The sequence below is a fragment of the Streptomyces lichenis genome (assembly GCF_023218175.1).
In the GTDB taxonomy this organism is placed as follows: Bacteria; Actinomycetota; Actinomycetes; order Streptomycetales; family Streptomycetaceae; genus Streptomyces; species Streptomyces lichenis.
In genome coordinates, this window is the sequence record NZ_JALPTH010000004.1 from 1 (window position 1) to 115,343 (window position 115,343).

Genomic DNA, 115,343 nt, shown 5'->3' on the forward strand with positions numbered 1-115,343 from the left:
CCGCCCCGCCCGCCCCGTATCCCGCCCCCGGTCCGAGGGAAGCCGCCCCCGACCCGCGCCGGGAGCCCGGCTGTTGCTGCCCGGTGCCGACACGGCTGGTGGCCGGCCACGTTCCGCTCGCGCGAACAGTGTCGACGGCAGCCATACCGGTCGGTCTCGCACGTTCCTAGGGTCGCGGACATCCCCGGGGTAGCCGCCACGCCGCCGCCGCTGCCTCGGAGAACCGCCGCCCCACCCCGTACCGCACCCAGCCGGAGGTTCACCATGGATCCGCTCCCCGCTGCCGTAGCGGGCCCGAGACGACGGACCGCCTTACTCGGCGCCGCCCTCACCCTGGCCGCCGCCGCGGCCCTGCTCCCCGCATCCGCCACCGCCCAGCCCGCTCCCGTCCCCGCCCCCACCGACTCCGCTGTCGCTTCCGCTTCCACGGGTGGGCACTGTGCACGCCGGGACCGGTTGAAGGTACCGGGCGCGGCGCATCAACGGACGGACTGCCTGAATGAGTTGACCACGGCCGGAACCATCGCCTCCGGGCACACCGACCCCGCCGACTGGGCGGGGTTGACCCCCAAGGACCTGCCCGTCCCCCGCGGGGCGCCCGGCATCCAGATCGACGGCTACTTCCCCGACACCTCCACCACCAACACCAACCACGGCTGGGCGCACGACGCCCAGTTCACCATCCGGCTGCCGGACCGCTGGAACGGCGGGCTGGTCGTCGCCGGCACCCCCGGCAACCGCGAGCAGTACGCCAACGACCGGGCCATCGCCGACTGGGTGCTGGCCCGCGGTTACGCCTACGCCGCCACCGACAAGGGCAACACCGGCACCGCCTTCCACCGCGACGGCGCCCGGCCCGGCGACGCCATCGCCGAGTGGAACACCCGCCTCACCGAACTCACCCGCGCCGCCCGGGCGGTGGTCGCCCAGCGCTACCGGCGGCCCCCCGCCCGTACGCTCGCCACCGGCATCTCCAACGGCGGCTACCTGGTGCGCTGGCAGCTGGAGAACCATCCCGAGCTGTACGACGGGGGAGTCGACTGGGAGGGCACCCTGTGGCGGGAGGAGGGCCCCCACCTGCTGACCTTCCTGCCGGCGGCGCTCCGGCACTACCCGGCGTACGCCGCGGGCGGGCCGGACGCCGCACGGGCCCGTGCCGCCCTGCACCGGGCGGGCTTCCCGCGCGGCTCGGAGTTCCTCTGGGCGTACCACCACCAGGTCTACTGGGACCTCACCCAACGGCTGTACCGCGAGGAGCTCGACCCGGAGTACGACGGTCCGCTGGAGGCCGGCACCCCGTACTGCGCCCCGGGCGGCGGACGGCCCGGCTGCGACGCGGACTACCGGTACGCGGGGCGGCCCGGCGAGGTCCGCCGGGCGGTCGGCCGGATCGGGCTGACCGGCCGTATCGGCAAACCGCTGATCACCCTCCACGGCACCCTCGATGTGCTGTTGCCCATCGGCAAGGACTCCGATGTGTACGCCCGGATGGTGCGGCAGCAGGGCCGCGGCGCTCTGCACCGCTCCTACCGCATCGAGGACGGCACCCACACCGACGCCCTGGTGGACGCCTTCCCCGACCGGCTGCGCCCGCTGCTGCCCTGCCACCGTTCGGCGTTCACCGCCCTGGAGGCCTGGCTGGGCGCCGGACTCCGTCCGCCCGTGAGTCATACCGTCGAACGGCCGGCCGGTGCCGATCCGGCCGCGCTGCTCGCCCACTGCCGCCTGGACGGGTGACGACCCTGACCCTGTGTCAGAGCACCACCGATCCGGCGGTCATTGTGTCGGCCGCGCACATAGGTGTGGCGTCGGGGTGTCCCTACTGTTTCCGGCCATGACGAGCGAACCACCTCTCCCCGGCCCCCGCCCGGCGCCCCCGGGCGCGGGTACGCACCTGAGCTCCCGGGTCGCCCTGGTCACCGGCGGCGCGGGCGGTATCGGCCGGGCGTGCGCGGCGGCGTTCGCGGCGGCGGGCGCCCTGGTGCACGTGGTCGACCGGGATGCCGAGGCGGCCGAGGCGGTCGCCGCCGAGGTCGGGGGAGAGGCGCACATCGTCGACCTGGCCGACCCGGCCGCCATCGACAGCTTGCCCACCGCCGTGGACATCCTGGTCAACAACGCCGGCCTCCAGCACGTGGCGCCGCTCACCGAGTTCCCGCCCGAGCGGTTCGCGCTGATCCAGCAGGTGATGGTCACCGCACCGTTCCTGCTGCTGCGCCGCACCCTGCCGCACATGTACGCGCGGGGGTGGGGCCGGGTCGTCAACATCTCCAGCGTGCACGGCCTGCGGGCCAGCGCCTACAAGGCGGCCTATGTCGCCGCCAAGCACGCCCTGGAGGGGCTGAGCAAGGTGGCGGCCATCGAGGGCGCCCCGCACGGGGTGACCAGCAACTGCGTCAACCCGGGCTATGTCCGTACGCCCCTGGTGGAGAACCAGCTCCGCGACCAGGCCGCCGCCCATGGCATCAGCCAGCAGGACGTGCTGACCGAGGTCCTGCTGACCCGCTCACCCGTCAAGCGCCTCCTGGAGGCCGAGGAGGTCGCCGCGGCCGCGCTCTGGCTCTGCGCCGAGCACAGCAGCTCCATCACCGGCGCCTCCCTGCCGCTGGACGGCGGCTGGGGAGCCAACTGACGGCCCTCCCCGCGCGCCTCGTGCACCTGCCGCTCCCCGTAAGCCCCGCGTCCGCGTCCCCGTCCGTACGCCTGCCTGCCGCTCCCCGTATAAGCCCCGCGTCCGCGTCCCCGTCCCCATATCCGTATCCGAGAACCGGTGAACCCATGACCGATGCCCCCTCCACCGCCCGGCCGGACCAGCGCCGCTCCGGCGGTATCGCCCGGATCGTCACCGCGAGCCTGATCGGCACCACCGTCGAGTGGTACGACTTCTTCCTCTACGGCTCGGCCGCCGCCCTGGTCTTCAACACCCTCTTCTTCCCCACCAGCGATCCCTTGGTCGGCACCCTGATCGCCTTTGTCACCTACGCGATCGGGTTTGCCGCCCGGCCGCTCGGCGGTGTCGTCTTCGGGCACTTCGGCGACCGGATCGGCCGCAAGAAGCTGCTGGTGCTCAGCCTGCTGATGATGGGCGGCGCCACCTTCGCGATGGGCCTGCTGCCCACCTACGACACCATCGGCGTCGGCGCCCCGATCCTGCTCACCGTGCTGCGGCTGATCCAGGGCTTCGCCCTCGGCGGCGAGTGGGGCGGGGCCGTGCTCATCGTCTCCGAACACGGCGGCGACAAGCACCGCGGCTTCTGGGCGTCCTGGCCGCAGGCCGGCGCCCCCGGCGGCAACCTCCTGGCCACCGGCGTCCTCGCGCTCCTCGCCGCCGTCCAGTCCGAGGAGGCGTTCCTCGCCTGGGGCTGGCGCGTCCCGTTCCTGCTCTCCGGCGTCCTGGTCGTCATCGGGCTGTGGATCCGGGTCTCGGTCTCCGAGTCCCCGGTCTTCCTGGCCGCCCAGGCGAAGGCGGAGGCCGACGCGGCGCGCGGCGTCAAGGACAAGGCCCCGGTGGTGGAGGTGTTCCGGCGCAGCTGGCGCGAGGTGCTGGGCGCCATCGGCACCCGGTTCGGCGAGAACATCTCGTACTACATCCTGACCTCCTTCCTCCTGGTGTACGTCACCACCCACCTCGGCCTGCCGAAGAGCACCGCGCTCAACGCTGTACTGATCGGCTCCGCCGTGCACTTCGCCACCATCCCGCTCTGGGGCGCCCTCTCCGACCGGATCGGCCGCCGCCCCGTCACGCTCATCGGCTCGGTCGGCATGGCGGTGTGGGCGTTCGCGTTCTTCGCCCTGGTGGACTCGGGGTCGTTCGCCGTGATCACCCTGGCGGTGACCGTGGGGCTGCTGCTGCACGGCGCGATGTACGGGCCGCAGGCCGCGTTCATCTCCGAGATGTTCGACACCCGGGTCCGCTACTCGGGCGCCTCCATGGGCTCCCAGCTCGCCTCCATCGTCGCCGGTGCGCTCGCCCCGATCATCGCGGTGGAACTGCTGCGGGACCATGGCTCCGGCACCCCGGTCGCGCTGTACCTCAGCGCCGCCGCGGTGGTCACCACGATCACCGTCGCCGTCATCAAGGAGACCCGCGGCCGCGACCTGGCCCGCCCCGCCGCCCCGGCCGCCGCACCACCCCCGCGGCCGGCGCCGTCCGCCGGCCACAAGCAGCCCTGAACGGAGGACCGCCATGGCCGCCACCGAGCCCCGACCCGAGCCCGCGCGCGGGCCCGGTCCGACCCCGGCCGTCCCGGCATCGGTGGCGGCGCTACGGGAACTGCTCGACCTGCTCGCCGCCGGCGCCCCGGCCGAGCGGCTGGCCCGGCCCGCCGCCCGGGTCCGGGCCGCCGGTGCCGGCCCGCGCGAGCAGCGGGCCGTGGACGAGGCCACCCGGACCGCGCTGGACATCTCCCGCACCCTGACGCAGCACCGCAGACGCGAAGCCGAGCTGGCCGCCCTCTTCGACACCGCCGGCGACCTGGCCGCACTGCGCGACCTGGACGCCGTACTGCGGGCCATCGTGCACCGGGCCCGCACCCTGCTCGGCGCCGACATCTCCTATCTCACCCTTAACGACCCCCAGGCCGGGGACACGTACATGCGGGTCACCTCCGGCTCGGTCTCCGCCACGTTCCAGCAGCTGCGCCTCGGCATGGGGGAGGGGCTCGGCGGGCTGGTCGCGCAGACCGCCCGCCCCTACGCCAGCGCCGACTACCGCACCGACCGCCGCTTCAAGCACACCGGGGCCATCGACGAGGGGGTCGCCGAGGAGGGGCTGCGCGGCATCCTCGGGGTCCCCCTGCGGGTCGGCGGGCGCGTCATCGGTGTGCTGTTCGCCGCCGACCGCGCGCCCCGGGACTTCACCCCCGACACCATCGCCCTGCTCTCCTCGCTCGCCGACCACGCCGCGGTCGCCATCGACGGGGCCCGGCTGCTGGAGGAGACCCGTTCCGCGCTGGTCAGCCTGAACGCGGCCAACGAGCGGGCCCGCGCCCACAGCGAGGCCCTGCATCGCGCGGCCGACGCCCACGACCGGCTCACCGACCTCGTCCTGCGCGGCGGCGGGGTGGACGAGGTCGCCCGCGAGATCGCCGCCCTGCTCAGCGGCGGCCTGGCGATCCACGACCCCGACGGCACCGAGCTGGCCCGGGTCGGCACCGGCCCCGCCACCCCGCCCGAGCAGGGGCTCGACGCCTCGCGCGCCGGCGGGCGGGCCGTCCCGGTCGACGGGACCTGGGTGTGCGCCGTGCTCGCCGGCCCCGAACCGCTCGGCAGCCTGATGCTCACCGGCCGGGCCGACCTCACCGCCGCCGACCGGCGCCTGTTCGAACGCGCCGCCCTGGTCACCGCGCTGCTCCTGCTCCTGCGGCGGTCGGTGGCCGAGGCCGAGAACCGGGTACGCGGAGAGCTCCTGGACGACCTGCTCACCGGCCGCCAGCCGGACGGCCACCGCGACACCGGCGGACTGGCGCTGCGGGCCAGGCGACTGGACATCAACCTCGCCACCCCGCACGCCGTGCTGGTCCTCGGCTGCGAACCCGCCCCGCGCTCCCGGCTGCTGGCCGAGGCGGCCCGGCACGCCCGCGCGCTCGGCGGTCTCGCGGGCGTCCGCGACGGGCACACCGTGCTGCTCGCCCCCACCACCGACCCCGGCCCGCTCGCCCACGACCTGGCCCAGGAGCTCGGCCGCGCCCTCTCCCTGCCCGTCACCGTCGGCGCGGCGGGCCCCGGCACCGGTACGGAACACCTGCCCGGCACCTACGACGAGGCGCGCCGCTGCCTGGAGGCCCTGGAGGCCCTCGGCCGCACCGGCGACGGCGCCAGCCTGTCCGAACTGGGCTTCCTCGGTGTGCTCCTCGGCGACCGGGCCGACCTCACCGGCTACGTGGACCGGGTCCTCGGCCCCGTCCTCCGCTACGACGCCCAGCGCGGCACCGAGCTCATCCGCACCCTGGACGCCTACCACCGCCACGGTGCCAGCCTCGCCAAGGCCAAGGACGCCCTCCACGTCCACGTCAACACCGTGGTGCAGCGCCTCGACCGGGTGGCCCAGCTCCTCGGCTCCGACTGGAACTCCCCGGCCAGGGCCCTGGAAATCCACCTGGCCCTGCGCCTGCACCACCTCGCCCGCCGCCGCGCTCACCCGGCGGACTCCACCTCCACCCCGTAGCCGCGTACGAGGCTCTCCAGCCCGTGGTCGTAGCCCTGCCCGACGGCGCGGAACCGCCACAGCGGGCCCCGGCGGTAGATCTCGGCGAGGAGCAGGGTGCGTTCGCTGGTGGCGGCGTCCAGGGTGGCCTGGGCCGCGGCCGGTGCGTCGGCGCCCGGGGCGAGGGTGATCTGGACGGCCCCGATGTCGCCGAAGACGGCTGTGCCGTCGATGGCGGCGGCGATCGCGATCCGGTGGACGGCGGGCGGGAGCTCCGTGAGGCCGAGAGTGATGGTCTGCTCGGTCGGACCGTCGCAGAGGAGCCGGACGGCACCGCCGGGGCTCTCCGGCGCGCCATAGAAGACGAAGTCCCCGTCGCAGCTGACCTGTTCGTCCTCGTCGAGGACGAGAGCGACGACATCGACCTCGCAGCTCGTCCGCTGCGCCCAGGAGGCACTGACGTGCCAGCGGTCGGCGCCGGGCAGGTCGATGACCCCGCCGCGCGGCAGGACGACGGCCGACGCACCGCCCCCGGCCGGCTCGGAGAGGGGAGCCCCGAGCCAGCCGGGCGCGTGGACCGGCAGCTCCAACGAGGTGACCCGGGTCATCCGGCGGTCGCGTTCGCCGCCGGGGAGGAGGACGACGTCGGTGACGCTCGCCGAGAGGTTGATCGCGGCTGCCCCGCCCAGCTCCACCACCCGGGCCCGCACGGTGGACGCCTCCTCATGGCTCCCGCCCAGGACCAGCACCCGGCGGCGACCGAACGGCCTGACGGCACGCACGGCCCCGGACCGGCGAGGGACCGGGACGCCGAGGGCGGCCGCGGGCCCGGTGGGTGGCGGCGTGCCCGGGGCGGTCGGGGTGGCTGAGACGGTGGACGTGCTCGGCGTGACCGGGGCGCCGAGGGTGGCCGCGGGCTCGGTGGGTGGCGGCGTGACCGGGGCGGCCGGGGTGACCAGGGCGGCCGAGGTGGCCGAGACGGTCGGCGTGCTCGGCGTGCTCGGTGTGACCGGCGTGCTCGGCGCGACCAATGCGGCCGGTGTGCCCGGGGTCGTCGCCGCTGACGGCACCGCCGCGTGGGCGATGCCCGCCCCCGCCCGATCCTCGTGCGGTGTCCCGGCACGTACCTCTTCCAGCAGCCGGAGGAAGGTGTGCTCGTCGACGACCGGGACGCCTTCGGCGACCGCCCGCCGGGCCTTCGCCGACCCCGAGGCCGTGTCGTTGGTGACCAGGACGCTGGTGTGCCGGCTGACCGACGACATCATGTTGAGTCCGCCGGCGACGCAGCGGGCCACCAACTCGGCCCGGGATGTGGCCGTATCGCCCGTGATGGCGACCTTCATACCCTGTACGAGCCGGCCGCCGGGCTCCAGTCGGCCCGGGTTCCGGTAGGCGCACGGCGTCTTCGGCGGCTGCGGGGCGAACCGCGGGTCCTGTCGGGGCGGGCAGAGCACCAACGGCAGGGGCAGGTCCAGTCGCGCGGCCGCGGCAAGCGAGGCGCGGAAGATCCCGGCGAGGACGCGGGTGTCGTCCACCGCGTCATGGGCCCTGGTCTGCGGCGTTCCGTAGTGGGCGGCCAGTGAGGCCAGGCTGAGGCCGGCGGTGGGCGGCTCCACGCGCCGGTTCAGGGCCAGGGTGCACAGCCGCCGGGTGACGGGGAGGTGGAGCCGCGCGCGGGCGAACTCGTGGGCGAGGAAGTCGTAGTCGAACTGCGCGTTGTGCGCCACCAGGACCCGGTCCTGCAGCAGCGCGCCGATGCGCCCCGCGACCTGGTCGAAGGTGGGGGCGCCGCGCAGCCGCTCCGCGGTGAGACCGTGGATGTGCACGGGGCCGGGATCGCAACCGGGGTTCAGCAGGGTGCTGTACTCGCCGGTCACCGTCCCGTCCGGCCCGACGGCCATGACTGCGATCGACAGGATCCGGTCGCGCCGGGCGACCAGCCCGGACGTCTCGACGTCGACCAGCGCCCAGTCGTACGCGTAGTCGGGCAGATGGGACACGTCGAACGCGGCGGCTGCGGGAGGCATGACGGCAAGGATGAGCCGGACGCGACCGCCGGTTCAACCGGAACGCCGATTTGTCCCCGCACCTCGTCGCTGACGACTTCGGAGTACGTTCCGCCGTCCAGGCCCGCCGGCAGGCGCCGTCCGCCGACAGGCACCGTCCGCCGGCAGACAACCGTCTGCCGCAAGTCACCAAGTCACCGTCTACCGGAAGGCGCCGCAGGGGCGCTCAGCCGTCCTGGACGCCACCGGAGGCCGCCGCCAGCTCTGCCAGCTTCTGGAACTCCCCCAGGTCATAGTTGGCCAGGGTGGAATCGAGGTTGGTCAGAGCGCCGAGGTGCTCGACGAAGCCCTTGGGTTCGTACTCGATCTGCAGAGCCACGCGGCTCGTGGCGTCGTCGATCCGGTGGAACGTGACCACTCCCGCGTGGTGGACACCTTCGACGGTCTTCCACGCGATGCGGTCCTCCACGACGACCTCGGTGAGTTCCGCGACGAAGCCCTTGTCCGCACCGGGCAGCGAGAGCTGCCAGGCGAAGCGCCGTTCGTCGATCGGGTCGACGCGCTTGACGTGGCTGAGGAACCGGGGCCACCGGGTGACATCACTCCACAGCGCCCAGGCGATGGAGACCGGGGCCTTGATGTCGACGGTTTCGACGAGAGAGGCGGACATGCGGAACCACCGTGCCTTCCACGAGAACGGGTTGACGCCCTCCTACCCCGCTCGGGGCCGCTCATGAGCAACCCGGCGGCGGGCGACGGGTGGACCAGTCCGGTGAACCGCACACCACGGACGGCCGCGCTGTCGGTGGCCGGCACTACCGTGCCGAGCATGGGAGCGAAGACGGCGCTACTGGCGTACGCGGACGGGGACGCCGCCTCGGCACTCGGGGCGGCCGGTGCGCCCGCGGCCGGGGCGACGGCGCGGCTCGTCGCCGGGGTCTTCCCCGGACGGGGGGGCGGAGCAGGCGGAGGGCGATGTGCTGGGCGAGGTGGTGTACCCGCCGGCCGGTCTGACGTACGCCGGGAGCTTCGCGGGTGTGGAACTGGTCTGCGACCGGCGCCTGATGTCCGTCCGTCCGTCGGAGTTGCCCGCCCCTCTCCACGAGACGGCGGCCGGTCGCCGCGTCCTGCTGCACGCGATGCACAGCGTCTCCGACAGCCTCACCTTCGCGGTCTGGGAGGGACGGCCGCCTCCGCCGCTCGCTGAGCCTCTCGTCGGACAGCGGCGTCGTCGAGGACATCGGCGACCCGTTCCCCTTCGAGGCGCCCTACTGGGTGCGCGACCGGCCCGTGCCGTTGGACCCGCAGTGGGATGACCAGCCCTGTGCGCTGCCCTTCCACCCGCTGGAGCTGGGCAACGAAGCCCTGCGCGCCCTGTTCGGCTTCCTCCTGGAAGGCCGGCCGGGTCCCGAGGACATCGACCCGGACGAGGTCCCCCTGCTCGGCTTCCGCCTCTCCGACCCCGACTCCGGTCCCGGCCCAGACCCCGCCCACGCCCCCGAGACCGTCGCCCGCGCCTCGCGCACCACCCGTCGCCTCGGCGCCGAGTGAGAAGGCCCCAGGCAGCGAAAAGACCCTCCCGGAGGAGGGTCTCGCCGTGTGTGCGCCCCCGGCAGGACTCGAACCTGCGGCCAAGCGCTTAGAAGGCGCCTGCTCTATCCACTGAGCTACGGGGGCCGGTGGTGGCCGTGCGGCCTGGAGCCCCTGGTGGTGGGTGGTCCGTGACCTCGCCGGGGTCAAGGATAGGGCTCCGTGCGCCATGACCCGGCCGCTTCACCGGTGCCGCGCGATGTGGAGGTTCGGTGAAGCGAACCTGATAATCGCAGGCAGGTGCGATCCGCGCAGCGCTTTTCGCCCCTTCCGGGCGGGGTGTTGTGCAGTCGTTATTCCGCCGAGCCGCCCGGCCGGGCACCCGTCCTGGCGTCCGGCGGCGCGCTCGGCGCCTTCCGTCGGGGGTCTGCCGGCCGTTCATCGCGCGCCTACCAGGCGTGTCTCCGGTGTACGGCGGAAGAGGGGCGTGTGCGGGGTCGGTGGTTCTGGTCGGCGCGCAGAGGGGGTATACGCTTCAAAAAGGTCCGTAAATTGGGCATTCTTCGCATGTGGTGACCTTGGACGTACGGCCTCAGCTCATCGACGCACTCTCCGCCCTGCGCGACCGTGTCGCCGCCGTGCGTCTTCCGCTTCCGCTTCCGGGCGCCCCACGGGCCCGCCAGACCAGAGCCGAGCTGCTGGCCCAGCTCGACGACTACCTGGTGCCCCGGCTGAAGGACCCCGACGCGCCGCTGCTGGCCGTCATCGGCGGGTCCACCGGAGCCGGGAAGTCCACCCTCGTCAACTCCCTGGTGGGACGGCGGGTCAGCGAGGCCGGGGTGCTGCGGCCCACCACCCGTACGCCGGTGCTGGTCTGCCACCCCGACGACCACCACTGGTTCGCCGGGATGCGGGTCCTGCCGCAGCTCACCCGGGTCTGGCGGCCGCTGGACCGGGAGGACCCGGAGGAGCGGGAGGGCGGCGAAACCGACGAGCGGCCGGCGGCGGGGGAGCGGGACCTGAGAGTGGAGACCGCCCTCACGGTGCCGCGGGGCCTCGCCCTGCTGGACGCCCCCGACATCGACTCGCTCGTCGTCAGCGGCCGCGAACTGGCCGCCGAACTCATCTGCGCCGCCGACGTCTGGGTGATGGTCACCACCGCCTCCCGGTACGCCGACGCCGTGCCCTGGCACCTGCTCCGTACCGCCAAGGAGTACAAGGCCACCCTGATCACCGTCCTCGACCGGGTGCCGCACCAGGTGATCGCCGACGTCTCCCGGCAGTACGAGGCGCTGCTCATCCGCGCCGGACTCGGCGACGTACCCCGCTTCACCATCCCCGAGCTGCCCGAGTCCACCGCGGGCGGCACCGGGCTGCTGCCCGACAACGCGGTCGCCGCGCTACGGGGCTGGCTCACCCACCACGTACAGGATCCCGCCGCCCGCCAGCAGGCCGCCGGGCGCACCGCCGGCGGGGTCATCGACTCACTCGGCGCCCGCCTGCCGGAGCTGGCCGGTGCCGTCGCCGCCCAGTACGCCGCCGCGGTACGCCTCACCGACACCGTCCAGACCGCCTACGCCGAGCAGCGCGAACGCGTCCGGCGCGAGCTGAAGCGCGGCGCCGTGCTCGCCGGCGACGCCCGCACCCGCTGGCGCGGCTACCCCCGCGACTCCACCGCCGCCGAACTGCTCGACTCCCTCGCCGAATCGCTCACCGCCCTGCTCCAGTGCGCGGTCGCCGCCGCCGACGACGAGGTCCGCGACGGCTGGCGCCGTGAACCGGCCGCCGCCGCGCTGCGCGGCCCCGACGGCACCGACGGCCCCGCCCCCGACCGGGAGAGCACCGAGCGGATCGGCATGGCGGTACGCCGCTGGCGCCGCGTCCTGGAGGAGCTGGCCGAGGAGGAGGTACGCAGCCTGGACCGGCCCGCCGGCGCCACCCCCGACGCCGACACCGCCGCGGCCCTGCTCGCCGCCGCCCTGCTGGGTGGCCGCCGGGCCCGGGGCGCCGGCGACCGGCTCGCCGAACTCCTCGGCGCCAAGGGCGCCCTGAGGCTGCGCGACAAGGGCGGCGCACTGGTCGAGACCTCCATCGACCGCGTCCTGGCCGAGGAGCGCGAGCGCCGGCTGACCCCGCTGCGCGCCTTCCGTATCGGCCCCGAACCACAGGCCGGACTCATCGCCGCGCTGTCCCTGCTGCAGAAGGAGAGGTGACGGCGGTGAGCGCCGTTGAGGAACGCTGGGGCGAACGCTGGGACGACGGGCTGATCGCCCGCCGCGCCGCCCAGGAGCAGCACCCGCCGCCCGGTGCCGGCCCGGAGGCCGCGGGCGAACCCCACGTACCGATCGGGGAGCCCTACGCCGGCACCCTGCGCGCCCGCCTCGACGCCCTGCGCGAACTCGTCGGACTGTCCCGGGCCCGGCTGGACGGCGACACCCTCGCCGAGGCCGGCCGGGTCCTGGACGAGGCGGCGGCCCGCCAGCGGCTCTCCGCCCGGCACACCGTCGTCGCCATCGCCGGACCCACCGGAAGCGGCAAGTCCACCCTGATCAACGCCCTCGCCCGGGTGCCGGTCTCGGAGACCGGGCTGCGCCGCCCCACCACCTCCCACCCGATCGCCTGCAGCTGGTCCGAGGGCGCCGCCGGACTGCTCGACCGGCTCGCCATCCCCGGCCGGCTGCGGCTGCGCCCGCTGGCCGGCGGCGCCGGCGACGAGCAGTTCCAGGGCCTGGTCCTGATCGACCTGCCCGACCACGACTCCGCCGTCATCGCCCACCGCCGCCAGGTCGACCGCGTCCTCGGCCTGGTCGACGCGGTGATCTGGGTGGTCGACCCGGAGAAGTACGCCGACGCCGCCCTGCACGAGCGCTATCTGCGCCCGCTGGCCGGCCACGCCGACGTCTCCTTCGTCGTCCTCAACCAGATCGACCGGCTGCCCGGCGACGCCGCCCACCAGGTCCTGGACGACCTGCGCCGGCTCCTGGACGAGGACGGCATGGCCCTCGGCGAGCACGGCGAACCCGGCGCCGCCGTGCTCGCCGTCTCCGCCCTCACCGGCGAGGGCATGCCCGAACTGCGCGAACTGCTCGCCGCCTTCGTCCAGGGCAGCCGGGCCGCCGAGCGCCGGCTCTCCGCCGACGTGGACGCGGCCGCCGCCCGGTTGCGCCCGGTCTACGTCGCCGAGGGCGGCACCGGGCTCGGCGAACGGGCCCGGGAGGACTTCGCCGCCCGGCTCGCGGTCGCCGTCGGGGCGCAGGCCGCCGGCGAGTCCGCCGAACGCTCCTGGCGCCGCAACGCCGGCAAGGCCTGCGGCACCCCCTGGCTGCGGCTGTGGCGCTGGGGCCAGCGGCTGCGCACTCCCGGCGGCGGCGAACAGCAGCCCGCACCACCTGCCGAGGACGAGCTGACGGCCCGCCAGCGGGTCGAGCAGGCGGTACGGCTGCTCGCCGACGACGCCTCCCGGGGGCTGCCGCGGCCCTGGGCGCAGGCGGTGCGCGAGGCGGCGCTGCGCGGGGCCGAGGGGCTGCCGGAGGCGCTGGACCAGCTGGCCGCCGAGACCGGCGCGGCCCCGGCCGGCGGCCGCCCGCCCCGCCCCGCCTGGTGGCCCGCCGCGGTCCTCGCCCAGTGCGCGATGACGCTGCTGCAGTTCTACGGGGCGCTGTGGCTGGTCGGCCAGATCGTCGGCTTCCTGGAGCCCGGCATCCTCGCCCCCGCGCTGATCATGCTGGGCGGCATCCTCGGCGGCCCGCTGGTCGAGTGGGCCTGCGTGGCCGCCGCCCGGGGCCCGGCCCGCCGCTACGGGCAGGAGACCGAGCGCCGGCTGCGCGACGCCGCCGCGGCCTGCGGCCGGGCCCGGGTGCTCGACCCGATCACCGCCGAGCTCTCCCGCTACCGGGAGGTGCGGGAGCAGTACGCCGCGGTCTCCCGCGGCCGGGCCGGCGGCCCGCCCCTCTCCACCGGCCCCTCCTTCCGCCCACTCCCGGCGACCGCCCCCGCGCCTCCGACGAACGGGGTCGGGGCCGGGGCCTTCGGAGGCGGTGCGGGCTTGTACGGCGGTACGGGGAGGGGCTCCGGTGCGCCGTCTGCGCCAGCAGGGCCCTCATCACCGTCGTCGGCGCCTGTCCCGGCCCCGGTGTGGACAGGGCCGCCGGCCGGCGCCTCCCTCGGTGACGGTCCGGAGGAGAGCGGCGGTGGCGGGACGCGCACCGAGGCGGCCGGCGGCGAGAGGGTGTCCGGGCGGTTGCGGTACGCCGCCGGGATGCGCCGGGTGATCGGCGCCGGGCGGGCCCGTTCCGCGCGTTCGGCCCGTTCGGTGTGGGACGAGCCGCCGGCCGCGTCGGACGGCGGAGTGCCGGAACCCCTGGAAGGCGGCGGTACGGGGCGGTGACGGCGGGCCCGCCCCACTCCCGGGTGACGCGGTTCTCCACATCCACCGGCCCGTCCACAGCCCTCAGCGAAGTTCCAGGGATTCCGCCAGCATGACGTTCCGTAACCGATCGCGGACCGGTGCGCCAAGGCGACATCGGCGCATCGCAGGAGACGCGTCGCAGGAGAGAGGAACGCCGCATGCTGAACGACACGATGGTGACGGTGGTGGGGAACGTGGCGACCGCCGTCGAGTTCCGGGACACCGCCACGGGCGGGTTCGCCAAGTTCCGGTTCGCCGCCACCGCCCGCCGCTACGACCGGGAGAAGGCGGTCTGGATGGACGGGCCCACCAGCTTCTACACGGTCCAGGCCTGGCGGGCGCTCGGGGCGAACCTCGCCGCCTCGGTCTCGGTGGGCGACCCGCTGGTGGTGCACGGCAGGCTGAAGGTGCGTGAGGAGGAGTGGGAGGGGCGGCGCCGGACCTTCGTGGACGTCGAGGCCCTGGCCGTGGGCCACGACCTCACCCGGGGGACCTCCGCCTTCCGCCGGGTGAAGGCCCATGAGCGTACGGGCGGGACGCCGGCGGAGGCCGCCCCCGTGGGTCCCGGCGAGGACTGGCCGGCCGGCGGCGCCGCGGACGGCTCGCCTGCCAATGTGCTTGCGGCGGACATCTCGGCGGCGGACGGCTCGGCTGCCGACGTCTCGGCGGCCGACGACCCGTGGGCCACCGCTCCGCCGCCGGGACAGGCTGACCCGGGCGGACCGGCCGGTTCCCCCGCGCCCGCCCGTCCGGCGCCGGACCCCGGAGCGAGGGCGCGGGCGGCGACCCGACGGCGACACGCCGAGCCAGTGTCGTGACGCACCGTCAGCCCGTCCGCACGGTGAGGGGCGGCATGTGAAGATCGGGCGTGTAGCGCTCGGGTGCCACCCCCTCCGCGATAACGATTCCGATTCGGAATGGTTGTCTGATGAGATGACAGGGGATTGGGCAGGGCCGTCTCCATAGGATCTTCAGGTACTCATGGGGGCACTTGAGTCGGCTGGCGAGTCGTCATCCCCACGCGTCACATGCGATCACCCGCGGCCACCGCGGTCACCCGCGAAGGAACACGCGCACCACGCGCACCACGCGCGAAGGCGTCTCGCCCGGAGGGGAAGTCTGTGTTTGCTGCGCACTCGGCACCGAGGCGGTGGACGGTTCGATCCGTCCGCTCCGCCACCGCGGTCGTGGTGTCCGGGCTGGTGGCCGCGGGCGCCCTGGCAACCGGTACCCCGGCCGCGGCGGACGACACGCCCTCGCACCAGGGCGGCGCGGCGGCGACCCTGAACGGGCTGACCGCGTACGACACCGCCGTGCTGCACATCGGCGGCGAGAAGCGCGAGATCCCGGCCGGGCTGTTCGAGATGGCCGTCGACGGCGGCGGCACCCTCAAGACGTACTGCGTGGACCTGCACAACCCCACCCAGGACAAGGCCCGCTATCTGGAGACGTCCTGGGGGCAGTCCTCGCTGGCGGTCAACCGGGACGCCGGCCGGATCCGGTGGATCCTCCAGCACTCCTACCCCCGCGTCGACGACCTCGCCGGGCTGGCCAGGAGGGCGAAGAGCGGGCCGCTCAGCCCGGAGACCGCGGCCGCCGGCACCCAGGTCGCCATCTGGCGGCACTCGGACGACGCCCGGGTGGAGGCGGCCGACCCGGCCGCCGAGAAGCTCGCCGACTGGCTGGAGAAGGAGGCCCGGAACCTCCCCGAGCCGGGCCCCTCGCTCAGCCTCTCGCCCGAGGCCGCCTCAGGCCCGGCCGGCAGCCGGGTCGGGCCCTTCACCGTGCGGACCAGCGCCGAGCGGGTCCCGGTGGCCCTGTCCGGCGAGGTGGCCGGCGGGGTGCGGGTCACCGACCAGGCGGGCAAGCCCGTGACCACCGCGGCGAACGGCAGCCGCCTCTACCTCGACGTCCCGCCGGGCGCCGCGGACGGCTCCGCGACCCTGAGCCTCCAGGCCACCACCCCGGTGCCGGTCGGCCGGGTGTTCACCGGGGCCACCCGCACCCAGACGCAGGTGCTGGCCGGCTCCAGCGAGTCGACCGTCGCCGCGACCGCGACCGCCTCCTGGACCCGGTCGGGCGCCCTCCCGGTGCTCACCGCCCGGAAGAACTGCGCCGAGCGGGGCCTCGACGTCACCGCCGCGAACCGGGGCGACGCCCCTTTCACCTACGTCCTGGCCGGGGAGGAGTACGTGCTCCAGCCCGGCGAGACCCGGACGGTCACCGTCCCGGTGGCCGAGGACCAGCCGTACGAGGTCACCGTCAGCGGCACGGACGGCTTCACCCGCACCTTCCGCGGCCTGCTCGACTGCCGCACCACCGGCAGCGCCGCCGTGGCCGCGCTCACCACCCAGCAGGGCGGGCAGCCCAGCCCGCTCCCCTCGGACACCTCCCCCGCGCCCGGCGCCCAGGGCGGGGCGGCCGCGCAGACCGCCGACGGCCCCGACCTCGCCGAGACCGGCGCCTCGGCGAACACCCCGATGATCGCCGGTATCGCCCTCGCCCTCCTGGTCCTGGGCGGCGGCGCGCTGCTCCTGGTCCGCGGCAGAAACGACACCGCCCCGGAGACCGCCACGAGTCCGGCGCCCCCGACAGACGACTGACAGCCCGGACCTCGGCCCCGGGCGGCACCGTGTGCCGGGGCCGGACCAGTCGCGGCGGCCCTAAGCCACGGCCGCCCGGACGGCTTCCGCGCCCCGGCGGCGGACGGTTTCCGCGCCTCCCCGTCCGGGTCGGCGGACGGGCGCCGTACCGCCGTGTCCAGGGGGCGCACGTCACTGGGCTGGAGGGACCGGGTGGTCGCCGCACCTTCCAGCCCTCCGGGCCCGGAGGGCTCCCGCGCGCCGCCGAACTACTGGTTTCCGTCGCGGGGGCGGGGTACGGCAAGATGGGTGTATCTGCCCACTCTCGGATTGCCGGACGGTTTCTCTTGGCTGAGTACATCTACACGATGCGCAAGACGCGCAAGGCGCACGGCGACAAGGTCATCCTCGATGACGTGACGCTGAGCTTCCTGCCCGGCGCGAAGATCGGTGTGGTCGGCCCGAACGGCGCCGGTAAGTCCACCGTGCTCAAGATCATGGCCGGTATGGAGCAGCCGTCCAACGGCGACGCGTTCCTCTCGCCCGGCTACAGCGTCGGCATCCTCCTCCAGGAGCCGCCGCTCGACGAGAGCAAGACCGTCCTGGAGAACGTCCAGGAGGGCGTGTCCGAGGTCAAGGGCAAGCTGGACCGGTTCAACCAGATCGCCGAGGAGATGGCGACGGACTACACCGACGCCCTCATGGAGGAGATGGGCAAGCTCCAGGAGGACCTGGACCACGCCAACGCCTGGGACCTCGACGCCCAGCTGGAGCAGGCCATGGACGCCCTGGGCTGCCCGCCCGGCGACTGGCCGGTCAACAACCTCTCCGGTGGCGAGAAGCGCCGCGTCGCGCTCTGCAAGCTGCTGCTGGAGGCCCCCGACCTGCTCCTCCTCGACGAGCCCACCAACCACCTGGACGCCGAGTCCGTGCAGTGGCTGGAGCAGCACCTCGCCAAGTACGCCGGCACCGTCGTCGCCATCACCCACGACCGGTACTTCCTGGACAACGTGGCCGAGTGGATCCTGGAGCTCGACCGGGGCCGCGCCTACCCCTACGAGGGCAACTACTCCAAGTACCTGGAGACCAAGCAGACCCGGCTCAAGGTCGAGGGCCAGAAGGACGCCAAGCGCGCCAAGCGGCTCAAGGAAGAGCTGGAGTGGGTCCGCTCCAACGCGAAGGGCCGCCAGGCCAAGTCCAAGGCCCGTCTCGCCCGTTACGAGGAGATGGCCGCCGAGGCGGAGAAGACCCGGAAGCTGGACTTCGAGGAGATCCAGATCCCGCCGGGCCCCCGTCTGGGCAGCGTCGTGGTCGAGGTGGAGAACCTCAACAAGGCCTTCGGCGACAAGGTCCTCATCGACGACCTCAGCTTCACCCTCCCGCGCAACGGCATCGTCGGCGTGATCGGCCCGAACGGCGCCGGCAAGACCACGCTGTTCAAGATGATCCAGGGCCTGGAGGAGGCCGACTCCGGCTCCATCAAGGTCGGCGACACCGTCAAGATCAGCTACGTCGACCAGAGCCGCTCCAACATCGACCCCAAGAAGACGCTGTGGGCCGTCGTCTCCGACGAGCTGGACTACATCAACGTCGGCCAGGTCGAGATGCCCTCCCGCGCCTACGTCTCCGCGTTCGGCTTCAAGGGCCCGGACCAGCAGAAGCCGGCCGGGGTGCTCTCCGGCGGTGAGCGCAACCGCCTCAACCTGGCGCTCACCCTCAAGCAGGGCGGCAACCTGCTGCTCCTCGACGAGCCGACCAACGACCTCGACGTCGAGACCCTGTCCTCGCTGGAGAACGCGCTGCTGGACTTCCCCGGCTGCGCCGTGGTCGTCTCCCACGACCGCTGGTTCCTCGACCGAGTCGCCACCCACATCCTGGCGTACGAGGGCGAGTCCAAGTGGTTCTGGTTCGAGGGCAACTTCGAGTCCTACGAGAAGAACAAGATCGAGCGGCTCGGTGCGGACGCGGCCCGTCCGCACCGCGCCACCTACAAGAAGCTCACCCGGGGCTGAGGCAGCAGCAGTGGCTCGACACATCTACCGGTGCCCGCTGCGCTGGTCGGACATGGACGCCTTCGGGCACGTCAACAACGTGGTCTTCCTCCGCTATCTGGAGGAGGCCCGCATCGACTTCATGTTCCGGCTGGCGCCGGGCGACGGCTCCCCCTCGTTCTCCGGCGGGTCCGTGGTGGCCCGGCACGAGATCGACTACGTCCGGCCCCTGGTCCACCGGCACGAGCCGGTGACCGTCGAATCCTGGGTCACCAAGATCGGCGCGGCCTCGCTCACCATCGCGTACGAGATCAAGGACCCGGAGACGGTGTACGTACGCGCCTCCACGGTCGTCGTGCCCTTCGACCTGACGGCCCAGCGGCCGCGCCGTATCAGCGCCGAGGAGCGGAAGTTCCTCCAGGAGTACGTGGACGACGGGATGCACGGGGAGGCCGCCGCGGCATGACGGCGCCGCTGCACTTCGCCGACGCCAGGGAGGCGGACGATCTCGCCGCCTTCCTGGCCCGGCTGCTCCACTACGACCGGGCCGCCGCCGTCCGCCTCCAGGCGGGGAGCGGCGCGCTCGCCGTCTTCGGACGGCCCCCGTCCTTCGAGGTGCTGGCCATCCGCACGGCCGCGCTGCTGGACGACACCCCGCTGGACGTCACCGTCTCGGCGGGTCAGCTGCTCGACGAGATCGCCGAGTCCGAGGGCAAGGCCATACTCCCGGAGCCCGTCACCGGCCCGCCGTGGGCCGGGGTGCTGCCGCCGCGCGGCGGGTGGCGGGAGGTGCCCGGGCTGCCCCGGGTGGCCGGGCTGCGCGGCTCGGTCACCGCGGCGGTCGGCGAGTTCCGCGCCCGGGCCGGCGGACTGCCCGAGGAGCGGCGCACCCGCGCCGAGCGGGACCGCATCGGCCGGGAGATCTGGTCCCGCACCATCGGGGCCACCGGACTGCCGCTGCGCGCCGTACACGCCGCCCAGTCACTCGGCTTCCTGCCCCCGCACGAGGTGCCCGTCGCCCTGCTGGCCACCGGCTCCTGGCTGCGGCTGCGCACCCCGTACGGCTCGATCGCCGTCCGCACCGGGGCCGCCGGCACCGGCCTGACCGTCACCGCCGTCCAGCGGCCGGGGTGACGGGGGCCGGTCAGTCGGGGGTGTTGACCATCGACGCGGCCGCGTAGGTCAGGTAGTTCCAGAGCGTCCGCTCGTGCTCCTCGGGCAGCCCCAGCTCGTCTACCGCCGCCCGCATGTGCTTCAGCCAGGCGTCGTGCGCGGCCCGGTCCACGGTGAACGGGGCGTGCCGCATCCGCAGCCGCGGGTGGCCGCGGTTGTCGCTGTAGGTGCGGGGCCCGCCCCAGTACTGCATCAGGAAGAGCACCAGCCGCTCCTCGGCCGGGCCGAGGTCCTCCTCCGGGTACATCGGCCGCAGCAGCGGGTCCTCCGCGACCCCCTCGTAGAACCGGCGGACGAGTCGGCGGAAGGTCTCCTCGCCGCCCACCTGCTCGTAGAAGGTCTGCTCCTGAAGCGTGCCGCGCGGAATCTCATTCACGCCTCCATCGTCTCAGACGGCCCGGAGGAGGTCCCTGGCCCTAGGTCTCGCCGACCCCGGCCTGGAGGGGGAGGCGCGGAATGAGCGGAATGGGTGGAATGGGGGAGTGGGATGAGGGTGCGGAATGAGTACGCGCACTCAGGCCGGGCCCGCGCCGCGCACCGAGGATAGGGATCACCGACGCCCCGCCAACCGGGGCCTGACCCTCCCCGCCAGCGGGGCCTGATCCTCCCCGTGACCGGGGCCCGATTTTCCCCGTGACCGGGGCCTGATCCTCCTCTGACCGGGGGCCTGACTCTCCCGCGTATCCGGGGCCCGACCGCCCCGTCACCAGAGCCCGACGCCCCACCTACCGGGGCCCAACCGCCTCGCTACCGGGGCCCAACCGCCTCCCGACGGGGCCCAGCCGCCTCGTTACCGGGGCCCGACCGCCTCCCGACGGGGCCCAACCGCCTCGCGACCGGGCCCTGACCGCCCGCCAGCAGGGCCCGATCACCCCTCACCGGGGCTGACCGCCTCCTCACTGGGGTTGACCGCCTCCTTACTAGGGCTGACCGCCCTCTCACCGGGGCCCGACCATCCCGCCACCGGGGCTTGACCACCCCGCCACCGGGGCTTGACCACCCCGCCACCGGGGCGGCCTCGACCGTCCCGTGAACGAAAGCCAACGGTCCCGACCCGGGGCCTCGACCAGGGGGAGATCCATGCTCAGCCGCCTCGCCGACCTGCTGGTGCCCGCCTTCGGACGGCTCACCGTCACCTCGGATCCGGGCGTGGAGCTTCGGCCGGGGAGCATCCTCGCTGCCAACCACACCTCGCTCGCCGACCCGGCCGTGGTGCTCGCCGCGCTGCACCGCCTGGGCGCCCGGCCGGTGGTGATGGCCACCGCCGGACTGTGGCGGGTGCCGGTGCTCGGCCGGGCACTCGCCCGGGAGGGCCATGTGCCCGTCCACCGCGGCGACCCCCGTGCGGCCCGTTCGCTGGACCTCGCCGCCGAGGCCCTGCGGGACGGCCGGCTGCTGCTGATCTACGCCGAGGGCGGCATCCCCGAGCGTCCGGGTGCCGCCGAGGCCGCGCCCGGTGCCTTCCGCAGCGGACTGGCCCGGCTGGCCCTGCGCACCGGGACCCCGATCGTCCCCGTCGGCCAGGCCGGCGCCCGCCGGGTCACCTCCGGCAGTGTGCCCAAGCAGCTCGCGGGGCTGGCCACCGCGCCGCTGCGCCGCCCCTGTCTGCACGTCCACATCGGGGCGCCGGTGCGGCTGACCGGCACCGGCCCGGTCGGCACCGGGCAGGCGCACCGCGCCGTCACCGCCGCCTGGCGCACGGCGGCCGGCAGGCTGGGCGAGCCCGCCGCGTTCGCCGCGTAGCGCCCCGGCGCGGAGGCGGGCGGCCCGTGGTCGCCGGGTCGGCGCGGGCGCAGCACAGTGGAGGTATGGGTACTTCGCGGGATGCGCAGCGGGACACTGAGCGGGCCGGTCAGCCGGACGCCCGGCCGGGCGCTCATCGAGCCGGTCCTTCCGCCGGTTCCTCCGCCGACCCGTTCGCGGAGCCGGCCGCCGCGGCGCGGGACGCGCTGGTGCGGGAGATCGCCGCCGGGGGCGACCTCCCCGACCCGGCCTGGCGGGCCGCCTTCGAGGACGTGCCGCGGCACCTGTTCGTGCCGTACTACCACATCGGCGTCCTGGGTGGTTACGAGCGACTGGGCGCCGACGACCCCGATCCGGGCCGGCGGGCCCGCTGGCTGGAGGGCGCCTATCTGGACCGGCCGCTCGCCACCGACGTACGGGAAGGGGAGCTGGTCTCCTCCTCCAGCCAGCCCTCGCTGATGGCCGGGATGCTCCAGGCGCTGGAGGTACGGGACGGGGACACCGTGCTGGAGATCGGCACCGGTACCGGCTACAACGCGGCCCTGCTCAGCCACCGGCTGGGCGACGACCGCGTGACCACCGTCGACCTGGACGAGGCCATCACCGGCCCCGCCCGCGAGCGGCTGGACGCGGCCGGCTACCACCCGGCCGTGGTCACCGGTGACGGGGCGCTCGGCTGCCCGGAGCGCGCGCCGTTCGACTGCGTCATCGCCACCTGCACCCTCCCCTCGGTGCCGCCGGGCTGGCTGCCGCAGTGCCGGCCGGGCGCCCGGATCCTGGCGCCCCTGTCCACCGGGCTGATCCGGTTGCGGGTACGGGACGAGGGCTGGGCGGAGGGGCGGTTCCTGCCCACCTCCGCGTACTTCGTAGCGCTGCGCGGCGAGAGCCCGCCACCGCCCCCGGTGCGCGCGGGCGGGCTGCCCCGGTACGCCACCGACAACGAGCTGTTCCGCTTCCTGCTCACCCTGACCGCGGGCAGCCTCGACCCGGAGGAGGCGTACGCCCTCTGGCTCCAGGAGGAGCGCCCCCGGCGCGAGCGGTTCGGCCTGACCGTGGGCGGCGGCCGCCAGTGGGCCTGGCTGGACGACCCGGAGGGCCCGTACGCCTGGCCATTGGACACCGGCGAACGTACGTAGGCGGAGACGGGCGAGGGCCCGGGCGGGGTCCTGGGGATCCCGCCCGGGCCCTCGCGGGTGCCCTGGCTCCGTTTCCGGCGGTGTGGTGGCGCGGCGGCCGGCCTCAGCCGCGGACGATGGTGATCGTCGTCCAGGCCCCCACATGCACCCGGTCACCGTCTTGGAGCGGGACGGGGACATAGGGCTGTATGGGGTCCTCGCCGCCGTTGAGGGTGGTGCCGTTGGTGGAGCCCTGGTCGACCACCGCCCAGGTGCCGTTCGGCTGGGAGACCAGTACGGCGTGCTGGTGCGAGACGCCCGGGTCCTCCGGCGGCACCGACAGGTCGATGTCGGGGGACTCACCGGTGGAGTGGCGGCGGCGCCCGATGCTGATCTGGTTGCCGGTGAGCACCAGCCGCTGCTCGGGCGAGTAGGCCGGCAGGTTCAGCCCGGAGGCCTCCGGGCCGCTGCGCTGCATCATGGCCAGGAAGTACGACCGGTCGGGCGCCACCACCGCCGTCCAGGTCGCGGGCGCGTCCGGGAAGCGCGGGGCCTCCGGGAAGCCGGACGGGTTCGGGAAGCCGGAGGAGTCCGGGAAGGCCGGGCTGTCCGGGAAGCGGGGGGCGTGCGGTTCCTGCGGTCCCGGCGACACCTGAGGCCCCTGCGATCCCTGGGGGCCGTGTGGCGGGTTGGGGAATCCGGGGGGTGGCGGGGCGTGGGTCGTCCCGGTGCCGGCCGACGGTGCGGAGGGCGAGTGGGGGCCGTCGGCGCCCGGTCCCTGGCCCTGGGGCGAGGAACCGGACGGCGGGGTGCCGGGGGAGCCGAACGGGCCGTCCGGACGCTCGGCCCGCTCCGGACGGGACCCGGACGGCGGGCCGGGCTGGGCCGGCGGCTCGGGGCGGGACGGCGGTGGGCCCGGCTGCGAGGGCGGCGGCAGCAGCCAGTCGTCACCGCCGGCGGACCCGGCCGGGCGACCCGGCGCGGACGGCGCGCCGGGCTGCTGGAACCCCTGCGGTACGGGCGGCGGCGGGGGCGGGCCCTGGTGGCCGCCGGCCGGCGGCCGGGGGCCCTGCGGGGCGGACGGCTCGGGCGCGAGCGGTTCGGCCGGGCGGTTCACCTGCGAGGGGCGCGAGCCCTGGTACTCGTACGGGTCCGGCGGGCGCGGCGCCTGCGGCTGCGCGGGCGGCGGGAAACCCGACGGGGTGGGCGGGGTGGACGGGGTGGCGGGGCCGGTGCGGCCCGGCGGAGGGCCGGGCGGGCGGTTGGCCGGGGCGATCGGCGTGTACGAGGTCGCCGTGCCGGTGATGAAGTTCCAGCGGCACTCCTCGCAGAACGGGGCCATGGCCTCGCGCGGGGTGCGGCACTGCGGGCAGAGCTCCGCCTGGGCGGTGGCGTTCGGGTCGCCGCCGAAGCCGCCGTGCGAGGGGGGCGGCGGCGGGGTGCCGGGGCCGCCAGGCGCACCGGGGCCCGGGTAGCCGTAGCCGGGCGGCGGGGGAGTGGCGCCGGGGGCCGAGGGGCCGGGGTAGCCGTAGCCGGCCGGCGGCGGGGGCGGGGTCCGGTCGGGGGATCCGCCTCCGGTGCCGGGGCCGGGATAGCCGTAACCGGCAGAGGGCGGAGGCGGTGGCGGGGCCGAGTCGGGGGCTCCGGGGCCGGTGGGCGGGCCCGGATAGCCGTAGCCGGGCGGGGTCGGGGGAGGCGGCGGCGGAACGGCACCCGCAGGCGACGTACCCGCCCCGGTCATGCGATGGCCGCAGACCTCGCACCAGTCGTCGGAACCCGACTGGTGTCCGTTCGGGCAGGTCGGCATGTCGGCGCTTCCCCCTCTCCTCGTCCGGCCCTTCAGGCCGTGTCCTCGTCCGGCCCGGGGGCCGTCCGGATCGCTTGCTACCGGTTGATGTCCTTGACGCGAACGGTCTTGGTCGATCGCGTTTCGAGTGTCATCTCGTCCGCTTCGGCAACCTTCGCTTTGAGTCGCACAGTACCCGTCGACGCGTCCACCACGTCCACCACCTTCGCCAGCAGCTTGGCGGTATCGCCGTTGCCGGAGACGGCCGCGAGCTGCACCGCGCGGCCCAGTTTCGCGGTCGCTCCGTCGAAATCGCCCAGTTTGCGAGCGTCCAGTCCCTGCTGGATCACCTCGGCCAGCTCCGCCTGGCCCGTGTAGTGCGCCACCTGCGGATTGATCGAGGTGGAGGCGGCCATGTCGTCCGTCCACACCGCCCGCACCAGGCCCTGCGACAGCACCTCGGCCGCCCCCGCCGCGCCGGACGGGTCCGGCAGCACCAGGGAGACCCGGGCGGCCAGCATCTCCCGGCCGAGCCCGGCCGCCGGCACCCGTACGCACACGTGGTAGTCGCGGGACTCGTCGCCCCAGGAACCGGTCGGGTAGTCCCCGGCCCGCGGCCCCGCCTCGGTGCGCCGGGCGGTCAGGTCCTCCATCACCGGCGCCACCTGCTTGACGAAGAGGACCTCCGTCCCCACCGGGGTCCACAGCCGCAGGGCGACGTCCGCCACCTCCTTGCCCATGGCGTCCGCCATCATCCGTGTGAAGTCGGCCGCCAGGCCGCCGGGATCGGCCACGATGTCCGCCGAGCCGAGCAGCGCCGAGGCGATCTGGGTGACCTCCTTGACCTCCCAGTCGGTGCCCACCCCGCGGGCGTCGCAGGTGAAGCGCCCGTCGCAGGCGTCGAGCGCGTCCCGCAGCTCGTCGGCGCCCTCGTGCTCGTTGCGCCCGTCGGTCAGCAGGATCGCGTGCCGGATCGGGGCGTCACTGGCGCCCAGCAGCCGGTCGGTGAGCTTCAGCCAGGTGCTGATCGCGGTGCCGCCGCCCGCCGAGAGCCGGCGCAGCGCCTGCCGGGCCTCGCCGCGGGTGCGCTCGTCGGCCACCGCGAGCCCTCCGCCGCCCGGGTACACCTCCTGCGCCACATGCGTACCGGCCACCACCGCGAAGGCCGTGCCGTCGCGCAGGGTGGAGACGGCGGCGGCGGTCGCGTCGCGGGCGTTGCGCATCTTGGTCGGCGGGTAGTCCATCGACCCCGAGCAGTCCACCATGATCACCACCGCGGCGCCCGGAGCCCGGGCCTCCGGCACCGGCAGGGACGCCGGTGAGGAGCCCGCGCCGGTGAGCGGTATGCCGCCGCTGGTCCCGCCGCCGGTGGAGGTCACCGTGACGATGGCGTTGACCTCCTGACCGCCCTCCGGCAGGTACTCGTTCTGGTACACCTCCACCGCGAACCGCGGCACGCTGGACTTGGAGAAGTTCGCCATCTGATCGGCTCCTCGGCACTGACGCACACAACAGGAAGGTTCGGGTGGGGGGTTGGGGGTTGGGACGTGCGGCGGGGGAGGGGTGATGCCGGCCGGGGGTGTCGGGGATCGGGATACGGGAGCGGGAGCGGGTCAGGCCGATCCTGCCCCGGCGGGCGGTACGGCGAACGGCAGCAGCGCCACCGTTACGTTGTCGTGGCCGCCGCCGTCCAGGGCGTGGCCCACCAGCACCCGGGCGCTGTGCAGCGGCCGCGCGCCGGCGTCGGCGGGCAGCACCCGGGCCATCTCGTCCGTCCCCTCCGCGTAGTTCCACAGCCCGTCGGTGCAGACCACCACCACTCCGGGCCGGTCCGGCTTGAAGGCGGCGGTGTGCGGGTCGAGTTCGTAGGAGTCGGCACCGAGCCAGCCGGTGATCGCGTGGGCGCGCTCGTCCGCGTACGCCTCGGCCTCGCCCATCAGGCCCGCGGCCACCATCTGCGCGGCCCAGGAGTCGTCCTCGGTGAGCCGGGCCGCCGGGGCGCCGCGGTCGTCCGGCACCCAGTAGGCGCGGCTGTCGCCGACCCAGCCGACCACCAGCAGCCCGCCCGCGACGACCGCGCCCACCAGGGTGCAGGCCGGGGCGTTCTGGTGGCGGTGCGGCTCGTGCTCGCGGGCCCCGTCGCCACCGCCGTCCGCGAGCGCGTCGACCGCCTTGGCGGCCGCCACGATCGCCTCGTGCATCGCGGTCTGCGGGTGGGCGCCCCGAGGGAGCGCCGCCGTCAGCGTCTCGCAGGCGGTGGCCGCGGCGGCGGCCGAGGCCTCGTCGGGCCGGGTCGCCGAGGACACCCCGTCGCAGACGATCGCGACCGTGGCGGGCGAGCCGTCCGGCAGCACCGCCCTGGCCACCGCGAAGGAGTCCTCGTTGCGGTGGTGGCGCAACCCGCGGTCGCTCACCGCGGCCACCGTGTCCAGGGCCCGCTCCATATGGTCCCGTTCGCTCGGCTGCGCGTGCCCGCAGTTCTCGCAGTACCCGTCCGCGTCCACCCGCCCGGCCCGGCACGCCACACACCCCCGCGCCACCGCGTGCTCGACGGTGCGGGGGTCGGGGACGGCGGGCCCGCCGGAGTGCTCGGCGGCGGTGCGGCCGGGAGCGCCGCCGCCCGGCCGCGCCGCCCCTTCACCCACCCGCCCAGCCGGTGCCGGGCCGGCGCGGTGCGCGCTGCCGTCGTGCGCGGGTACGTCGTGTGGGGCGCTCTCCCCCGGAGGCGCGCCCGCCCCGGGCGTCTGCCCCGGCGCCCCCTGCGGGGCGGTGCCGGAAGCCGCCGTGGTGTGCCCTGCCGGGTCGGTGCTGTGCGCGTGGCCGCCGTGCTGGGCGGCGCCCTGCGCAGGCGTGGCCGTTTGGGACGGCTGCCCCGGCGGGTGCTGCGGGGCGGTGCCGTCATGCGGGGCGGCGCCCTGCGGAGGCGTGCCTGCTTCGGGCACCTGCCCTGGCGTGCCCTGGGGGGCGGTGCTGTCGTGCTGGGCGGCGCCCTGTGGAGGCGCGCCCGCTCCGGGAGCGGCGGCCCCATGCCCGGGCGCGCCCTGCGGGGTCGTCCCGGGAACTGCGGCGCCGTGCGCGGGTACGTCGTGTGGGGCGGCGTGCTGTGGAGGCGTGGCCGGTCCGGGCACCTGTCCTGGCGTGCGCTGCGGGGTGGTGCTGTCGTGTTGGGCGGCGCCCTGTGGAGGCTTGCCCGCTCCGGGGGCGGCCCCTTGCCCGGGCGGCCCCTGGGGGGTCGTCCCGGGAACTGCGGCGCCGTGCGCGGGTACGTCGTGTGGGGCGGCGTGCTGTGAAGGCGTGGCCCTCCCGGGAACTGCGGCTCCCTGCGAGTGCCCGGCCTGCTCGGCGGCGCCCTGCGCAGGCGTGGCCGTCCCGTGCCCCGCCGTGCCCTGCGGGTATCCCGCCGGCTCGGCGGTGCCCCGCGTCGGTCCGACCGCTCCGGGTCCGGTCGCCCCGCGTCCGGGTGCGGCACCCGGGTTCCCGGCGCCGTACGGGTGCCCGGCCTCCACCTGCCTCGCCTCGGCCGGGCGCGGTGCCGGAAGCTCGAAGTCGTCGCTCTCGCCCGCTCGGTCGTCGAACCGCAGGGCTGCGCTGTCCGGCAGCGTATGCCCGGGGCCCTGGCCGCCCACCGCCCCCGTACCCCACGTCGTACCGGCCACCGGTCCACCCGGCACCCGTCCAGTCTCCGGGGCACCGCCTTCCGGTCCACCCGGCCATGTCTCGCCCGCAGGCACCGGTCCACCCGGTACCGGTCCACCCAGCACCGACCCGTCGGCATCCGACCGGCCGCCGACGACGCCGTCTTCCGCCGGCCCACCGGCAGCCCCCGGCCCACCGGCAGCCCCCGGGGGGCCACCGGCAGCGTCCGACCCGGCAGCCCCCGGGGGCGCCACCGGAACTCCCGCACCGCCCGGCGCCCCTGAGACGCCCACCGCCCCCGGGTCGCCCGGCCCACCCCGGTCGCCCGGGGCGGAGGCCGGGCGGGTGCGGGGGGGTGGGGGGACGGCCGAGAGGTCGTAGCCGCAGGCGCCGCAGAACAGGTCGCCCGACTCCAGCGGCTCCTCGCAGCCGGGGCACTTCGACAGGGCCGCGGGCCGGTCCATCTGCGCCATCACTCACACCCATGTCCGGGGGCGGACGCGGTTCGCCCGCTCCACCAAGTCGATCCGCTCCTCGCCCCGCTGGGCCAGCCGGGCGAGCACCCGGTAGGAGCGCTCCAGGCCGAGGCGCAGTCCGCGCTCGTCCGGGTCGCTGCCCAGCAGCGGGCGGCGGTCGCGTCCCGCTCCGGGACTACCGGAGAGTACCCAGTCCAGCGCCTTGCCCAGTACCTCGGTGGCCAGTTGCTCCCGGCGCACCGCGTCCAGCCCGAACCGCTCCAGCGCCGCCACCTCCCCGGCCGCCGCCGCCAGGTCGTCCAGCAGCGGCTCATCGCCCGGGCGGTGCCGCAGCCGCGCCCGCACCGCCGCCACCCGGGCCGCCGTGTAGTGGATGGAGGCCTCCGGCACCGACTCCAGGGTGCGTACCGCCGCCTGCCGGTCGCCGGCCGCCAACTGGACGCGGGCCAGCCCGAACGCGGCGCTGACATGGCTCGGGTCGGTCGTCCACACCAGCCGGTAGTACTCCGCCGCGTTGTCCAGCTGGCCGAGCAGCTCGGCGCAGACCGCGAGCGCCAGCTTGGGCGCGGGCTCGCCCGGGAACGCGTCGTACAGCGCGTCGAAGGAGAGCGCCGCCGTCTCGTTGTCACCGGAGGCCAGGGCGGTCACGCCCCGGTACCAGACGACCCGCCAGTCGTCCGGGCGGTCCGCCTCCAGGCTCTCCAGGCCCCGCAGCGCCGGGCCCGTCTCGCCCATGTCGAGCCGGGCGCGCAGCTCCCTCAGCCGCAGCTCCACCGAGGAGGCGGGCGCGGTGCCCAGGGCGGCTGTCAGCTCGGCCGGGGCGGAGGCCAGCAGTCCGGCGAGGAACCCGGCGTTCGGGTCGCCGGGGTCGACATGCGGTACGGGCAGGGCGAGCGCCGTGGCCCGGGCGTCCAGCGCCCCCAGCAGCGGGGTGCCGGCGGCCGGCGGGGGCGATGTCCCGACGCCCGGTGCGGTACGGGGGGAGGGGATGGGGGGTGCCGGGGGAGCCGCCGCCGGCACACGGCGTCCGGCTGCCTGGTGGGTCGGCCCGGCGGTCAGCCGACCGGCACCGGCGGTCTGGACGGCGCCCGCGCTGTGCACCGCGGTGGCCAGGGCGGCGGGGGCCCCGGCTCCGGCGGCCGGTGCGGGGGGCGGAACCGGGGGCGTAGCCGGGCCCGCCGTGGCCGGGCGCGAGGCGGGTCGGGCGCGGCGGAGGAGGCCGGCGCCTCGGGGCACCGGGCGCATGCCCAACTCGGTGACGTCACCGCCCGGTTCGGCGAAGAGGGCGGTGTCGGGCACCCGCAGCTCGGGGCCGAAGAGGGTGGAGAGGGCGGGGCGGGGCTGCCCGGTCTGGACGGCCACCACCTCCCGCAGCACCCCGGTCAGCTGCTCGGCCATCTCCTGCGCGGAGGCGAACCGGCGGGCCGGGTCCGGGTCGGTGGCCCGCACCAGCAGCCGGTAGAACGACTCGTAGCGGCGGAACACCTCGATGGTGTCCGGGTCCGGCAGCGAGTCCGCGTAGACCGTGGTGTACCCCTGGAAGTCGAAGGTCAGCACCGCCAGCGTGCGTGCCACCGTGTACAGGTCGGAGGCGACCGACGGGCCGGCCTCGGCGACCTCCGGGGCCTGGTAGCCGACCGTGCCGAAGATGGCCGATTCCTCGTCGTCCATCCGCCGTACCGCGCCCATGTCGATCAGCTTCAGCTGGTCCTCGGTCTGGATCGCGTTGTCCACCTTGAAGTCGCAGTACAGCAGGTTGCGGCCGTGCAGATGGCCCAGCGCCTCCAGGGCCTCGATGCCGTACGCGCAGGCCTGCTCCACCGGCAGCGGATCGCGCCGCCCGTCGGGGCCCCGCCGCTCGTTGGCGATGTCCTTGAGCGACTTGCCGCCGACGTACTCCATGACGATGTAGCCGTCCAGCGAGCCGGTGCGCTGGTCCAGGTGCTCCACGAAGTTGAGGATGCCCACGATGTTGGCGTGCTCGATCTCGGCGAGGAACCGCCGCTCGGAGATCGCCGCCGCCATCGCGTCCTGGTCGCCGGTGTCCAGCAGGCCCTTGAGCACCACCCAGCGGTCGGACACCGCGCGGTCGATGGCCAGGTACACCCAGCCGAGCCCGCCGTGCGCCAGGCAGCCCACCACCTCGTACTGCCCGTGCACCACGTCCCCGGCGCGCAGCTTCGGCACGAAGGAGTAGGGGTGGCCGCACTTGGTGCAGAACCCCTCGGTGCGGCCCGGCCGGCCGCCGCGCGCCCGGCCCACCGGCACCCCGCAGTCCGAGCGCGAGCAGAACCGCTTGCGCTCGGGGACCTCGGGGACCTCCATCACCACCGAGCGGGGCGAGGGCCGCGGCACCACCGGCACCGACACCAGCCCGGCGCCCAGCCGGTTGCGCCCCGACTGCCCGGAGGAGGTGCCCGAACTGCGCACCGACACCGAACGGGTGGAGCTCGAACCGCCGGCCGGCGAGCGGGAGAGCCGGCCCGACACCGAGCGCCGCGAGGTGGAGGAGCGGGAGGACGCCCGGGAGGAAGGAGAGGAACGGGAGGAGCGCATCGAGGCCGAGGAGGGTGCCGAGGAACGTGAGCGACCGCCCGCGACCCCCGTCGCCGAGGAGGACACCAGGCCGCCCGGCGACACCACCGGGGCCAGCCCGCAGGTGTCGCAGTACAGCTCGCCGCCGCCCATGTCCTCGTAGGAGCCCTCGCAGTCCGGGCGCTGGCACGTGGTCGTCATCTGGTCCCCCTGTGGTCACTCGGCCCGGCCAGGGCCTCCGCGGCCGCCCGCTGGTAGCGCAGCACCGCCTGCTCGGCGGCCCGCAGGTCGCACGGGGCGCTCCACAGCATCCGGCGCGCGGTGTCGTACCGCTCGATCAGCAGCGTGTCCTCGGCCAGACCGTGCCGGGCCACCTTCGCCCGGTAGGCGTCCAGCCGCCCCCGCAGCTCGGCCCGGACCGCCAGCGGCGCGGTGACCGCCGCCAACTCCTCCCGGGCCCGCAGCAGTTCCTCCTCGGCCTGCTGCTCCAGCGCCTCCAGCAGCGGGGACAGGCGGTTCCAGCGGGCGTGCCGCCGGTGCTCGGCGGCGGCCGCCAGCCGCTCCTGGAGCGCGGTCGGCGGACCGCTGACCGCCGGCACCTCCGAGGCGGCGATCTTGGCCAGCACCTCGCCGCGCGCCGCCCGGGCCTCGGCCAGCGTGCGGTCCGCGCGGGACAGCACATCCCGCAGCCGCAGCAGCCGGGCCTCGGAGTCCTGGCGCACCTGGAGCACCGCCTCCACCTCGCGGCGCACCTCCTCCAGCGCCCGCGCGGCCCGGTCGTACCGCTCGGTGTCCGGCCGGCCGCCGCCCGGCGCCGAACTGCCGCCGGCCGGCCGCCAGAACGCCAGCGGATCGGTCACCACCTGGGAGCGCAGCAGCGCCAGCTCCTGGGTGATCGCCTCCAGGTCGTCACCCGAGGGGTGCTCCCCGGGCCGCACCCCCACCGAGTGCGCCAGCGAACGGGTCCGGCCCAGCTCGGCGGCGAGCAGGTCTATCCGGGCGGGCAGCGCCGACCAGACCGCGTCCGCGCACACCACCGTGTCCAGCGAGGCGGCGTACAGCTCGTTCATCCGCTCCACCAGCCGCGCCAGGGTGAAGCGCTCGACCAGCCCGCCGCCCCCGGTGAGCCCGGGCGCGCGGACCTCGGTGCCGGAGACCGCCACACTCTCGCCGCGCAGCCGCTCGGTCAGCTCCACCAGGTCCTCCCGGCTCGACCAGCGGCGCCGCGACCGCAGCTCCCGGGCCTCGCGCAGGGCGGCGGTGTAGGCGTCGAAGTACGCCCACAGGGCGGTGATCGTCTGCTCCGTCTCCGCCCAGCGGGCCTTGGTCGCACCGGTCAGCTCCGCGCCCTCCAGCAGTCGGCGGCCCGCGTGGTCCTGGAGCGCCAGCAGCGAGTCCTCGACCGCCTTGTGCTCCGCCGCCAGCCGCGCCAGCGCACGGTCCACCTCGTCCCGGTCCATCACCGGACCGGGGGGTCCCGTGACGCCCATCGCTCACCTCTCACTGTCGGCCGGGCCGCGCCCGGGTGCCGGGCCGGGGGTCCGGCCCTGCGGTCAGCTGCTGCGGTACTTCGGCGCCGGCGGCCCCGCTATGCCCGGCAGCACCGCGCTCAGCCACTTGTCGTACGCCCGCTGCCACGGGCCCTTGCGGTAGTCGACCAGGACCTGGTTGACCCGGCGCACCAGGTCGTCGTTGCCCAGCTTGGCGGCCACGCCGTAGAACTCGGTGGTGAAGGGCCGGCCCTTCAGCCGTACCGCCGGGTCCTGCGCGGCCTGCCCGGCGGCCAGCGCGTTGTCGGTGACGACCGCGTCCACCTCGCCGAGCTGGAGCCGCACCAGGCAGTCCAGCTGGTTCGGCACCGTCAGCACGTCCTCGTCGCCGTCCCCGCCGTCGTGCTGGTCCTTGAAGACGGCGCCGAACGACTGCTGCTCCAGCGCCTCGTACGCCGTGGAGTCCTCGGCCGAGCAGATCCGCCTGCCCTTCAGCGAGGAGTCGTACCCGGTGACGGTGGACGTCGCCGGGGCCAGCACCTGCTGCCCGGCCTGGAAGTAGGCGGTGGAGAAGGCCACCTGCTCGGCCCGCTTGCAGTTGATGGTCATCGTCCGCACCACCAGGTCCACCCGGCCGCTCTCCAGCGCGGCGATGCGCTGGTTGGTGGGTATCGCCCGCAGGATCACCGCGTCCCGGTCGCCGAGGATGTCCTCGGCGATGGCCCGGGCCAGGTCGATGTCGAACCCTTCGAGCTCCCGGGTCGCCGGGTCGCGGTACCCCCAGCGGTAGCTGTTCTGGTCCACGCCGACGACCAGTTTGCCGCGCGCCTTGATCGCCTTCACCGAGGGGCCGTCCGCGGTGGACGGCGGCAGCGAGGCCTCCGGGTCCGTGCACTCCGCCGCCGCCCGGCCCGGCGCCGAGGCGGCCGTCCCGGAGGCGGCCGCCGGACCCAACTCCCCGTGCGCCAGCGGTACGAGGGTCAGCGCGGCGGTCACCGCGCAGGCGGCCGCCATCGCCGCGACCCCGCCCCAGCCGCGCAGCCGCCGCGTGCCCGGGCGCCGCCCGCGCGGTCGCGGTCCGCCCCGGGCACCGCCCGTCCCGCGCGCCCGTGGAGCCCCGCCCCGGGTGCCGTCCCCGTCCGCCATCGTGCCTCCCCTCACCCTCACCGGTACTCCGTCAGCCTGCGGTTGACACCCATGATCGTCCCGGCGGCGGCGACCAGCACCAGTCCGGCCGCCGCCCCGGGCAGCCAGTCCAGCGGGGCGACCGCGCTCCTCGCGGCCCGGGTGAACTCGCCCTGCTCATGGGCGACCGCCCGCCCCAGCGCGGCGTCCACCTCGTCGAAGGACTCGCCGGTGGAGGACTCGGCGCCGATCACCTTGGCCAGCGTGCCCTCGTAGTCGCCCGCGTCGTCCGCGGTCCGCGCCTCCTTGTGGCGCGTGCGCCACTCCTCGGCCGTCTTCCGGGCGTCCTCGACCGGGGCCTGCCCCGTGCCGTCGTCGGCGAGCCCGGCCGCCTTTTCCAGCGCCGCGCCGAGCCGGGCCATCCCCGCGGTGTACTCCGTCTCGTACTGGTCGCTCCTGCCGTCGGCGGTGAGCACCGCGCCGCGCGAGACCACCGCGAGGTTCTCGTTGGCGCGCGCCTTCAGCGAGTCGATCCGGGCGTCGTTCAGCGCGGTCAGCGAGTCCTGGCCCTGCTCGCGGGCCTCGGTCAGCATCGACCGGGCGTAGGCGTGGCCGGCCAGCAGGGCCAGCAGCAGCACCAGGGCCGCTGCGGTGGCGGCCAGCAGCCCGTGGTTCAGCACCCGGTTGGTCCGCAGGAACATCCGGCGCTGCGTCCACAGCAGGGCGGCCAGCGCGAACACCCCGACTGTTATGGGGAGCAGCGGCCAGGCCCGCGCCGACCGGTCGTCCTGCCCCAGCCGCCCGCTCTCCGCCTGGTAGATCCGCTCGGCGGCCGGCAGCAGCCTGGTGCTCATCTGCTGGTTGGCGTACCGCAGATAGGCGCCGCCCAGCGGCAGCCCCTGCCGGTTGGCCGCCCTGGCCCGCTCCACCAGCCCCGTGTAGCGCGGCAGCTGCTCGCCCAGCAGGGCCAGGTCGTCCGCCGACCGGGCCGAACCGCCCGTCCCCGCGGCCGCCTTGACCAGCAGCCGGGAGGCGGTGGCGATGTCCTTCTCGTACCGCTCCCGCACCTCGGCGGGCTCCTCGGGCCCGGCCAGGAATCCGCCGGCCGCCGCGGTGTCGGCGTCCGCCAGCGAGCGGTAGATGTCCGCCGCGTCCGCGCTCAGCGGCTGGCTGCGGTCCACCACGTCCTCGGCCGCCGCCGCCCGGCCGGAGACCTCCAGCGCGGTGACCGCGCCGAACACCAGCAGCAGCAGCGCCAGTACGGCGCCCAGCGCGCGCAGCCGCCCCGGCTCGGTCACCGCCGCCGCACGCAGCCGCGCGAGCGCCGCCTCCCAGTCGGACCGCCCCGCACCCCCCACCGCCGGCGGCGGCACGGGCGCGGCACCCGTCCTCTCCGGTGCGTGTACCACCTGACCTCCCCCTCGGTCGCCCACCGCAGTATGGCCGCATGTGCCCGGCCGCACACGGGGCTTGGCACGATCTTGTACGTATCCCCCGCATCCTCCGCTGCGCTGCGTGCCACCCTGCTCACTGTGAATACGCGCCCCGGATCCCCCTGGTTCCCCACGGTGCCCAGGTGGCGGACACTCGCCACGCGACGGGAGAAGGGGGACACGAGGGCGCCCCCGCCGAACTCCCGGCGGGGGCGCCCTCGCAGGTCGTGAGGTGCTACTTCGACAGGTTCGGCGGGCCCGTCGGGGGTGTCAGGGGGGTGGCGGCCACGGACTGGGGGGAGGAGGTGTTGGCGAAGGCGGAGGGGGCGGACATGGCGGCGGTGGGGTCGGCGGGGGCGTCGTCGGTGACGGTGACGGGGAGGCCGCCGACGATGCGGATGCCGGCCTTGTCGAAGGCGCGCTTGATGCGCCAGCGCAGCTCGCGCTCCACGCTCAGGGACTTGCCCGGCATGGTCTTGGCGGAGGTGCGGATGGTCATCGAGTCGAGGAGGACCTCGGTCAGGCCCAGGACCTCCACCGGGCCCCACAGGGCCTCGTTCCAGGGCTCCGTCCTGGAGAGGTTCTCGCCGGCCTCGGCGATCACCTCGCGGACCGTGTCCAGGTCCTCGCCGGGGTGGACGGTGACGTCGACGGTGGCGGTGGACCAGCCCTGGCTGAGGTTGCCGATCCGCTTGATCTCGCCGTTGCGGACGTACCAGATCTCGCCGTTGTCGCCGCGCAGCTTGGTCACCCGCAGCCCGACCTCGATCACCTCGCCGGAGGCCACGCCCGCGTCGACCGAGTCGCCGACGCCGTACTGGTCCTCCAGGATCATGAAGACGCCGGACAGGAAGTCGGTGACCAGGTTGCGGGCGCCGAAGCCGATGGCGACGCCCGCCACACCGGCGGAGGCCAGCAGCGGCGCCAGGTTCACGTTGAAGGCGCCCAGGACCATCAGCCCGGCGGTGCCCAGGATCAGGAAGGACGCCACCGAGCGGAGCACCGAGCCGATCGCCTCGGACCGCTGCCGGCGGCGCTCGGCGTTGACCAGCAGCCCGCCGAGGGCGGAGCCCTGTACGGCCTGGGCGCTGCGGTTCATCCGTTCTATGAGCTTGGTCAGGGCCCGGCGCACCAGATGGCGGAGGACGACGGCCACCGCGAGGATCAGCAGGATACGGAGGCCCGTGCTGAGCCAGGTGGCCCAGTTCTGCTCCACCCAGCCGGCCGCCTCGTTGGCGTGCCGGGCGGCCTCGTCGAACGACACCGGGGGCGGTGACGCCGGATCGGTGGGGTCGACGGCCTTCGCGGCGGACCAGAGCACGGTGGGGACCTCCAGGAGGCGGCAGCAGGGGGCGGGAAGAGGGGGAGGGGCGGACAAAACAATCTAACGGGGGACAGGGTGGCCCGCTGCGCCCCGAGCGGGCGAGAGGTACGTCTCACCAGGTCCTGACCTGGGGAATACGGAGATGTGGTCGAAAACACTCGGCGGCCGTTACCGGTACGTGGTGGCGCTTCGACCCGGCCTGAGGAGAGACTGAACGCAGATCGTCCCGGCGCGAGCCACGCGCCGCCGGCGTACAAGGAGGCATCCGTGCCGCATGTCCTGGTCCTCAACGCGTCGTACGAGCCCCTCGGCGTCGTACCGCTCCGCCGCGCGCTCGTCCTCGTCCTGGAGAACAAGGCCGTGAGCCTGGAGGAGTCCGGCGCCTTCCTGCACAGTGCGACCCGTGTCGTGGCGGCACCCAGCGTGGTCCGCCTCAAACGGTTCGTACGGGTCCCCTACCGGGGGCCCGTTCCCCTGACCCGCAAGGCCCTCTTCGCCCGCGACGGCGGGCGTTGCATGTACTGCGGCGGCGTCGCGACCAGCGTCGACCACGTCGTCCCGCGCAGCCGGGGCGGGCAGCACGCCTGGGACAACGTGGTGGCCGCCTGCCGCCGCTGCAACCACGTCAAGGCCGACCGGCAGCTGCGCGAGCTGGGCTGGCGCCTGCACCAGCAGCCCGCCCCGCCGAGCGGGCTGGCCTGGCGGATCATCGGCACCGGCCACCGCGACCCGCGCTGGCTGCCGTACCTCCAGCCGTACGGCGCGGACGCCGCGCTGGCCAGGATCGACAGCGGGGCGCTCTCCGCGACGCCGAGCACCACCCCGGTGAGCCCCCATGCCAGCACCCCGGTGAGCCCCTGAGGACCGGGCCGGCGGCTCACCGGACGGCGTACGCCTCCACGCCGACCAGCGAGTAGCCGAACTCGGTGCCCCGCTCGTCCAGCCGCAGCTGGACATAGCGGGTGTCCGGGGCGTCCAGCCGCACCGACTCGGTGCCGCCGCGGCCGCCGCGGACCACGGCCGCGGTACGCCATTCCCGGCCGTCCGCGGAGACCTGCACCCGGTACCGCTTGGCGTAGGCGTCCTGCCAGTGCAGCACCAGCTGCCCCACGTGGGCGGGGCGGGCCAGCTCCAGCTGCCACCAGGCGGTCGGCTCCAGGGGCGAGGACCAGCGGGTCTCCCGGTCGCCGTCGGCCGCCGCCGAGGCCGGGAAGTCCGGCGTCTCGTCCCCCGAGGAGGAGGCGGTCGCGGTACGGGCCAGATCGGGCCCGCCGGTCGCCGGGAAGGCGCGGACGGTGAGGGTGCGCCGCTGCCCGGCGAAGTCCAGCTCCACCGGGTACGACCCCACCGGGGTGCCGGCCGGCACGGTCACCTCCACCGGGACGGCGGCCGCGGTGCCGCGCGGGACGGTCGTGCTACGGGGCACCCGTACGGTGATCCCCTGGGGCGCCCTGGCGGTCAGCTCCCCGCGCACCTCGCCGGGCCGCTGCGCCCGCAGCACCGCGTCGAAGCGCTGCGGGCCGCCGCCGATCACCGCGTCCGCCTCCGGGCGCGGCAGCTCCAGCCGGGCCGCCGGCCCGTCCGCGTACCAGGGCGTGAGGGAACGGGACGAGCCCCCGGTGACGCGCAGCGATCGCGCCCGCAGTCCCTGGGGCGCGGCCAGCTGGGTCCAGCCGGAGGCGGTGTCGAGCGCGCCCAGCCGGCGCCAGCCCTCGCCGGGGACGTACGCCTCGACCGTGCCCGCCGTACCCGGCTCCGCGGTGGCGGTGACCGCCGCCAGCGGCCGGCCCGCGTCCACCGGGACGCCCGAGGACCCCGCCTTGTGTCCTGCCCGGCCGGCACCGGTCCAGGCGGCGGACTCGGCGGCCGCCCGGTCCAGGAACGGGTCCAGCACCTCCGCGCCCACCGTGGCCCGGTCGGCCCCCGGCGCCCGGCGCAGCTCCGCCAGGGCCAGCGAGGCCCGCCAGGCCGCCGCCCCGTCGCCCCGGGCCTGCGCCCCGAGCATGTCCAGCGCCGCCTCACCGGCCCGGCCGTAGCGGGACAGCTGCTCCAGCCAGGGCGCCGCCTCCCGCGCCGGCCGCCCCTCGGCCGCACCGGCCAGATGCTCCGGGGCCTGGCGCATCTCCGCGAACGCGGCCCGCAGCCGGTCCTCCGCCGTCCGCCGGACCGCCGGGGAGGCCGCGGTGTCGGCGCGGGTGTCCCAGAAGTCCGCCATCAGCGGGCGCAGATAGGCCGACTCGGCGGCCGGGGCGAGGATCGAGGAGGCGCCGTTGCCCGCCAGCGCGTGCAGCGCGGACCGGGCCCGGGCGTCCCCGCCCGCCAGGTCGTCCAGTGCCGCGCCCCAGGAGGCACCGGCCTGGTAGCCCTTGGGGTTCCAGGCGAAGTCGGCGGCGGTGAAGAGGGGGATACGGGAGATCGCGGGCTGCTCCATCGCGTTGGACATCAGCGCGGCCGACCCGGCGGCCACCGCGGGCTGCCGCCCGGTCACCGGCCCCAGGAAGAGCCGGTCCTGCGCGTAGTCGTTGACCGGGTAGTTGTCCAGGGTGACCAGCGGGTGCCCGAACACCTCGCGTACGACGGACAGCTCCCGCCCGGTGATGGTGCGGGGCACCACCCCGACCCCGGTCCACGCCACCTGCACCCCGCCGTCCAGCGCGGCCGACAGCGCGGTGCGGTACTCGGTCGCCCCGTCCTGGTAGAACTCGGTCGGCACCAGCGTCAGCGGCGCCGCGTCCGGATGGCGGCTCGCCAGATGGCGGGCCAGCTCCCCGGCGACCAGCGCGTGCGCCCGGGCAGCGGCCTCCGGCCCCATCCCGTACACCTCCGCGTCCTTGGCGCAGGCCCACTCGTCGTAGCTGGCGGCGTCGAACTGGAGCTGGAAGGCGCGCACCCCGAGCGCGTACATCGCCTCCGTCTTGCGCCGCAGCGCCCGCAGGTCCGCCTCCGAGGAGAGGCACATCGACTGGGCGGGCGCCAGCGACCAGGCGAGGGTGACATGGTTGCGCCGGGCCCGCTCGGCCAGCTCCCGGAACGCGGCCCGCTGCGCCGCCGGGTACGGCTCGCGCCAGCGGGTCTGGCGGTAGGGGTCGTCGCCCGGCGCGTAGAGGTACCGGTTCTGCTTGGTGCGGCCCAGGAAGTCCAGCTGGTCCAGCCGGTCGGACTGGCTCCACGGCCGCCCGTAGAAGCCCTCGGTCAGCCCGCGCACCGCCGTGCCCGGCCAGTCCCGCACGGCGACCCCGGGGACGGTCGCGTCCTGGGCGGCGGGGCCGGTGAGCAGCTGGCGCAGGGTCTGCACGGCGTGGAAGAGGCCGTCCGGCCCGGTGCCGTCCACCGCGACGGTGCCCCGGCCCTCCACCTTGCCGGTGGCCAGCCGGTAGCCGCCGGACGGCAGGTCACCGCGCTCCGGCACCTTCAGCGCGCGCAGCGCCACCCAGGCGCTCGACCCGCCGAGCAGCACCACCGGGGAGCGTCCGTCGCCGGCCTTCGCCGGGTCCCCGGCCTCCTCGGCGACCCGGTCCACCCGCCGCACCCCGGCCGTCCGCAGCACCTCCTCCAGCGCCGCCACCGCGTACGGGTCGGCGCCCCGGCCCACCACCAGGGCGACCCGCCCGCCCAGCGGCACGGCCCCGCCGGGCACCGCCCGCAGCGACTGCGGCCGCGGCCACACGGCGGGCGGCGCGTCCGCGTCCATCGCGGCCGGGGGAGCGGGCACCACCTGCGCGGCCGGGTCCCCGGCGGCGGGTCCGCCGGCGGCCACCGGGGCCGCCGTACGGGCCGGGCCGGAGCCGGCCGAGGCGCCGTCCGGCGAGGCGCCGGCCCCGGAGGAGCCCGGGGCGACGGGTGCGGTGGTCAGCAGCCCGCCGATGACGGCCACGGCGACGGCGGCCGCGGTGCGCGCCCGCGGCCCGAAGCGCTCGGAGGAGGCGGGCGGTATGCCCCGGGAGCCCCGTGCGCGCCTTCGGCCGCGAGTGCCGCGAGTGCCGCGAGTGCCGCGAGCGGCGCCAGTGCCCCGGGCGCTCGGGACGCGCTGCGTGTCCGGGGTGCCTGCGACGCGCTGCGTGTCCCGGGTGCCTTCCGCGTTCCGGGTGCCCCGGGCGCCTTCCGGGTCCGGGGTGGGGCCCGCGTGGGGGCCGCCGAAGGCCGTGGGCCCGGGCTGCCGGGTGGGCGTGTCGGCCCGTACGCCGGACCCGGCCGGTACGCCGGGTACGCCGGACCCGGCGCGTACGCCGTACTCCGGCGCCCATGCGCGGGACGCGGCCGGTGCGTCGGGCCCCGCCGGTACGTCCCTGCCGCCCCGTACGTCGTGGGCGCCGCCCGCCCCGTACCGCGCCGTCTGTTCCCAGGCCGCCGCGGGTACGTCGGGTACACCGGGCCCCGCCGGTACGTCCCTGCCGCCCCGTACATCGTGGGCACCGCCCGCCCCGTACCCCGCCGCCCGCTTCCCGGCCCCGGCCGACTCGTCCCGTACGACGGACCCGGCCGACCCATCCCCGTCCCCTACACCGGGCCCGGCGTCCGCCGCCTCCGCCCGGGCGTCCCGTTCGCCGTGCCCGGCCTCTGGTGCGCGCCGCGTCCGTCCGGCGCGCTGCCCGCGTCCGATGCGCCCGAACCCCACGCGCGTCCCCCTCGTCTTTCGTCATCCGGCGAGTAGCGTGGCCGAGGGCCGGACCGACCCGGGTCTCCGGCTGGTTCTCCGGCTGTTCACGGGCCGGGACTCCGGCCTGGCGGCCCGCCAGTTCGCGAGCCCACCACCGACTCGCCGAGGGTGTCAATGCGCATGTCTGGTCTGTCGTATTTGCCCGTCAGGTGGTGGGTCGGTGGCCACCGTGGGGTGGATGACGGGAGCGGGGCAGGGGCCCGGTGGCCGTTGTGACAGACGCCACGTTCCACGGATGGTCCGCCGCCCACGGGGTAGGGCTGCTGTGTCCCACCGTCACCCCACAACGGAGGCCACCATGACCGCGTCCGCACAGCTTCTGCTCTCCGCCCTGTCCGAGCAGGCCCTTTCCAAACAGGTCCCGGACCAGGGTGCCCGACGACACGCCGTCCACACCCCGCACCCCGGTCCGGACCCCGACCGCGCCCCCGGCGCCCGCGCCGCCGCCGTGACCATGCCCGAGGCCGTCACCGCCCCCGAGGCCGGCCCGCACGCCCCGATGGTCCCGCTCACCAGTGAGCCCCCGCTCGCCGACGCCACCCCCCTCACCAGCGAGCCCGCGTACACCGAGCCCACCCCGCTGACCAGTGAGCCGACCGCCTACGCCATGTCCGGTGGACCGGAGTCCCCAGGAGCCTGAATTGACCCTCGCCCGGCTCGCCGCGCTGCACGGTGTCGCCACCGCCTACTCCCCTTCCGTCGGCACCACCGTCCCGGTCCCCGACGACACGGTGGCCGAGGTACTGGCCGCCCTGGACGTCGACGCCGCCACCCCCGAGGCTGTCCGGGCGTCGCTGGCCGCCGCCGAGGCCGCCGAGGCCGCGCGGCTGCTGCCGCCCACCCTGGTGGTGTGGCGGCACCAGTCCACCGAGCCGGGCAGCCGGCCCGCCGAACGCGCGGGCCGGACCGCCTCCGCCGATGGGCGGGGGGCGCCGCGGACGGGCGGCGGGGTGGAGCTTCCCGACGAGCTGGCCGCGCTGCCGCCGGGCACCGAGCTGACCGTCACCACCGAGCACGGCGACGAGGTCTCCGGCTCCCCGCGCTGGGAGCGGCTGCCGCTCGGGGTGCACCGGCTGCGGGCCCGCGCCCGGGACGGCCGGGCCTCGCTCACCACCCTGATCGTCGCCCCCGCCCGCGTACCGCAGCCCGCCCGGAGCGGCTACGGCCTGCTGGTGCAGCTGTACTCGCTGCTGTCCGCCCGCTCCTGGGGCATGGGCGACCTCGGCGACCTGGTGGAGCTCACCGGCTGGGCCGGGCGCTCCCTGGGTGCCGACTTCGTGCAGGTCAACCCGTTGCACGCGGCCGTGCCCGGCACGCCGACCGACCCGTCCCCGTACCGCCCCTCCTCCCGCCGCTTCCCCGATCCGGTGCATCTGCGGATCGAGGACGTGCCGGAGTACGGCTACGCGGAGGGCGAGGAGCGGGCGGCGCTGGACGCGCTCGCCGCCAAGGCCGGTGAGCTGCGCGAGAAGGTGCTGCGCAAGGGCGAGCTGATCGACCGGGACGCGGTGTGGGTGCTCAAGCGGCAGGCGCTGGAGGTGCTGCACCGGGTGGAGCTCGGCCCCGGCCGGGCCGCCGCGCTGCGCGCCTTCACCGAGGCCGGCGGCCGGGAGCTGGACGACCATGTCACCTGGTGCGCGCTGGTCGAGCGGTACGGCGCCGAGCGCGAGCAGTGGCCCGAGGGGCTGCGCGACCCGCGCTCGGAGCGCACCGAGCAGGCCCGGCGGGAGCTGGCCGAGCGGTTGGACTTCCACCGCCGGCTGGCCTGGCTCACCGACGAGCAGCTGGCCGCCGCCGCCCGCAGCGCCCGGGAGTCCGGGATGGCCGTCGGGATCGTGCACGACCTGGCCGTCGGGGTGCACCCGGAGGGCGCCGACGCCTGGGCCCGGGCCGGTGCCTTCGCCGCCGGGATGTCGGTGGGCGCCCCGCCGGACGCGTTCAACGCGCGCGGCCAGGACTGGGGGCTGCCGCCCTGGCGGCCCGACGCGCTCGCCGCCTCCGGCTACGCCCCCTACCGCGACCTGCTGCGCGGGATGCTGCGGCACGCGGGCGCGCTGCGGATCGACCATGTGATGGGGCTGTTCCGGCTGTGGTGGGTGCCGGTGGGCCGCCCGCCCACCGAGGGCACCTATGTCCGCTACGACGCCGACGCCATGCTGGCCGTCCTGGCGCTGGAGGCGCACCGGGCCGGCGCGGTCGTCATCGGCGAGGACCTGGGCACCGTCGAGCCGGGCGTCCGCGAGGCGCTGCAGAGGCGCGGTGTCCTCGGCACCTCGGTGCTCTGGTTCGAGCGGGACTGGGAGAACGGCGGGGCGCCGCTGCCGCCGGAGACCTGGCGGGCCGACTGCGTGGCCACCGCAACCACCCATGACCTGCCCTCCACCGCCGCCCGGCTGTCCGGCGACCATGTGGCGCTGCGCCACCGGCTGGGGCTGCTGACCCGGCCGCTGGCCGAGGAGGAGGCCGAGGACACCGCCGAGGTCGCCGAGTGGCTGGCCTGCCTGAACGCCCGGGGGCTGCTCGCCGAGGGGGAGCGGGGCGCCACGGCCGGGGGCGCGGCGGAGCGGGACGAGGAGGCGGAGATCCGCGCCGTGTACGCCTTCCTGCGCCGCACCCCGGCCCGGATGACCGGGGTCTGGCTGCCGGACGGGGTCGGTGACCGACGCCCGCAGAACCTCCCGGGCACCTGGGGCGACATGTACCCGAACTGGCGGCTGCCGATCGCCGACGCCGAGGGCCGCCCGGTCACCCTGGAGGAACTGGCCGCCTCGCCCCGGCTGCGCGCCCTGATGGACGCGGTGCGCGGCTCGGACGCCCGGGTGCCCGGTTCCCCCGGCCCGGTCTCGGAGCTGTCCGGTACGGCGGCCGGGGCCGCGTCGGCCGGGCCCGGTACGGCCGCGGCGACGGTCTCCGCTGCCCCCGGCGCGATCCCGCCCGTCGCGCCCCGCGGCTCCGGACCGGCCCGCCCGGCGGGTGATACGGCACCCCCGGACGCGCGGGGCCGGTAGCCGTTCGCTAACTTTGCTCCGTGGACAAGAAGAACGCCCTGCGCGCCGGCGCCGTCGCGGCCGGTACGACGCTGATGATGCTGCTCATGTCGTCCCCCGCGTTCGCGGCGCTCCACCGCGACGACGGCGACGACCCCGGCTCCGGCCTGAGCGTGCTCGACACCCTCGGCCTGTTCGTGCTGGCCCCGATCGTGCTGTTCGCGGTCATCGCCGGCCTGGTGATGGTGCTCGACCGGTCGAAGGACCGGCCGAAGAAGGCCTGACCGAAAAGCCGCGGAAGGCGGTCTGACGGCCGCCGGCTGAGAGGTCGTCGACGGGCGCCGCCCGGTGGGTTCACCACCGGGCGGCGCCCGTCGTGCGTTGCGGAGGGATCGCGGCTCAGAAGCCGGTGGACTTCAGGAGCTTGCGCAGCAGGGCCGACAGCTGCGCCGCCTCCTGCTCGTCCAGCGCCGAGGTGAGCGCCGCCCGCTGGGCCGCCAGGCCCGCGCCGACCGCCTCGTCCACCAGCTCCCGGCCGCGCTCGCTGAGCGTCACCCGCAGTCCGCGGCGGTCGTGCGGATCGGGGCTGCGGCTCAGCAGCCCGGCCCGCTCCAGCTTGTCCAGCCGCCCGGTCATCCCGCCGGTGGTCAGCATCAGCGTCGCCGACAGCTCGCGCGGGGAGAGGGTGTACGGCTCACCCGAGCGGCGCAGCGTACCCAGCACGTCGAACTCCCCCCGGCCGATGCCATGGGCCAGGTACGCCTTCTCCATCCGCCCGCCCATGGTGTGCGCCAGCCGGAAGATCCGGCCGAAGACCGCCATCGGCACCGTCTGGAGGTCCGGGCGGACCACGGCCCACTGGGCCACGATCGCGTCGACCGGGTCCGGATCGGTGTCCGGGCTGAGGCCGTGACCGGCGTCGGCGTGGGTGCCGGCGCGGGATTCGGGAGTGGTGCTCATAGCGGCAGTGTGGCCGCGCCTGCCTCGGACCCGCAAGTAAGTCACTTGTCGGTAAGTCTCTTGTCAGTAAGTAGCTTAGTAGTAAGCTACTTACCGCCAAGCCAACCGAGGGGGGGATCATGTCCCACAAGGCCGTCACCGTCGCCGTCACCGCGCTCGCGCCCGTGTCCTGGGGCTCGACCTATGCAGTGACCAGCGAGTTCCTGCCGCCGGACCGGCCGCTGTTCACCGGGCTGATGCGCGCCCTGCCCGCCGGGCTGGCGCTGCTCGCGCTCACCCGGACGCTGCCGCGCGGGACCTGGTGGGGCAAGGCCGCCGCCCTGGGTGCCCTCAACATCGGCGCCTTCTTCCCGCTGCTCTTCCTCGCCGCGTACCGGCTGCCCGGCGGGGTCGCCGCCGTCGTCGGATCGGTCGGGCCGCTGTTCGTGGTCGGCCTCGCCGCCCTGCTGCTCGGCGAGCGCGCCACCCCGCGCACCCTGCTCGCCGCGATCGCCGCCGCCTTCGGGGTGAGCCTGGTGGTGGTGAAGGCCGGGGCCGCCTTCGACCTGGTCGGCGTGGTCGCCGGGCTCGCCTCCTCGCTCGCGATGTCCGCCGGCACCGTCCTCGCCAAGCGCTGGGGGCGCCCGGCCGGTGTCGGCCCACTCGCCCTCACCGGCTGGCAGCTCACCGCCGGCGGTCTGCTCATCGCTCCGATCGCCTTCCTGGTCGAGGGCCCGCCGCCGGCCCTGACCGGCACCAACCTGGCCGGCTACGCCTACCTCGCCCTCGCCAACACCGCCGTCGGCTACTGGCTCTGGTTCCGCGGCATCGAGCGGCTGCCCGCCACCTCGGTCACCCTGCTCGGCCCGCTCTCCCCGCTCACCGCCGCCGTCATCGGCTGGGCCGCCCTCGGCCAGGCCCTGGGCCCGGTCCAGGTGGCCGGCATGGCCATCGCCTTCGGCGCCACCCTGCTCGGCCAGCTCACCGGCGCCCGCCCCGTGCCCGGCCGCGTCCCCCAGCCACAACCGTTCAGCGATGCTGAAGGCAACGGTCAGAATATTTCGATAGACGTGAAGGGAGCAGCCCCGGCACGGTAGGTCCCGACACCCCCGGCACCCGAGGAAGGACCACCGTGGCCACCCTGGACGAGGACCGCGTCCGCGCCCCGCAGCCCCCCAAGCAGCTCTCCCGGCGGATGGGAGAGCGGCAGGCAGGGGAGCGGGGAGGCGGGGAGGGGCCGCGGCCGGTGGCCCGGCGGACGACCACCGCCCTCGGCCCCGGGCTCCTCCTCGCCGCCGTCGCCACGGTCGTCTGGTCCGGCAGCTTCGTCACCTCGCGCGCCCTGCACGACACCGTGCCGCCCGTCCAGGCCGCCTTCTGGCGCTGGATCGTGGCCCTGGCCGCCCTCGCCCCGTTCGCCGCCCGCGCCGCCTGGCGCGAGCGCCGCGCGCTGCGGCGCCACCTCCCGTACACCACCGCCGCCGCGCTGCTCGGCGTCACCGTCTACAACACCCTGGTCAACCAGGCCGGACTGACCACCCCGGCTTCCACCATGGGCATGGTGATGGCCGCCGCCCCGGTGCTGATGGCGCTCTGCGAACGGCTCGGCGGTGCCCGCCTCGGCCCGCGCCGCACCCTCGGCATGCTCACCGCCTTCGCCGGGGTGCTGCTCCTGGTCGGTTCGGGCGCGGGAGCCGCCGGGGCCGGCGGACTCGGCGCCGGGGACCTGTGGATCTGCGCGGCCACCGTCTGCTTCGCCTCCTACAGCGCCCTGCTCAAGCGCCGTCCCGCCGAACTCGGCGGCCCCGCCTTCCTCTTCGCCACCTTCGTGCTCGGCACCCTGATGCTGCTGCCCGCCTACGCCGCCAGCCTCGCCCTCCAGGGCGGCTTCACCCCGTCCACCGGCACGGTCGGGCCGCTGGTCTATGTGGGCGTCTTCTCCTCCGCGCTCGCCTTCTTCGCCTGGAACAAGGCGATCGCCCTGGTCGGCGCGGCCCGCGCGGGCGCCGTCTACTACCTCCAGCCGGTCTGTGTGGCGCTGCTGTCCTGGGTGCTGCTGGGGGAGGCGGTGGGGGTGCGGGAGGCGCTCTGCCTGGGGCTGATCCTGGGCGGTGTGGTGCTCGGGACGGCGGCCGGAGAGGGACGGACGGCGGCCGGAGAAGGGCCGGGCCCGCGGGTCGGGCCCCGGTAGGTTGCCTGGCATGACCGAGTGGGACATCCGCAAGCTCCAGATCCTCCGCGCGCTGCGGGACCACGGCACGGTCACCGCGACGGCGCAGGCGCTGCTGATGACCCCCTCGGCCGTCTCCCAGCAGCTCACCAACCTCGCCAAGCAGCTCGGGGTGCGGCTGCTGGAGGCGCACGGCCGCCGGGTGCGGCTCACCGACGCCGCCCATCTGGTGCTCCGCCACACCGAGGACGTCTTCGCCCAGTTGGAGCGCGCCGACGCGGCGCTCGCCGGCTATCTGGAGGGCGAGAGCGGCCAGGTGCGGGTGGGCGCCTTCTCCACCGCCGTCCCGGCCCTCGTCGTCCCCGCGGTGACCCGGCTGCGCGCCGGCCACCCGGGGCTGGAGGTGCGGGTGCGGGAGGCCGAGGCCGCCGAGGCGTACGAGCTGCTGTCGGTCGGCGAGGTGGACCTCGCGCTCTCCCTGGCGGCCCAGGCCCCGACCGCCCGCGACCCCCGCTTCCACCGGGTGCCGCTGCTGGCCGACCCGCTGGACGTGGCCCTGCCGGCCGCCCACCCGCTGGCGGCCGCGCCCGGGCTGCGGCTGGCCGACCTCTCCGGCGAGCGGTGGATCTTCGGCGGCAGCGGCCCCTGGTCGGAGATCACCACCACGGCCTGCGAGGCCGCCGGCTTCGTCCCGGAGCAGGCCCACTCGGCCGCCGGGTGGACGGCGATCCTCGCCATGGTGGAGGCCGGGATGGGCGTCGCCCTGGTGCCCCGGATGGCCGCCGCCGAGCGCACGACTCCCGGCGCCCCCGGGGTCGTGATGCGCGTCCTGGACGCCGACCAGCCGCGCCGCCATGTCGTCGCGGCGGTGCGGCGCGGCGCCGAGGACGCCCCCGGCATCGCCCGCGTGCTGGCCGCGCTACGGGAGGCGGCCGGTACGCGCTGAGGGCGCGGGCCTCATGAAGAGACCCGCGCCCTCCTCACCGTACGAAACCGTACGCAACGGGCTGCCGCCGCCGGTCAGGCGTCGGCGGCCTGAGCCTTCAGGGCGCGCTCGACGCCCGAGCGGGACTCCGACACCAGGCGGCGCAGGGCCGCGGTCGGCTCGGCCGAGTCCAGCCAGGCGTCCGTCGCCTCCAGGGTCTGCGGGGCGACCTGGAGCGCGGGGTAGAGCCCGATGGCGATCTGCTGGGCCATCTCGTGCGAGCGGGACTCCCAGACACCCTTGACCGCGGTGAAGAAGCGCTCCGCGTACGGGGCGAGCAGCTCGCGCTGGTCGGTCTGGACGAAGCCGCCGATCACCGCCTCCTGCACGGCGTTGGGGAGCTTGTCGGACTCCACCACCGACGCCCAGGCCTCCGCCTTGGCCTCCTCGGTCGGGCGGGCGGCCCGGGCGGTGGCGGCGTGCCGCTCACCGGCCGCGGTCTTGTCCCGCTCGTACTCGGCGGCGATCTCCGCCTCGTCGTAGACCCCGGTGGCGGCCAGCCGCTCCACGAACGCCCAGCGCAGCTCGGTGTCCACGGCCAGGCCCTCGATGGTCTGGGTGCCCTCCAGCAGCGCGGTCAGCAGGTCGAGCTGCTGCGGGGTACGGGCGGTGGCGGCGAAGGCGCGGGCCCAGGCGAGCTGGTGGTCGCTGCCCGCCTCGGCGGTCCGCAGATGGGTCAGCGCGGCCTCGGTCCAGCGGGCCAGGGCCGAGTCCCGGCGCTCCGGCGCCGCGTAGAGGTCCAGGGCCAGCTTGACCTGGCGGTGCAGCGACTGCACCACACCGATGTCGGACTCCTTGGCGATGCCGGCCAGCACCAGGTCCAGGTAGGCGTGGGTGGCCAGTTCGCCGTCGCGGGTCATGTCCCAGGCGGAGGCCCAGCACAGCGCGCGCGGCAGCGACTCGGTGAAGTCGCCCAGGTGCTCGGTGACTTTGGCCAGGGACACCTCGTCCAGGCGGACCTTGGCGTACGAGAGGTCGTCGTCGTTGAGCAGGACCACGGCCGGGCGGCGCTTGCCGGCCAGCGCCTCCACCGGGGTGCGCTCGGCGGCCTGGACGTCCAGCTCGACCCGGTCGGTGCGGACCAGGGCGCCGGCCTCGTCCAGGTCGTAGAGGCCGATGGCGATCCGGTGCGGGCGCAGGGTGGGCTCGCCCTTGGCGCCGGCCGGGAGGGCCGGCGCCTCCTGGAGCACCGCGAAGGAGGTGATGACACCGTCCCCATCCGTGTCGATCTCCGGGCGCAGGATGTTGATGCCGGCCGTCTCCAGCCACGCCTTGGACCAGGTCTTCAGATCGCGGCCGGAGGTCTCCTCCAGGGCGCCCAGCAGGTCGCCGAGGCGGGTGTTGCCGAAGGCGTGGCGCTTGAAGTACGCCTGGACGCCGGTGAAGAACTCGTCCTGGCCGACGTACGCCACCAGCTGCTTGAGCACCGAGGCGCCCTTGGCGTAGGTGATGCCGTCGAAGTTGACCAGGACGTCGTCCAGGTCGTTGATCTCCGCCATGATCGGGTGGGTGGACGGCAGCTGGTCCTGCCGGTACGCCCAGGTCTTCATGGAGTTGGCGAAGGTGGTCCAGGAGTGCGGCCAGCGCGAGCCGGGCGCGGCGGCCTGGCAGGCGATGGAGGTGTAGGTGGCGAACGACTCGTTCAGCCAGAGGTCGTTCCACCACTCCATGGTGACCAGGTCGCCGAACCACATGTGGGCCAGCTCGTGCAGGATGGTCTCGGCCCGCACCTCGTACGCCGCGTCCGTCACCTTGGAGCGGAAGACGTACTGGTCGCGGATGGTGACCGCGCCCGCGTTCTCCATGGCGCCCGCGTTGAACTCGGGCACGAAGAGCTGGTCGTACTTGGCGAACGGGTAGGCGTAGTCGAACTTCTCCTGGAACCAGTCGAAGCCCTGCCGGGTGACCTCGAAGATGGCGTCGGCGTCCAGGAACTCGGCGAGCGAGGGCCGGCAGTAGATGCCCAGCGGGACGGTCTGGCCGTCCTTCTCGTAGGAGCTGTGCACACTGTGGTACGGCCCGGCGATCAGCGCGGTGATGTACGTGGAGATGCGCGGCGTCGGCTCGAAGGCCCAGGTGCCGTCGGCGGACGGCTCCGGGGTGGGCGAGTTGGAGATGACGGTCCAGCCGGCCGGGGCCTTCACGGTGAAGGTGAAGGCCGCCTTCAGGTCGGGCTGCTCGAAGCTGGCGAACACCCGCCGGGCGTCCGGCACCTCGAACTGCGTGTACAGGTACACCTGGTCGTCCACCGGGTCGGTGAACTTGTGCAGGCCCTCACCGGTGTTGGTGTACGCGCAGTCCGCGACGACGGTCAGCTCGTTGGCGCCCGCCCTCAGGTGCCGCAGCGCGATCCGGGAGTCCCGGAAGACGGCGGCCACCTCCAGGTCGTGGCCGTTGAGCACCACCTGGTGCACGGCCGGGGCCACCAGGTCGATGAAGGTCTCCGCGTCGGCCTCGGCGCAGTCGAAGCGCACGGTGGTCCGCGACCGGTAGACCGCGTCCTCCTGCGCGCCACTGAGATCCAGGTCGATCTCGTACGAGTCCACGGTCAGCAGCCGCGCGCGCCGCTGGGCCTCTTCACGGGTCAGGTTCGTGCCAGGCACCCGGTCATCTCCTTGTGCGATCTTGTGCGGGGTCTGCGGTCATCCTTCCACGGCGGCCCCCGCCGCAGGGGGCCGCCGCCGGGCCCACGCTGCACGGGCTCGCTCGGGTACGCCGAAGGGGGCGGCCGCCCTGTCCCGGGTGGCCGCCCCCTTCACACCGGTCTCAGCGGCCGGTCAGCTCGGCGGCGACCAGCTCGGCGATCTGCACCGCGTTGAGCGCGGCGCCCTTGCGGAGGTTGTCGCCGGAGAGGAAGAGCGCCAGGCCGTTGTCGACGGTCTCGTCCACCCGGATGCGGCCCACGTAGGAGACGTCCTTGCCGGCGGCCTGGAGCGGGGTGGGGATCTCGGAGAGCTCGACGCCCTCGGCGTCCTTCAGCAGCTCGGAGGCGCGCTCCACGCTGATCGGGCGCTCGAAGCGGAGGTTCACCTGGAGGGAGTGGCCGGAGAAGACCGGGACGCGCACGCAGGTGCCGGAGACCTTCAGCCCGGGGATCTCCAGGATCTTGCGGGACTCGTTGCGGAGCTTCTGCTCCTCGTCGGTCTCGTGCGAGCCGTCGTCCACGATGGCGCCGGCCAGCGGCAGCACGTTGAAGGCGATCGGGCGGCGGTAGACGCCGGGCTCGGGGAACGGGACGGCGTCCCCGCCGTGGGTCAGCTCGGACGCCCGCTCGGCCACCGCGGTGACCTGGTCGTTCAGCTCGGCGACGCCGGCCAGGCCGGAGCCGGAGACGGCCTGGTAGGTGGTGGCGACCAGGGCGGTGAGGCCCGCCTCCTGGTGCAGCGGCTTCAGCACCGGCATCGCGGCCATGGTGGTGCAGTTCGGGTTGGCGATGATCCCCTTGGGGCGGTCCTTGACCGCGTGCGGGTTCACCTCGGAGACGACCAGCGGCACCTCCGGGTCCCGGCGCCAGGCGGAGGAGTTGTCGATCACCACGGCACCCTGGGAGGCGACCTTCTCGGCGAGCGCCTTGGAGGTGGCCCCGCCGGCCGAGAACAGCACGATGTCCAGGCCCGTGTAGTCGGCGGTGGCCGCGTCCTCGACGGTGATCCCGTCCAGCTCGCTGCCCGCGGAGCGCGCGGAGGCGAACAGCCGCAGCTCGTCGACCGGGAAGTCCCGCTCGGCGAGGATTCCGCGCATGACCGTGCCGACCTGACCGGTCGCTCCGACGATTCCTACCTTCACAGGACTCCTCCGTACATATGTGCTGGTCGTGCCGGCCTGCTGGGTTCGCGGCCCGGTGCCGCCCCCATGATGCGTATCACCTGACCCGCTCTGTCCAATGCATTGTCCGCAACGTGAGAAGGGCCTCTCTCACCAGGGGAACGGGCCGGGGCCCGGGACGGCGAAGGGCGGGCGCCCGGTCGGACGCCCGCCCTCACTGCCGTACCCCCGCGGCCGTACTTCCGCAGGCCGCGGGACTCCCGGTTACGGGGTGACCTTGCCGATCACCACGCTGCCGCTGCCCGCGGGGGTGCCGCCGGCCGTCAGCAGGGAGACCTCGCCGAAGAACTGCCGGCCCTCGGGGGCCGCGCTGTTCACCAGCACCTCGGCGGCCGCCTGCGCGGTGCCGCCGCTCGCCAGCTTCACCGGCTTGGACTCGTCCACCGTGACCGTGCCGAGCGAGGACGAGAAGTACACGTCCTTGTAGTCGTAGGTGGTGGAGCCGGACGGGATCGCGTAGCCGTCCACGACGATCTCGTAGGTGCCCGCGGCGGGCTTCACCAGCGAGACCGACTCCTCCGAGTCGCCGTCCGCCGAGGAGCCGACCACCACACCGTTGCGCTTCACGCTCAGGTCCAGGTCGGCGCCCTTGTCGGAGGTGTTGCCGATCACCACGTCCAGCCGGTCCACGCCCGCGCCGACGGTGACCGTGGTCACCTGCTGCGCGTGCTCGGCGATGGTCGGGGTGGCGCTCTTGGCGGAGCCCAGCGGGCCGCCCTTGAGCCGGCCGTCGATCGCCGCGAACTGGTTGTTGAGCTTCCAGCTCACCGGCGCCGGGGTGCCGACCTTGGCCTCCGGGACCGTCTGCACGGCCGGGTCGAAGGCCGCGCCCAGCACGGTGGCGTCCAGCTTGTACGGGTTGTCCAGGTGCGGCGAGGTGCGCCGCGCCTCGACCTCGATCTCCCAGACGCCGGGCTGCGGGTTGGCGTACGAGCGCAGGTCCGGGCGGCAGGTGTTGGCCGGGTTGACGTAGTTCGGGTAGCAGGCCGTGGAGGCGGTGGACTCCACCGGCGTGCCGTACGGGTGGATCGAGATGAAGCGGGTCTGCGAGCCCGCCTTCAGGCCGCCGAGCGCGACCTCCAGCGACTTGGCGCCCTGCGGCACGGTCACGAAGTAGCTCTTGGTGGCGTTGCGCTGCACCGAGCCGCGCTCGTGCACCGCGTACGCCGGCTTGGCCAGCTCCTTGGAGGCGACCACGGTGGCGAGGATCTGCTTGTCCACGCCGACCGTCTTGACGTCGTCCACCTCCAGGATGGCGCTGTGCACCCCGGCCGACAGGGGCTTGGCCGCGACCTTCACGGTGACCGGCTTGTTCAGCGGCAGCGAGACCGCGCCCGAGCCGGGCAGCTCGAAGGTGCCGTCGTCGTACTTCCAGTCCAGCTCGTGCCGGACCGGCTTGTCGGGGCCGGCGGTGCGGGTGATGACCAGGTCGTACACCTTGCGCTGCTTGACCTTCAGCCCGCCCTCGCGGTCGTACAGGCCGGTGCCGAAGCCGGGGGTCTTCAGCGCGAAGTCGATGGCGGTGTCCACCGGCGCCTTGACCGCGTAGTCGTGCACCTGGGTGGCGCCCTGGCGGATCTGCTTCCAGGCACCCACGATGTTGATCAGGCCGGAGCCCTGCTCGTGCGCGGTGGCACCGTTGATCTTCTTCGCGGTGCTGGTCAGCGCGGTGCGCAGGTCGGCCGGCGGCAGGTCGATCTTCTTCTGCTTGGCGGCGGACAGCAGCAGCGCGCTCGCGCCGGCGGCCTGCGGCGAGGCCATCGAGGTGCCCTGGAGCATCCCGTAGCCGGCCGGCAGCCTGTATCCGGCCTCGGCGACCGGGGCGCCCGGCAGCCAGGTCTGGATGGTGTTGATCGCCGAACCGGGGGCGGAGATCACCGGGGTGAAGCCGCCGTCCTCACGCGGGCCGCGCGAGGAGAAGTTGAACAGCGCGTTCGGCGTCTCGACCTCGGAGCCGTAGTTGGCCGCCCAGGTCTCCTTGGAGACCGAGGCGCCGACCGAGATCACCTTGTCGGCGAGGCTGGGGTCGCCGATGGTGTTCAGGCCCGGACCGGAGTTGCCGGCCGAGATGACCAGCTGCACGCCGTACTCGTCGATCAGGCGAGTGTACAGCTCGGCGCGGGCGTTGTTGCCGTCGTTCAGCGCCGGCAGGCCGCCGATCGACATGTTGACGATGTCCACGCCGCGGTTGATGACCAGGTCGGCCATGCCCTCGGTGAGCGCCACGTTGGTGCAGCCGCCGCCCCAGGAGCAGGCCCGCGAGGAGACCAGCTTGGCGCCGGGCGCCGCACCGTTCATCTGGCCGCCGAACAGCCCGTTGGCGGCGGTGATGCCGGCCACGTGGGTGCCGTGCTCGGACTCGATGATGCCGATGTTGACGAAGTCGGCCTTCTTGCCGACCCAGGAGCCGCCGCGCGGGTCCATCGGGACGTCCTTGCGGATCTCCACGACGAACGGGACGCGCTCGGCGATCTCGGTGGCCGGGTTGTCGGTACCGAAGTAGCCGACCTGGAAGCCGTCCTTGTACGGCTTCAGGGCCTCGTCGTCCGAGAAGTCCTTGTTGTTGTTCAGGTCGACCCGCACGGTGCCGGCGGCGGCGTCGTACAGCAGTCCCCACACGTCGGTGGTGTCGCCGTCCCGGTTCAGGTCGCCCGCCGCGTCGCCGGTGGCGGTGGTGGACTCCTTGAACTGGCTGAAGGAGTACGCGCCGGCCGGCGCCGTCCAGGTGGACCCGGCGATGGTGAACGTCGGGCCGCTGACCGGGTTGATCTGCGCCTGCCAGGTGGCGTCCTGGTCGGTGATCGGGTCGGTGGCGGTCACCCAGTCGACGATCTTGCGCTCGCCGGTGGTGGTCTTCTGCAGCGCCGGGTGGCCCAGGTCCACGCCCGAGTCCATGATGCCGATGGTGACACCGCGGCCGTCGAACTTCGGGTTGGACTTCACGAAGTCCACCGCGCCGGTCTCGAAGGACGGGTTGTACGGGTTCTTCGCCGGGGTGTCCTTGCCCGGCCCCGGGTACTGGCCGGCGGTGGGCTGCGCCTCGGCGCCCTTGGCCCGGTCGGCCGTCGGCGTCGGGTCGTCCAGCTGGATCTCCTGCTTGAGGTCGATCCCGTGGACGCTGGAGAGCTTGGCGGCCTTCTCCAGGGCCGCCTCCGCCCGGTCGGTCGGCAGGGTCGCGCGGACGTAGCCGAGCTTGTCGAAGGTCTTGCCGACCGAGCCGCCGGGGACGGCGTCGAGCTGGGCGGCGACCTGCTCGGTGGCGCCCGGCGCGGTGGCGACCATCACGGTCACCGTCTGCTCGCCCTTCGCCTCGGCCTCGGCGAGCCGCTCGGCGTCGGCCGGGCCCAGCTTGTCCGCGGCGGCGGACTTCGGGGGAGCGGGGTCCGCGGGGGTGTCGACGGCGAGCACGGGGGCGGCGCCGGCCGCGACCAGCGCGGCCACCAGACCGGCGGCCGCCGCGACGCGGGCCGCCCGTCTGCGTGCGGGAGCCGGGGCGGCGGCGGATATCGCCGCGCGCTCGCCCTCGGAACCCTGGAACTGGGGGGTGGTCATCAGCATCCCTCTTGGTGAAAGAGACAGTCCGGAATTCGGTGCCGGATGACCGCTCACCCTTTCGTAAGTGACAGGGTTTTGTGGAGGGTTGGCGGAGACGGGATGGCGTCCTGGCGGAAACCCGCCATCTTCCGGCGACCGCCATCCCGGACGAACCACCCGAAACCCCGGCGCCGTCCGCCCTGTTCGCCGCTTCACCCTCTCGCGTAGCCTCGGCGGATGAGAGTGCGGCGGGGACAGCGGGTGGGGGCGTACGCGGTGTGCGTCGAGGACGGGCGGATCCTGCTGGCCCGCTGGGTGGACCGGTCCGGCGCACGCGAGTGGACCCTGCCCGGCGGCGGGGTGGAGCACGGCGAGGACCCCTATGACGCGGTACTGCGCGAGGTGGCCGAGGAGACCGGCCACACCGCCGAGGTGACCGCCCTGCTCGGTGTGGGCTCCCGCACCCGGCGCACCCCCCGCCGCCTCCGCCGGCCCTTCGAACTGCACGGTGTGTCCCTGTACTACGAGGCCCGGATCACCGGCGGGACGCTCCGCCCCGAGGTGGGCGGCTCCACCGACCTCGCCGCCTGGCGCCCGCTCACCGAGGTGCCCGCTCTCACCCGCGTCCCCATGGTCGACACGGCCCTGCGGCTCTGGCGCGACCGCCCCGCCCACGGCCATCCGGCCGGTTGAGCCTTCCTCGCTGTCCGCTGTCCGCTGTCCGCTGTCCCGGACCCGGCCTTCCTGACCAGGCAACCTCCCCCGGCCCGGCGCGGTCCTGCTCGATGACCGCATCCGCGCATCCCGCGCGCGAAGCAGCATCGACCGGGGGACCGAACATGTCCGTACACAGCGCCCGCAGAGCCGCGCCGGTGGCGCTCCTCACCGCCGCCCTCACCGCCGCCGCCCTGACCACTCCGGCCGCCGCGGCCGGTGACCAGACCCCCCGTACCGCCGAGGGCGACCGCGGCCACCAGCGCACCCTGGCGGCGGCCAGGGCCGTGGTGGAGGAGGGCGGGGCACCGGGCATCCTGGTCCAGGTGCGGGACCGCCGCGGCACCTGGAACGGCTCCGCCGGGGTCGCCGACCGCACCACCGGCCGCGAGCGGCTGCCGCAGGACCGCTTCCGGGCCGGGTCCCTCACCAAGACCTTCGTCTCCACCGTCGTCCTCCAGCTGGAGGCCGAGGGGCGGCTCGACCTGGACGACCGGGTGGAGCGCTGGCTGCCCGGCACCGTGCGGGGCAGCGGCCACGACGGCCGGAAGATCACCCTGCGCCAACTGCTCAACCACACCAGCGGCGTCCACAGCTACACCGAGGACCCCGGCTTCCAGGAGAAGTACTTCGGGCCGGGCTTCCTCCGGCACCGCTATGACACCTGGACCCCGAAGCAGCTGGTGTCCCTGGCCATGGCCCACACCCCGGCCTTCGCCCCGGGCACCTCCTGGGGGTACTCCAACACCAACTACGTCCTGCTCGGCATGGTGATCGAGAAGGCCACCGGCCGCCCCTACGCCCAGGAGGTCGAGCGCCGCGTCCTCAAGCCGCTGAAGCTGAAGGCCACCTCCTTCCCCGGCACCAGGACGCGGCTGCCGCAGCCCAGCGGCCGCGCCTACGCGCACATCCCCGGGGACGCCACCCTGCACGATGTCACCGAGCTCAACCCGTCCGGCGCCGGCGCCGCCGGGGAGGTCGTCACCAACACCTCCGACCTCCAGCGCTTCCTCCGCACCCTGCTGCGCGGCGGACTGCTGCCGCGCGCCCAGATGGAGGAGCTGACCACCACCGTGCCCATGACGGGCGCGCCCGAGGGGTACCGCTACGGGCTCGGCATCTACGCACAGAAGCTCAGCTGCGGCAAGGAGGTGTGGGGCCACAGCGGCGGCATCCACGGCTCCGGCTCCGACATGGTCTCCACCCGCGACGGCCGCCACTCCCTCACCCTCAACGTCAACGGCGACGCGGGCGACCCGCAGACCGTGGTGGAGGCCGAGTTCTGCGGCTGACCCGGGACGCCCGAGGGCCCCGGCCTCACCGGGGCAGCACCACCACATAGGCGGCCGGGGCCCGGTCCCCGGCCGCCATCAGCGCGGTGCGCACCACGATCGCCTGCTGCTCCAGGGCGTCCCGCAGCTTGCGCGGCGTCAGATGGACCACGGTGATGCCCAGCCGCTCCAGCGTCTCGCGCTTGCGGCTGTGCTCCGTCCACTCCGCGCCCGGCCCGGCCCCGCCTCCGGCCCCGTCCTCGTCCCGGCGCGGTGAGCGGGTGTCCAGCTCCACCGCGACCGCGAACTCGGGCCAGTAGGCGTCCACCCCGCCCAGGTGCGGGCCCCCGGGCAGGCGCAGGTCCACGTTCCACAGCGGCTCCGGCAGCGACTCGGCCCGGACCATCTCGTACAGCCGCGACTCCGCCAGCGCCCGGCCCTCGGCCAGTACGGTGTCCACCGCGTCCACCACCTGCGGTCGGGTCAGCAGCCGCGCCCGGTTGAGCTCCCGTACCAGTGCGCCCGGTTCGCAGTGCCCGTCCCGTACCGCCTCGGTCACCAGCAGCCGCACCGTGTGCGGGTCGGTGATCTGCGCCAGGGCGTCCGCCAGGGCCCGGGCCGCCGGGGCGACCGGCACCCCGGTGACCTCCCGGGGCGCGGGCGGCTCCGCGGCGCGCACGATCCGCACCCAGCCGGAGGACCGGAGCCGCCGGGTCCGCTCCACCAGGACGTCGATCCGCTCCAGCGCGGTCAGCGGCGCCGCGGCCGCGAAGCCGTACAGCGCCAGCGCCGCCGCCCCGGTGACCATCGCCCGGGCGGCCCCGGCACCGGAGGCGTACAGCACGGCGGCGTGCAGCCGCTCCTCGCTGGTGGGGGTGGCGGAGTGCAGCAGGTACACGCCGGGCAGGAAGCGCTGCCAGGGGCCGCCGTCGCGGCAGCGGGCCCCGGCCTCGGCGGCGGACACGCCCCGCGCCCGCAGTTCGGCGGTGGACAGCACCCGCCGCTGCCCGGGCGACGGGAGGAAGGGGAGCGGGGCGGTGGCGGGGGTGGCGGCGAGGGGGCGCTGGGGGAGCGGGGTGTCGGTCATGCCGGGGCCATTCCCGCCGCCCCGCGGGCCGCTAACCGCTGTTACACGCCCGTCGACATTCCGGGACGTCTCCGTCCTAAAGTACGGGCGTTCGAGTGCCGAAAAGGGGGCGTGAAATCCGACAATCCCCTGGTCACAGCGGTGCACACGGAAGTGCGGGCGGCGGTTCGGTCACCCGTCCGCCACCCGCACACCCATCCGACCGTCAACCGGCCGCAGCCCCTCGACCGTCGCCCGGCCGCCGTCCGCTGCCCGTCAACCGGCCGTCAACCGGCCGTCAGCTGGCGGCTTCCGACCCGGCGCCCTTCCCCGCCGCCGCGTCGCGGCGCTGCGCGGCGAAGGCGCGGGCCAGGTCGTCCCGGGCCTCCAGCACCAGCCGGCGCAGCGCCGGCGGGGCCGACTCATGGGCGGCCAGCCAGCGGTCGGCCGCCCCCAGGGTGGCGGCCGGGTCCTGGTGGCCGGGGAACAGCCCGCGCACCACGTCCATGCCGATCTGGATGGAGCGCTCCCGCCACACCCGCTCGATCACCTCGAAGTACGTCGGCGCGTACGGGGCGGTCAGCTCCCGCTGGTGGGGCTGGACGAAGCCCCCGATGGTGGCCTCCACCAGCGCGTTGGACAGCTTGTCGGACTCCACCACGGCCGCCCAGGCCTGCGCCTTGACCGCCGCCGACGGCCGCGAGGCCAGGCAGCGCACCTCGTGCCGCTTGCCGGAGGCGGTGTCGTCCCGGGCCAGCTCGGCCGCGACCGCCGCCTCGTTCGCCCGGCCGTGCGCCACCAGCGGCTCCAGGAAGGTCCAGCGCAGCTCCTGGTCCACTTGAAGGCCGTCGATCCGCTCGGTACCCGCCAGCAGCCCCTCCAGGAGGGTGAAGTCGGCCTCCGAGGCGGCCGTGGCGGCCAGGAAGCGCGCCCAGGTCAGCTGGTGCTCGCTGCCCGGCTCGGCGGCACGCAGCTCCTTCAGCGCGCCCTCCGCGAGCAGCCGGCCGCCCTCCTCCCGCCACTGCGGCGCCGTGTACTGCGACAGCGCGGTGCGGACCTGGGCGTGCAGCATCTGGAGCACCCCGATCTCCGACTCGCGGCCGGCGAAGGCCAGCACCAGCGCCACGAAGTCGCGGGCCGGCAGCAGGGCGTCCCGGGTCAGGTTCCACAGCGCCGACCAGCACAGCGCCCGCGCCAGCGGGTCCCGCAGCGCGCCCAGGTGGTCCCGCAGGGTGGCCAGCGAGCCCTCGTCGAAGCGGATCTTGCAGTACGTCAGGTCGTCGTCGTTGACCAACACCAGCGCGGGCCGCTCGGCCCCGGCCAGCTCGGCCACCACCGTCCGCGCCCCGGTGACGTCCACCTCGGCGCGGGCGTACCGCACCAGCTCACCGCCGTCGAGCCGGTACAGCCCCACCGCCGCCCGGTGCGGCCGCAACACCTCGCCGTCCTGCTCCACGGCCAGCTCGGCGACGGTCCCGTCCGCCCCGTAGGACACCACCGGGGTCAGCGCGTTGACCCCGGTCGTCTCCAGCCAGGAGCGCGACCAGGCCCGCATGTCCCGGCCGGAGGTCTCCTCCAGCACCGACAGCAGGTCCTCCAGCCGCGTGTTGCCGTAGGCGTGCCGCTTGAAGTAGCGCCGGGCGCCTTCCAGGAACGCCTCCCGGCCCGCGTACGCCACCAGCTGCTTCAGCACCGCCGCGCCCTTGGCGTAGGTGATGCCGTCGAAGTTGAGCTTGGCGTCCTCCAGGTCCCGGATGTCGGCGGTGATCGGGTGGGTGGAGGGCAGCTGGTCGGCCCGGTACGCCCAGGACTTGCGGTTGTTGGCGAAGGTCACCCAGCTGTTGGTGAACCGGGTCGCCTCCGCCAGCACGAAGGAGCCCATGAAGTCGGCGAAGGACTCCTTCAGCCACAGGTCGTCCCACCAGACCATGGTGACCAGGTCGCCGAACCACATGTGGGCCATCTCGTGCAGGATCACATTGGCCCGGCGCTCGTAGGCGGCCTGGGTGACCTTGCCCCGGTAGACGTACTCCTCCCGGAAGGTCACCAGGCCCGGGTTCTCCATCGCGCCGAGGTTGTACTCGGGGACGAAGACCTGGTCGTACTTGCCGAACGGGTAGGGGTAGTCGAAGTTCTCGTGGAAGAAGTCGAAGCCCTGCCTGGTGATCAGGAAGATGTCGTCGGCGTCGAAGTGGCGGGCCAGGCTGCGCCGGCACATCGCGCCGAGCGGGATCTCCAGCCCGTCCCGCCGGTAGACGTCGGTGACATGGTGGTACGGCCCGGCCACCACACAGGTGATGTACGTGGAGATGGGCGCCGTCTCGGCGAACCGCCAGACCCCGCCCTCGCGGGACTCCTCGGCCCCGTTGCCCCAGACGCTCCAGCCCTCCGGGGCGGTCACCGTGAAGCGGTAGGGCGCCTTGAGGTCGGGCTGCTCGAAGTTGGCGAACACCCGCCGGGCGTCGGCCGGTTCGTACTGGGTGTAGAGGTAGACCTCGCCGTCCTCCGGGTCGACGAAGCGGTGCATGCCCTCGCCGGTGCGGCTGTAGGCGCAATCGGCGTCCACCACCAGGGTGTTCTGCTCGGCCAGGTCGTCCAGCGCGATCCGGGCCCCGTCGAAGACGGCCGCCGGGTCCAGCTCCCGCCCGTTGAGCACCACGGAGGTCACGGACGGGGCGATCAGGTCGGCGAAGGTCGCGGCGCCCGGCACGGCGCAGCGGAACCGGATGGTGGTCACCGAGCGGAAGGTCCGGGGCCCCTCACCGCCGCCACCGCCCTCGCCGACCGCGGACCGCAGGTCCAGCGCGACCTCGTAGCCGTCGACGGAGAGCAGCTCGGCGCGGTGCCGGGCCTCCTCGCGGGTCAGGTTCTCAAGCGGCACGGGCGAACTCCTTCGTTGCTCGTCAGGTCAGGCCCGATCCTCCCACGCCCCCGATCCGGCCCTCCGCCGGGAATGGCGCGCCCGATCAGCGGTGTTCCGCCTTCCGTAGAGATCGCACTGCTACGACTGTTCCGACCGTTCCCTCGGTCCGTTCCGACCCTTTCGACCCGTTCGCGCTTGACGAGGAGCTCGCATGTCCGAGACGAGGACCCCCGCCGACTTCTGGTTCGACCCGCTGTGCCCCTGGGCGTGGATGACCTCCCGCTGGATCCTGGAGGTCGAGAAGGTGCGCCCGGTGGACGTGCGCTGGCACGTGATGAGCCTGGCCGTGCTGAACGAGGACAAGCTCGACGAGCTGCCGGAGCAGTACCGGGAGCTGCTCGGCCCGAAGGGCTGGCGCCCGGTCCGGGTGGTCACCGCCGCCCGTGAGCTGCACGGCGACGAGGTGGTGGGCCCGCTCTACACGGCGCTCGGCACCCGTTTCCACAACAACGACGAGGGCCCGACCCTGGAGGCCATCGCCGGCGCCCTGGCCGACGCGGGCCTGCCGGCCGAGCTGATCGAGTACGCCGACAAGGACACCTACGACGCACAGGTGCGCGCCTCCCACGAGGAGGGCATCAGCAAGGTCGGCCAGGAGGTCGGCACCCCGGTCATCGCGGTGCCCGGCGCCGACGGCGAGCAGATCGCCTTCTTCGGCCCGGTCGTCACCCCCGCCCCGCAGGGCGAGGAGGCCGCCCGGCTGTGGGACGGCACCCTGCTGGTGGCCTCCGTCCCCGGCTTCTACGAGCTGAAGCGCAGCCGCACCAAGGGCCCGGACTTCAGCAACCTGAAGTAGTCCGTCCCCGCGTACAGCCCTCATACAGAACGGCCCCCGCGATTCCTGTCATCGCGGGGGCCGTTCCTTCTTCCGCCTGCCCCGTGAAGGTTGAGAAGACGATCACGAGCAGGGCGCCTCGGGGTGCCGAAGGCTGTGTGCGGCGGGGTGCTCAGGGGGTGATGAGCGGGGTGCGGCCCTTGGCCTCGGCGTAGCGCTTGGCCACGTCCTGCCAGTTGACGACCTGCCACATCGCCTCGATGAAGTCCACCTTCTGGTTCTTGTACTGGAGGTAGAAGGCGTGCTCCCAGGCGTCGAACACCAGGACCGGGACGGAGCCCTGGCCGACGTTGCCCTGGTGGTCGTAGACCTGCTCGACGATCAGGCGGCCGCTGACCGGCTCGTAGGCGAGGACGCCCCAGCCGGAGCCCTGGGTGGTCGCGGCGGCCTTCGACAGCTGCGCCTTGAACTTGGCGAAGGAGCCGAAGGACGCGGTGATGGCGTCCGCCAGGTCGCCGACCCCGTCGGCCGCCTGCGGCTCGCCGCCGCCGCCGTTCTTGGTGCCGGTCATGTTGTGCCAGTAGATGGAGTGCAGGATGTGGCCGGAGAGATGGAACGCGAGGTTCTTCTCCAGGCCGTTGATGGACCCCCACGCCTCCTTGTCGCGGGCCTCCTCCAGCTGCTCCAGGGTGTCGTTGGCGCCCTTCACGTACGCGGCGTGGTGCTTGTCGTGGTGCAGCTCGATGATCTGCGGGTTGATGACCGGGTCGAGCTCCGCGTAGTCGTACGGAAGTTCAGGAAGTGTGTAGATCGCCATGTCCGAGCCCTCCGACTGCTTATTGCACATTCTATGCAGTTGCAGGCTAACAGTAGGTGCGAGAACTGTTGATCAGTCCATCGTCCTAGGACTCCGGCGCGTCGCGGCGGTACGGAGCACGAAAGGTGACGGCCCCGGTAGCGGATACCGGGGCCGTCGCCTGTTCACGAGGGGGGAGGTCAGCCGGTGCGGCGGGCCGCCAGCTTCTGCCGGGTGAAGCCGGCCACGGCCAGGAAGAGGGTCAGCCCGCCGGTGGACAGCAGCTGGATCCGGGTGTCCGGCTCACGCGCCATCAGCACGAACACCGCCGCCATCGCGGCCAGCGCGACCCAGGTCAGATAGGGGTACGCCCACATCCGCACCACCAGCTTCTCGGGCGCCTCCCGCTGGAGGCGGCGGCGCAGCCGCAGCTGGGAGACCGCGATGAACACCCAGACCACCAGGATCACCGCGCCGATCATGTTCAGCAGCCAGGCGAAGACGTCGTCCGGCCGCCAGTAGCTGAGCAGTACGCACAGGAAGCCGAAGACCGAGGAGACCAGCACCGCGATCCGGGGCACCCCGCCGGATATCCGGCCCAGTGCCTTCGGCCCCTGGCCGCGGGCGACCAGCGAGTGGGCCATCCGGGAGGCGCCGTAGATGTTGGCGTTCATCGCGGAGAGCAGGGCTACCAGCACCACCACGTTCATGATCTGCCCGGCGCCCGGGATGTCCAGGGCGTCCAGGGTGGCGACATAGGGGCCGACCTCGACCACCGCCTTGTCGGTCCACGGCACCAGGGTGACCACCACGGCCATCGAGCCCACGTAGAACAGCGCGATCCGCCACATCGCGGTGCGCACCGCCTTGGCCACGCCCTCGACCGGGTGCTCCGACTCGGCCGCGGCGATGGTGACGGTCTCCAGACCGCCGTACGCGAAGACCGAGGCGAGCAGGCCGACGATCAGGCCCTCGGAGCCGTTGGGCAGGAAGCCGCCGTCCCCGGTGAGATGGGTGGTGCCGGGCGCGTCGGTGCCGGGCAGCACCCCGGTGATGGCGAGCACACCGATGCCGAGGAAGAGGACGATCGCGCCCACCTTGAGCGCCGCGAACCAGAACTCGAACTCGCCGAAGTTCTTCACCGCGGCCAGGTTGGTCGTACAGAACACCAGCATGAACAGCGCCACCCAGGCCCACTCGGGGGTGCCGGGCAGCCAGCCGGTCATGATCTTCGCGGCGCCGATGCCCTCCAGGCCCACCGCCACCGAGAGCAGGAACCAGAACGACCAGCCCGCGGTGAAGCCGGCCCAGGGGCCCAGCGCCCGCTCGGCGTGGACCGAGAAGGAGCCGGAGGCCGGGTTGGCGGCGGACATCTCGCCGAGCATCCGCATCACCAGCATGACCAGCAGGCCGGAGAGCGCGTACGCCACCACGATGCCGGGACCGGCGGCGGCGATGGCGGTGCCGGAGCCGACGAACAGGCCGGCGCCGATGACCCCGCCGAGGGCGATCATCGACAGATGGCGCTGCTTGAGGCCGTGCGAGAGGGAGGTGCCGGGATCGGCCGCCGGGCCGCCGGCGGGGGGCGCTTCGGCCGGCGCGGGAGGCGCGGGGGTCCGGGACATGTCGGGGGCCCTGTTCACTGGTGAGCGGACGGCGTGCGGGTGCGGCCCCGGGGCTCGTCGGCGAGGCGCCGGGCGCGGAAGCAGTCTGAGCGGACGCCCCGCTGGCAGGGAACGGGCGACCGCTATACGGACACCGTGCTCACACAAGGTGAAGGCGCCTCCACGCCACGGTCACCGTCCGTGCCCGCCCTGCACCCCGCTCCCCGGTCAGGGGCGCGGCCCGGTGCCCCGTACCCGCCGCCGGTCCCGTACCTCCCGCAGCCCCGCCACCGCCAGCACCAGCGCCGCCGCACCCGCCGACCACAGCACCTGCGGGCGCGTCCCCGGGTCGGTCAGCATCAGGCCCAGCACCGCGCCGATCGCGGCCAGCGCCGCCCAGGTCAGATAGGGGAAGCCCCACATCCGCAGGGTCAGCAGCTCCGGCGCCTCCCGCTCGATCCGGCGCCGCAGCCGCAGTTGCGAGACCGCGATCAGCGCCCAGACGAAGAGCAGCACCGCGCCGACCGCGTTCAGCATGTAGAGGAACACCGTGTCCGGCCAGACCAGGTTGAGCAGCACCGAGACGAAGCCGAAGGCCACCGAGGCCAGCACCGCCCGGCGCGGCACCCCGCCGCCCCCGCCCCCGGAGACCCTCAGCAGCCCGCGCGGCGCCTCGCCCCGCTCGGCCAGCGAGAACACCATCCGCGAGGAGCCGTACAGATTGGCGTTGAGCGCCGACAGCAGCGCCACGAAGACCACCACGTTCATGATCTGCGCCGCCCCCGGGACGCCGATCGAGTCCAGCACCGCCACATAGGGGCTCCGCCCCGGGACCATCGAGGTCCACGGCAGCAGGGTGACGATCACCAGCATCGAGCCCACATAGAAGAGGAGGATGCGCCAGACCGCGCTGCGCACCGCCCGCGCCACATTGCGCGCCGGGTCCTCCGACTCGGCCGCCGCGATGGTGACGACCTCCAGACCGCCGAAGGCGAACACCACCGCCAGCACCCCGGAGACCACCCCGTCCCAGCCGGCCGGCAGGAAGCCGCCCTGCCCGGTGAGGTTGGCCAGGCCCACCGGCTCGGTGTCCGGCAGCCAGCCGCCCACCGCCAGCACCCCCAGCACCAGGAAGAGCACGATGGCGGCCACCTTCAGCCCGGCGAACCAGAACTCGAACTCGCCGAAGTTGCGCACCGCCGTCAGGTTCGCCGCGGTGAACACCGTCATGAAGACCAGCACCCAGGCCCACTGCGGCATCCCCGGCACCCAGCCGTGCGCGATGGCCGCCGCCCCGGTCGCCTCCACCGCCAGCACCACCACCAGCAGGAACCAGTACAGCCAGCCCACCGAGAACCCGGCCCACCGGCCGAGCGCCCGTTCCGCGTGCACCGAGAACGCGCCCGAGGCCGGCATCGCCGCCGACATCTCGCCCAGCATCCGCATCACCAGCATGGCCAGCGCGCCCGCCAGCAGATACGAGAGCACGATCCCCGGACCGGCCACCGCGATGCCCGCGCCCGAGCCGACGAACAGCCCCGCGCCGATCACCCCGCCGAGCCCCAGCATGGTCAGATGCCGCTGCTTCAACCCGTGCGACAGGGGCTCCGGCTCCACCGCCGAGGCGGCGACCGGATCGGACGGGGACGGCGGTGCACTCGGCATGGCGCTGGCTCGTACTCCTCGGGGCCCCGCCGGCTCGTTTCCGTCCGGACCTCGGGGCGTTTGGCAGGACCCCACAGTCTCTCCGTACGGAGGCCACCGGCGCAAAAGGGACCGCTCAACCGGCGTCACACGTGACCACCATCACGCCCCCGAGGGCAGGGAACGGCCCCTTTGTACGAACTCCACCAAGCCGCTCACCGCCCCTTGTCACCGGGGGCGGATGATCGCCGGGCCGCCCCTGGACTACCGTCGGCGTGTCCCTCCACCCTCCTCACCTCCGCCGGAGTCCCGATGAGCACCGCCTTCGCCCCCGCCCGCCCCGGTGCGGTCCTGGCCGACCTCCTCCCTTCCAGCCACTCGCGGGTCCGCGACATCGCGCTGGTGGCCGGCGGCGCCGCGCTCACCGGACTGGCCGCCCAGATCGCCGTCCCGGTGCCCGGCTCCCCGGTCCCGGTCTCCGGCCAGACCTTCGCCGCGCTGCTGGTCGGCACCGCGCTCGGCGCCCGCCGCGGCTTCCTCTCGCTGGCCCTGTACGCCCTGGCCGGGATGGCGGGCGTCCCCTGGTTCGCCCAGGCCACCTCCGGCTACACCATGCCGTCCTTCGGCTACATCCTCGGCATGCTGCTCGCCGCCACGGTGGTGGGTGCGCTGGCCCGCCGCGGCGCCGACCGCTCGGTGCCGCGCACCGCCGGCACCATGGTCCTCGGCTCCCTCGTCATCTACGCGGTCGGCGTCCCCTACCTGGCCCTCGCCACCGGGATGACCCTCTCCCAGGCCGTCGCCGCGGGCCTGACCCCCTTCCTCATCGGCGACGCCCTCAAGGCCGCCCTCGCCATGGGCGCCCTGCCCGCCGCCTGGAAGCTCATCGGCAGGAAGTAGCGCCTTCCTCAGGCCGCCGCGGCGTCGTCCCCCGCCCCGAAGGCGAAGCCGCGGGCCGGGCCCAGCACGGCCGGCCCCAGCGCCTTGAACACCTCCGCGTACCGAGCCCGGACCTGGTCCGGGCTCGTGCCGTTCCCGGGCGCGTCCCCCAGCACCGAGAGCAGCCGCACCAGATACGCCGCCTCCCGGTGCGGCACGCTGTTGGCGGCCGGCCGGGCGAGCGCCCCGCCCAGGTGGTTCAGCTGCACCACCGTCCACAGCGGCGAGTCCGGCCCGGTCGCCTTCAACAGCGCGGCGGCGGCCGCCGGGTCCAGGGAGCCGAGCAGCCGGCCCTCCCCGTAGTAGGCGTGCGGCGTCTCCGGGTCGCTGTGGATGGTGTGCGACTCGCGGTACGGCATCTCCCGCAGGGTGTCCGCCAGCGGCCGTCCGGCCGCCGCCCGCAGCGGGGCCACCAGCCGCTCGCCCTCCGCCGCGGTCCCGGTGTACGCGATCCGCACCGTGGCCGTGTACCGGCCGCGCAGATGCTCCGGGACGAAGGGCAGCTCCGGGTAGACCATCACCGCCACCGACGAGGTCAGCGCCTCCGGCATCCCGGCCGTCCACTCCCGCCAGGCCCGCACCGCCGACTCCACACCCCCGTCCTCGCCGTCGGCGAACAGCAGCGAACCGCCGTACAGCCGGGCCACCGGCACCAGACCGGTCTCCAGCGCCGTCACCACCCCCAGCGCGGGCCCGCCGCCGCCCAGCAGCCGCCCGAACAGCTCCGGGTCCGAGGCCCCGGTGACGGTCCGCGGCTCCCCGTCGGGGGTCACCAGCTCCAGGGAGCGCACCCGGTCGGCCGCCCAGCCGAACTCCCGCCCCAGGATGCCCAGTCCCCCGCGCAGGGTGTACGAGACGGCGCCCACGCCGGGGGAGGAGCCGTTCAGCGGGGCCAGCCCGTGCGGCGCGGCGGCCGCCACCACCTGGCCCCAGCGCGCCCCGGCCTCGATCCGGGCGGTGCGGGCGGCCGGGTCCACCCGGACCCCGTCCATCCGGCGGGTGGAGACCAGCACCCCGCCGTCCACCGGCCCGGCCAGCCCGTGCCCGGTGGCCTGGACCGCGAGCGGCAGCCCCCGCTCGGCGGCGTACGCCACGGCCCGGCGTACGTCCTCGGGGCTCCGCGCGGCCACCACCCGCTCCGGGCGGACCGGGAAGCCGGTCTGGAAGCCGGCGGTCTCCGCCGCGTAACCGGGGTCGTCGGGGGTGAGGAAGATGGATCCGGACATGGGAAAGGCCCTCCGTTCACGGGACGTGACACGGAGAGCCTCACCCTGATACCTGACAGAACCCGTCAGGTATTCCACTCTTTCGGCGAACGGCCTCAGACCTTGGCGGCCAGGTTCTTGCGCCGGCGGTCCAGCACCAGGCCGATGGCGACGACGACGCCGGCCACCAGCAGGGAGAGCGAGACGACCTGGCGGTTGGCGTCGTCGAAGAACATGTAGCCCAGGACGAAGACGATGAACGCGGCGGTCGCCCAGGTCAGATACGGGAAGAGCCACATCTTCACGGTCACCTTCTCCGGCGCCTCGCGCATCAGGATGCCGCGCATCCGCAGCTGGGTCAGGCAGATGACCAGCCAGACGAAGAGCGCCACCGCGCCGGAGGAGTTCAGCAGGAAGTCGAAGACCTTGTCCGGCGAGATGTAGTTGAAGATCACCGCCACGAAGCCGAAGACCACCGAGGCGAGGATCGCCGTGACCGGCACACCGTTGCCCTTGACCTTGGCGAAGGCCTTCGGCGCGTCACCGCGCTCACCGAGCGAGAACGCCATCCGGGAGGCCGTGTAGAGGCCGGAGTTCAGGCAGGAGAGCACCGCGGTCAGGATGATGAAGTCCATGATCCCGCTGGCGTAGGGGATGCCGATGGAGTCCAGCGCGGCGACGTAGGAGCCCTTCTCGGTGATCGAGGGGTCGTTCCACGGCAGCAGGGTCAGCACCACGAAGATCGAGCCCAGGTAGAAGACCGCGATCCGCCAGATCACGCTGTTGGTGGCCTTGGTGACCGCGCGGCGCGGGTCCTCCGACTCGCCGGCCGCCAGCGTCACGATCTCGCTGCCCATGAAGGAGAAGACGACCATCAGCACACCGGTGAGGATCGCTCCCGCGCCGTTCGGCAGGAAGCCGCCCGCGTCGGTGAGGTGCGCGAAGCCCTCGCCCGGGTTGTCCGAGCCCGGCAGCACACCGAAGACGGCCAGCAGGCCGACGATCACGAAAGCGCCGATCGCCACCACCTTGATGCCGGCGAACCAGAACTCGAACTCACCGTAGGAGCCGACCGAGATCAGGTTGGTCGCGGTGAGCACCACCATCACGATCAGCGCCCAGCCCCACTGCGGGACGGCCGGTATCCAGCCCTCCAGGATCACCGCGCCCGCGGTCGCCTCGACCGCCAGCACCACGACCCAGAAGAACCAGTACAGCCAGCCGATGGAGAAGCCGGCCCAGCGGCCCAGCGCGCGGTCGGCGTACGCGGAGAAGGAGCCGGAGTCCGGGCTCGCGGCCGCCATCTCGCCGAGCATCCGCATCACCATGACGACCATCGCGCCGACGAGCGCGTAGGAGATCAGGATGGCGGGACCGGCCTTGGCGATACCTCCGGAGGAGCCGACGAACAGGCCCGCCCCGATCACGCCGCCGATGGCGATCATGGAGAGGTGGCGGTTCTTCAGCCCGGCCTTGAGACCGTCGGAAGGCTGCGGATTCCCGGGCTCACCGGGGTTCTCGCCTTCCTTATGCAGGGTCGGCTGCATGGTCATGGACAGTTCCTTACCTTGGTGGGGCACTCGGATGACGAGCTCGTGCATTCAAACCCGAGACCGGGAAAGGTCGGAAGACCCGAATCCGTATCGTGATACGAGGCGCCGGTCACGTCCTTTGTAGGTTGGTACGGACCTGTATGCCGGTGACCATCGGTAGTCACCGGCCGGACGCGCTCCGTACCCGACCCCGCTGACCGTTCCCCGGCCGCGCCCGTGCCACACTCCCCCCATGCGCGTGTACCTCGGCTCCGACCATGCCGGCTACGAACTGAAGACCCACCTCGTCGAGTGGCTGACCGCCCACGGTCACGAGCCGGTCGATTGCGGGCCCCACATCTACGACGCCCAGGACGACTACCCGCCGTTCTGCCTGCGCGCCGCCGAGCGGACCGCCGCCGACCCCGACGCCCTCGGCATCGTCATCGGCGGCTCCGGCAACGGCGAGCAGATCGCCGCCAACAAGGTCAAGGGCGTGAGGGCCGCCCTCGCCTGGAGCGAGCAGACCGCCGCCCTCGGCCGCGAGCACAACAACGCCAACGTCATCGCCGTCGGCGGCCGGATGCACACCCAGGACGAGGCCACCCGCTTCATCGAGGTCTTCCTCTCCACCCCGTACTCGGGCGAGGAGCGCCACACCCGCCGGATCGAGATGCTCTCGGCCTACGAGACCACCGGCGAGCTGCCCCCCATCCCGGCCCACCACCCGCAGGAGCCGACCGCCTGATGCCCGAGGGGCACACCATCCACCGGCTGGCCGCCGACTACCTCGCACGGTTCGGCGGCCGGCCCGTCATCGCGAGCAGCCCGCAGGGCAAGTTCGCCGACTCCGCCGCACTGATCGACGGCGCCGTCCTGGCCCGCACCGAGGCGCACGGCAAGCACCTCTTCCTCGGCTTCCGCGGCGAGGAGTGGGTCCACATCCACCTCGGGCTCTTCGGCAAGGTGGCCTTCGGCGACCAGCCCGCGCCGCCGCCCACCGAGACGGTCCGGCTGCGGCTCGCCAACCCCACCGCGTACGTGGATCTGCGCGGCCCCACCGCCTGCGCCCTCATCGGCGAGCCCGAGAAGCGCGCCATACACGAGCGCCTCGGCCCCGACCCGCTGCGCGACGGCGACGACCCGGACAAGGCCTGGCGCCGGATATCCCGCAGCCGCACCACCATCGCCGCGCTGCTCATGGACCAGAAGGTGGTCGCAGGCGTCGGCAACGTCTACCGCGCCGAGGTCCTCTTCCGGCACGGCATCGACCCCTACCGCCCCGGCAAGGACCTCACCCACGACCAGTGGACGGCCATCTGGGACGACCTGGTGGCGCTGATGCACGAGGGCGTACGGAACAACCGGATCGACACCGTCCGCCCCGAGCACACCCCCGAGGCCATGGACCGCCCGCCCCGGGTGGACGACCACGGCGGCGAGGTCTACGTCTACCGCCGCACCGGGATGCCCTGCCACCTCTGTGGCACCCCGGTCAGCACCGCCCCGCTCGCCGCCCGCAACCTCTTCTGGTGCGCGAGCTGCCAGCCCGTCTGAGGCGTACCGGCCCCCGCGGGGGCCGGCCGGGTCAGAACCCGTGCGGCAGCCAGGGCGCCACCGGCCAGCCGAACGCTACCGACGCCTCCGCCAGCGCGCCCTGCCGCTCCTCCCGGACCAGCCCCGCCGCGGCCAGCCCCGCCAACGGCACCCCGCCCAGATACACCGAGCCCAACTCCCGTACCGACAACGCCAGATCGGCCGGATCGGTCGTCCGCTCGCACTGAGCGCCCTTGGTGTCGCCGGTCAGCCGCCAGCGCCCCGCGTTCCACGGGCAGAAGGCGTCCTCCACCTCCAGCACCACATCCACCGGTGCCTGGTACGCACGGGCCGCCAGCGCCTCGCCGACCTCCACCAGCCGTACGTACAGCCCGTCCCGCAGCCTCGGCTGACAGCGCCGGGTGTCCGAGACCAGGTGCTGCCAGGCGTCGTCCACCGGCCGGCCCCGGCTGTGCAGGCCGCTCACCAGGTCCAGCCCGAGCAGATACCGCCACAGCGCCGCGTACGCCGCCGGATCCAGCGCCTCCAGATCCCGCAGCCGCGCCACCCCGGCCGGTCCGGCCTCGTCCCACCCGGGCCGCACCGCGTACCGCGCGTACCCGACCACCTCGCCGTCCCGCTCCGCCAGCACGCACATCAGCGGGGACGCCCCCTCGCGGTCGCCCGGAGGGTCCAGCACCCCCAGCCGGTCCCAGCCCGGCAGCCGCTCGATCATCCCCGGCCGCCCCGGCACCAGCCGCGCGTACACCGCCTCACAGGCCGCCAGCGCCTGAGCGTCCCCCGGCTCCACCAGCCGCAGCGACACCTCCTCGGTGCCCTCCGGCAGGGCCAGCCGCACCCGGGCGGTGTCGATCTCCGCGTTGACGTGCCGGGTGGCCACCCCGTACCCGAAGCGCCCGTAGATCGCCGGCTCCGAGGCGCACAGCACCGCCAGCGGCTCGCCCCACGCCCGTACGTCGTCCAGCTGCCGCCGCATCATCCCGGTCAGCAGCCCGCGCCGCCGATGCGTCGGGGCCACCCCCACCATCGTCACCCCCGCCGCCGGCACCAGCGCCCCGCCCGGCACCGACACCCGGAACGCGAACGACCCGGACGTGGCGACGCAACTCCCGCCCTCCCACACCCCGATCGACCGCTCCGGCACGGTCAGCCCCCGCCACAGCTCCCGCTCCTCATCGGAGTCCGCCACCCCGCCGAACGCCAGCTCCAGCCGGCCGTACCAGTGGTCCCACTCCTCCGCACGGAGGATCCGCGTCTCAGTCGTCATACGCCATCGGTACCAGCCGCCCCGGGCGGCGGCGACCCGTTTTCGCACCGGACGGCACCGCACGGCAAGGGGCCCCCTGCACGTCCGGCCCCCGGGTGGATAGGGTCCAGGCCAATGGCCCGTGCAGCGAGAACGCAGACCCTCACGGCCCGGACACGCAAGCGAGCGCTCCGGGCCAGGGTCGCGCTGCGCAGATCCGCCGTCGACTACTTCCGCGGCGACGGCTCCGACTGGATCGCCTTCGCCGGACTGCTGCTCACCATCCCCGCCCTGGCGCTCGCCACCATCGCCTTCCCCATCTGGTGCGCCCCCTCCGCGCTGGTCCTGCCCATCGTCGCCGGCGGCCTGCTGCTCCGCCCCGCCAGCCTGCTCGGGCTCTACGCGGCCGCCGCCGGGGCGCTGATCGCCGAATCCGTGGTCCTTGGCCCCTACACCGCCGAGGACGCCGCCGGCCGGGTCACCCCCGGCACCGTGCTGGTGGTCGCCGCCTGCGGACTGTTCGGGCTGCTCATCGCCCAGTTCCGGGCCCGGGTCGGGGTGCCCTGGCGGCGCGGCGGCACCATGCTCTTCGACCTGCGCGAACGCATCCGCGCCCAGTCCGCGCTGCCCCGGCTGCCCAAGGGCTGGCACCACGAGATGGCGCTCCGCCCGGCCGGCGGCCAGTCCTTCTCCGGCGACTTCGTGGTCGCCGCCCGCACCTCCGGCGGCCGCACCCTGGAGGTCGTCCTCACCGACGTCTCCGGCAAGGGCATGGACGCCGGCTCCCGCGCCCTACTGCTCTCCGGCGCCTTCGGCGGGCTGATCGGCTCACTCCCGCCGCACGGCTTCCTGCCCGCCGCCAACGGCTATCTGCTGCGCCAGGACTGGGAGGAGGGCTTCGCCACCTCCGTCCACCTGGTCCTCGACCTGGACACCGGCGACTACGAACTGCTCTCCGCCGGCCATCTGCCCGCCCTCCAGCTGCACGCCGGCACCGGACGCTGGGAGGAGACCGCCGCCGAGGGCCCGCTGCTCGGGGTGTACGACGGGGCCGAGTTCCACCCGGTCAAGGGCACCCTGCGCCCCGGCGACGTGCTGATGCTCTTCACCGACGGCCTGGTGGAGGCGCCCGGACGGGACCTCGCCGAGGGAGTCGACCGGCTCACCGGCGAGGCCGACCGCTATGTCGGCACCGGCTTCACCGGGGCCGCCTGGCACCTGATCGAGGCCTGCGCCAAGGACGTCAACGACGACCGCGCCCTGCTGCTGATCACCCGCGACGCCTGAAAGGCCCCTCAAGCGTGCTCACCCTCGCCGAGATCGAAGCCACCGCCCGCGCCGCCCACGCCGGCCAGAGCGACAAGTCCGGCCGCCCCTACGCCGAACACCTCCAGGCGGTCGCCGAGGGCGTACGCGCCCGCGGCGGCAGCGAATCCCAGATCGCCGCCGCCTGGCTGCACGACGCCGTCGAGGACGACGCGCTCACCGAGCAGTGGCTCACCGAGGCCGAACTCCCCCAATCCGTCCGGGACATGGTCCTCGCCCTCACCAAGCGCCCCGGCGAGGAGCTGCCCGCCTACACCGCCCGCATCCTCGCCGTCCCCGGCGCCCTCCTGGTCAAGGAGGCCGACCTCGCCCACAACAGCGATCCGGGCCGCCTCGCCGAACTCGACGAGGCGACCCGGAACCGGCTCACGCAGAAGTACGCCCGCACCCGCGCGCTGCTCGGGCTGGCGGGCTAGCGCGGTCCGATCCGGGTGAGCTGGAGGGTGCGCGAGGCGTCGCCCTCCTGCCAGGCCCGCTCCGGCGCCGGGGCGGCCGCCCGCCGCTCCGCCTGCGGGGCCTGGTCCCGGCGGGCCACAGCGGCCCGCGCCGGGTCCTCCTTGAACGCCCAGTCCATCCTCGGCTCGGTCACCCCGCGCAGCGCCCGGCGCACCGGGGAGGTGCAGGCCAGGGTCACCACCGCGGCCGCGGTGAGGGTGAGCACCACCCGCCCGGTGGGCGAGGCCAGCCAGTCCTGGCGGTCCACCACGTTCCAGTACTCCAGCGCCTTCACCCCGAAGCCGTGCAGCAGATAGCCGGTGATGGTGCCCGCGCCCAGCGCGGTGAACCACGTCTTCCGCTGCGGCACCAGCGCCAGGAAGACCGCCGTCAGCACCAGGGCGCAGCCGGTCAGCAGCACGATCATCACCGGGGCGGTCCACCAGGCCGCACCGGTCTCCTCCACCGGGGTGGCCCGGTAGAACCAGCTCAGCTTCATGTCCGGCGCGATCCAGTAGGCGAAGGCCAGCGTGGCCGGCAGCACCGGGACCGCCGCGATCCGGGCCTCCCGGCGCCGTACCAGGGCGAAGTGCTCGGGCCGCATCAGCAGCCCCATCACGAAGAACGGCAGGAACTGCAGCACCCGCATCAGGTCCAGGTCCGAGCCGGTGGCGGGGGAGAGGGAGGCCGCCACGGCGACCACCATGGAGACCGCCAGCGGGTGGCGCAGGCTCCGCCACAGCGGCACCGACAGCCGCCACAGGAACAGCGCGACCAGGAACCAGGTCAGATAGAAGGGGTCGGTCAGGCTCAGCGGGCGGTCCCAGTCGTCCTTGGCCCAGGCCGTGAAAAGCGTGTACGCCGTCTCGAACACCAGGTACGGGACGACCACACTGGTCAGCAGCCGCTTCACCTGGTCCGGCCGTCCGGTGAAACTCCGGGAGAAGTAGCCGGAGATCAGGATGAACGCCGGCATATGGAAGGTGTAGACGACCATGTAGACCGCACGCGTCGTCCGGCTCCCGTCCATGACGAGTTCCCAGGTGTGCGCGATCGCGACCAGCACGATGGCCAGGTACTTCGCATTGTCGAAGAACGGATCCCGCTCCTTCTTGGCGGACCCGGTGGACCCCGCCGCGGCCTTGGCGGGTCTGGCCGCGCCGTGCGGCGGCGTGCTCGTGGCGGCGGGCGCCGGCTCCTCGACCGGCGGGAGCGGAGCCTTCTGGTTTCCGTGCGGGGCCTGGAACATTCGAGGCACGCTAGCCCGGCTCGCCATGTTCGTAAAACCCGTGACAGGCCTCTCTTCACGGGGGTGTCTTCGCGGTCGCACCGCATGCGGATGCCCGCCTTGGGTGGACTCATCCGCGTTGACCGTGGCATTCGGTCACCACCGCCCCACGCGGCATTACACCGGAGCGCACACCGGGGATTTCCTGTAACCAGCATGTGCACATGCGAAAAGCGTCACAACCTCCGTCCCTTGCCCCGCGTCCGCCCTCCGCCTCCACGCCCTCGGGGCCGCCGCGAGGGCCCTTCGCCCCCGCCTGCCCGGGACCGTGTCCCTGATCCCTCCCGGAGGATGTGTCAGAGGATGTGTCAGCGGGGGGTGTAGCGGGGGATGTTGGTGGCACGATGGACCGCACGGGGGTCTGCGCGGCCGCGCACCTCCGGGCCGGCAAGGCGGACCGACCGAAGGTGTGATCAGTTGTGGCCATTTCGCTGTCTGTGGTGCTGCTGTTGGCGATCATCCTGGTGGTGATGATCCGCAGTGGCTCGATCAAGGGGGGTCCGGCCGTGGTGGCCATCCTCTTCGGCTTCTTCCTGGCCTCCAGCGGTATGGCCCCCGCCATCCAGCGCACCCTGGACTCGATAGCGAGCACCATCAACGGCATCAACTTCTGAGGCCTTCCCGCCCCCGCGGGGGCGGGCCCCGGGAACGCCTCAGGGCCAGGTCCGAGGAGAACTCCTCCGACCTGGCCCTGAGGTGTGCAGAGCGGGCGACGGGAATCGAACCCGCGTAGCTAGTTTGGAAGACTAGGGCTCTACCATTGAGCTACGCCCGCATACCGTGCACCGCCCGCGACCGGCGGACCCGGCGTGGACGGCACGGTCATCGTAGCGGGTCCGGCGGCCGGGTCGCACACCCTTTGCCCGGCGGCCGGCCGGTGGCGTACACCGGGTCGGAAAAGGTGCGGACGGCGGGTCCGCGGCCATGTACCCTACGTGTCGCACCGACGGGGTGTGGCGCAGCTTGGTAGCGCGTCCGCTTTGGGAGCGGAAGGCCGTGGGTTCAAATCCCGCCACCCCGACCACGCCCGTCCGCGCTCGTTGACGGGGTTGACGGGGTTGTCCGTAGATCACGTTGTGGGCCCCTCCCTGCTTGCGGTTACTATGCAAGCTGCGTGCCCGTGTGTCTCTCTGACCGGGCCGAATCCGCCGCAGCCGCCGTCGAGGCGGCCCGGCAGCCAAGAATCAGCCACCAAGGAGACCGAACCGTGAAGAGCGCCGTGGAGACCCTGAACCCGACCCGGGTTCGGCTCACTGTCGAGGTGCCCTTCGAGGAGCTCAAGGACAGCCTCGACGCGGCGTACAAGAAGATCAACCAGCAGGTCACGGTCAAGGGCTTCCGCAAGGGCAAGATCCCGGCTCGCGTGATCGACCAGCGGTTCGGCCGTGGCGCGGTGCTGGAGGAGGCCGTCAACGACGCCCTCCCGCGCTTCTACACCGACGCGGTAAACGAGGCCGAGGTCAACCCGCTCGGCCAGCCGGACGTGGACATCACCGAGCTGAAGGACGGCGAGCTGCTGGCCTTCACCGCCGAGGTCGACATCCGCCCGTCCATCGAGATCCCGGACTACTCCGGCATCGAGGTCACCGTCGACGCCGTCGAGGTCACCGACGAGGACGTGGCCAAGTCGGTCGAGCAGCTGCGCGACCGCTTCGCCTCCACCTCCCCGGTCGAGCGCGCCGCCGCCGAGGGCGATGTCATCACCGTCGACCTGGAGGCCAAGGTCGACGGCGAGGTGCTCGCCGACGGCGTGGCCGAGGGCGTGCAGTACACCATCGGCTCCGGTGAGCTGCTGGACGGCATCGACGAGGCCGTCACCGGCAAGTCGGCCGGCGACGAGGCCACGTTCACCTCCGTCCTCAAGGGCGGCTCCGCCGAGGGCAAGGAGGCCGAGGTCACCGTCAAGGTCACCGCCGTCGCCGCCCGCGAGGTGCCCGAGCTGGACGACGAGTTCGCCCAGATGGCGTCGGAGTTCGACACCCTCGAGGAGCTGCGCGCCGACAGCCGCAAGCGCCTGGAGAACATGAAGCAGTACGACCAGGCCACCCAGGCCCAGGAGCGGGTGCTGGACGAGCTGATCAAGCTCGCCGAGGTGCCGATCCCCGAGAAGCTGCTCGAGGACGAGGTCAACACCCGCAAGCACAACCTGGAGCACCACCAGCTCGGCCAGATGGGCCTCACCATCGACAAGTACCTGGAGATCCAGGGCAAGACGGCCGAGGAGTTCGACGCCGAGACCCGCGAGCAGGCGGTCAAGGGCATCAAGACCCAGTTCATCCTGGACGAGCTGGTCAACAAGGAGAAGCTCAACGTCAACCAGGAGGAGCTCACCGAGCACCTCATGCGGCGCGCCGCCTCCTCCGGCATGAGCCCCGACCAGTTCGCCCAGGCCGTGGTCGAGGGCGGCCAGGTGCCGATGCTCGTCGGCGAGGTCGCCCGCGGCAAGGCGCTGGCCGTGGTCGTGGAGTCCGCCAAGGTCGTCGACACCAACGGTGAGACGGTCGACCTGGACGACGAGGACGAGGCGGGCGAGACCGCCGAGGCCGCGACCGAGGACGCCCCGGCCGACAAGGCCGACGAGAAGGCCGCGGAGAAGTCCGAGGGCTGACCGGCCCCCCGGCCGCGAGACGGCTGAGGCGAGGGCCCGGCCCGCACCCCGTGTGCGGTCCGGGCCCTCGTCGTCCGGGGCCGCCGCAGGCCTCCCGCAGGCCCCGCCCGAGCCCCTGCCCACGGCCCTCGAAGGCCCCGCCGGGCGGCCTACCTTGCGCTCCCAGCGAACAGTTCGGGAACCGGGATGGCGGCTGCCGACCAGCGCGTTAGGGTCCATGAATACGAGGGCAGGCACATACCCGCCCAGTACGTACGACGCTGAGACGGCTCGTGCCGTCGGAGACGAGCAGGTGGATACGTGACGAATCTGAAGCCTTACGCCGCGGGTGAGCCGTCCATCGGTGGCGGCCTCGGCGACCATGTCTACAACCGGCTGCTCGGCGAGCGCATCATCTTCCTCGGCCAGCAGGTCGACGACGAGATCGCCAACAAGATCACCTCGCAGATGCTGCTCCTTGCCGCGGACCCGAGCAAGGACATCTACCTCTACATCAACAGCCCCGGCGGCTCGGTGACGGCCGGCATGGCGATCTACGACACCATGCAGTACATCCCGAACGACGTGGTCACCATCGGCATGGGCATGGCCGCCTCGATGGGCCAGTTCCTGCTGACCGGCGGCGCCACCGGCAAGCGCTTCGCGCTGCCGAACACCGACATCCTGATGCACCAGGGCTCCGCCGGCATCGGCGGCACCGCCTCGGACATCAAGATCCAGGCCGAGTACCTGCTCCGCACCAAGAAGCGGATGGCCGAGATCACCGCGCACCACTCCGGGCAGAGCGTCGAGACGATCATCCGCGACGGCGACCGCGACCGCTGGTTCACCGCCACGGAGGCCAAGGAGTACGGCCTGATCGACGACATCATGTCCGCCGCCGCGGGCGTTCCGGGCGGTGGCGGCACCGGCGCCTGAGCGCCCCGCCGCCGAGCCCGACCCGCCAGCCCAGCCCGCCGAACGCCCGAACGCCATCAGGATGGTGAAACACCCCATGAGCAACTTCTCCGCGAGCGGCCTCTACACCGGCCCGCAGGTGGACAACCGGTACGTGGTGCCCCGGTTCGTCGAGCGCACCTCCCAGGGCGTGCGCGAGTACGACCCGTACGCCAAGCTCTTCGAGGAGCGCGTGATCTTCCTCGGCGTGCAGATCGACGACGCCTCCGCCAACGACGTCATGGCGCAGCTGCTGTGCCTGGAGTCGATGGACCCGGACCGGGACATCTCGATCTACATCAACAGCCCCGGTGGCTCGTTCACCGCGCTGACCGCCATCTACGACACGATGCAGTTCGTGAAGCCGGACATCCAGACCGTCTGCATGGGCCAGGCCGCCTCGGCCGCCGCCGTGCTGCTGGCCGCGGGCACCCCCGGCAAGCGGATGGCGCTGCCCAACGCCCGTGTGCTGATCCACCAGCCGTCCGGCGGCACCGGCCGCGAGCAGCTCTCCGACCTGGAGATCGCGGCCAACGAGATCCTGCGCATGCGGACCCAGCTGGAGGAGATGCTGGCCAAGCACTCCAGCACCCCGATCGAGAAGATCCGCGACGACATCGAGCGCGACAAGATCCTCACGGCCGAGGAGTCCCTGGCGTACGGCCTGGTGGACCAGATCGTCTCCACCCGCAAGAGCACCACCGCGGCGGCCGCCTGACCCTGCCGGCAACCCCCTCGGCACCCTTCCGCGCACCACGCGGTGTGCTGAACCATGCCGAGGGGGGCCCGAACACGGGCATGGGCAAGGTACCGTCGGATAGAGGCACCAGGAGCGGCTGCACCAGGCCGCTCCCAGGCGAAGGGGAAGCACCTCGTGGCACGCATCGGTGATGGCGGCGACCTGCTCAAGTGCTCGTTCTGCGGAAAGAGCCAGAAGCAGGTGAAGAAGCTCATCGCGGGCCCAGGTGTGTACATCTGCGACGAGTGCATCGACCTGTGCAACGAGATCATCGAGGAGGAGCTCGCCGAGACCTCCGAGGTGCGGTGGGAGGAGCTCCCCAAGCCGCGGGAGATCTACGAGTTCCTGGAGGGGTACGTCGTCGGGCAGGAGCCCGCGAAGAAGGCCCTCTCCGTCGCGGTGTACAACCACTACAAGCGCGTCCAGGCCGGCGAGAACGGCGGCGCGCAGGGCCGGGACGACGCGATCGAGCTGGCGAAGTCCAACATCCTGCTGCTCGGCCCGACCGGTTCGGGCAAGACGCTGCTCGCCCAGACCCTGGCCCGGATGCTGAACGTCCCCTTCGCCATCGCCGACGCCACGGCGCTGACCGAGGCCGGCTATGTCGGCGAGGACGTCGAGAACATCCTGCTGAAGCTGATCCAGGCGGCCGACTACGACGTCAAGAAGGCCGAGACCGGGATCATCTACATCGACGAGATCGACAAGGTCGCCCGCAAGAGCGAGAACCCGTCGATCACCCGGGACGTCTCCGGCGAGGGCGTGCAGCAGGCCCTGCTGAAGATCCTGGAGGGCACCACCGCCTCGGTGCCGCCGCAGGGCGGGCGCAAGCACCCGCACCAGGAGTTCATCCAGATCGACACGACGAACGTGCTGTTCATCGTGGGTGGCGCCTTCGCCGGTCTGGAGCGGATCATCGAGTCCCGGGCCGGCGCCAAGGGCATCGGCTTCGGCGCCACCATCCGCTCCAAGCGGGAGATCGAGGCCAGCGACCAGTTCCAGGAGGTCATGCCGGAGGACCTGGTGAAGTTCGGGATGATCCCCGAGTTCATCGGCCGCCTCCCGGTCATCACCTCGGTCCACAACCTCGACCGCGAGGCCCTGCTCAAGATCCTGGTCGAGCCGCGCAACGCCCTGGTCAAGCAGTACCAGCGCCTCTTCGAACTCGACGGCGTCGAGCTGGACTTCGACCGCCCCGCCCTGGAGGCCATCGCCGACCAGGCCATCCTCCGCGGCACCGGCGCCCGTGGCCTGCGCGCCATCATGGAGGAGGTCCTGATGTCGGTGATGTACGAGGTCCCCTCCCGCAAGGACGTGGCCCGCGTCGTCATCACCGAGGACGTCGTCCACAACAACGTCAACCCGACCCTGGTGCCCCGCGTCGTCAAGGACCAGGGCCCGCACGAGAAGTCGGCGTAGCGGCGGTCCGCACGCCCAGACGCGAAGGGGCGCCCCGGCGGGTTCGGACCGAACCTGCCGGGGCGCCCCTCTGTGCGTCGCGCTCGACGGCCGTCAGGCCTTGACGCGGACCTCCTTGCGGAGCTTGGCGGCGATGGCGGCGGCCTCCTCGGGGGAGCCGCCCTTGCCGAGCATCAGCTCGCCGAGGTTCATCGGCATCACCATGCCCAGCGTGCTGTGGTCGCCCCAGACGCAGAAGGTGATGGTGACCTCCTTGGGCGCCGGGCCGCTCGTCTCGCCCGTCTTGCCCTTGCTCTGCTGGCACTTGAGGACGGCGCCCTCCAGCCCCTCGGGCTTGTACTCCTTGGGGCTGCCGACCAGCTCGGCGTCCTTGTTGGACTCCTTCTCGGCCTCGGACTTCATCAGGGCGAAGAAGCCGTCCACCGCCTTCTCCGGGTCCTCGATCGTGCCGTACACGCCACCGAAGTTGAGCATCTTGCCCGCCAGCGGCGCGGAGTCGTTCTTCACCGCGTAACCGGAGCTGACCTGCTTGGCGTCCTTCACGCCCCAGCTCTCGGCCTTGCCCAGCAGCTCCTTGTCGTCGGAGGACGAGGAGCCGGAGTCGTCCTTCTTGTACTCGCCCAGCACCGTCTCCGGCGTGATGAGCTTGTGCGGGCCGTCGTCCGCGATGTCGGAGCTCCCGCCCGTGCCGAAGACGAACCAGGCACCCACCGCGATGGCCGCGACCACCGCGACCGCGCCGAGGATCAGGCCGGCCTTCTTGCCGCCGCCGGCGGGGGCCGGCGGGGGCGGCGGGTACTGGCCGGGGGCCGCGCCGTAGGGCGGCTGCTGCGGCGGCTGCCCGTACGGGCCGGGGGCCTGGGGCTGCCCGTACGGCCCGGGCTGCTGCGGCGCGCCCTGCGGGTAGCCGTAGCCCGGCTGCTGCGGCACGCCCTGCGGGGCCTGTCCCCCTGGGCCTTGCGGCCCGGGAGGTGCCCCCTGGGGGTACCCGTAACCGGGCTGGGGGGCCTGGGCCGGCGGCTGCTGGCCGTAGGGGCCGGGCCGGCCGTACGGGTTGGGCTGTCCGCCGTACGGACCCGGCTGGTCGGTGCTCATGAAAGGGGTCCCCCTCCGAATGCTTATGCGTCGCTGACATCCTGGCCGAAAGCCTGTCCGTGCGGCACGCCGGGGGTCGGACCGTTACCGAACAATCCCGTTTCAGTACGTCCCCGTGACACCCCTAAACTGGGCCCGTGACCGAGAACTCAGCGCAGCACCACGCGACCGCCCCCGACCTGCCGACCCAGTACGCGCCGGCCGATGTAGAGGGGCAGTTGTACGAGCGCTGGGTGGAGCGGGGGTACTTCGACGCGGACGCGGGCAGCGACAAGCCCGCGTACACCGTCGTCATCCCCCCGCCCAACGTCACCGGCAGCCTCCACCTGGGCCACGCCTTCGAGCACACGCTGATCGACGCCCTCACCCGCCGCAAGCGGATGCAGGGGTACGAGACGCTGTGGCAGCCCGGCATGGACCACGCCGGCATCGCCACCCAGAACGTGGTCGAGCGCGAGCTCGCCAAGGAGGGCAAGTCCCGCCACGACCTGGGCCGGGAGGCCTTCGTCGAGCGGGTCTGGCAGTGGAAGGGCGAGTCCGGCGGCCAGATCTCCGGCCAGATGCGCCGCCTCGGCGACGGCGTCGCCTGGTCCCGTGAGCGCTTCACCATGGACGAGGGCCTGTCCAAGGCCGTCCAGACCATCTTCAAGAAGCTCTACGACGACGAGCTGATCTACCGCGCCGAGCGGATCATCAACTGGTGCCCCCGCTGCCTGACCGCCATCTCCGACATCGAGGTGGAGTACCAGGAGGACGACGGCGAGCTGGTCTCCATCCGCTACGGGGACGGGGACGCCGCGCTGGTCGTCGCCACCACCCGCGCCGAGACGATGCTCGGTGACACCGCGGTCGCCGTCCACCCGGACGACGAGCGGTACCAGCACCTGGTCGGCACCGAGGTCGAACTGCCGCTCACCGGCCGCCGTATCCCGGTCGTCGCCGACGAGCACGTCGACCCGTCCTTCGGCACCGGCGCGGTCAAGGTGACCCCGGCGCACGACCCCAACGACTTCGAGATCGGCCGCCGCCACGGGCTGGCCAACCTCTCGGTCATGGACGAGCGCGCCGTGATCACCGCGCACGGCCCCTTCCAGGGCCTGGACCGGCTGGAGGCCCGCAGCGCCGTCGTCGCCGCCCTGCGCGCCGAGGGCCGGATCGTCGCCGAGAAGCGCCCGTACAAGCACTCCGTCGGGCACTGCTCCCGCTGCAAGACCACCATCGAGCCGCGGCTGTCCATGCAGTGGTGGGTCAAGGTCGGCCCGCTCGCCCAGGCCGCCGGGGACGCGGTCCGCGACGGCCGGGTCGCCATCCATCCGCAGGAGATGGAGAAGCGGTACTTCGACTGGGTCGACAACCTCCACGACTGGTGCATCTCGCGCCAGCTCTGGTGGGGCCACCGCATCCCGGTCTGGTACGGGCCCGAGGGCGAGGTCGTCTGCGTCGGCCCCGACGAGGAGCCGCCGAGCGGCGAGGGCTGGCACCAGGACACCGACGTCCTGGACACCTGGTTCTCCTCCGGGCTCTGGCCCTTCTCCACCATGGGCTGGCCCGAACAGACCCCGGAGCTGGCGAAGTTCTACCCGAACGCGGTCCTGGTCACCGGCTACGACATCCTCTTCTTCTGGGTCGCCCGGATGATGATGTTCGGCCTGTACGCGATGGACGGCCAGGTCCCGTTCCACACCATCGCCCTGCACGGCATGGTCCGCGACCAGTTCGGCAAGAAGATGTCCAAGTCCTTCGGCAACGCGGTCAACCCGCTGGACTGGATGGACACGTACGGCTCCGACGCGCTCCGCTTCACCCTGGCCCGTGGCGCCAACCCCGGCATCGACGTCCCGATCGGCGAGGACTGGGTCCAGGCCTCCCGGAACTTCGCCAACAAGATCTGGAACGCCACCCGGTTCGCCCTGATGAACGGCGCCACCGTCGAGGGCCCGCTGCCCGAGCCGGAGCGGCTGACCGCCACCGACCGCTGGATCCTCTCCCGGCTGAACACCACGGTCGCCGAGGTCGACGCGTTGTACGAGGACTTCCAGTTCGCCAAGCTGTCGGACGCGTTGTTCCACTTCGCCTGGGACGAGGTCTTCGACTGGTACGTGGAGCTCTCCAAGTCCGTCTTCTTCGCCGGCGGCGAGCAGGCGAAGGTCTCCGCCCGTGTGCTCGGCGAGGTCCTGGACGTCACCCTGCGACTGCTGCACCCGGTGGTCCCGTTCGTCACCGAGAAGCTGTGGACCGCGCTGACCGGCGGTGAGTCGCTGGTCGTCGCCGACTGGCCGCGGGACAGCGGCTTCCGCGACCAGGCCGCCGAGCGGGAGATCGCGCTGGTCCAGCAGCTCGGCACCGAGGTCCGCCGGTTCCGCAAGGACCAGGGGCTCAAGGACGGCCAGAAGGTCCCGGCCCGCCTGGAACTGGGGGACACCGGGCTGGCCCCGCACGAGGCGGCCATCCGCCAGCTGCTCCGGCTCCAGCCCGAGGGCGAGGGCTTCTCCGCCACCGCCTCGCTGCCGGTCGCGGGCGCCACGGTCGCCATCGACCTGTCCGGCGCCATCGACGTGGCCGCCGAGCGCAAGCGGCTGGCCAAGGACCTGGCCGCCGCCGAGAAGGAGAAGGCCCAGGCCAACGCCAAGCTGGGGAACGAGGCCTTCCTGGCCAAGGCCCCCGACCAGGTGGTGGAGAAGATCCGCACCCGGCTGGCCACCGCGGACGAGGACATCGCCCGCATCACCCGCCAGCTGGAGAACCTGCCGGCGGCTTGACCCGCCCCCCGGTCCCGTACGGCGACGGGCACCGCACCCCCCGTGGGTGCGGTGCCCGTCCGCATACCGCTCGTACCGCCGTCGGCTCAGCCCTCGACGGTCGCCGGGTCCATCCAGAACACCTCGAAGGTGTGGCCGTCCGGGTCGTCGAAGGACCGGCCGTACATGAAGCCGTGGTCCTGCGGGTCCCGGGTCTCCTTGCCGCCGGCCGCGACCGCCTTCTCCACCAGCTCGTCCACCTTCTCGCGGCTCTCCGCGTTCAGCGCCAGCAGCACCTCGCTGGTGGTGGTCGAGTCCGCGATGGCCTTCGAGGTGAAGTCCGCGTACCGGGGCTTGGCCAGCACCATCAGCACGATGTGGTCGCTGATCACGATCGAGGCGCAGTTCTCGTCGGAGAACTGCGGGTTGATCGTGTACCCGAGGTCGGTGAAGAACTTCTTGGAGACCTCCAGGTCGCTCACGGCCAGGTTCGGGAAGATCATCTGCTGGTACATCGGGGTCTCCGCTCCGTGTCTGCCGGCCGGGCCTCCGCCCCGCCGTGCCGCTCTCCACCGATACAGACCGGAGCCGGAGCGGAAACTCATCGCGGGGAGGGCGGAATCCCGGAGAGTTTTCTCCGAGGGGCGCGCGGAGGGTGTGGCGGGCGGGAGCGGCGGGCGGGCCGAGGGGCGGCCGCCGGCTTCCGTAGACTGAGGGGCGTGAGCGAGCAGCCCCCCGAGCCCAGTGACGACACCAACCCCGACGACTTCGAGCAGATCGTGGCCGCCGAGACGGACAGGGATCCGGACCTGGCGGTGATCGAGGCCGGCAGCCGTACGCTGCGCGCCCAGGCCGGTCCGCCGGCGGCCGACCCGGTGCCGGCCGCCCGGCCGGCGGACCCCGAGGTCGACAAGGCCCTGCGGGAGGTCGAGGCGGAGCTCGCGGGCCGCTGGGGTGAGACCAAGCTGGAGCCCTCGGTCAGCCGGATAGCGGCCCTGATGGACGTGCTGGGCGAGCCGCAGCGCTCGTACCCCTCCCTCCACCTCACCGGCACCAACGGCAAGACCTCCACGGCCCGGATGATCGAGGCCCTGCTCACCGCCTTCGACCTGCGCACCGGCCGCTACACCTCGCCGCATGTGCAGTCGGTGACCGAGCGGATCAGCCTGGACGGCGCCCCGATCAGCCATGAGCGGTTCGTGGAGACCTACCGGGACATCCAGCCGTACGTGGAGATGACCGACGCGGCCCAGGAGTACCGGCTCTCCTTCTTCGAGGTGCTGACCGGTATGGCGTACGCCGCCTTCGCGGACGCGCCGGTCGACGTCGCCGTGGTCGAGGTCGGGATGGGCGGCACCTGGGACGCCACCAACGTGATCGACGGCTCGGTGGCCGTGGTCACCCCGATCAGCCTGGACCACACCGACCGGCTGGGCTCCACCACCGCCGAGATCGCCGCCGAGAAGGCCGGGATCATCAAGCCGGGTGCGACCGTGGTGATGGCCCAGCAGCCGGTGGACGCGGCGCAGGTGCTGCTGAAGCGGGCCGTCGAGGCGGACGCCACGGTGGCCCGGGAGGGCATGGAGTTCGGCGTGGCCGCCCGCGAGGTGGCGGTCGGCGGGCAGCTGCTCACCCTGCGCGGGCTCGGCGGGGAGTACGAGGAGGTGTTCCTCCCGCTGTACGGCGCCCACCAGGCGCACAACGCGGCCGTGGCGCTCGCCGCGGTGGAGGCCTTCTTCGGCGTCGGCGCGGAGGCCTCGCGGACCCTGGACGTGGACACCGTCCGCCGGGCCTTCGCCACGGTGGCCTCCCCGGGCCGGCTGGAGGTGGTCCGCCGCAGCCCCACCATCGTGCTGGACGCGGCGCACAACCCGGCGGGCGCGCTGGCCGCCGCCGAGGGGGTGCGCGAGGCGTTCTCCTTCTCCCGGCTCGTCGGCGTGGTCGGCACCAGCGCCGACAAGGACGTCCGGGGTGTACTCGAAGCCCTGGAGCCGATCCTCGCCGAGGTGGTCGTCACGCAGAACTCCACCCACCGCGCCATGGACGCCGACGAGCTGGCCGCCCTCGCGGTCGAGGTCTTCGGCGACGAGCGGGTGGTGGTGGAGCCCCGGCTGGACGACGCGCTGGAGGCGGCTATCACCCTCGCGGAGGAGGAGGACGAGTACGCCGGCGCGGGCGTGCTGGTCACCGGTTCGGTCATCACGGTCGGCGAGGCCCGGCTGCTGCTCGGAAAGGGCTGAAGCCCATGCGTACGCTCTGCGCCTCCACCCTGATCGGCGAGTTCTTCGTGATCGGCTTCGCCGGGCTGGTGGCGATGAAGGACGACACCCTGTCCCTGGGCACGGTCTGGACGGTGTGCGGGGTGCTGATGGCGCTCAGCGTGCTGCTGTGCGGGATGATCACCCGCCCCGGCGGCCTCCAGCTCGGCTGGGCGCTGCAGATCGCGCTGATCGCCAGCGGCTTCGTGGTCCCGCTGATGTTCTTCCTGGGAGTGGTGTTCGGCGGGCTGTGGTGGGCGTCCATCCACTACGGCCGGAAGATCGACGAGGCCAAGGCGCGCTGGGCGGCCCAGGCCGAGGCCCAGGAGACCGAGGGCGCCCCGGCGTCCTAGTGCCTCCGCGGGGTGTGCGCCGGGGTCACCCCACCGGCGTACAGGCGGCCGCTTGCCGCACGGTAGCCTCAGCTCACCGCAACGCACCCCTGCAAGGAGCCGCCACACATGTCCCAGCGCACCCTCGTCCTCCTCAAGCCCGACGCGGTCCGCCGCGGCCTGATCGGGGAGATCATCGGCCGGATCGAGCGGAAGGCCGACTGGAGCATCACCGCGATGGAGCTGCGGGAGCTCGGGCAGGACACGCTGGAGCAGCACTACGGTGAGCACCGGGGCAAGCCGTTCTACGAGCCGCTGGTCGCCTTCATGGCCTCCGGCCCGGTGGTGGCGCTGGTGGTCGAGGGCGAACGGGTGATCGAGGGCGTGCGCCGGCTGGCCGGCCCCACCGACCCGATCGCGGCGGAGCCCGGGTCCATCCGGGGCGACTTCGGCACCATCGTCCGGGAGAACCTGATCCACGCCTCGGACTCCGAGGAGTCCGCCATTCGGGAGCTGAAGATTTTCTTCCCCGGCATTTCCTGATCCGCGATCAGGCCCGCGCCGGGACGCGACCGGCCGGCAATCGGCGGGCGGTCGTCCGGCAATCGGCGGCCCGCTGTCCGCCATACAGCGCATACGGCGATCAAAGCCCTGGGGCGACCGATGGAATTTCGGTCGCCCTTCGGCATATGAGAGCACCTATCGGGAACGCATCGGTCCGATGCCTCGTCACCTGTACAGAGGTGTCACCTGTACAGAGGTGTGAGCGGGCGGCCCACCGCGCCGGTTCCGGGCGGTCGGCACTACGATGAAACTCCTCGCTCACACCCACCCACCACCTCGCCGACCTGAGAAGCCGTCAAGCTCTGATTGGGGAGGTCCGACGCATCCTCATGGGAAACAAGGGGAACTCAATGTCGTTCATCGGCCGTGACATGGCTGTCGACCTCGGGACCGCCAACACGCTGGTGTACGTGAGGGGCCGCGGCATCGTCCTGAACGAGCCGTCCGTCGTCGCGATCAACACCAACACCGGCGGCATCCTGGCGGTCGGCGCCGAGGCCAAGAAGATGATCGGCCGCACGCCCGGCAACATCGTGGCGGTGCGGCCCCTGAAGGACGGCGTGATCGCCGACTTCGAGATCACCGAGCGGATGCTCCGCTACTTCATCCTCAAGATCCACAAGCGCCGCTACCTGGCCCGCCCGCGGGTCGTGGTCTGCGTGCCCTCCGGCATCACCGGAGTGGAGCGCCGCGCCGTGATCGAGGCGTCCACCCAGGCCGGCGCCCGCCAGGTGCACATCATCGAGGAGCCCATGGCCGCGGCCATCGGCTCCGGGCTGCCGGTGCACGAGGCCACCGGCAACATGGTGGTGGACATCGGCGGCGGCACCACCGAGGTGGCCGTCATCTCGCTCGGCGGAATCGTCACCGCGCAGTCCATCCGGGTGGCCGGCGACGAGCTGGACAACGCGATCATCCAGCACATCAAGAAGGAGTACAGCCTTCTCCTCGGTGAGCGCACCGCCGAGCAGATCAAGATCACCATCGGCTCCGCGTACGACCTGGAGACCGACGAGCACACCGAGATCCGCGGCCGCGACCTGGTCTCCGGGCTGCCCAAGACGGTGGTCATCTCCGCCGCCGAGGTGCGCAAGGCCATCGAGGAGCCGGTCAACGCCATCGTGGACGCGGTCAAGACCACCCTGGACAAGTGCCCGCCGGAGCTGTCCGGCGACGTCATGGACCGGGGCATCGTCCTCACCGGCGGGGGCGCGCTGCTGCGCGGCCTGGACGAGCGGCTGCGCCGGGAGACCGGGATGCCGATCCACATCGCCGAGGACCCGCTGGACTCGGTGGCGCTGGGATCCGGCAAGTGCGTGGAGGAGTTCGAGGCGCTCCAGCAGGTGCTGGACGCCCAGCCCCGCAGGTAGCAGCACCCTGGCTCCGGCCGGGGCCGCCTACCGGGCGGGCCCCGGCCGCGGTTGGTATAACGGCATACACATCGCTACGAGGAAGGCACGGCCGCCCGCGTGAGGGACACACGAGAGAGCCGGCTGCTCCTGGTGCTGCTGGTCGTCATCGCGTTCGCACTGATCACGGTGGACATCCGCGGCGGCGAGGAGTCACCCGTCGACGGCGCCCGGCGGGCCGCCGCCACGGTCTTCGGCCCGGTCGAGAACAGCGTCGCGTCCGCCGTCGACCCGGTGGGCAACGCCATCGGGGCCGTCCGGGACTCGGGCGAGCGCCACAACCGCATCGCCGCCCTGGAACGCGAGAACGCCGCGCTGAAGACCAGACTCGGCAGCGACGACCGCAACCGCAGCAGGGTGCGCGAACTGGACAACCTGCTCCGCAAGGCGGGCGCCGGCCAGTACGGCATCAAGGCCGCCGAGGTCGTCGCCATAGGGTCCGCGCAGGGCTTCTCCTGGACCGTCACCATCGACGCCGGGGCGGGCGACGGCATCAAGCGGGACATGACCGTCATCAACGGCGACGGACTGGTCGGCCGGGTCACCACCGTCGGCCCCTCCACCTCCACCGTGCTGCTCGCCAACGACCCCGACTTCACCGTGGGCACCCGGATGGAGAAGACCGACGAACTCGGCTTCGCCACCGGCCAGGGCGACCGCCCGCTGTCGGTGCAGTTCCTCAACGGCAAGGCCCGGATCAAGCCCGGCGACCGGCTGGTCACCTTCGGTTCCCAGGCCGACAAGCCGTTCGTGGCCGGGGTGCCGGTCGGCGAGGTGGTCCGGGTGGACCCCTCCGGCGGCGAGCTCACCAAGAACGTCTTCGTCCGCCCGTACGCCTCCTTCAGCAAGCTCGACGTGGTCGGCGTCGTCGTGCAGGCCCCGCGCACCGACCCGCGCGACACGGTCCTGCCGCCCAAGCCGAAGCCCGAGCCCACCGTCACCGTCACGGTGACCCCGACACCCACCGCCGGCCCCAGCGGCGGCCCGTCGACGGCGCCGAACGCCCAGCCGCAGGACCCGGCGGTCCGCGACGAGAACGACCAGGCCGACCAGCCGGCGGCCAACGACCCGGCGGGGGATGAGTAAGGCGATGCGCGTCAACCGGATCCTGCTCTCCGCGGCCCTCCTCTTCGTCGCCCTGGTCCTCCAGGTCTCCGTGCTGGCCCGGCTGCAACTGCCCGGCGCCGTCCCCGACCTGCTGCTGCTCACCGTGGTCGGCCTCGCCCTGGTCTACGGGCACGTCAGCGGTGCCCTGGTGGGCTTCGCCGCCGGACTGCTCGCCGACTTCGCCCCGCCCGCCGACCACGCCGCCGGCCGCTACGCCCTGGTGCTCTGCGTGGTCGGCTACGTGGTCGGGCTGGCCAAGCCGACCACCGGGCCGCTGCGCTCCATCACCATCCCGATGGCCATGGTGGCGCTCGCCGCCGTCGGCTCCACCCTGCTCTACGCGGGCGTCGGCGCCCTGGTCGGCGACACCGCCGCCCGCCATGTCGGCCTGGTCTCCCTGCTGATCACCGCCGTCGTCTACGACCTGCTGCTCGCCCCCTTCACCGTGCCGCTGATCATGGCGCTGGCCAGACGCGCCGACAGCGACCCCCTCGCCGAGTCGCCCGGCTCCTCCGGCTCGGACGTGGCCGGCGGCTGGAGCGCCTTCGGCACCGGGCTGCGCATCGGCGACCAGCGCGGCGGACTGCGCGTCAAGGCCGCCCGCAACCGGGCCGCCCGGGCCGGCCGCATCAAGAGCGTCAAGCGACTGTGAGCCTCACGTGACCAACATCCCCGAGACCGGCCGGACGCCCCGTGTCCAGGTGCGGCTGATCGTCATCCAGGTCCTGGTCTTCTCCCTGCTGCTCACCCTCGGCGGGCGCCTGTGGTATCTACAGATCCGGCAGGGCAAGGAGTACACCGACGAGGCGAAGAACAACCACGTCCAGCAGGTCGTCCAGCCCGCCGTGCGCGGCTCCATCCTGGACGCCCGCGGCATCCCGCTCGCCGACAACGAGACCCGGCTGGTGGTCTCCGCCTCGCGCACCGAGCTGATGAAGATGAAGGACGACGGCAAGGGCGTCCTGACCCGGCTCGCCGGGGTGCTGAAGATGAAGCCCAAGGACGTCACCGACAAGGTCCGGCTCTGCGACGCCGAGACCCCGCAGCCCTGCTGGAACGGTTCGCCGTTCCAGCCCATCCCGGTCACCGACGAGGCCACCACCCAGCAGGCCCTGCAGATCCGGGAGCGCGCCGAGGACTTCCCCGGCATCACCGCCGAACCCACCGCCGTACGCCGCTACCCGGCACCCGGCAAGTCCCGCACCTCCCAGGTCCTCGGCTACCTCTCGCCGGTCACCGACGAGGAGATCCAGAAGGCCAAGGACAGCGACTCGCCGTTCCTCCGCTCCGACATGGTCGGCCGCTCCGGCCTGGAGCGCACCTACGACAAGGCGCTGCGCGGCAAGGCCGGGGTCACCCGCTACGAGGTGGACAACCTCGGCCGGGTCCTCGGCGAGGCGGAGAGCGACCCGGGCCGCCCCGGCTCCACGGTGGTCACCTCCATCGACGCCCGGGTGCAGGCCGTCGCCGAACACGAGCTGTACCAGGCGATGAAGACCGTGCGGAAGGAGACCGACAAGGTCACCGGACGCCCGTACGAGGCCGACTCCGGGGCCGTCGTGGTGATGGAGTCCAGGACCGGCCGGATCGTCGCCATGGCCTCCCAGCCGGACTACGACCCCAACGCCTGGGTGGGCGGCATCTCCGGCAAGGAGTACGCCCGGATGACCGGCAAGAAGTCCAACTACCCGCTGCTCAACCGGGCCATCCAGGGCCAGGCCCCGGCCGGCTCCATCTTCAAGGTGGTCTCCGCCAGCGCCGCCGTCCGGGCCGGCTACGACTTCGACGGCCGCTACAACTGCTCCAGCTCCTACAGCCTCGGCAGCCGCAGCTTCGCCAACTTCGAGTCCCAGGGCCACGGCCCCATCTCCCTCGGCGACGCCCTGAAGTTCTCCTGCAACACCGTCTTCTACCGCCTGGGCCACGAGGAGTGGCAGCGGGACGGCGGGCTGAAGCCCAAGAAGGACGCCCACGACTGGTTCTACCGCACCGCCCACGACTTCGGGCTCGGCGCCGAGACCGGCATCGACCTGCCCAACGAGGTCAAGGGCCGCATCCCGGACCGCCGGTGGAAGCAGTCCTTCTGGGAGGCCAACAAGGACGTCTGGTGCAAGCAGGGCAAGAAGGGCGGCAGCTACGTCCAGCAGATCGCCTACGAGAGCTGCCTGGAGGGCAACCAGCTGAAGGCGTTCGACAGCATCAACTACGCCATCGGCCAGGGTGACGTGCTGGTCACCCCGATCCAGATGGCCACCGCCTACGCCGCCATCAGCAACGGCGGCACCCTCTTCAACCCCACCGTCGGCAAGGCCGTGATCAGCCCCGACGGCAAGCGGGTCGAGGAGATCAAGCCGCAGGCGCACGGCAAGCTGCCGGTCGACGCCAAGACCATCAAGAACCTCGACAAGGGTTTGCGGTCCGTGGTCGAGCCCGGCGGCACCGCCGCCTGGCGGTTCGGCGGCTGGCCCCAGGACAAGATCCCGATGCGGGCCAAGACCGGCACCGCCCAGGTCTACGACAAGCAGACCACCTCCTGGTTCGCCACCTACACCGACGACTTCACCATCGTGATGACGATCTCCCAGGGCGGCACCGGCTCCGGCGCCTCCGGCCCCGCCGTGCGCAACATCTACGACGCCCTCTACGGCCTGGACGACTCCGGCAAGCAGGACGTCAAGCGCGCCCTGCTGCCCGGGCCGCAGAAGCAGCTGCCGAAGGTCCAGGCGGACGGCACCATCGAGGCGCCGCCCATCGCCCCGTACGACCCCGACGCCCAGAAGGTCGACCCGAACGAGTACACCGGGCAGGAGCAGCTCGCCGGTCCGCCGCCGCACGCCGGCACCCCACCGGCCCGGAGGGACTGAGCGCCCATGACCGCCAACAACTTCTCCGTCCCCCGCTACGCCCCCGACAAGGGCGGCACCTGGGCCAGGATGACCGCGCGCGACTCGATGGTGCGCCGGCTGGACTGGCCGCTGCTGGGCGCCGCGCTCGCGCTGTCCGTGCTCGGCTCCCTGCTGGTGTGGTCCGCCACCCGGGGCCGCACCGAGCTCAACGGCGGCGACCCCTACTCGTTCCTCTTCCGGCACGCCATGAACACCGGCATCGGGCTCGCCCTGATGGTCGGCACCATCTGGCTCGGCCACCGCACCCTGCGCGGCGCCGTGCCGGTGCTCTACATCCTGTCGGTGGTCCTGGTGGTGCTGGTGCTCACCCCGCTGGGCGCCACCATCAACGGCGCGCACGCCTGGATCAAGGTCGGCGGGCTGTCGCTCCAGCCCTCGGAGTTCGTCAAGGTCACCATCATCCTCGGTATGGCGATGCTGCTGGCCGCCAAGGTGGACGCCGGGGACCAGCTCCACCCCGACCACCGCACCGTCGCCAAGTCCCTCGGCATCGCGGTGCTCCCGATGGCCATCGTGATGCTGATGCCGGACCTCGGCTCGGTGATGGTCATGGTGGTGATCGTGCTCGGGGTGCTGCTCGCCTCCGGCGCCTCCAACCGCTGGATCTTCGGCCTGATCGGCGCCGGGATCGCGGGCGCGGTGGCGGTGGCCGCGCTCGGGGTGCTCGACCAGTACCAGATCAACCGCTTCGCGGCGTTCGCCAACCCCGAACTCGACCCGGCCGGCGCCGGCTACAACACCAACCAGGCCCGGATCGCCATCGGCTCCGGCGGGCTGTACGGGGAGGGGCTGTTCAACGGCCACCAGACCACCGGCCAGTTCGTGCCCGAGCAGCAGACCGACTTCATCTTCACGGTGGCCGGCGAGGAGCTGGGCTTCATCGGCGCCGGCGCGATCATCGCCCTGCTCGGCGTGGTGCTCTGGCGGGCCTGCCGGATCGCCCGGGAGACCACCGAGCTGTACGGGACGGTCGTCGCCGCCGGGATCATCGCCTGGTTCGCCTTCCAGTCCTTCGAGAACATCGGGATGACGCTGGGCATCATGCCGGTCGCCGGACTGCCGCTGCCGTTCGTCTCCTACGGAGGGTCGGCGATGTTCGCCGTCTGGGTGGCGGTCGGACTGCTCCAGTCCATCCGGGTGCAGAGGCCGATGAGCGCCTGACGGCCCTGGTGAGTGCCCCGGTGACGGCATAGGAAGCCGCCGCCGGGGCACTTTTAGGTCCATGGCGGACACCAGGCGCGAGATCGAACGCAAGTACGAGGCCACTCCCGGTACCCGGCTCCCCGACCTCACCGGCACCGCCGGTATCAGCAGCGTCGCCGACCAGGGCACGGTCGAGCTGGACGCCGTCTACCACGACACCGCCGACCTGCGGCTGGCCGCCGCCGGGATCACCCTGCGCCGCCGCACCGGCGGCGCCGACGCCGGCTGGCACCTCAAGCTCCCCGTCGCCCCCGGCGTACGGGACGAGCTGCACGCCCCGCTCACCGACACCGTCCCCGACGACCTGGCCGCCCTGGTCCGCGCCCGCACCCGGGACGCCGCCCTCGCCCCCCTGGTCCGGCTCCGCTCCCGCCGCGAGATCCGCCATCTCCTCGCCGCCGACGGCACCCCGCTCGCCGAACTCTCCACCGACACCGTCCGCGCCCAGCGCCTCGGCGGCGGCAAGGTCAGCGCGGTGAAGTGGACCGAGATCGAGGTCGAGCTCGCCGACGGCACCGACCCCGCCCTGCTCGACGCCGTCACCAAGCGGCTGCGCAAGGCCGGGGTCACCGTCTCCGACGCCCCCTCCAAGCTCGCCCGCGCCCTCGCCGAGACCGGCCGCCGGGTCCCCGACCGCACCCCGCCCACCGGCTCCACCGCCGGGGACCGGGTCCTGGCCTACCTCCATGAGCAGGCCGAGGCGCTGACCACCTACGACGCCGCCGTCCGCCGCGACCTGCCCGACTCCGTCCACAAGATGCGGGTCGCCACCCGCCGGATGCGCAGCGCCTTCAAGACGTACAAGAAGGTCCTGGACCCGGCCGCCACCGGCCCGCTCGCCGAGGAGCTGAAGTGGCTGGCCGGCGAGCTCGGCACCGACCGCGACCACGAGGTGCTCACCGAACGCCTCACCGCGCACCTCGACGCCGTCCCCACCACCCTGCTCCTCGGCCCCGTCCGCGCCCGCCTCACCGCCTGGGCCGCCGCCGGCCGCACCGCCTCGCACCAGCACACCCTCGCCACCCTCGACAGCGAGCGGTACGCCCGCCTGCTTGATGCCCTGCACGCCCTCCTCGCCGACCCGCCCTTCCGCAAGGCCGCCCGCAAGGACGCCGAGCCCGTCCTCGCCAAGGCCGTCATCAAGGACTTCGACCGCCTCGCCCGCCGTACCGGCACCGCCCTCGCCACCCCGGCGGGCCATGACCGCGACCTCGCCCTGCACGAGGCCCGCAAGGCCGCCAAGCGCGCCCGGTACGCCGCCGAGGCCGCCCGGCCCGCCCTGGGCAAGCCCGCGAAGAAGCTGGCCAAGGCGGTCAAGGGCGTGCAGAAGCTGCTCGGCGAGCACCAGGACGGCGTGGTCGCCCGCGAGCAGCTGCGGCAGCTGGCGATCAAGGCCCACGCGGCCGGCGAGACCGCGTTCACCTGGGGCCTGCTGTACGGCCGCGAGGAGGGCGAGGCCGAGCGCGTCGAACGCGACCTGCCCGAGGTGTGGGCGGCGACGGCGGAGCAGGGCCGCACCAGCAGACTGCGGGACCTCTGAGGGCGTACGGGACCTCCCCGATCCCGGGTACGCTGGTAAGTCGCCCTGCCCGCCCACGAAGGTTCCCGATGTCTTCCGAGTCGTCTGCCGCTGCCGTGCCGCCCGCCGCGCCCTCTGCGGGCCCGTCCGCGGGATCGTCCGCGGAGTCGGTCTTCCCGCAGCTGGAAGCCCTGCTCCCGCATGTGCAGAAGCCCATCCAGTACGTCGGCGGTGAGCTCAACAGCACCGTCAAGCCCTGGGACGAGTGCGATGTCCGCTGGGCGCTCATGTACCCGGACGCCTACGAGGTGGGGCTGCCCAACCAGGGCGTCATGATCCTCTACGAGGTGCTCAACGAGCAGGCCGGCGTCCTCGCCGAGCGCACCTACAGCGTCTGGCCGGACCTGGAGGAGCTGATGCGCGAGCACGGCGTCCCCCAGTTCACCGTGGACAGCCACCGCCCGGTGAAGGCCTTCGACGTGCTGGGCCTCAGCTTCTCCACCGAGCTGGGCTACACCAACATGCTCACCGCGCTGGACCTGGCCGGCATCCCGCTGGAGGCCAAGGACCGCACCGTGGACGACCCGATCGTCCTGGCCGGCGGCCACGCGGCCTTCAACCCCGAGCCGATCGCCGACTACATCGACGCGGCGGTCATCGGCGACGGCGAGCAGGCCGTGCTGGACATGACCCGGATCATCCGCGACTGGAAGGCCGAGGGCCGCCCCGGCGGCCGCGAGGAGGTGCTCTTCCGCCTCGCCAGGACCGGTGGCGTCTACATCCCCGCCTTCTACGACGTGGAGTACCTGCCCGACGGCCGCATCGGCCGTGTGGTGCCCAACCGCTCCGGCGTCCCGTGGCGGGTCTCCAAGCACACCGTCATGGACCTGGACGAGTGGCCCTACCCCAAGCAGCCGCTGGTCCCGCTCGCCGAGACCGTCCACGAGCGGATGTCCGTCGAGATCTTCCGCGGCTGCACCCGCGGCTGCCGTTTCTGCCAGGCCGGCATGATCACGCGCCCCGTGCGGGAGCGAAGCATCACCGGCATCGGCGAGATGGTGGACAAGGGACTGAAGGCCACCGGCTTCGAGGAGGTGGGCCTGCTCTCCCTCTCCTCCGCCGACCACTCCGAGATCGGCGACATCGCCAAGGGCCTGGCCGACCGCTACACCGAGGACAAGATCGGCCTCTCGCTGCCCTCCACCCGCGTGGACGCCTTCAACGTGGACCTGGCCAACGAGCTGACCCGCAACGGCCGCCGCTCCGGACTCACCTTCGCCCCCGAGGGCGGCTCCGAGCGGATGCGGAAGGTCATCAACAAGATGGTCTCCGAGGAGGACCTGATCCGCACGGTCGCCACCGCCTACGGCAACGGCTGGCGCCAGGTGAAGCTGTACTTCATGTGCGGTCTACCGACCGAGACCGACGAGGACGTGCTCCAGATCGCCGACATGGCGATGAACGTGATCGCCAAGGGCCGCGAGGTCTCCGGCTCCGGCGACATCCGCTGCACCGTCTCCATCGGCGGCTTCGTCCCCAAGCCGCACACCCCCTTCCAGTGGGCGCCGCAGCTCTCCGCCGAGGAGACCGACGCCCGGCTGGAGAAGCTGCGCGACAAGATCCGCGGTGACAAGAAGTACGGCCGCTCCATCGGCTTCCGCTACCACGACGGCAAGCCCGGCATCATCGAGGGCCTGCTCTCCCGCGGCGACCGCCGGGTCGGCGACGTCATCCGCGCGGTCTGGGAGGACGGCGGCCGCTTCGACGGCTGGCGCGAGCACTTCTCCTATGACCGCTGGATCGCCTGCGCCGACAAGGCCCTCCCCGAGCACGGCGTCGACCTTGCCTGGTACACCACCCGCGAGCGCGGCTACGAGGAGGTCCTGCCCTGGGACCACCTGGACTCCGGTCTCGACAAGGACTGGCTCTGGGAGGACTGGCAGGACGCCCTGGACGAGACCGAGGTCGAGGACTGCCGCTGGACCCCGTGCTTCGACTGCGGCGTCTGCCCCCAGATGGACACCTCCATCCAGATCGGCCCCACCGGCAAGAAGCTGCTCCCGCTGACCGTGGTCAAGTAGCCGCCCTCACACCCTCTCGCCCCTCCCGCCACCCGGTGGGAGGGGCGACGGCGTCCCACCGGGCCTCCGCATGCCCGCCCCGGGGCGGGCATGCGGACACCCCGCCCGCAACGCCCCGCCACCGCGGCCGGCCGCCCCGGCCGCCCCGCCCGGGCCACCTCCCGCCGCCCCCTCCGGTATCCGTTCCGGCGAAGGACGCCCGGTGGCCAAGGCATCCCCCCTCGGACCCGAGACGAGGCCACCGGATGCCCGCATTCCACCACCTCGTGGGGGGCGGGCGCGTCAGCGGACCAGATCGCCCGGGTCGGTGTTGGCCCCGCACAGCACCACGGCCACCTTCCCGCCCTCGCTCGCGAGGTCCGGCGCCGCGGTGAGGGCGGCGAAGGCGGTGGCCGCGGCGTGCTCGACCGCCAGCCGGTGCTCGTCCCAGAGCAGCTGCCGCGCCCGGACGATCTCCTCGTCCGGTACGAGGACGCCGCGCACCCCGTCCTGCCGGGCCGCGTGCAGGGCCAGGGCGGAGGCCCGGCGGGCGCCCAGGGAGTCGGCGGCCACCGAGTCCACGGCGACGTCCACCGGGCGGCCCGCCTCCAGGGCGGCGTGCAGCGCCCGGCAGTTCCGCGGCTCGACCGCGACGGTGCGTACGCCATGGTGCCGGGCGGCGGTGGCGACCCCGGCGAACAGCCCCCCGCCGCCCACGGCCACCACGACCGTGCCCAGGTCCGGCACCCGGGCCAGGATCTCGTCCAGCAGGGTGCCGGCGCCGGCGGCGATCAGCGGATGGTCGTACGCGTGCGAGGGGAGCGCGCCGCTGGTGGCCGCGAACTCCTCGCAGGCGGCCAGCGCCTCGGCGTACTCCGTACCCACCAGCCGCACCTCCGCCCCGTAGGAGCGCAGCCGGGCCGCCTTGACCGCGGGCGCGGTGGCCGGCAGGAACACCGTGGCCGGTACGCCCGACTGCCGGGCGGCCCAGGCGCACGCCAGCCCCGCGTTGCCGCCGGAGGCGATCGTCACCCCGGTGTCCGGAAGGGTGCCCGCGTCCCGGTGCGCCCGGAGGAAGTTCTGCGCGCCCCGGGCCTTGAAGCTGCCGGTGTGCTGCATGAACTCCAGTGCCAGCCACACCTCCTGGCCCCGCGGGCCGCCGCCGCCGAGGTCGACCGGCGCGACCGACACGGGCCGCACCCGCCCCGCGATCCGGTCCGCGGCCGCCTCGATGTCCCCGTAGCCGAGCTCCCGCACCACGACCCCTCCCTCTTCCGACACGAACCCCGATCCTCCCCTGAGGCCCGCCGATCATGGACGCCAGGGTCCCGTCATGGACGCCACAGCCCTGCGCGGCACCACCATCGCCCACGACGACCTCGGCCCGAGGGACGGCCTTCCGGTCCTCCTGGTCCACGGGCACCCGTTCGACCGGACCCTGTGGGCGCCCCAGGCCGAGGCCCTGACCGCCGCGCTCCTGGACCACCTGGGCATCGAGCGGGCGATGGTGTGCGGGGTCTCCATGAGCGGCCGGATCACCATGGAACTCCAGTTCCGCCGCCCGCACCGCGTGCTCGCCCTGGTCCTGTCCGACACCTCGACCCCCGCCGGGACCGACGAGGGCAGGGAGTTCCGCAGGGCGCGTCCTCGCGATGATGCGGGCCACCGACCCGCGCGGCGCCGCCGCGGCTCTGCGCGGCCGAGCCGAACGCCCCGACTACGCGGACACCGTGGCCGCGGTCGGCAAGCCCGTCCTGATCGTGGTCGGCGCGGACGACGTCTACACCCCCGTCGCGGCCGCCGAGGCGATCCACCGCCTCGCCCCGCATACCACCCTGTCCGTCATCGACCGGTCCGGCCGCCTCCCGGGCGCCGAGCAGCCCGAACACTTCAACAGCGTGCTGCTGGACTTCCTCACCACCCAGGTGTCCTGGGTGAGGGGGGATGGTTTCTAATAACGGAAAGCAGAACCTCTTGTTACTCGCCGTCGCGGTCGACATGATCGGACCGGACACCCGAGACGAGAGGAGAGCCGTGAAGCTGACGCGCTTAGTCGGTGAGTGTGAGGACGACTTCGACCGGGAGGCGTTCCGGTTGGAGACCCTGGACGACTACAGCCAGTCGGGCAGTGTCGACGCCTATCACGCGTTCCTCGCCGGTGAGCCTCAGCCGGAGTCGTTCACGTCGAATGACTGGTAGACCACGATCAGGAACGCCGTGGGGGCGGGGAAGCGCATGTACCGCGTGCACATCCTGGCTCGGCCGCTGACGGAGTACCTGCGCTTCGAACTCTCCTGGGGCTACCGTCAGAACATGACGTCCGGAGAGGAGTTCTTCATCCTGGACACCACCGACCAGGAGAACCCCATCCCGGACGCCCCGGACTTCTGGCTCTTCGACGAGCGGGTCGTCGGAGCCATGCACTATGACGGCGAAGGGAAGTTCCTGCGCGCCGACCTCCTTGATGAGGAGCATGTGTCCCGGTTCCTGAAGTACCGGGACGTGGCCATGGCCCACGCCGTGCCCTTCACCGACTGGTGGGCAGAGCACGGCGAGTGAACAGGGAAGGGCTCGGCCCAGCGCTGCGGGGGAGGGCATCCTCACCGTGCTCGGTGTCTCGGCCGAGGTGAAGGCCGAGTACATGGCCGTGGCCCGTGCGCAGGCCACGGAGGCCGCGGCCTGGCGGGTCATCCGACGTCTGGGGTACCACCGGAAGCAGGAGCAGATCCGGGCCCTGGAGAGCTCGATGACGCGGCTGCGGCTGTTCCAGCCCTCGCTGATCCCCGGCCTTCTGCAGACCCCCGAATATGTGCGAGGGGTGTTTGAGACGAAGGGGCTGAGCCAGGACCAGTCGACCCGGACCATCAGTGCCCGCATGGACCGGCAGCGGGTTCTGTACGACACCGGTAAGCGACTACACTTCACCCTCACGGAGTCCGTTCTTCGCTGGCGCCTTCTTCCCGCCCTGATGATGGCGGCGCAACTGGATCGCATCGTCTCCGTTTCCCGCCTGCCGAACGTGGACGTACGTGTCGTGCCCTTGGATGCCCGACAGACACGTGTGCCTGGGCACTCGTTCTCCATCAGCGATGACCGAGTGGTGACAGTGGAGACCGTGCATGCCGAGCTGGTCGTGACCGACCCCCGGGACGTGTCCCTGTACGTGGAGAAATTCGAACACTTTGCCTCGGCCGCTCTTGCCGGGGATGACATGCGGGCCAAGGTGACAGCCATTCGGGACGAATTCTTTCGTGAACAGGAAAGCGGCTAGAAACCCGTTGGTGTCCTCGCCACCATGGTCCCCGCAGCCCGCAGACGGTGGTGAGGGAGTACGCGATGGTGACCGGTACCCACGACTGGGAGTACGTGACATACGCACCCCGGGGCGAGACGTGCGCCGCCTGCCTTCGTCCCGTACAGCAGTTGGATCCGGTTCGCAGGGCCACCGTCGAGCACCAGCCCGGCCGTCCCCAGGCCGTGTACCGGCACGCCGGCACGTGCCCGCTGCCTCAGGTGGCCCCGGCATAGGGCGCCGACCGCCATAGATTCCCGCCCCGGCGAGGGAAACCCTGGACAGGTCGAGCGCCGGGGCGGGTGGCCGACGCGGGGGATTCCCCTCGCGCATCGCGGGCCAGGCCTTCGACGGTACGGGGGTGTGGCCTCTGAGAGAAGAGGAGGTGGGTCGATGAGCGTTGCCGTCGACACGTTCGAGACGCGGGCGCCGGATGCGGAGGGCTGGCGCGGGTTCCCGTTCCGGCACCCCGGGGACGGGGACCCGCTGATCGCCGAGGCGGACGGGGGCAGGCACGACGGCGGGCCCATGCCCCCGGAGGCGCCCCGTGACCCGGCCCCGGCCCCGAAGGACGGGGGCGGAGGGAAGTGAGCCGCCGGGAGCGGTAGGGATCTGATGAAGTCGGCCCCGCTGGTGCGTCCTTGTGACGTAGGGGTGGGGCCGGTTCACGGGCCGGGCGAGGGGGCGCACGGGCGGCTGGCTACGGTGCGCGGGTGAGCGATGACGTCATGGCCTGCCCGGAGTGCGCAGAGCCGATGCGGGCGGGGGGCTTTCTGCTCGCCCTGCGGGAGGAGGACGGGCGGCGGGCGTGCCGGACGCTGTGGGGCTGCGCACGTCGCCATGTCTGGTGGCGTTGGGCCGACCGGCCCGGGGAGCGGCTGGAGGCCTGCCCGGTGCCGCAGGTGTTCTTCGGGGGACGGTGACGGGGGCGGGGGCTCAGTCCGAGGCCATGGGGGCGTAGGCGGTGGGGACTTGCGTCACCTCCAAGCCGGAGAAGAGCAAGGTGAGCCGGTGGGCGTTGGTCTCGATCAGCACCTGGTGGAAGTCGATGCCGATGGCGTCCGACCAGCGGCGGGCGGCCTCCGACTCGGGGAGCAGCTTCGCGCCCGGGTACAGCACGTGCGACTTGACACCCCAGACGTAGCCGTCGAGGTCGGCGGCGGTCTCCTGGTCGGTGAGACGGTCGTCCAAGGAGATCCGCCAGGTCCCGGGCGGCACCGTTGTCTCGCAGCGGGCCTCGACGCAGTACCGGAAGAGGTAGCGGAGGCGGGTCGGCGCGATGCCGGTCGAGGGGTCCGCGACCAGCTGGACGACGACCTCGTAGTCCCGCAGGTAGTCGGTGTAGCCGTGGTGCACCACGGAGTGGTCGAAGGTGTCGTCCAGCAGTTGCCGGAACGCTGCGGCGTCCATGCCGCTGTTCTACCTCAGGTGTTCCACCGGTCCCTGCTGATGCCGGCAACGGTGCTGACGCCGACGCCCATCGACCGCCGGAAGGACCCTCGCGTACCGTCGCGGCCATGGGGGATGGCATCGGTCGCCTGGCTGCACATCCTGATGTTCTCCTGGGCCCATGGCAGGGTGGCCCCAACGGTGCCGTGGAACGCGTCGAGGCGGTCCTCTGTGTCGCCGACGCGGAAGCGGCCGCGGTGCGGCGGCGGTACGAGGCGTACCTCGGCCGACCGGGCCACCCGGCGGGACCGGCGCACACCTTCGCCCTCAACGGCGCCGTCATGGTCTTCCGGGCCGGCGCGTGACATGACCGGGCCGGTGCGGGGGTAGGCGGAGGGTGAGCGGTGTGGCCGGAGGCCATTCGGGTGCACCCTTCTGACCTGGAATGACGCAGCCCAGGGAACCGTCCGGCAGGCCCGGGCGTACTCTGGGTAGGACAGACGCTCCCGGCGCGGACCCGTCGCCGAGATCTCCCCGCCCCCGACCTGGTGGCGGGGGTGAGCCGGACGGGGCCCCCGGGGCCGCCAAGCTTCGTGGGCGGTGCGCCACCCGCGCCCGCCCCGCACCGAGGAGAAGAACCACTGGGCAAGCGACAGCCCGAAGGCCCGCCGCCGGCACCGGCGGTGCAGCGCATCCGACTGCGTTACACCAAGCGCGGCCGCCTCCGGTTCACCAGCCACCGCGACTTCCAGCGCGCGTTCGAGCGGGCGCTGCGGCGCGCCGAGGTGCCCATGGCGTACTCGGCGGGCTTCACCCCGCACCCCAAGGTCTCCTACGCCAACGCCGCCCCCACCGGGACCGGCTCCGAGGCCGAGTACCTGGAGATCGCCCTCACCGCCCCCCGCGACCCGGACCTCCTGCGGCAGCTGCTCGACGAGTCGCTGCCGGACGGGCTCGACATCACCGACGCCGTGGAGGCGCGTACGTCGGGCCTCGCCGACCGGCTCACCGGGTCGGTGTGGGAGCTGCGGCTGACGGGAGTGGGGGAGGAGGAGGCCGCGGAGGCGGTCGGAAAGTTCCTCGCCGCGGAGACCGTGGAGGTGAGCCGCACCACCAAGAACGGGGTACGCACGTTCGACGCCCGGGCCGCCGTGGCCGGGCTGGAGGCCGTATCCGGCCCGTCCGATGGGCCGGGCCAGAGCCCCTGTGCGATACTGCGCCTGGTTGTTCGGCACGTGACACCTGCCGTACGACCCGACGACGTCCTGTCCGGTCTCCGAGCTGTGGCCGACCTGGCGCCGCCGGTCCCCGCTGCGGTGACCAGGCTGGCGCAGGGGCTCTTCGACGAGGAGTCCGGCACGGTGACCGACCCGCTCGCGCCCGACCGCGAGGCAGCCCGGCCCGCCCCACCCACGGCCGCCGGACCCGCCGCCGCCCCGGAGCCGGCAGGTGCGGGTCCCGCGTAGGAGCGCTGTCACCGCGCGGCCCAGGCACTCGGGAGCCATCTGGGTCCGGCCGCGTACATCCACCGGAGACTTTCGCCAGGCCTGCGCACACCACGTACGGAACCGGCGAGCCAGACATCAGAGCTCCCGTGCGGCGGCCGCGCCCGACGCGGCGCCCGGGAGCGTGACGGGAGAACCGCCCGCATGCGCGAAGTGAACGAATCCGGCACCGCCGGTACCCACGAGGACAAGAACGACAACGACGGGAACTCGCCCAGCGACACGCTGCCGCCGCGCCGCCGTCGCCGAGCCGCCTCCCGCCCGGCGGGCCCCCCGGCCGGTGCCGCCGCCCCCGCGGAGGCCGCCGAGGTGACCGCCGAGGCCGCCGCCGCGCCCGCGAGCGCCGACGCCCTCGCGGCCGAGGCCCCCGCCGAGGAGGCCGCGCCCCCGGCCCGTACCCGCCGCCGCGCCACCCGCAAGGCCACCGCCGCCGCCGGCCCCCCGCCCGCCGCCGAGGAGGGCGCGGAGAGCGCCGAGACGGTCGCGGAGACCGTGGGAACGGCCGCGGGGACGGCCGCCGAGACGGAGGCCGCCCCGGCGCCGCGTACCCGCCGCCGGGCCACCCGTAAGGCCACCGCCCCGGCCGGCGCGCCCGAGCCCGCCGAGGTGGAGGCCGCCGTGGCCCAGGCCCCGGCCGCCGCCGAGCAGGTACCGGCCCTGCCCGAGGAGGCCGCGCCCCCGGCCCGTACCCGCCGCCGGGCCACCCGCAAGGCCACCGCCCCGGTCCCCGAAGAGACCCCGGCCGCCGAGAAGGCCGTCGAGCAGCCCGCCGCCACCGAGGAGGCGCCGGCCGCTCCGGCCCGTACCCGCCGCCGCGCCACCCGTGCCGTGTCCGCGCCGACCGGGGCCCCCGAGGCCGCCGAGGTCGAGGCCGCGGTGGAGGAGGCCGAGGAGACGGCGGAGGAGCTCACGGAGGAGACCGCCGAGCCGGTGGCCGCCCCGCAGGAGACCGCCGCCCCGGCGCGTACCCGCCGCCGGGCCACCCGTAAGACCGCCGCGCCCGCGCAGGGTGAGGAGGCCGCCGCCGGGGAGACCCCGCCCGCCGCCACCGTCGCCCAGATCGCCGCCGACGAGCCCGAGGTCGCCGCCGCCGAGGAGGCCGCCACCCGTGGCCGAGGCCGCCGCCGGGCGTCCTCGCCGCAGTTCACCGCCGGTGCGGCGGCGCGTGAGGACGCGCCCGAGCAGGGCCGCGGCCGCCGGGCCGCACGGCCCGCCGTGGCGGTCTTCCAGGCACCGGTGTTCACCGAGCCGATGTTCCAGACCCCGGAGACCGCCGCCGCGGCGGCCGCCGCCGAGGCCGCCACCCGGAGCGAGGAGCCCCGGGAGGTCCGCGAGGAGAAGGCCGAGCGGGGCCAGGACGCCCCGAGGCGTGAGGAGCGGGGCGAGCAGCCGGAGAGCGGCGGCCGCCGTCGCCGCCGCCGGCGTGGCGAGCCCGCCGAGCAGTCCGAGCCGGCCGCGCCCGCCGCCGAGGAGAAGCAGGCCCGGGAGAAGCCGGCCCGCGCGAAGGCGGCCGAGGCGCAGGCGGCCGAGGCCGTCGAGTCGAGGGCGGCCGAGGAGGCCGAGCCGGAGACCGTCGAGGAGCCGGAGCAGGAGCAGGACCACGAGGCGGACGAGTCCGAGGACCGCCCCTCGCGCCGCCGCCGTCGCGGTGGCCGCCGCCGTCGCCGCGGTGAGGCCGCCGACGCGGAGGAGGGGGACGAGACCTCCGCCGAGCAGCCGGCCGAGGAGCAGGACCAGGACGAGGACGAGGAAGAGGACGGCGACGAGGAGGACGCGGAGGAGGGCGGTACGCCGTCCGCCGCCGGCACCAGCAGCTCGCGCCGCCGTCGCCGTCGCCGCCGCCGCAGCGGTGACACCGGCGGGGACGCCGAGGCCGCCGACGAGGACGGGGTGCGCACCGTCGTCAAGGTGCGCGAGCCGCGCCCGGCCCGCGAGGCCGCCGACGAGGTGCAGTCCATCAAGGGCTCCACCCGTCTGGAGGCGAAGAAGCAGCGCCGCCGCGAGGGCCGCGAGCAGGGCCGCCGCCGGGTGCCGATCATCACCGAGGCCGAGTTCCTCGCCCGCCGCGAGGCCGTCGAGCGGGTCATGGTCGTCCGCCAGAGCGGCGAGCGCACCCAGATCGGCGTCCTGGAGGACGACGTCCTGGTCGAGCACTACGTCAACAAGGAGCAGTCGACCTCCTACGTCGGCAACGTCTACCTGGGCAAGGTGCAGAACGTCCTGCCGTCGATGGAGGCCGCCTTCGTCGACATCGGCAAGGGCCGCAACGCCGTGCTCTACGCCGGTGAGGTCAACTTCGAGGCGCTCGGCATGGGCCACGGCCCGCGCCGGATCGAGGCCGCGCTGAAGTCCGGCCAGTCCGTGCTGGTCCAGGTCACCAAGGACCCGATCGGCCACAAGGGCGCCCGGCTCACCAGCCAGGTGTCGCTGCCCGGCCGCTACCTGGTCTACGTGCCCGAGGGCTCGATGACCGGTATCAGCCGCAAGCTGCCCGACACCGAGCGGGCCCGGCTGAAGACGATCCTCAAGAAGATCGTCCCCGAGGACGCGGGCGTCATCGTGCGCACCGCCGCCGAGGGCGCCAGCGAGGACGAGCTGCGCCGCGACGTCGAGCGGCTCCAGGCACAGTGGGAGGACATCCAGAAGAAGTCGAAGAACGGCAACGCGCCGACGCTGCTGTACGGCGAGCCAGACATGACCGTCCGGGTCGTCCGCGACATCTTCAACGAGGACTTCTCCAAGGTCATCGTCAGCGGTGACGAGGCCTGGGAGACCATCCACGGCTATGTCTCGCACGTGGCCCCGGACCTCGCGAACCGGCTCACCCGCTGGACCTCGGAGACGGACGTCTTCGCCACCTACCGGATCGACGAGCAGCTGATGAAGGCGCTGGACCGCAAGGTCTGGCTGCCGTCCGGCGGCTCGCTGGTGATCGACAAGACCGAGGCCATGATCGTGGTCGACGTCAACACCGGGAAGTTCACCGGCCAGGGCGGCAACCTGGAGGAGACCGTCACCAGGAACAACCTGGAGGCGGCCGAGGAGATCGTGCGCCAGCTGCGGCTGCGCGACCTGGGCGGCATCGTCGTCATCGACTTCATCGACATGGTGCTGGAGTCCAACCGCGACCTGGTGCTGCGCCGTCTCCTTGAGTGCCTGGGCCGGGACCGGACCAAGCACCAGGTCGCCGAGGTCACCTCGCTGGGCCTGGTCCAGATGACCCGCAAGCGGGTCGGCCAGGGTCTGCTGGAGTCCTTCTCCGAGACCTGCGTCCACTGCAACGGCCGCGGTGTCATCGTCCACATGGAGCAGGCCACCGCCCTCGGCGGCGGTGGCGGCGGCAAGCGCTCCAAGAAGCGCGGCAAGGGCGGCGACGCCCATGTCCACGAGCACGTCTCCGACGAGTCGGTGGCGACCGAGCCGGTCGAGGCCGAGACCGAGGCGGAGGTGGCGGCCGAGCTCGCCGCCCCGACCTCGCTCGCCGAGCCGCTGCCGGAGCGCGTCGCCCCGGACGAGGAGCTGTACTCCTCGGTCGCCGAGGCGGAGGCCGCCGCGACCCGTGGCCGGCGCCGCCGGGCCACCCGCCGGGCGTCCGCCCCGGCCGGCGCCCCCCGGGCCGCCGAGCCCGCCCCGGAGCCGCAGCCCGCGGTCGCCGAGGTGGCGCCCGAGGTGGTCGAGATCGAGGCGGTGCCCGCGGTGGCCGCCCCGGAGCAGGCCGAGCCCGAGCTCGCCGCGTCCACCGTGGCGCCCGAGGCCCCGAAGGCTCCGGTCGAGGAGGCCCCGGCCGCCGCTCCGGCGCGTACCCGCCGCCGGGCCACCCGCAAGGCGACCGCCCCGGCGGGCTCGCCCAAGGCGGCCGAGTCCGCGGAGCAGGCGGAGACCGAGATCGTGGCCCCCGCCCCGGCGGCCCCGGCCGAGCCGGTCGCGGCTCCGGCCGAGCCCGCGCCCGCCGAGGAGGCCCCCGCGGCCGCCCCGGCCCGCACCCGCCGCCGGGCCACCCGCAAGGCCACCGCCCCGGCCGGTTCGCCGACGGGCGCGGAGGACACGGCGGTCGTCGTGGTGTCGGCCCCCGCCGAGGCCGCGCCGGCTCCCGCCGAGGCCGCCCCGGAGCAGCCCGAGGCCCCGCAGGCCGAGGCTCCGGCTTCCGCCGAGGGTGAGGAGGCGGCGCCGGCCAAGAAGGCGGCCCGCAAGACCGCCAAGAAGGCCACCGCGAAGAAGGCCGCCACCAAGAAGACGGCGGCCAAGAAGACCGCGGCGAAGAAGACGACCGCCAAGAAGGCCACCACCAAGAAGGCGGCGGCGAAGAAGACGGTCGCCGCCGAGCAGCAGTCGCCGTCGGCGGTCACGGCCGCCACGGAGGACTGAGGCCGGGGCTCCGCTCCGCACGCCGGGTGCCCGGCTCCCCACCCAGGGAGCCGGGCACCCGGCGTTCCGCCGTACCCGCACGCCCAGCGCGCAGCGCTCCGGCCCCCGGCCACCAGAGCCCGGCTCGGAGGCCCGGCCCCGGCCCCGCCCCGGGCGTCGACGGCCCTGGGCGGAGGGCCCGTACCGCCCTCGCGCACCCACCCCGCCCCCGCATCCGGCCCCGAACGATGCTTTTCGGACGGCTGCCGGTGGAACTCCGGCCGACCATCGGGTGAACGGATCCGGCACTGTCCGGCGCTTCCGCGGGTGCGGCGGACCGGGAACCCCGGGGTCGTGTCCGGTCGGACCCCGCGACCCCCGACCAGGCACCGGCCACGGGCCAGGGGCTTTGTTTCGGAATCGATGCATCGCAGGGCGCAGGGGCCCGAAATGGCCCAGGAGATCCCTGATAATGTGACGCCCGGTCGCTGTCGTGGCGGGTGCCGCCCGCAGCCGGTGGCGGATCCCGCTCCGGGGCAGACAGGTCCCGGCAGCCCCGGCAGGGCGTCGGCTCGCGCCGGAGGGGGACGCGCGACTCCTCACGTCCGCGGGCGCCCTCAGGACCTCTGCCACAAAGAGCTCTCGCGGTGTTCAAGGAGGACGTCCATGCCGAGCAGCAACGAGCAGCCCATCCCCGCTGCCCGCCCGGTCATCGGTGAAGAGGAGATCGAGGCGGCGGTACGCGTGCTGCGTAGCGGTCGCGTCGTGCAGGGGCCCGAGGTCGCCGCGTTCGAGGAGGAGTTCTCCGCGCTGGTCGACGGCCGCCACTGCGTCGCGGTCAACTCCGGCACCTCCGCGCTGCACCTGCTGCTGATGGCGCTGGGGGTCGGGCCCGGCGACGAGGTGATCGTCCCCTCGTTCTCCTTCGCGGCCTCGGCCAACGTGGTCCGACTGGTCGGCGCCGACGCGGTGTTCGTCGACATCGAGCCGGACGGCTTCAGCCTCGACCCGGCCGCCGTGGAGGCCGCGATCACCCCGCGGACCGCCGCCATCATGCCGGTGCACCTCTACGGCCACCCGGCCGCGATGGACCGGATCACGGCGATCGCCGGCAAGCACGGCCTCGCCGTGGTGGAGGACGCCTGCCAGGCCCACGGCGCGGCGCTGAACGGCACCCCGGTCGGCGCCTTCGGCGCGGGCGGCACGTTCAGCTTCTACCCGACCAAGAACATGCACTCGCTCGAAGGCGGCATGGTCACCACGGCGGACGCCGAGACCGCCCGCACCCTGCGCCTGCTGCGCAACCAGGGCATGGAGACGCGGTACGCCAACGAGATCGTCGGCGCCAACATGCGGCTGACCGACGTGGCCGCCGCCGTCGGCCGCGTCCAGCTCGGCAAGCTGGACGGCTGGACCGAGCAGCGCATCGCCAACGCCGCGTACCTCACGGAGCACATCACCGCCCCGAACGTGGTCACCCCGCCGGTCGCCCCGGGCGCCCGGCACGTCTACCACCAGTACACGGTCCGCGTCCGCGGCGACCGGGACGCCGCCATGGCGAAGCTCACCGAGGCCGGCGTCGGCAACGCGGTCTACTACCCGACCCCCATCCACCGGCTGAAGCCGTACTGGGAGCCGGACCAGAAGGCCGGCCGCAGCTGGGACCTGCCGGAGACCGAGAAGGCCGCCGCCGAGGTGGTCTCGCTGCCCGTGCACCCCTCGCTGGGCCAGGGGGACCTGGAGCGGATCGTCGCCGCCGTGAACGCGCTGGGAGAGAACCTGTGACCACCACCGCCGCCGCGCCGCTGCGCGCCGGGCTCGTCGGCCTCGGCTCGATGGGCCGCAACCACGCCCGGGTCCTGGCCTCCCTGGACGGCGTCCAACTGGTCGGCGTGGTCGACCCGATGGGCGACAAGAACGGCTGGTCGCAGGGCGCCCCGGTGCTCGCGACCGTCGAGGAGCTGATCGCCCTCGGCATCGACTACGCCGTGGTGGCCTGCCCCACCGCGCTGCACGAGCCGGTCGGCCTGGCGCTCGCCGAGGCCGGCGTGCACGCGCTGATCGAGAAGCCCCTCGCGGACACCGTGGAGGGCGCCCGCCGCCTGATGGAGGCCTTCGAGTCCCGCGGCCTGGTCGCCGGCGTCGGCCACATCGAACGGTGCAACCCCGCGCTGCGCTCGCTGCGGACCCGGCTGGAGGCCGGCGAGCTGGGCGACGTCTACCAGGTCGTCACCCGCCGCCAGGGCCCCTTCCCGCACCGCATCGCCGACGTCGGCGTGGTCAAGGACCTGGCCACCCACGACATCGACCTCAGCGGCTGGGTCACCGGCCAGACCTACACCACCATCGCCGCGCACACCGTCTCCAAGTCGGGCCGGGTGCACGAGGACATGGTCTCCGCGGTCGGCCAGCTCTCCGACGGCACCATGGTCAACCACCTGGTCAACTGGCTGAGCCCGCTCAAGGAGCGGTTCACCTCGGTCACCGGTGAGCGCGGTTGCTTCGTCGCCGACACCCTCACCGCCGACCTGACCTTCCACTCCAACGCCGCCGTGGCCACCGAGTGGGAGGCGCTGCGCGCCTTCCGCGGTGTCTCCGAGGGCGACATGGTCCGCTACGCCATCCCCAAGCGCGAGCCGCTGCTGGTCGAGCACGAGCTGTTCCGCGACGCGGTGCTCGGCGGGCCCCGCGACATCTGCACCCTGCGGGACGGCCTGCGGACCGTGGAGGTCGCCGAGGCGGTGCTCAAGTCGGCCGCCGGCGGCGGCACGATCTTCCTGGGGAATCGGACGGACGATGACAACTGAGCAGTCTTCGGTGCGGGCCCCCGGCGGGCCCGCCACCCGGCTGACGCGGGGGGCGGGGCATGGGCAGCAGCCCTGACGTCACCGCCCCCGACGTCACCGTCGTGGTCGCCGTCTACAACACGATGCCCTACCTCACCCAGTGCCTGGAGTCGCTGGTGGGGCAGAGCATCGGACGCGACCGGCTGGAGGTCGTCGCGGTGGACGACGGCTCCACCGACGACAGCGGCCGGGAGCTCGACCGGTTCGCCGCGCGGTACCCGGACACCGTCAAGGTGATCCACCAGGAGAACTCCGGCGGACCGGCGGCCCCCAGCAACCGCGCGCTGGAGGTCGCCACCGGCCGCTTCGTCTACTTCATGGGCTCCGACGACTACCTCGGCGAAGAGGCCCTGGAGCGGATGGTCGGCTACGCCGACCGGCACGAGTCGGACATCGTGGTCGGCAAGATGGTCGGCACCAACGGGCGCTACGTGCACCAGGCGCTGTACAAGAGGAACGAGCCGGACGTCGGGCTCTCCGACTCGGCGCTGCCGTTCACGCTGGCCAACACCAAGCTGTTTAGGCGCGAGTTGGTCGAGAAGCACAAGCTGCGCTTCCCCGAGGACATGCCGGTCGGCTCCGACCAGCCGTTCACCATCGAGGCCGTGGCGCGCGCCCGCCGGACCTCCGTGCTGGCCGACTACACCTGCTACTACGCGGTCAAGCGCGGCGACTCCTCCAACATCACCTACCGGGCCGACCACCTGGCCCGGCTGCGCTGCGTGGCCGACATCATGCGGCACGCCGCCGGACTGATCCCGGCCGGGCCGGAGCGGGACGCCGTCTTCCACCGCCACTTCCTGTGGGAGCTGGCCAAGCTCGTCCAGCACGACTTCCCGGCCCTGGACGCCGAGACCCGCCGCCAGGTGTGCGCCGGCGTCGCCGCCCTGGCCGACCAGTACTTCACCGACGGCGTACGCGACCGGATGGACGTCCAGCGCCGGGTGCGGATCGCGCTGGCGCAGCGCGGCGCGGTGGAGGAGCTGGCCCGGGCCATCGAGGACGAGGCGGAGCACGGCACCCCGCCGGTCCTGCTGGAGGACGGCCGGGCCTACGTCGGCTACCCGGGTTTCCGGGACGCACTGGCCCTGCCCGACCGGGTCTTCGAGATCCTGGACGAGAACGCCGCCGCCCGGCTCGCCTCCGGCACCCGCTACCTGGACGCCGAGTGGGAGCAGACCGGCGACGAACTGGCCGTGCGCCTCGCGGTGCGGGTGCCGGTCACCGCCGACACCGCCTCGCTCACCCTGCGGCCGGCCCCGAAGGCCATGCCGCGCAGCGCCGACAAGCCCGGCGGGCGCCGGCTGCCGGCCGGCGCCGAACTCCCCGCCGAGGCGGGCGAGACGCTCCGCGAGGCCGACCCGGACGGCGCCGGCACGGTGCTGCGACTCCGGCTGCCGCTCCCCGCGCGCCGCGCCACCCTGGGCATCCGGGTCTACCTGGACGTGGCCGGCTCGGCGTACGAGATCCCGGTCCCGGTGCGCGGCCGTCCGCTGCCGCTGGCCCGGCGCTGGCGGCAGCGGCTGCCCTACCGCGTCTCCGCGACCGCCAACGGCAAGGGCCGGCTGGTGGTCACCACGGCTCCGCTCTGGGAGCCCTCGTCCGGCAAGCTCAAGCGGGTGCGCCGGATTCTGTCCCGTGTGAAGAGGAAACTGTCTCGATGAACATCTGTGTAGTCGCACTCGGCAAGATCGGTCTGCCGCTCGCCGTGCAGTTCGCCATGAAGGGCCACAGGGTCATCGGCGCGGACGTCAACGGCAAGGTCGTGGAGCTGGTCAACGCCGGCACCGAGCCCTTCCCCGGCGAGCACGACCTGGACCGCCGCCTCAAGCAGACCGTCTCCGCGGGCCTGCTGTCGGCCACCACCGACACGGCCTCCGCGGTGGCGCAGTCCGACGCTGTCGTGGTCGTCGTCCCGCTGTTCGTCGACGCCGAGGGCACCCCCGACTTCGGCTGGATGGACGCCGCCACCCGGGACATCGCCAAGGGCCTCAAGCCCGGCACCCTCGTCTCGTACGAGACCACCCTGCCGGTCGGCACCACCCGCACCCGCTGGGCGCCGATGCTGGAGCAGGGCTCCGGCCTCACCGCCGGCGAGGACTTCCACCTGGTGTTCTCCCCGGAGCGGGTGCTCACCGGCCGGGTCTTCGCCGACCTGCGCCGCTACCCCAAGCTGGTCGGCGGCATCGACGAGGCGTCCACCGCCCGCGGCGTCGACTTCTACCGCGAGGTGCTGGACTTCGACGAGCGCACCGACCTGCCGCAGCCGAACGGCGTGTGGGACCTGGGCACCGCCGAGGCCTCCGAGCTGGCCAAGCTCGCCGAGACCACCTACCGGGACGTCAACATCGGGCTGGCCAACCAGTTCGCCCGGTTCGCCGACCGGAACGGCATCGACGTCAAGAAGGTCATCGAGGCCTGCAACTCCCAGCCGTACAGCCACATCCACCAGCCCGGCATCGCCGTCGGCGGCCACTGCATCCCGATCTACCCGCGGATGTACCTGTGGAACGACCCGGAGGCCACCGTGGTCCGCTCGGCCCGCGAGGCCAACGCCGCGATGCCGGAGTACGCGGTCGACCTGCTGGCCGCCGCCTACGGCGACCTGTCCGGCGCCCACGTGCTGGTGCTCGGCGCGGCCTACCGCGGCGGCGTCAAGGAGACCGCGTTCTCCGGCGTCTTCGGCACGGTGGAGGCGCTGAAGGCGCGCGGCGCGGTGCCGTTCGTCTCGGACCCGATGTACACCGCGGAGGAGCTGGCCGACCACGGGCTGACCCCGCACCGCGGCGAGAAGGTCACCGCGGCCGTCCTCCAGGCCGACCACGCCGAATACCGCACCCTCACCCCGGCCGACCTGCCGGACGTCACCGTGCTGGTCGACGGCCGCCGCACCACCGACCCGGAGGCCTGGAAGGGCGTCCGCCGCGTCGTCATCGGCGGCTGACCGCGCCTGGCGGCCCCCGCACAGCCCGTACGAACCCCGGCCCCGCCCCGCCACCGTGGGGCGGGGCCGCTCCGCAGGAGGAACCCATGACCTGGCTGATCACCGGCGGCGCCGGCTTCATCGGCGCGCACGTGGTGCGGGCGATGGCCGCCGCGGGCGAGCGGACCGTCGTCCTGGACGACCTGTCCACCGGCAGCGCGGACCGCCTCCCGCC

85 protein-coding genes, 3 tRNA genes and 3 pseudogenes (1 of these 91 running past the window's edge) are annotated in these 115,343 nt (G+C 73.6%); 60 read left to right on the plus strand and 31 right to left on the minus strand.

Features of this window, described 5'->3' with window-relative positions; genetic code table 11:
* Window positions 1–264 precede the first annotated feature (264 nt).
* The 4 genes from M1O15_RS05060 (at window position 265) to M1O15_RS05075 (ending at window position 6,166) form a co-directional block, all read left to right on the plus strand.
* Window positions 265–1,737, plus strand: a complete 1,473-nt coding sequence (locus tag M1O15_RS05060) for a tannase/feruloyl esterase family alpha/beta hydrolase (RefSeq protein WP_248632004.1) — start codon at window positions 265–267, stop codon at window positions 1,735–1,737.
* A 97-nt stretch (window positions 1,738–1,834) separates the two neighbouring features.
* On the plus strand, window positions 1,835–2,632 hold the full coding sequence (locus M1O15_RS05065; protein WP_248632005.1) for a 3-hydroxybutyrate dehydrogenase: 798 nt from the start codon (window positions 1,835–1,837) through the stop codon (window positions 2,630–2,632).
* A 146-nt stretch (window positions 2,633–2,778) separates the two neighbouring features.
* On the plus strand, window positions 2,779–4,173 hold the full coding sequence (locus M1O15_RS05070; RefSeq protein WP_248632006.1) for an MFS transporter: 1,395 nt from the start codon (window positions 2,779–2,781) through the stop codon (window positions 4,171–4,173).
* A 13-nt stretch (window positions 4,174–4,186) separates the two neighbouring features.
* Complete coding sequence (locus M1O15_RS05075) at window positions 4,187–6,166, plus strand: helix-turn-helix domain-containing protein (protein ID WP_248632007.1); 1,980 nt, start codon at window positions 4,187–4,189, stop codon at window positions 6,164–6,166.
* Here the strand turns inward: M1O15_RS05075 and M1O15_RS05080 are convergent.
* Window positions 6,136–8,172, minus strand: coding sequence for a TerD family protein (locus M1O15_RS05080; protein ID WP_248632008.1), 2,037 nt, complete (start codon window positions 8,170–8,172; stop codon window positions 6,136–6,138). The genes M1O15_RS05075 and M1O15_RS05080 overlap by 31 nt on opposite strands.
* Before the next feature lie 205 nt (window positions 8,173–8,377).
* A complete protein-coding gene (locus M1O15_RS05085) occupies window positions 8,378–8,821 on the minus strand; it encodes an SRPBCC family protein (RefSeq protein ID WP_248632009.1) in 444 nt (147 codons plus the stop codon).
* Between the two features lie 322 nt (window positions 8,822–9,143).
* Here M1O15_RS05085 and M1O15_RS31800 point away from each other — a divergent pair, with 322 nt between their 5' ends.
* Both M1O15_RS31800 and M1O15_RS05090 read left to right on the plus strand, forming a co-directional pair.
* The gene (locus M1O15_RS31800; protein ID WP_372499361.1) at window positions 9,144–9,467 is read left to right on the plus strand and encodes a DUF6928 family protein; all 324 of its coding nucleotides are present in this window, start codon (window positions 9,144–9,146) and stop codon (window positions 9,465–9,467) included.
* Complete coding sequence (locus M1O15_RS05090; RefSeq protein ID WP_372499362.1) at window positions 9,391–9,702, plus strand: DUF6928 family protein; 312 nt, start codon at window positions 9,391–9,393, stop codon at window positions 9,700–9,702. The genes M1O15_RS31800 and M1O15_RS05090 overlap by 77 nt, the downstream gene beginning before the upstream one ends.
* A 53-nt stretch (window positions 9,703–9,755) precedes the next feature.
* Here the strand turns inward: M1O15_RS05090 and M1O15_RS05095 are convergent.
* Window positions 9,756–9,828 (minus strand) — tRNA-Arg (locus M1O15_RS05095).
* Window positions 9,829–10,259: 431 nt separating this feature from the next.
* Here M1O15_RS05095 and M1O15_RS05100 point away from each other — a divergent pair.
* The 7 genes and pseudogenes from M1O15_RS05100 (at window position 10,260) to M1O15_RS05130 (ending at window position 19,796) form a co-directional block, all read left to right on the plus strand.
* On the plus strand, window positions 10,260–11,894 hold the full coding sequence (locus tag M1O15_RS05100; protein ID WP_248632249.1) for a dynamin family protein: 1,635 nt from the start codon (window positions 10,260–10,262) through the stop codon (window positions 11,892–11,894).
* Window positions 11,891–14,068: a GTPase gene (locus M1O15_RS05105; protein ID WP_248632011.1), complete on the plus strand. Its 2,178-nt coding sequence runs from the start codon at window positions 11,891–11,893 to the stop codon at window positions 14,066–14,068. The genes M1O15_RS05100 and M1O15_RS05105 overlap by 4 nt, the downstream gene beginning before the upstream one ends.
* 182 nt (window positions 14,069–14,250) lie before the next feature.
* Window positions 14,251–14,613, plus strand: a pseudogene (locus M1O15_RS31600) (single-stranded DNA-binding protein); the annotation flags it as partial.
* Between the two features lie 666 nt (window positions 14,614–15,279).
* Window positions 15,280–16,692, plus strand: a complete 1,413-nt coding sequence (locus M1O15_RS05115; protein WP_248632013.1) for an LAETG motif-containing sortase-dependent surface protein — start codon at window positions 15,280–15,282, stop codon at window positions 16,690–16,692.
* A 326-nt stretch (window positions 16,693–17,018) separates the two neighbouring features.
* On the plus strand, window positions 17,019–18,683 hold the full coding sequence (gene ettA / locus M1O15_RS05120) for an energy-dependent translational throttle protein EttA (protein WP_248632014.1): 1,665 nt from the start codon (window positions 17,019–17,021) through the stop codon (window positions 18,681–18,683).
* Window positions 18,684–18,693: 10 nt separating this feature from the next.
* A complete protein-coding gene (locus tag M1O15_RS05125) occupies window positions 18,694–19,128 on the plus strand; it encodes an acyl-CoA thioesterase (RefSeq protein ID WP_248632015.1) in 435 nt (144 codons plus the stop codon).
* A complete protein-coding gene (locus M1O15_RS05130) occupies window positions 19,125–19,796 on the plus strand; it encodes a DUF8010 domain-containing protein (RefSeq protein ID WP_248632016.1) in 672 nt (223 codons plus the stop codon). Before M1O15_RS05125 ends, M1O15_RS05130 begins: the two co-directional genes overlap by 4 nt.
* A 10-nt stretch (window positions 19,797–19,806) precedes the next feature.
* Here the strand turns inward: M1O15_RS05130 and M1O15_RS05135 are convergent, their stop codons facing one another.
* Window positions 19,807–20,211, minus strand: a complete 405-nt coding sequence (locus M1O15_RS05135; protein WP_248632017.1) for a globin — start codon at window positions 20,209–20,211, stop codon at window positions 19,807–19,809.
* 704 nt (window positions 20,212–20,915) lie between these two features.
* Between M1O15_RS05135 and M1O15_RS05140 the strand changes: the two genes are divergently transcribed.
* Together M1O15_RS05140 and M1O15_RS05145 are read left to right on the plus strand one after the other, a co-directional pair.
* Window positions 20,916–21,578 carry a lysophospholipid acyltransferase family protein gene (locus M1O15_RS05140; RefSeq protein ID WP_248632018.1) on the plus strand — a complete coding sequence of 221 codons (663 nt, stop codon included), beginning with the start codon at window positions 20,916–20,918 and terminating at the stop codon, window positions 21,576–21,578.
* Between the two features lie 65 nt (window positions 21,579–21,643).
* Entirely contained in the window at window positions 21,644–22,714 is a 1,071-nt protein-coding gene (locus M1O15_RS05145; protein ID WP_248632019.1) for a methyltransferase domain-containing protein, read from the plus strand.
* Between the two features lie 103 nt (window positions 22,715–22,817).
* On the opposite strand, the gene M1O15_RS05150 is transcribed toward M1O15_RS05145, so the two are convergent.
* From M1O15_RS05150 to M1O15_RS05185, 8 genes are all read right to left on the minus strand, one after another.
* Window positions 22,818–24,500: an FHA domain-containing protein gene (locus M1O15_RS05150; RefSeq protein WP_248632020.1), complete on the minus strand. Its 1,683-nt coding sequence runs from the start codon at window positions 24,498–24,500 to the stop codon at window positions 22,818–22,820.
* Between the two features lie 77 nt (window positions 24,501–24,577).
* Entirely contained in the window at window positions 24,578–25,960 is a 1,383-nt protein-coding gene (locus tag M1O15_RS05155; protein WP_248632021.1) for a vWA domain-containing protein, read from the minus strand.
* 132 nt (window positions 25,961–26,092) lie between these two features.
* The gene (locus M1O15_RS05160; RefSeq protein ID WP_248632250.1) at window positions 26,093–27,421 is read right to left on the minus strand and encodes a PP2C family protein-serine/threonine phosphatase; all 1,329 of its coding nucleotides are present in this window, start codon (window positions 27,419–27,421) and stop codon (window positions 26,093–26,095) included.
* Window positions 27,422–28,591: 1,170 nt separating this feature from the next.
* A complete protein-coding gene (locus M1O15_RS05165) occupies window positions 28,592–31,327 on the minus strand; it encodes a serine/threonine-protein kinase (protein ID WP_248632022.1) in 2,736 nt (911 codons plus the stop codon).
* Complete coding sequence (locus tag M1O15_RS05170) at window positions 31,324–32,616, minus strand: coiled-coil domain-containing protein (RefSeq protein WP_248632023.1); 1,293 nt, start codon at window positions 32,614–32,616, stop codon at window positions 31,324–31,326. Before M1O15_RS05170 ends, M1O15_RS05165 begins: the two co-directional genes overlap by 4 nt.
* A 63-nt stretch (window positions 32,617–32,679) precedes the next feature.
* On the minus strand, window positions 32,680–33,762 hold the full coding sequence (locus M1O15_RS05175; RefSeq protein WP_248632024.1) for a glutamate ABC transporter substrate-binding protein: 1,083 nt from the start codon (window positions 33,760–33,762) through the stop codon (window positions 32,680–32,682).
* A 17-nt stretch (window positions 33,763–33,779) separates the two neighbouring features.
* A complete protein-coding gene (locus M1O15_RS05180) occupies window positions 33,780–35,114 on the minus strand; it encodes a GlnX family signal transduction membrane protein (protein ID WP_372499363.1) in 1,335 nt (444 codons plus the stop codon).
* Between the two features lie 295 nt (window positions 35,115–35,409).
* Complete coding sequence (locus M1O15_RS05185) at window positions 35,410–36,495, minus strand: mechanosensitive ion channel family protein (protein ID WP_248632025.1); 1,086 nt, start codon at window positions 36,493–36,495, stop codon at window positions 35,410–35,412.
* A gap of 270 nt (window positions 36,496–36,765) precedes the next feature.
* Between M1O15_RS05185 and M1O15_RS05190 the strand changes: the two genes are divergently transcribed.
* Entirely contained in the window at window positions 36,766–37,359 is a 594-nt protein-coding gene (locus M1O15_RS05190; RefSeq protein ID WP_248632026.1) for an HNH endonuclease, read from the plus strand.
* Between the two features lie 16 nt (window positions 37,360–37,375).
* Here M1O15_RS05190 and M1O15_RS05195 read toward each other — a convergent pair whose 3' ends face one another.
* Entirely contained in the window at window positions 37,376–40,372 is a 2,997-nt protein-coding gene (locus M1O15_RS05195) for a beta-N-acetylglucosaminidase domain-containing protein (RefSeq protein ID WP_248632027.1), read from the minus strand.
* Window positions 40,373–41,453: 1,081 nt separating this feature from the next.
* On the opposite strand from M1O15_RS05195, the gene M1O15_RS05200 reads away from it, so the two are divergent.
* From M1O15_RS05200 to M1O15_RS05210, 3 genes are read left to right on the plus strand one after another with little or no spacing between them, the layout of a single operon-like run.
* Complete coding sequence (locus M1O15_RS05200) at window positions 41,454–41,795, plus strand: hypothetical protein (protein ID WP_248632274.1); 342 nt, start codon at window positions 41,454–41,456, stop codon at window positions 41,793–41,795.
* Window position 41,796: 1 nt separating this feature from the next.
* Window positions 41,797–44,163, plus strand: a complete 2,367-nt coding sequence (malQ, locus tag M1O15_RS05205) for a 4-alpha-glucanotransferase (RefSeq protein WP_248632028.1) — start codon at window positions 41,797–41,799, stop codon at window positions 44,161–44,163.
* A 20-nt stretch (window positions 44,164–44,183) separates the two neighbouring features.
* Window positions 44,184–44,426, plus strand: a complete 243-nt coding sequence (locus tag M1O15_RS05210; protein WP_248632029.1) for a hypothetical protein — start codon at window positions 44,184–44,186, stop codon at window positions 44,424–44,426.
* 115 nt (window positions 44,427–44,541) lie between these two features.
* Here the strand turns inward: M1O15_RS05210 and M1O15_RS05215 are convergent, their stop codons facing one another.
* A complete protein-coding gene (locus M1O15_RS05215; protein WP_248632030.1) occupies window positions 44,542–45,102 on the minus strand; it encodes a MarR family winged helix-turn-helix transcriptional regulator in 561 nt (186 codons plus the stop codon).
* 119 nt (window positions 45,103–45,221) lie between these two features.
* Here M1O15_RS05215 and M1O15_RS05220 point away from each other — a divergent pair, with 119 nt between their 5' ends.
* The 3 genes from M1O15_RS05220 to M1O15_RS05230 all read left to right on the plus strand — a co-directional run bounded on the left by M1O15_RS05220 (window position 45,222) and on the right by M1O15_RS05230 (window position 48,197).
* The gene (locus M1O15_RS05220; protein WP_248632031.1) at window positions 45,222–46,178 is read left to right on the plus strand and encodes an EamA family transporter; all 957 of its coding nucleotides are present in this window, start codon (window positions 45,222–45,224) and stop codon (window positions 46,176–46,178) included.
* A gap of 98 nt (window positions 46,179–46,276) precedes the next feature.
* Window positions 46,277–47,272, plus strand: a complete 996-nt coding sequence (locus M1O15_RS05225) for a DMT family transporter (protein ID WP_372499364.1) — start codon at window positions 46,277–46,279, stop codon at window positions 47,270–47,272.
* 10 nt (window positions 47,273–47,282) lie between these two features.
* Window positions 47,283–48,197: a LysR substrate-binding domain-containing protein gene (locus M1O15_RS05230; protein WP_248632033.1), complete on the plus strand. Its 915-nt coding sequence runs from the start codon at window positions 47,283–47,285 to the stop codon at window positions 48,195–48,197.
* A 74-nt stretch (window positions 48,198–48,271) separates the two neighbouring features.
* Here the strand turns inward: M1O15_RS05230 and pepN (M1O15_RS05235) are convergent, their stop codons facing one another.
* The 3 genes from pepN (M1O15_RS05235) to M1O15_RS05245 all read right to left on the minus strand — a co-directional run bounded on the left by pepN (M1O15_RS05235) (window position 48,272) and on the right by M1O15_RS05245 (window position 55,613).
* Window positions 48,272–50,839, minus strand: a complete 2,568-nt coding sequence (gene pepN / locus M1O15_RS05235; RefSeq protein ID WP_248632034.1) for an aminopeptidase N — start codon at window positions 50,837–50,839, stop codon at window positions 48,272–48,274.
* 163 nt (window positions 50,840–51,002) lie between these two features.
* Window positions 51,003–52,022: an aspartate-semialdehyde dehydrogenase gene (locus M1O15_RS05240; RefSeq protein ID WP_248632035.1), complete on the minus strand. Its 1,020-nt coding sequence runs from the start codon at window positions 52,020–52,022 to the stop codon at window positions 51,003–51,005.
* Window positions 52,023–52,265: 243 nt separating this feature from the next.
* Window positions 52,266–55,613, minus strand: coding sequence for a S8 family serine peptidase (locus tag M1O15_RS05245; RefSeq protein WP_248632036.1), 3,348 nt, complete (start codon window positions 55,611–55,613; stop codon window positions 52,266–52,268).
* Window positions 55,614–55,838: 225 nt separating this feature from the next.
* Between M1O15_RS05245 and M1O15_RS05250 the strand changes: the two genes are divergently transcribed.
* Both M1O15_RS05250 and M1O15_RS05255 read left to right on the plus strand, forming a co-directional pair.
* Window positions 55,839–56,288: an NUDIX hydrolase gene (locus M1O15_RS05250; RefSeq protein ID WP_248632252.1), complete on the plus strand. Its 450-nt coding sequence runs from the start codon at window positions 55,839–55,841 to the stop codon at window positions 56,286–56,288.
* Window positions 56,289–56,434: 146 nt separating this feature from the next.
* On the plus strand, window positions 56,435–57,601 hold the full coding sequence (locus tag M1O15_RS05255; RefSeq protein WP_248632037.1) for a serine hydrolase domain-containing protein: 1,167 nt from the start codon (window positions 56,435–56,437) through the stop codon (window positions 57,599–57,601).
* A gap of 25 nt (window positions 57,602–57,626) precedes the next feature.
* Here the strand turns inward: M1O15_RS05255 and M1O15_RS05260 are convergent, their stop codons facing one another.
* Entirely contained in the window at window positions 57,627–58,667 is a 1,041-nt protein-coding gene (locus M1O15_RS05260; RefSeq protein ID WP_248632038.1) for a hypothetical protein, read from the minus strand.
* A 277-nt stretch (window positions 58,668–58,944) separates the two neighbouring features.
* Window positions 58,945–61,527 (minus strand): aminopeptidase N, encoded by a 2,583-nt coding sequence (pepN, locus tag M1O15_RS05265; protein ID WP_248632039.1) that lies wholly within the window; start codon window positions 61,525–61,527, stop codon window positions 58,945–58,947.
* A 193-nt stretch (window positions 61,528–61,720) separates the two neighbouring features.
* On the opposite strand from pepN (M1O15_RS05265), the gene M1O15_RS05270 reads away from it, so the two are divergent.
* Window positions 61,721–62,365: a DsbA family protein gene (locus tag M1O15_RS05270; protein ID WP_248632040.1), complete on the plus strand. Its 645-nt coding sequence runs from the start codon at window positions 61,721–61,723 to the stop codon at window positions 62,363–62,365.
* A gap of 151 nt (window positions 62,366–62,516) precedes the next feature.
* On the opposite strand, the gene M1O15_RS05275 is transcribed toward M1O15_RS05270, so the two are convergent.
* From M1O15_RS05275 to M1O15_RS05285, 3 genes are all read right to left on the minus strand, one after another.
* Window positions 62,517–63,161 carry a superoxide dismutase gene (locus tag M1O15_RS05275; protein WP_248632041.1) on the minus strand — a complete coding sequence of 215 codons (645 nt, stop codon included), beginning with the start codon at window positions 63,159–63,161 and terminating at the stop codon, window positions 62,517–62,519.
* A 179-nt stretch (window positions 63,162–63,340) separates the two neighbouring features.
* Complete coding sequence (locus tag M1O15_RS05280; RefSeq protein WP_248632042.1) at window positions 63,341–64,765, minus strand: amino acid permease; 1,425 nt, start codon at window positions 64,763–64,765, stop codon at window positions 63,341–63,343.
* Window positions 64,766–64,972: 207 nt separating this feature from the next.
* Complete coding sequence (locus M1O15_RS05285) at window positions 64,973–66,409, minus strand: amino acid permease (protein ID WP_248632043.1); 1,437 nt, start codon at window positions 66,407–66,409, stop codon at window positions 64,973–64,975.
* Window positions 66,410–66,700: 291 nt separating this feature from the next.
* Here M1O15_RS05285 and M1O15_RS05290 point away from each other — a divergent pair, with 291 nt between their 5' ends.
* On the plus strand, window positions 66,701–67,288 hold the full coding sequence (locus M1O15_RS05290; RefSeq protein WP_248632044.1) for a biotin transporter BioY: 588 nt from the start codon (window positions 66,701–66,703) through the stop codon (window positions 67,286–67,288).
* An 8-nt stretch (window positions 67,289–67,296) separates the two neighbouring features.
* Here the strand turns inward: M1O15_RS05290 and M1O15_RS05295 are convergent, their stop codons facing one another.
* Together M1O15_RS05295 and M1O15_RS05300 are read right to left on the minus strand one after the other, a co-directional pair.
* Window positions 67,297–68,553, minus strand: a complete 1,257-nt coding sequence (locus M1O15_RS05295) for an FAD-binding oxidoreductase (protein WP_248632045.1) — start codon at window positions 68,551–68,553, stop codon at window positions 67,297–67,299.
* Between the two features lie 95 nt (window positions 68,554–68,648).
* On the minus strand, window positions 68,649–70,085 hold the full coding sequence (locus M1O15_RS05300) for an amino acid permease (RefSeq protein ID WP_248632046.1): 1,437 nt from the start codon (window positions 70,083–70,085) through the stop codon (window positions 68,649–68,651).
* Window positions 70,086–70,317: 232 nt separating this feature from the next.
* Between M1O15_RS05300 and M1O15_RS05305 the strand changes: the two genes are divergently transcribed.
* Entirely contained in the window at window positions 70,318–70,812 is a 495-nt protein-coding gene (locus M1O15_RS05305) for a ribose-5-phosphate isomerase (RefSeq protein WP_248632047.1), read from the plus strand.
* Window positions 70,812–71,621, plus strand: coding sequence for an Fpg/Nei family DNA glycosylase (locus tag M1O15_RS05310; RefSeq protein ID WP_248632048.1), 810 nt, complete (start codon window positions 70,812–70,814; stop codon window positions 71,619–71,621). Before M1O15_RS05305 ends, M1O15_RS05310 begins: the two co-directional genes overlap by 1 nt.
* A gap of 31 nt (window positions 71,622–71,652) precedes the next feature.
* Here the strand turns inward: M1O15_RS05310 and M1O15_RS05315 are convergent, their stop codons facing one another.
* Window positions 71,653–72,888 (minus strand): GNAT family N-acetyltransferase, encoded by a 1,236-nt coding sequence (locus M1O15_RS05315; protein WP_248632049.1) that lies wholly within the window; start codon window positions 72,886–72,888, stop codon window positions 71,653–71,655.
* A 114-nt stretch (window positions 72,889–73,002) separates the two neighbouring features.
* On the opposite strand from M1O15_RS05315, the gene M1O15_RS05320 reads away from it, so the two are divergent.
* Entirely contained in the window at window positions 73,003–74,154 is a 1,152-nt protein-coding gene (locus M1O15_RS05320; RefSeq protein WP_248632050.1) for a PP2C family protein-serine/threonine phosphatase, read from the plus strand.
* A gap of 14 nt (window positions 74,155–74,168) precedes the next feature.
* On the plus strand, window positions 74,169–74,609 hold the full coding sequence (locus tag M1O15_RS05325) for an HD domain-containing protein (RefSeq protein WP_248632051.1): 441 nt from the start codon (window positions 74,169–74,171) through the stop codon (window positions 74,607–74,609).
* Here the strand turns inward: M1O15_RS05325 and M1O15_RS05330 are convergent.
* The gene (locus M1O15_RS05330) at window positions 74,606–75,877 is read right to left on the minus strand and encodes an acyltransferase family protein (protein ID WP_248632052.1); all 1,272 of its coding nucleotides are present in this window, start codon (window positions 75,875–75,877) and stop codon (window positions 74,606–74,608) included. The two genes, M1O15_RS05325 and M1O15_RS05330, sit on opposite strands and share 4 nt — an antisense overlap.
* A 458-nt stretch (window positions 75,878–76,335) precedes the next feature.
* On the opposite strand from M1O15_RS05330, the gene M1O15_RS05335 reads away from it, so the two are divergent.
* Window positions 76,336–76,530, plus strand: coding sequence for a hypothetical protein (locus M1O15_RS05335; RefSeq protein ID WP_248632053.1), 195 nt, complete (start codon window positions 76,336–76,338; stop codon window positions 76,528–76,530).
* Between the two features lie 90 nt (window positions 76,531–76,620).
* Here M1O15_RS05335 and M1O15_RS05340 read toward each other — a convergent pair.
* A tRNA-Gly gene (locus tag M1O15_RS05340) sits at window positions 76,621–76,691 on the minus strand.
* A gap of 172 nt (window positions 76,692–76,863) precedes the next feature.
* Here M1O15_RS05340 and M1O15_RS05345 point away from each other — a divergent pair.
* From M1O15_RS05345 to clpX, 5 genes are all read left to right on the plus strand, one after another.
* Window positions 76,864–76,940 (plus strand) — tRNA-Pro (locus M1O15_RS05345).
* Window positions 76,941–77,123: 183 nt separating this feature from the next.
* Window positions 77,124–78,524, plus strand: coding sequence for a trigger factor (gene tig, locus M1O15_RS05350; RefSeq protein ID WP_248632054.1), 1,401 nt, complete (start codon window positions 77,124–77,126; stop codon window positions 78,522–78,524).
* Between the two features lie 300 nt (window positions 78,525–78,824).
* Entirely contained in the window at window positions 78,825–79,442 is a 618-nt protein-coding gene (locus tag M1O15_RS05355) for an ATP-dependent Clp protease proteolytic subunit (RefSeq protein ID WP_248632055.1), read from the plus strand.
* Between the two features lie 76 nt (window positions 79,443–79,518).
* Window positions 79,519–80,178: an ATP-dependent Clp protease proteolytic subunit gene (locus tag M1O15_RS05360; RefSeq protein WP_248632056.1), complete on the plus strand. Its 660-nt coding sequence runs from the start codon at window positions 79,519–79,521 to the stop codon at window positions 80,176–80,178.
* A gap of 156 nt (window positions 80,179–80,334) precedes the next feature.
* Entirely contained in the window at window positions 80,335–81,618 is a 1,284-nt protein-coding gene (gene clpX, locus M1O15_RS05365) for an ATP-dependent Clp protease ATP-binding subunit ClpX (RefSeq protein WP_248632057.1), read from the plus strand.
* Window positions 81,619–81,711: 93 nt separating this feature from the next.
* On the opposite strand, the gene M1O15_RS05370 is transcribed toward clpX, so the two are convergent.
* Window positions 81,712–82,713 (minus strand): hypothetical protein, encoded by a 1,002-nt coding sequence (locus M1O15_RS05370; RefSeq protein ID WP_248632058.1) that lies wholly within the window; start codon window positions 82,711–82,713, stop codon window positions 81,712–81,714.
* Window positions 82,714–82,850: 137 nt separating this feature from the next.
* Between M1O15_RS05370 and M1O15_RS05375 the strand changes: the two genes are divergently transcribed.
* On the plus strand, window positions 82,851–85,472 hold the full coding sequence (locus M1O15_RS05375; protein ID WP_248632059.1) for a valine--tRNA ligase: 2,622 nt from the start codon (window positions 82,851–82,853) through the stop codon (window positions 85,470–85,472).
* 86 nt (window positions 85,473–85,558) lie between these two features.
* On the opposite strand, the gene M1O15_RS05380 is transcribed toward M1O15_RS05375, so the two are convergent.
* Window positions 85,559–85,966 (minus strand): VOC family protein, encoded by a 408-nt coding sequence (locus M1O15_RS05380; protein ID WP_248632060.1) that lies wholly within the window; start codon window positions 85,964–85,966, stop codon window positions 85,559–85,561.
* A gap of 204 nt (window positions 85,967–86,170) precedes the next feature.
* Between M1O15_RS05380 and folC the strand changes: the two genes are divergently transcribed.
* The 10 genes from folC (at window position 86,171) to M1O15_RS05430 (ending at window position 98,830) form a co-directional block, all read left to right on the plus strand.
* Window positions 86,171–87,691, plus strand: a complete 1,521-nt coding sequence (gene folC, locus M1O15_RS05385) for a bifunctional tetrahydrofolate synthase/dihydrofolate synthase (RefSeq protein ID WP_248632061.1) — start codon at window positions 86,171–86,173, stop codon at window positions 87,689–87,691.
* A 5-nt stretch (window positions 87,692–87,696) separates the two neighbouring features.
* Window positions 87,697–88,062 carry a DUF4233 domain-containing protein gene (locus M1O15_RS05390; protein ID WP_248632062.1) on the plus strand — a complete coding sequence of 122 codons (366 nt, stop codon included), beginning with the start codon at window positions 87,697–87,699 and terminating at the stop codon, window positions 88,060–88,062.
* A 108-nt stretch (window positions 88,063–88,170) separates the two neighbouring features.
* Entirely contained in the window at window positions 88,171–88,584 is a 414-nt protein-coding gene (ndk, locus tag M1O15_RS05395) for a nucleoside-diphosphate kinase (RefSeq protein ID WP_248632063.1), read from the plus strand.
* 371 nt (window positions 88,585–88,955) lie between these two features.
* Window positions 88,956–89,975, plus strand: a complete 1,020-nt coding sequence (locus M1O15_RS05400; protein WP_105869811.1) for a rod shape-determining protein — start codon at window positions 88,956–88,958, stop codon at window positions 89,973–89,975.
* Window positions 89,976–90,074: 99 nt separating this feature from the next.
* A complete protein-coding gene (gene mreC / locus M1O15_RS05405) occupies window positions 90,075–91,100 on the plus strand; it encodes a rod shape-determining protein MreC (RefSeq protein WP_248632064.1) in 1,026 nt (341 codons plus the stop codon).
* A gap of 4 nt (window positions 91,101–91,104) precedes the next feature.
* Window positions 91,105–91,773, plus strand: a complete 669-nt coding sequence (gene mreD, locus M1O15_RS05410; RefSeq protein WP_248632253.1) for a rod shape-determining protein MreD — start codon at window positions 91,105–91,107, stop codon at window positions 91,771–91,773.
* Between the two features lie 7 nt (window positions 91,774–91,780).
* On the plus strand, window positions 91,781–93,985 hold the full coding sequence (gene mrdA, locus M1O15_RS05415; RefSeq protein ID WP_248632065.1) for a penicillin-binding protein 2: 2,205 nt from the start codon (window positions 91,781–91,783) through the stop codon (window positions 93,983–93,985).
* Window positions 93,986–93,991: 6 nt separating this feature from the next.
* The gene (gene rodA, locus M1O15_RS05420; protein ID WP_248632066.1) at window positions 93,992–95,188 is read left to right on the plus strand and encodes a rod shape-determining protein RodA; all 1,197 of its coding nucleotides are present in this window, start codon (window positions 93,992–93,994) and stop codon (window positions 95,186–95,188) included.
* A gap of 61 nt (window positions 95,189–95,249) precedes the next feature.
* Entirely contained in the window at window positions 95,250–96,770 is a 1,521-nt protein-coding gene (locus M1O15_RS05425; RefSeq protein ID WP_248632067.1) for a CYTH and CHAD domain-containing protein, read from the plus strand.
* Between the two features lie 68 nt (window positions 96,771–96,838).
* A complete protein-coding gene (locus M1O15_RS05430) occupies window positions 96,839–98,830 on the plus strand; it encodes a TIGR03960 family B12-binding radical SAM protein (RefSeq protein ID WP_248632068.1) in 1,992 nt (663 codons plus the stop codon).
* 282 nt (window positions 98,831–99,112) lie between these two features.
* Here M1O15_RS05430 and M1O15_RS05435 read toward each other — a convergent pair whose 3' ends face one another.
* A complete protein-coding gene (locus tag M1O15_RS05435) occupies window positions 99,113–100,090 on the minus strand; it encodes a threonine/serine dehydratase (protein WP_372499352.1) in 978 nt (325 codons plus the stop codon).
* A 52-nt stretch (window positions 100,091–100,142) separates the two neighbouring features.
* Between M1O15_RS05435 and M1O15_RS05440 the strand changes: the two are divergent.
* The 5 genes and pseudogenes from M1O15_RS05440 (at window position 100,143) to M1O15_RS05460 (ending at window position 103,024) form a co-directional block, all read left to right on the plus strand.
* Window positions 100,143–100,764: pseudogene (locus M1O15_RS05440) on the plus strand (alpha/beta fold hydrolase).
* A gap of 43 nt (window positions 100,765–100,807) precedes the next feature.
* Window positions 100,808–101,368: pseudogene (locus tag M1O15_RS05445) on the plus strand (DUF6879 family protein).
* Between the two features lie 37 nt (window positions 101,369–101,405).
* Window positions 101,406–102,080 carry a DUF5753 domain-containing protein gene (locus tag M1O15_RS05450; RefSeq protein ID WP_248632255.1) on the plus strand — a complete coding sequence of 225 codons (675 nt, stop codon included), beginning with the start codon at window positions 101,406–101,408 and terminating at the stop codon, window positions 102,078–102,080.
* Between the two features lie 414 nt (window positions 102,081–102,494).
* Complete coding sequence (locus tag M1O15_RS05455) at window positions 102,495–102,692, plus strand: hypothetical protein (protein ID WP_248632069.1); 198 nt, start codon at window positions 102,495–102,497, stop codon at window positions 102,690–102,692.
* Window positions 102,693–102,814: 122 nt separating this feature from the next.
* Entirely contained in the window at window positions 102,815–103,024 is a 210-nt protein-coding gene (locus tag M1O15_RS05460) for a dehydrogenase (protein WP_248632070.1), read from the plus strand.
* A 13-nt stretch (window positions 103,025–103,037) separates the two neighbouring features.
* On the opposite strand, the gene M1O15_RS05465 is transcribed toward M1O15_RS05460, so the two are convergent.
* Window positions 103,038–103,511, minus strand: coding sequence for a YxiG-like protein (locus M1O15_RS05465; protein WP_248632071.1), 474 nt, complete (start codon window positions 103,509–103,511; stop codon window positions 103,038–103,040).
* A gap of 185 nt (window positions 103,512–103,696) precedes the next feature.
* On the opposite strand from M1O15_RS05465, the gene M1O15_RS05470 reads away from it, so the two are divergent.
* The 8 genes from M1O15_RS05470 to galE all read left to right on the plus strand — a co-directional run.
* On the plus strand, window positions 103,697–103,855 hold the full coding sequence (locus tag M1O15_RS05470) for a hypothetical protein (RefSeq protein WP_248632072.1): 159 nt from the start codon (window positions 103,697–103,699) through the stop codon (window positions 103,853–103,855).
* Window positions 103,856–104,173: 318 nt separating this feature from the next.
* Window positions 104,174–104,956 carry a TIGR03936 family radical SAM-associated protein gene (locus M1O15_RS05475; RefSeq protein ID WP_248632073.1) on the plus strand — a complete coding sequence of 261 codons (783 nt, stop codon included), beginning with the start codon at window positions 104,174–104,176 and terminating at the stop codon, window positions 104,954–104,956.
* 183 nt (window positions 104,957–105,139) lie between these two features.
* The gene (locus M1O15_RS05480; RefSeq protein WP_248632074.1) at window positions 105,140–109,360 is read left to right on the plus strand and encodes an Rne/Rng family ribonuclease; all 4,221 of its coding nucleotides are present in this window, start codon (window positions 105,140–105,142) and stop codon (window positions 109,358–109,360) included.
* Between the two features lie 645 nt (window positions 109,361–110,005).
* On the plus strand, window positions 110,006–111,124 hold the full coding sequence (locus M1O15_RS05485; RefSeq protein ID WP_248632075.1) for a DegT/DnrJ/EryC1/StrS family aminotransferase: 1,119 nt from the start codon (window positions 110,006–110,008) through the stop codon (window positions 111,122–111,124).
* Window positions 111,121–112,146 carry a Gfo/Idh/MocA family protein gene (locus M1O15_RS05490; protein ID WP_308282229.1) on the plus strand — a complete coding sequence of 342 codons (1,026 nt, stop codon included), beginning with the start codon at window positions 111,121–111,123 and terminating at the stop codon, window positions 112,144–112,146. The genes M1O15_RS05485 and M1O15_RS05490 overlap by 4 nt, the downstream gene beginning before the upstream one ends.
* 59 nt (window positions 112,147–112,205) lie before the next feature.
* Complete coding sequence (locus tag M1O15_RS05495) at window positions 112,206–113,849, plus strand: glycosyltransferase family 2 protein (RefSeq protein WP_248632076.1); 1,644 nt, start codon at window positions 112,206–112,208, stop codon at window positions 113,847–113,849.
* The gene (locus M1O15_RS05500) at window positions 113,846–115,129 is read left to right on the plus strand and encodes a nucleotide sugar dehydrogenase (protein WP_248632077.1); all 1,284 of its coding nucleotides are present in this window, start codon (window positions 113,846–113,848) and stop codon (window positions 115,127–115,129) included. The genes M1O15_RS05495 and M1O15_RS05500 overlap by 4 nt, the downstream gene beginning before the upstream one ends.
* 86 nt (window positions 115,130–115,215) lie before the next feature.
* On the plus strand, window positions 115,216–115,343 hold the 5' end (the start) of the coding sequence (galE, locus tag M1O15_RS05505) for a UDP-glucose 4-epimerase GalE (protein ID WP_248632078.1). The gene runs 841 nt beyond the window's last position; only the first 128 of its 969 coding nucleotides appear in the window; the start codon lies at window positions 115,216–115,218; the stop codon falls past the right edge of the window.

Bases quoted from the DNA above. Each gene is read 5' to 3' on its own strand.
- M1O15_RS05060 (WP_248632004.1), top strand. From the start codon at position 265: ATGGATCCGCTCCCCGCTGCCGTAGCGGGCCCGAGACGACGGACCGCC.
- M1O15_RS05065 (WP_248632005.1), top strand. From the start codon at position 1,835: ATGACGAGCGAACCACCTCTCCCCGGCCCCCGCCCGGCGCCCCCGGGC.
- M1O15_RS05070 (WP_248632006.1), top strand. From the start codon at position 2,779: ATGACCGATGCCCCCTCCACCGCCCGGCCGGACCAGCGCCGCTCCGGC.
- M1O15_RS05075 (WP_248632007.1), top strand. From the start codon at position 4,187: ATGGCCGCCACCGAGCCCCGACCCGAGCCCGCGCGCGGGCCCGGTCCG.
- M1O15_RS05080 (WP_248632008.1), bottom strand. From the start codon at position 8,172: ATGCCTCCCGCAGCCGCCGCGTTCGACGTGTCCCATCTGCCCGACTAC.
- M1O15_RS05085 (WP_248632009.1), bottom strand. From the start codon at position 8,821: ATGTCCGCCTCTCTCGTCGAAACCGTCGACATCAAGGCCCCGGTCTCC.
- M1O15_RS05130 (WP_248632016.1), top strand. From the start codon at position 19,125: ATGACGGCGCCGCTGCACTTCGCCGACGCCAGGGAGGCGGACGATCTC.
- M1O15_RS05140 (WP_248632018.1), top strand. From the start codon at position 20,916: ATGCTCAGCCGCCTCGCCGACCTGCTGGTGCCCGCCTTCGGACGGCTC.
- M1O15_RS05145 (WP_248632019.1), top strand. From the start codon at position 21,644: ATGGGTACTTCGCGGGATGCGCAGCGGGACACTGAGCGGGCCGGTCAG.
- M1O15_RS05150 (WP_248632020.1), bottom strand. From the start codon at position 24,500: ATGCCGACCTGCCCGAACGGACACCAGTCGGGTTCCGACGACTGGTGC.
- M1O15_RS05155 (WP_248632021.1), bottom strand. From the start codon at position 25,960: ATGGCGAACTTCTCCAAGTCCAGCGTGCCGCGGTTCGCGGTGGAGGTG.
- M1O15_RS05165 (WP_248632022.1), bottom strand. From the start codon at position 31,327: ATGACGACCACGTGCCAGCGCCCGGACTGCGAGGGCTCCTACGAGGAC.
- M1O15_RS05170 (WP_248632023.1), bottom strand. From the start codon at position 32,616: ATGGGCGTCACGGGACCCCCCGGTCCGGTGATGGACCGGGACGAGGTG.
- M1O15_RS05175 (WP_248632024.1), bottom strand. From the start codon at position 33,762: ATGGCGGACGGGGACGGCACCCGGGGCGGGGCTCCACGGGCGCGCGGG.
- M1O15_RS05200 (WP_248632274.1), top strand. From the start codon at position 41,454: ATGACCGCGTCCGCACAGCTTCTGCTCTCCGCCCTGTCCGAGCAGGCC.
- M1O15_RS05215 (WP_248632030.1), bottom strand. From the start codon at position 45,102: ATGAGCACCACTCCCGAATCCCGCGCCGGCACCCACGCCGACGCCGGT.
- M1O15_RS05220 (WP_248632031.1), top strand. From the start codon at position 45,222: ATGTCCCACAAGGCCGTCACCGTCGCCGTCACCGCGCTCGCGCCCGTG.
- M1O15_RS05225 (WP_372499364.1), top strand. From the start codon at position 46,277: ATGGGAGAGCGGCAGGCAGGGGAGCGGGGAGGCGGGGAGGGGCCGCGG.
- M1O15_RS05230 (WP_248632033.1), top strand. From the start codon at position 47,283: ATGACCGAGTGGGACATCCGCAAGCTCCAGATCCTCCGCGCGCTGCGG.
- M1O15_RS05245 (WP_248632036.1), bottom strand. From the start codon at position 55,613: ATGACCACCCCCCAGTTCCAGGGTTCCGAGGGCGAGCGCGCGGCGATA.
- M1O15_RS05255 (WP_248632037.1), top strand. From the start codon at position 56,435: ATGTCCGTACACAGCGCCCGCAGAGCCGCGCCGGTGGCGCTCCTCACC.
- M1O15_RS05260 (WP_248632038.1), bottom strand. From the start codon at position 58,667: ATGACCGACACCCCGCTCCCCCAGCGCCCCCTCGCCGCCACCCCCGCC.
- M1O15_RS05270 (WP_248632040.1), top strand. From the start codon at position 61,721: ATGTCCGAGACGAGGACCCCCGCCGACTTCTGGTTCGACCCGCTGTGC.
- M1O15_RS05275 (WP_248632041.1), bottom strand. From the start codon at position 63,161: ATGGCGATCTACACACTTCCTGAACTTCCGTACGACTACGCGGAGCTC.
- M1O15_RS05280 (WP_248632042.1), bottom strand. From the start codon at position 64,765: ATGTCCCGGACCCCCGCGCCTCCCGCGCCGGCCGAAGCGCCCCCCGCC.
- M1O15_RS05285 (WP_248632043.1), bottom strand. From the start codon at position 66,409: ATGCCGAGTGCACCGCCGTCCCCGTCCGATCCGGTCGCCGCCTCGGCG.
- M1O15_RS05290 (WP_248632044.1), top strand. From the start codon at position 66,701: ATGAGCACCGCCTTCGCCCCCGCCCGCCCCGGTGCGGTCCTGGCCGAC.
- M1O15_RS05295 (WP_248632045.1), bottom strand. From the start codon at position 68,553: ATGTCCGGATCCATCTTCCTCACCCCCGACGACCCCGGTTACGCGGCG.
- M1O15_RS05300 (WP_248632046.1), bottom strand. From the start codon at position 70,085: ATGACCATGCAGCCGACCCTGCATAAGGAAGGCGAGAACCCCGGTGAG.
- M1O15_RS05305 (WP_248632047.1), top strand. From the start codon at position 70,318: ATGCGCGTGTACCTCGGCTCCGACCATGCCGGCTACGAACTGAAGACC.
- M1O15_RS05310 (WP_248632048.1), top strand. From the start codon at position 70,812: ATGCCCGAGGGGCACACCATCCACCGGCTGGCCGCCGACTACCTCGCA.
- M1O15_RS05315 (WP_248632049.1), bottom strand. From the start codon at position 72,888: ATGACGACTGAGACGCGGATCCTCCGTGCGGAGGAGTGGGACCACTGG.
- M1O15_RS05320 (WP_248632050.1), top strand. From the start codon at position 73,003: ATGGCCCGTGCAGCGAGAACGCAGACCCTCACGGCCCGGACACGCAAG.
- M1O15_RS05330 (WP_248632052.1), bottom strand. From the start codon at position 75,877: ATGTTCCAGGCCCCGCACGGAAACCAGAAGGCTCCGCTCCCGCCGGTC.
- M1O15_RS05360 (WP_248632056.1), top strand. From the start codon at position 79,519: ATGAGCAACTTCTCCGCGAGCGGCCTCTACACCGGCCCGCAGGTGGAC.
- M1O15_RS05370 (WP_248632058.1), bottom strand. From the start codon at position 82,713: ATGAGCACCGACCAGCCGGGTCCGTACGGCGGACAGCCCAACCCGTAC.
- M1O15_RS05380 (WP_248632060.1), bottom strand. From the start codon at position 85,966: ATGTACCAGCAGATGATCTTCCCGAACCTGGCCGTGAGCGACCTGGAG.
- M1O15_RS05390 (WP_248632062.1), top strand. From the start codon at position 87,697: ATGCGTACGCTCTGCGCCTCCACCCTGATCGGCGAGTTCTTCGTGATC.
- ndk (WP_248632063.1), top strand. From the start codon at position 88,171: ATGTCCCAGCGCACCCTCGTCCTCCTCAAGCCCGACGCGGTCCGCCGC.
- M1O15_RS05400 (WP_105869811.1), top strand. From the start codon at position 88,956: ATGTCGTTCATCGGCCGTGACATGGCTGTCGACCTCGGGACCGCCAAC.
- mreD (WP_248632253.1), top strand. From the start codon at position 91,105: ATGCGCGTCAACCGGATCCTGCTCTCCGCGGCCCTCCTCTTCGTCGCC.
- rodA (WP_248632066.1), top strand. From the start codon at position 93,992: ATGACCGCCAACAACTTCTCCGTCCCCCGCTACGCCCCCGACAAGGGC.
- M1O15_RS05425 (WP_248632067.1), top strand. From the start codon at position 95,250: ATGGCGGACACCAGGCGCGAGATCGAACGCAAGTACGAGGCCACTCCC.
- M1O15_RS05430 (WP_248632068.1), top strand. From the start codon at position 96,839: ATGTCTTCCGAGTCGTCTGCCGCTGCCGTGCCGCCCGCCGCGCCCTCT.
- M1O15_RS05455 (WP_248632069.1), top strand. From the start codon at position 102,495: ATGAGCGTTGCCGTCGACACGTTCGAGACGCGGGCGCCGGATGCGGAG.
- M1O15_RS05465 (WP_248632071.1), bottom strand. From the start codon at position 103,511: ATGGACGCCGCAGCGTTCCGGCAACTGCTGGACGACACCTTCGACCAC.
- M1O15_RS05480 (WP_248632074.1), top strand. From the start codon at position 105,140: ATGCGCGAAGTGAACGAATCCGGCACCGCCGGTACCCACGAGGACAAG.
- M1O15_RS05485 (WP_248632075.1), top strand. From the start codon at position 110,006: ATGCCGAGCAGCAACGAGCAGCCCATCCCCGCTGCCCGCCCGGTCATC.
- M1O15_RS05495 (WP_248632076.1), top strand. From the start codon at position 112,206: ATGGGCAGCAGCCCTGACGTCACCGCCCCCGACGTCACCGTCGTGGTC.
- M1O15_RS05500 (WP_248632077.1), top strand. From the start codon at position 113,846: ATGAACATCTGTGTAGTCGCACTCGGCAAGATCGGTCTGCCGCTCGCC.